Origin of the sequence: Lientehia hominis (genome assembly GCF_021044755.1) — a bacterium.
Lineage (GTDB): Bacteria > Bacillota > Clostridia > Lachnospirales > Lachnospiraceae > Lientehia > Lientehia hominis.
This window is the reverse complement of the sequence record NZ_JAJNOR010000003.1, coordinates 1-115,343: the sequence shown is the minus strand read 5'-3', so window position 1 is coordinate 115,343 and position 115,343 is coordinate 1. Positions and strand designations below refer to the sequence as shown.

Genomic DNA, 115,343 nt, shown 5'->3' with positions numbered 1-115,343 from the left:
GAGACAACCCTTCCCGCTGTCCTCAGGTAGGCTTCGTCAAAGACGATGTCCGGATCCCGTCTCCCAGTCAGGGCCAGCTTGTATATATTGGAAGGCCCGTACTGTTTCATGAATTTGGTTATGGTCTGGTAAAGCGACTGATTGGTCGTTTTGGAGCTTACTTTCACCCGGCATGGGATATAGGAGCGGGATGCCAGCGGGATGAACTGGAGCTTCAGACTTCCGGAGCCTTTTTCCGGAAGCAGCTCACCCTGGATGTATCCATGATGCCCGGTTTCCGTCAGCTCGATGGGAGAGAGGGATCCAGCAAAGGCCAGACGGTTCTCTGTATCGATCTCCGGTTTGTGGATATGGCCGAGGGCGATGTAAGAATAGCCAGAAGCGGCCAGCTTTTTCCTGTTCAGGGGAATGTGGTCCGCGTCTCCTCCATGGGCCAGGAGGATATGGAGATTTCCGTCCTCGGGAGCCTTCAGATCATCATACAGAGCGTCTTTGATCTCCCTGGTGTGATAGCTGAATCCATGGACGACGGTCCCCAGCTTGGGAAAGGAAACCTGCGAAAGTCCGCTTCCAGACAAGAAGGTCACATTGGGGGACCAGGAAAACTCCGACAGGGCAGAGCCCGGGCGGATACAGTCGTGGTTCCCGGCGATCATGACCACCGGGATCTCGGGTATATTGGCAAAGAGGGTGTCTGCCTCCTTGAGCTCAGCCAGCGCAGGCTGGCGGTGAAACAGATCCCCTGCGATGAGCAGGAGGTCTGGACGCTCCTTCCGGCAGGCGGAGATCAGATCCCGGAAAGCGGTCAGGATATCGAATGAACGCTCTCTGGACCAGGGAAATCCCCGGTCGGGCTGACAGCCCAGATGGATGTCTGCGGTATGAATGAATTTCATAAGAAGCAGCTCCTTTCTATTCGTCATCTTGTCAAAAACAATCTGCTTAACGTGTACATTATATCATATAAAAAAGGGAGATTCAAAAAAATGTATCTCATAAATTGCATAAAATTTAGGCTATTTTCTAAAAATAATTGTTCACTTATTCCAAAAAATGTGTTACACTAGTGGTACAAAATATAACAGCAAGAGGTGATAGCGTGGTTAAAAAAGAGATGATTGCGATGCTTCTGGCAGGCGGCCAGGGCAGCAGGCTGGGCGTATTGACGTCAAAGGTGGCCAAGCCGGCGACAGCGTTCGGCGGTAAATACCGGATAATTGATTTTCCGCTGAGCAATTGTATCAATTCAGGCATAGATACGGTGGGTGTTCTGACACAGTATCAGCCGCTTAGGCTGAACGCGCACATCGGGATAGGCATCCCTTGGGATCTGGACCGTAATGTGGGCGGAGTGACGGTGCTGCCGCCTTATGAAAAGAGTACAAACAGTGAGTGGTACACCGGCACTGCCAATGCTATTTATCAAAACCTGGAATATATGGAGGCGTATAATCCGGAATACGTCCTGATCTTATCCGGAGATCATATCTATAAGATGGATTATGAAGTGATGCTGGATTATCACAAGGCGAACAATGCGGATATCACCATCGCGGCGCTGCCCGTGCCCATCGAGGAGGCGAGCCGTTTCGGTGTGCTCATCACGGATGAAAACAACCGGATAACGGAGTTTGAGGAAAAACCGTCCAAGCCCAGAAGCAATCTGGCTTCCATGGGCATCTATATCTTCAGCTGGAAGGTGTTGAGGGAGGCCCTTATCACAATGTCCGATGAGCCGGGCTGTGATTTTGGAAAGCATGTGATTCCGTACTGTCACAGCCGAGGGGACCGGATTTTTGCGTATGAGTACAATGGTTACTGGAAGGATGTTGGGACGTTGGGATCTTACTGGGAAGCGAACATGGAGCTGGTAGATATCATTCCTGTGTTCAATCTCTACGAAGAGTTCTGGAAAATCTATACAAAGAGCGATATTCTTCCGCCTCAATACATATCTTCGGATTCTGTTATTGAGCGGAGCATCGTTGCAGAGGGGGCAGAAGTATACGGGGAGGTATATAACTCGGTAATAGGCGCCGGCGTGAAGATTGGAAAAGGAGCTGTGATACGGGATTCTATCCTGATGCAGGATGTGGTGGTCGGCGACGGCACGGTTGTCGACAAGGCGATCATAGCAGACAACACGGAGGTGGGTGCCAATGTACGGCTGGGCACAGGAGACTTTGCTCCCAGCAAGCTTGACCCCAGAGTATATGCGTTTGACCTGGTGACCGTAGGGGAGGATTCCTATATCCCTGACGGTGTGACAGTGGGAAGGAATACGGCTATTTCTGGTGTGACAGCCACATCGGATTACCCTGACGGAGAACTGGGCAGCGGAGACTTTATTATAAAGGCAGGTGAGGCACAATGAGAGCGATAGGGATTATTCTGGCAGGCGGAAATAACAAGAGGATGAGGGAATTGTCAGAGAAACGCGCAGTTGCCGCGATGCCTGTTGCGGGCAGCTATCGGGCCATAGATTTCTCATTGAGCAACATGTCCAATTCCCATATTAAAAAGGTTGCGGTGTTCACTCAGTATAATTCCACATCGTTAAATGAGCATCTGAGTTCATCAAAATGGTGGGATTTCGGAAGAAAGCAGGGAGGGCTTTTTGTATTCACCCCCACTCTTACAACGGTCAACAGCAACTGGTACAGAGGGACGGCTGACGCACTCTGGCAGAATATAAACTACCTGAAGAGCAGTCATGAACCTTATGTGGTGATTGCTTCCGGCGATGGTATCTATAAGCTTGACTATAATAAAGTACTGGAGTATCATATCTCCAAACAGGCTGATATCACCGTGGTATGCAAGGATATGCCGGCTGAAGCAGATGTGAGCCGTTTTGGGCTGGTAAAGACAAACTCGGACGGCCGCGTCATTGAATTCGAGGAAAAGCCCATGGTGGCTACTTCCCATACAGTATCCTGCGGCATCTATGTAATCCGGCGGCGCCAGCTGATCGAGCTGATTGAAAAGTGCGCGGAAGAAGACCGCTACGATTTCGTACAGGATATCCTGATCCGGTATAAGAATATGAAGCGGATTTACGCTTATAAGCTGGAGTCTTACTGGAACAATATTTCCTGCGTGGATGCGTATTATAAGACCAATATGGAGTTTCTGAAACCGGAAGTGAGGAATTACTTCTTCAATACGTATCCGGATGTATATTCGAAGGTGGATGACAATCCGCCGGCCAAGTACAATATAGGGGCCAATGTGAGGAACAGCCTGATTTCTAGCGGGTGTATCATCAATGGGGAAGTGGAAAACTCAGTCCTGTTCAAAAAGGCATATATTGGAAACAACTGTGTGATCAAGAATTCCATTATTCTCAATGATGTTTATATTGGGGACAATACCAGGATCGAGAACTGCATCGTGGAGAGCAGAGATACAATCCGGGCCAATATGACGTACATTGGAGAACCGGATAATATCAAGATCGTCATCGAAAAGAACGAGAGATTCGTACTTTAATATACTAGTAAGAGATGAAGGAAGGGGACTATGTAAAAATGCAGATTACAGATGTGAGGGTTAGGAAGGTATCAAAAGAGGGGAAAATGAAAGCAATAGTGTCTATTACTCTGGACAACGAATTCGTGGTTCATGATATTAAGGTGATCGAGGGTGAAAAGGGAATGTTTATTGCCATGCCCAGCCGGAAAGCCACCGACGGCGAATACCGGGATATCGCGCATCCGATCAATTCAGAGACCAGGGATAAGATCCAGGGTATCATCCTTGCAAAGTATGAGTCGACTCTGCTGGAAGCGGAAGAAGAGGAATAAACAGTCGTTGAGTTAACCAGGCAGGTGCCGAAGGGTGCCTGCCTTTTTTCGTTCTAAAGGAAATAAATGGTCTAAAGATGTTGTAAAAGAACCTGGAAACAGGTTGCTTATTCCTTATATCGCTTATATAATGAAATTATCTATGGGCGCTGCCCATACACAGATGATGGAGAAGGATAGGACATGAAGATTATAATTGTAGGAATCGGTAAGGTCGGATACACATTGGCGAAGCATCTGTCTGCCGAAGGAAATGATGTAGCTGTGATAGACAAGTCTCAGGAGGCCGCGGACAAGGGCGGGGACAGTCTCGATATCATGTGTCTGAGGGGGAGCGGCCTGAGTACCAGAGCCCTTCTCGACGCAGGAGTGAGAGAGACGGACCTGATCATCGCCACCACGTCCAGCGACGAGATTAACATGCTGTGCTGTTTGACAGCAAAGAGGCTTGGAGCCAAACATACGGTAGCCAGAATCCGTGATCCGGAATATGCTCACGAAGTGTCCGTTCTGAAGCAGGAGCTGGGGCTTGATATGATCATCAATCCGGAGCTGGAGGCGGCCAATGAGATTGGAAGAGTCCTCCGCTTTCCGACGGCCATAAATGTGGAGACGTTTGCCGCGAGGAAGGTGGAGCTTGTCGCTTTTCGTGTGGTAAAAGGTGATAAGATCGTCGGCAAGAATCTGGCCGGCATCATGAACGATATCAGATTTCCGATTCTGTTCTGCACGGCCGTTCGGGGAGAAGAAGTGATCATCCCGGACGGAAACTTCGTCCCGGCGGAAGGAGATCTGATGTACATAGCGGGCAAGCCCTCCGCCATAACGGACTTTTTCAAATATGAAGGCAAGTACCAAAAACAGGTAAAGACCGCAGTCATCGTGGGAGGAGGCCGTATTGCTTATTATCTGGGACTGGGGATGAGCCGGCTCGGTATGAAGATCAAGATCATTGAGCAGAGCAAGAGACGATGCCAGGAATTGGATGAGCTGCTACCGGACTGCATCATTATTCATGGAGACGGGACGGATGAGCAGATTCTGGAGGAAGAGCATCTGGAAGCGGCGGGAGCTGTCGTGACGCTTACGGGACGGGACGAAGAGAACCTGCTCACAGCCTTGTATGCGAGCCGGCTTCGCGTTCCGAAAGTGATAGCCAAGATCAACCGGGGAAATTATGAAGGCATCATCAAGGAGATGGGAGTGGATTCCATTATAAGCCCGAAAAACGTTACAGCGGCGCAGATTATCCGGTATGTGAGGGCGCTCAGGAATACCATTGGGAGCAACGTGGAGACTTTACATAAGATTGCCGACGGTAGGGCTGAGGCTCTGGAGTTTGTCGCCAGGGAGAGTACCTGGAATCTGGGAGTACCCTTTAAAGATATCAGATTCAAGAAGAATTTCCTGGTGGCAGCGATAGTTCGGAACGGAAGTATCATCATTCCTACCGGAAACGATTGCATCAGGACCAAAGACAATGTCATCGTCATTTCCAGGTCTTCCAATGTGAACGATCTGAACGATGTATTTGAAGCGTAGGGGTCAGGAGGCATAGAGCGTGAATATTACACTTGTTTTATACGTGGTCGGACATGTGCTGTGCTATGAGGCGGTCCTGATGCTTCTGCCCATCGGCGTAGCCCTATTGACCGGGGTGAATGACTGGATATACTTTGTTTATGCGATCGTCCCGCTTTTGCTCACTGGACTTCTGCTCCGCAGCAGGAAGCCGAAGGTGACAAAGATGCAGACAAGAGAAGGGCTGGCGTCAGTGGCATTTGCGTGGATATTTTTGGCGGCCTTTGGAGCGCTTCCCTTCTATTTCAGCGGGTATTTTAACGGATACGTGGACTGCTTCTTTGAGACAGTGTCCGGTTTTACCACTACGGGGGCGACGATCCTTACGGATATAGAGGGACTTCATAACGGAGGCCTCATGTTCTGGAGGAGCTTTACTCACTGGATAGGAGGCATGGGGATTCTTGTATTTGTCCTCGCGTTCCTTCCGAATATGGATGGATCCAACGTCCAGCTTTTAAAAGCGGAGAGCCCCGGTCCGACGCCGGGGAAGATGGTTCCACGGCTGAAGGAGACGGCGCGGATCCTGTATCTGATCTATTTTGGACTGACGATCGCCCATATTCTCTGCCTGGTGGCGGCGAAAATGCCGCTTTATGATTCTGTGATCCATGCCATGGGAAGTGCCGGTACAGGCGGATTTTCCAATATGAACGCCAGTGTCGGCGCATATCACAATCCGGCGGCCGAATGGATAATCGCTATATTCATGATGCTGTTCGGTATTAATTTCAGCGTCTATTATCTGCTGTTAAAGAAACAGGTGAAAGATGTGTTTAAAAATGGGGAGCTAAGGCTCTACCTGGGAATCATCATAGGCTCGGTGGTATTTATGACCCTGAACGTCGCCCAGAAATATTATGACGGTTCGTGGAGCGACGCCATACGTTCCGCCTTTTTCCAGGTGTCCTCCATTATGACCACCACAGGATACAGCACTGCGGATTTCAATCTCTGGCCGACATTGAGCAAGATGATCATCGTGACCCTGATGATAGTCGGGGCTTGTGCGGGGTCTACCGGAGGCGGTGTGAAGGTGAGCCGGGTCCTGGTGCTGTTTAAGTCCCTCAAGCAGGAAATCCGCCACCTTATCCACCCCAGGATGATCAGTTCGCCGAGAATGGACGGGAAGGTGATTGAAAAGGGCATCATCAAAGGAATCTTGATTTTTTTCTTCACCTATATTATGATTGCCATAGCGGCTATGCTTGTAATATCGGTGGATGGGTATGATATTGAAACGACCATTACCGCAGTGCTTTCTGCGCTGGGGAATATCGGGCCTGGCCTGGGGGCGGTGGGCCCCATGGGGAATTTCGCCGGATTTTCGCAGCTCAGCAAAGTCGTGCTGTCCTTCTGCATGCTGGCGGGAAGACTGGAACTGTTTCCTATGTTGATTTTATTCGTGCCATCCGCCTGGAAGAAGTCGTGCTAGATTTGGACAGCCATGTATCAGGAATGAGGAGCAGATATGTTTGTGATCGCAGGTCTTGGGAATCCGGGCCTTACCTATGCCGGGACCAGGCATAACGTGGGATTCGGCGCTATTGATGAGCTGGCGGACTCTTACCGCATCGGAGTGGATACGAAGAAACACAAGGGACTCATCGGAAAAGGAAATATTGGGGGACAGAAAGTAATTCTGCTGAAGCCCCAGACATATATGAACTTAAGCGGGGAAAGTATCAGAGAGGTTCTGGATTATTATAAGCTGACACCGGAAGAGCTTCTGGTGATCTATGACGATATCAATCTCGATCCGGGACAGCTTCGCATCCGCGAAAAAGGAAGCGCCGGCGGACATAACGGAATGAAGAGCATCATCTCCCATTTGGGGACCGACGTTTTTTCCAGGATCCGTGTGGGAGTAGGGAGCAAACCGCCCAGAATGGATCTGGCAGATTATGTGCTGGGACATTTTTCGCCGGAAGAGCTGCTGGAAGTCCGGGAAAGTCTCGTGCACGCAGCCGAGGCGGCGGCCATGATCGCAGCGGGCGATATGGCGGCGGCCATGAATAAGTTCAATGGAAAAAAGAAATGATTGGATTTAGAACCACCAATAACAGACAGAGGTGATTGAATGGCAGGCTCTTTTCGCAGTCCGCTGCCTGAACTGAAAGAATATTTAGATACAAAAGAGGACCTTTGCAGAGGCAGAGGTCCTGTTTCTGTCAGTGGCGGGACCGATTCTCAAAAGGTTCACCAGATGGCGGAGCTGGGACGGATGTTCCCACTGAAGTTAGTTATAACTTACAATGACGCAAGGGCAAAGGATATATATGAAGATTACAGGAATTTTGACAGGAACGTCTTTTTATACCCGGCCAGGGATTTACTGTTTTATAATGCGGATGTCCAGGGCAGTCTGCTCGCCCAGAAGCGTCTGATGGTACTGAAGCAGCTACTTCAGGAAGGAGAGGGGACAATCATCACCACAGTGGATGGCTGCATGGATCATCTGATGCCTTTGTCCGCCTTTTCGGATAGTGTTGTCCTGTTGACGGAAGGACAGGAGCTTGACCTGGAGGAGCTTCGAAAGCGCCTTATATACATGGGATATGACAGATGCGCCCAGGTAGAGCAGGGCGGCCAGTTTTGTGTCCGCGGCGGTATACTGGACATTTTTCCCCTCACAGAAGAAAATCCGGTCCGTGTGGAACTGTGGGGAGACGAGATTGACTCCATCCGTTCCTTTGATGTGGAAAGCCAGCGCTCCATTGAGCGTCTGGAGCAGGTCCGCCTGTACCCGGCGAGAGAGCTGGTCCTTGATAAAGATAGATTGGAAGCAGGAACAGAGCGTTTGATTAAGGAAAAAGAAACATACCGAAAGCAGCTGAAGGAGCAGAAACGGATCGAAGAGGCTCACCGGATCAATACCATAGTGGGAGAGATGGTGGAGGAGCTTCGGGAGGGGTGTTTTCTGGGAGCTCTGGAAGGATGTATCCGGTACTTCTGCCCGGAGACCGTATCCTTTCTGGATTATTTTAAAGAGGGGACTCCGTTTTTTTTGGATGAACCGGCCAGGATTATGGAACGAGCCAATGTGGTAGAGGCTGAATTCCGGGAGAGCATGACGCAGAGGCTGGAAAAGGGCTATCTGCTCCCAGGCCAGACGGATATCCTTTATTCTGTGAGAGAAGTGTCGGCGGCGCTGGCGAGAGACCACAGTGTTCTTTTTTCTGCCCTTGAGCAGAAGACGATACCGGTCAAGAAGCGCTACAGCATGACGGTCAAAAACGGGAATTCCTACCATAACGGCTTTGAGCTTCTGGTGAGCGATTTAAAGAAGTGGAAAAAAGAAGGCTGGAGAGTGGCGCTTTTATGCGCTTCCCGAACGAGAGGGGCCAGGCTGGCAAAGGATCTGCAGGAGCAGTATGATCTGAGGGCTTATTATTCCGAGGAGGAAGACAAAGAGATCCTTCCTGGAGAGATTTGTGTGCTGTACGGGAGTCTTCACCGGGGTTTTGAGTACCCGATGATAAAGTTCGTGGTGATTCCGGAAAGCGATATGTTCGGGACAGAAAAGAAAAAGCGCAGAAAACGGACTGCCTATGAGGGCAAGAAGATTCAGAGCTTTTCTGAACTGTCAGCCGGCGATTACGTGGTCCATGAAAATCATGGTCTCGGTATTTATCGGGGAATTGAAAAAATTGAAGTAGACAAAATCATAAAGGATTATATAAAGATCGAATATGCCGGAAACGGGAGCTTGTACCTGCCGGTGACCCAGCTGGATATGATCCAGAAATATGCGGGGGCAGGTTCGAAAAAGCCCAAGCTCAATAAACTGGGAGGACAGGAATGGGGCAGGACGAAGTCCCGGGTAAAGGGGGCCGTAAAGGAAATTGCCAGGGATCTGGTGCAGTTATACGCGGCAAGACAGCATACAGATGGATTTCAGTACGGGCCGGATACCATTTGGCAGAAGGAGTTTGAGGAGCTGTTTCCCTATGAGGCGACGGAGGATCAGGAGCTGGCCATTGAGGCGACCAAACGGGATATGGAGAGCAAAAAGATCATGGACCGGCTGATATGCGGAGATGTGGGTTATGGAAAGACAGAAATTGCCATCCGCGCTTCCTTTAAGGCGGTCCAGGAGGGAAAACAAGTCGTGTACCTGGTGCCGACTACCATTCTGGCGCAGCAGCATTATAATACGTTTGTCCAGAGAATGATGGATTTCCCGGTCCGCGTGGATATGCTGTCCCGCTTTAGGAGTGCTGCGGAGCAGAAAAAGACCTTGGCGGATCTGAAGAAAGGGCTGGTGGACATTTTGATCGGCACCCACCGGGTGCTTTCCGACGACGTGGTGTTCAGGGATCTGGGACTTCTGATCATCGATGAAGAACAGCGGTTTGGAGTGACACACAAGGAAAAGATCAAAAAGATGAGAGAAAATGTGGATGTATTGACACTGACTGCCACTCCGATTCCCAGGACGCTTCATATGAGCCTGGTCGGCATCCGGGACATGAGTGTCCTGGAAGAACCGCCTATGGACAGAGTTCCCATTCAGACTTACGTCATGGAATATAATGAAGAGATGGTGCGGGAAGCCATTGAGAGGGAACGGGCCAGGGGAGGACAGGTCTATTATGTATATAACAGAGTTCAGGATATAGAGGATATCACGTCCAAAATCGCGGAATTGGTTCCGGATGCCGTGGTAGTCTACGCCCATGGGCAGATGAGGGAGAGGCAGCTGGAAAAGATCATGCTGGACTTCATTAACGGAGAGATCGATGTGCTTGTCTCTACCACGATTATTGAAACAGGCCTGGATATCTCCAATGTCAACACCATGATCATCCATGACGCAGACCGGTTCGGACTGTCCCAGCTTTACCAGCTGCGGGGGAGAGTCGGGCGTTCCAACCGCACAGCATACGCATTCCTCATGTACAGGAGGAACAAGCTCCTGAAAGAAGAGGCGGAGAAACGTCTGGCCGCTATCCGGGAGTTCACGGAACTGGGTTCCGGCATCAAGATTGCCATGAGAGACCTGGAGATCCGCGGAGCCGGGAATCTCCTCGGCGCAGAGCAGCACGGCCATATGGAGGCCATCGGCTATGACCTTTACTGCAAGCTTTTGAACGAAGCAGTAAAGGCTCTGAAAGGAGAAGGAGAAGAAGAATCCTTTGAAACGGCGGTCGACTTCAACATTGACGCTTATATTCCTCCCTCTTATATCAAGAATGAGGTCCAAAAGCTTGAGATATACAAACGGATTTCTGGAATCGAGGATGAAGAGGAAGCTATGGATATGAGGGATGAGCTTACAGACCGGTTCGGAGATCTGCCTCGTTCTGTGGAGAACCTGCTGGAGATATCCCTTCTGAAAGCTATGGCCCATAAAGTGTTTGTGACAGAGATAACCGGGAACCGCCAGGAGGTGCGGCTTGTGATGTATGAGAAGGCGCCGTTCCATGTGGAGAAGATTCCAGAGCTGGTGAAGCAGTATGGAGGAGCTCTTCGATTCACGGCGGCGGAGCAGCCGTACTTCACCTACATGGACCGGAAACGGGAAAACAGGGACGGAAAACAGATGCTGGAAAAGGTGAAAATCCTGTTAAATGCCATAAAAGAGTTGCTAGTTTGACCGTTTGGTACTATAATAACAAGTGCCTGTGTGTACAGGATCTAAGAGGAAACAATCTAGGGAGGATACCGTTACTATGAACAAATTTACGAGAAAGCTGGTACTTCTGCTGGCGGTCTTGCTCACAGCCGGTACATTGGCAGGCTGCGGACGCACTAAGGTGACCTTGGAAAATTACCCCACTACGGTGGTCGCGACGCTGGGTGATACTAAGATTTATCTGGATGAAGCCAACTATCAGGCCAGATATAATCAATATACAAGTGAACTGTATTATAACATGTATGGATACGATCTGTCGGATATGTGGGATACAGACATCGGAACCGGCAGCACGCTGGAAGAGTATACTAAAAAGAATGTGATGTCCGCCATTTATCAGACCTATGTTCTGAAAGCGAAAGCGGATGAGCTGGGGCTTGCGCTGGATGAGGAGGAGACTGCAAAGGTAGCGGAGACCGTGAAGAGCACCATGGAGAATATGGATGAAGCGCTTAAGGAGACAACAGCCATCACAGAGGAGCGGCTTACGGAAATCCTGACAAATAACGCACTTGCCATGAAAGCATATGAATATGCGGTGAAGGATGTGGATACGGAAGTCGGCGATGAAGAAGCGGCTCAGCGTAAGATCAGCTATATTCTGGTGAAGGACGGAGAGGACGCTGCTGCTGCTGAGACACTTGCCGAAGAACTGAAAGGCAGGGCGGAGGCGGGAGAGGATATGTCTGCCCTGGCTGATGAGCATGATAACTGCACGTATTCTCAGGCCACGTACGGAGCTGGGGATTATGACAATACCCTCGGTAATTTCGGCCGTACTCTGGCGACCGGAGAGTTTGGAAGCGTATATGACGAAGGCTACGGATGGTATGTAGTATATTGTGATTCTGATTTTGACCAGGAAGCGACAGAGAAAGAAAAGCCCGTCATCGTAGAGCAGAGGAAAGGGGAACTTTTCCAGAGCGCCTATGCGGAATGGCTGAAGGACATGCCCAAATTCAAGGTTGACGAAGACGTATGGTCAGAGATTACCTTTGATAAAACTCTTTTTGTAGTACCGGAGACGACGTCCGGTGAGGAAGAGACCACCTCAGCCGCCGGTGAAGAGACGACCACGACAGCTGAATAGAGCAGAATCGATTAGATAGGATCCGGCGGAGAGGAACTCCGCCGGTTTTTGTTATATACCTTGAAATCGGATTCTTTCTCTTGCTTTTCGTTTTGCACCGAGGCGGACACTTCTGACGCCTTGTTCTTCTCTTGTGTACAGCGGAAAAGAGTGTTACACTGAATGCAGGAAAAGGGCACTCAAGAAGAGGGGATATTTATATGGGGATGAAAAGAAATCATATGACCGATAAAGGAAAAGAAGCGTATTCTCTTCGGTTTGCGAAAAAACGCAGTGAAGAATTGTCCGAGAGATCCAGAAGCAATTTAGTGGAGCTTTTGAATCGGAATATTCCGGGCGGCATCATGGGCGGATATCTGGAAAAGGATTTTCCTTTGTATTGTGTCAATGATTACATGCTGGAGCATCTCGGCTATACTTATGAGGAATTCTGCCGCGATATAGATGGTCTTGTAATTAACTGTATGCATCCCGATGATCGGGAACGGGTGGAAAGACAGGTTGAGGATGCCTTTTCGAAAAACAGTGATTATGAGATCCGCTACAGGATGAAGAAGAGGAACGGAAGCTATATATGGGTAAATGATATCGGACGGAAAACAGTGGACGAGGACGGCCGAAAAATCTGCATCAGCACAATCCGGGATATCACGAAAGATATGGAGACCAGGCGCCAGGAGAAGAAGTATGACGCGCTGTTTGAAAGCGTGGTCTGCGGGATCGTCCAGTACCGGCTTTTTCCTGACGGCAGGGTCGAGTATAAAAATGCCAATCAGGAGGCTATCCGTATTTTTGGATATACGCCGGAGGAATTCTGGGCGAAGGATGATTGGCGCCTGCCGGAGCTCATTGCTTTAGAGGATCGGGACCGCGTTCTGGCGGAGGCATACGGCATCTCGGAGGTAGGGCAGAAGGGGGAATTCGAATACCGGCTCCGGAAACAGGACGGTTCTTCCTGCTGGATCATCGGAACGGCGGAGATGATTATCGATGATGACGGTGAAACTCTGATACAGAGCGCTTTTATGGATATCAGCCTGCGAAAGAGAATGCAGCATGAGAATCTGGAACTGCAGAAGGAGAACAAGGCCAGCAGTGAACTGCTGCGAATGGCTTTGGAAGGCACTACGATCTGTGAGTTTTTTTATTATCCTCAGGAGCAGACGGCGGTAATGCCGGAACGGACCTGCAGCGTATTATGCTGCAAGCCGCAGTATGAGAATATGCCATTCAGTTTTGAGGAAGAACGGGTCGCAGAAGAGAGCAAGGAGGCCTATTTGGAGATGTTTCGGCGTATCCAATGCGGGGAGAGAACGGCTTCTTCTGAAATATGTGAATTGGACGGCTGCTGGAGACGGATCGCCATGTCCAATGTGGACTATGACGGGCAGGGAAAGCCGGTGCGGGCCGTGGGACTCGTGCAGGATATCACGCAGCAGAAACAGACGGAGACGGAAAATACCAGGATATCTGCTTTGAATCAGGAAATCATGACCTCGCTCAATAACTTGTTTTTCGGAGTCTACCGCCTGAATCTGGAGACGGGGACGGTACATGTTATCCGCCGTCCGGAGGAGAGCTGGAACTTCCAAGAACTTGAGCTGGAGCTGGACTCCTGGGTGGACGCGCTTTCTGTCTATTATCACCCCGGTGACAGAGAGCGGCTCCGCAGAGGCCTTTCCCTGGAGAACCTCCGCAGGATAAAAGCGGAAGGAGTCCATTCCTTCGAGGGAGAATACCGGCGCATTCGGAATGGAGAGTACTGCTGGGTGGCCAATACCGTTTACTTAAATGATGAAAATTTCATGGGCGATACCGCGATTCTGGCACAGACGGATATATCGGACAGGAAGCAGCAGGCCGACATCATCCATGCCCTGGGACAGGAATATTATGCGCTGTATTATATTAACTTGGAGCAGGATACCCTGAAAGCATTGAGGATGGACGAAAAAGAGAAGAATGCAATCGGGATTACACCTGCCGACGGGTTCCGGAGATCCATAGACCGGTATGTGGAGAGTTGTGTGCATCCGGAAGAGCAGAAGGAAATGCAGAAGTTTTTCTCACAAAGGCATTTACAGGAGTGCCTGACAGAGAAGAACCGTGAAATTTCCATGACTTACCGGAAGAGCACAGACGATCGCTATGAGTGGATGCAGGCTAAGCTTATCCTGGGCGAGATGAAGGAAGGGAAACCTTATCAGGTGGCTCTGGCTGTCCGGAATGTGGACGAGAGCATTCAGCAGGAGCTGGAAAGGAAAAGACTTCTGGAGGATGCACTGCAGCACGCGGAAAGTGCCAATGAGGCGAAAAGTGATTTTCTTTCCAGGATGTCCCACGACATCCGAACACCCATGAACGGCATCATGGGTATGGTAACCTTGGCGGAAACTTATATGGGGAATGAAGAGAAGGTGCGGGACTGCCTGGCAAAGATTGAGGTATCCGGCCGTCATCTTTTGGGACTCCTCAATGAAGTACTGGACATGAGCAAGATCGAGAGCGGGAAACTGGAGCTTGATACGAATGCTTTCAGCCTGCCTGATTTTCTTCAGGATGCGCTGACCATGCTCCGGCCTTCTGTCGATGAAAAAAAACAGGCACTCCGGGTTCTGATAAAAAATCTAATCCATGAAAAAGTCATGGGAGATGAACTGAGACTGCAGCAGGTCATCGGAAATATATTGTCCAATGCCAGCAAATATACGCCGGAAGGCGGAGAGATCAGAGTCACTTTGGAAGAGCTGAACTGTCAGGCTTCCCAGCGCGGTCTGTACCGGTTCGTCATTGAGGACAATGGGATTGGTATGTCTGAGGCGTTTATAAAACGTATCTTTGAACCCTTCAGCAGAGCCGACGATTCCCGGACAAGCAATATTCAGGGGACTGGGCTGGGGATGGCCATCGCGCAGAATATCGTCCACATGATGGGCGGAGAGATCCGTGTGAACAGCCGTGAGGGAAAAGGTTCCTGCTTTACGGTGCTTTTGAATCTCCCGCTGCAGGAAGCGGGAGATTTAAAAGCGGAGGACTTAAGAGGTTTATCCATATTATGTGTGGGAGGCCCGGGGTCTGCGGGAGATACGATCTGCCAAATGGCGGAGAGTCTGGGTATGAAGGGGGAACAGGCTCTTTCCCTCGAAGAGGCGGCGGGAAAGACTAGACTGGCATGGGAAACAGGGAACGGTTATTTTGCGGTTTTGGTGGATTGGGATGCGGAGAAGCTTCCCTGGGAGCGGGTGATTCGGGAACTGTCCGAATTTCGGCATGGGAATGAACCGCACATGGTGCTGGCCGCATATAGCTGGTCGGAAGAAGAAGAGAAAAAGGCCAGAGAGGCCGGTGCGGATGCTTTTGCAGGCAAGCCTCTGTTCCCTTCCAAGCTTCTGAAGCTGTTCCGCGGCTTCCTGAATCCGGAGAATGAAAATCCGGAGACAGGTTCGATATGGAGGGGAAAGCTCACGGGAAGACGGATGCTCCTGGTAGAGGACAATGAACTGAATGCGGAGATCGCAGGAGAATTTCTGAGCCTGGCGGGAGCAGAAGTGGATAGGGCGGAGAATGGCGAGGTGGGAATCCGGTATTTTGCTTCTCATCCGGAAGGGTATTATGACGCGGTTCTCATGGATATCCAGATGCCCGTGATGAATGGATATGAGGCTGCGGCAAAGATTCGTGGTATGAAGCGCCGGGATTCCGAAAGTGTGGTCATACTTGCGATGACAGCAGACGCGTTTTCCGAAGACGTCCAGCGGGCCGGAGAGGCCGGAATGGACGGCCATTTGGCGAAACCCTTTGATGTGAACCAATTAATGGAATTGCTTGATAAGCATCTTAAATAAAAACAAAAGTATATTTCTTACAATGTCCGCATAAATTCCTTCATTTTACTGACAATAAGTTCTGATGTTGTTCAGCAGATAAAACATTGACGTTGTCAGAACTAAATGTTAAAATCCATATTATATGCGATTTTGTATTATGCTGTATAACGTTAATGTTTATATTTGATTTTGATATAATAGTTTATATCTCGGAGGAAGTATAATAATGAAGCTTGATGTAAACAAAATTAAAAAGTCATTATTTATTGGAACATTGGTTTTTCAATTGATTTTGTTTTTTTGTTTTGTATATGGGGATGTTTTTATAACCACGAATCATGGAATGAATTTCTGGGATTGCCTGTTCAGCGGAAATATCCGAAACTTTTATAGCTATAATTTAAATTCTGAGCTAGTGGCTGGAGTTTATCGTGGAAATTATTCGGCTTATTATGACTTTATGATATATATAATTTTTGCTTTATGGGATTTGCCATTATGGATAATAAAAAAGGTGTTTAAAATCGAGTTTATTTTAAATACTTTTTGGGGATCTGTATGGGCAAAATCTATTATTTTACTTTTCTTGATTTTGACTCTTTGTATTATGATTAAAATAGTTAATATTATTCAAAAGGATAAACATATTAAAATAAGATCTATTTATTTGTTTTTAACGTCTGTTTTTGTAACGGCATACATTTGTATTTTAGGACAATACGATATTATTCCTATATTTTTTATTTTAGCAGGTGTATATTTCTTCTTAAAAAATAAATTCAGATTGTTTGTTTTATTTTTTGCTTTGGCTATCCCCATAAAAGCGTTTGCTTTGTTTGCTTTTGTAGTCTTACTTTTGTATAAAGAAAAAAATATTCTTAAGGATATATTATGGATAATATGCGGACTACTTCCTATGGCACTTACTCGCTGGTTGGTTCCGATTGAGGGAAGCAGTAATATAAATATCTTATATGAGTTATTATTTCAAAATAAAATTGATTTGACTTACGGAGGAGTTCCGATTTTTGTCATTGTATTTGTAGTCCTCTGTTTATTCTGTTATTTGAAAAAACCATCAGAAGATGAACAATTGGCCAGTCGGGAAATTATATATTTGTGTTTTCTGGCTTTTGCAGTATTTTTAACAACTTGTAGTACGCTGCCCTATTGGTTCTTGTATATGGTTCCATTCTTGTATATTATAATAGCAGGTAATAAGAATTATTATACAATCAATATGCTGCTGGAGACCTGCATGGCGTTTTTTGTGGTTTTAGGCCAGGTTTTTACATTTTACTGGTGTTTCTCAGGAGATATAGTAGGCAATATGTTCCTCTCTCTGGTTTTAAAACGCGGAAATGAAGTAAATCTTTCAGCACCGATGATGCTTGAAAAACTTTTGGGAGCGGAAACATATCAAAAATTTTTTCCTCTGGTCGTACCCATTTGTATGGCCATTTTTATAGCGGCGGTGATAGTGTTTTCCTATTTGAATTCTCCCTGGAAACGTGAAAAGGTGAATACTTGGAATGATTCTAAAGTCAATAAAATGATCTATGGTTTGAGGATTCTTTTGGGATATGGTATCTGTATGATACCACTCGTTTGTTATCTGTTATAGCAGAATGTAAGGTTTATAAAATTAAATAGATAGAATGTATGGATGATTCTGGAATATTGTGGAGATGCTGTATGATAAGGAGAGGCAAATGAAAAAAGGTGTACGGATGCTGGAATTCCAGCAGCGCGGAGATGAGAGGGGCCATATGGTCGTTGTTGAAGGGAATCAGGACATTCCATTTGAAATTAAAAGAATATTTTATATATATGGATCTGATAAAGATGTAATAAGAGGACAGCATGCTAATTTAAGAAGCGAGTTTGTTCTGGTAAATGTGGCAGGAAAGAGTAAAGTAAAAATAAAAGACGGAAAAGGAAATGAAGCGATCTTTGCCTTGAACAGACCTCATACGGGTATATATATACCTAAGATGGTCTGGAAAGATATGTATGATTTTAGTGAAGACTCTGTTTTGTTATGTCTTGCAAGTGAACATTATGATGCAGATGAATATATAAGAGATTATGAGGAATTTGTTAAGGCCATGAAATGCATGGAGGAATCATAGATGAAACTGTCGATTGTAATTCCGGTTTATTATAACGAAAATAATTTAAAACCTTTGTATGCAGATATAAAAGATAAAATTATTGATAAAATAGATTACAATTATGAAATTGTAATGGTAAATGATGGATCAAAAGATAAAAGCTATGAGATAATGAAAGAAATAGCGTCTGATGATCCAAACGTAAAAATAATAAGTTTATCAAGAAATTTTGGGTCACATGCTGCGATTTTATGCGGATTGTCTAAATGCACAGGAGATTGTGCAGTTGTCAAAGCGGCAGACTTACAGGAACCTACGGAATTGATATTTGAAATGGTAGAGAGTTGGAAGAGGGGAAATCGTGTAGTCTTGGCGGTTAGAAAAGGTAGAAATGAGGCTGCTGGTCAAAAGGTTTTTGCGAATCTCTATTATTGGCTGGTAAAAAAAACATCATTGCCGACTATGCCCAAAGGAGGATTTGATGTTTATTTGCTGGACAGAAAAGTAATTGATGTACTGGACAATCTGGACGAAAAAAACAGTGCGTTGACCGGGCAGATACTTTGGAGCGGATTTAGTACTGGCATTGTATATTATACGCGACTGGCCAGAGAAATTGGCAAAAGTAAATGGACTCTTCGGAAAAAAATCAGGCTGGTAATGGATACATTGTTTAGTTTTTCTACTCTGCCTATATCAGCAGTTCTTTCGATTGGTGCATTATCCTTTGTGGGAGCGATCATTTGGGCGATTGTAGTTCTTATTTATAAAATTAGCGGAGCAATTGCAGTAAGCGGCTGGACTACATTATTTATTTTTAACTTATTTAGTTTTGGAATCATAATGCTGACTCTTGGAGTTATAGGGGAATATCTGTGGAGAACATTTGATGCTTCTCGTAACAGGCCTCCATATATAATTGAAGAGGATAATTTGAAAGAGGATTAAAATGAAATTGAGGTTAATAGAAAAAAAAGATGTTGAAAAAATGTTAGAATGGATGCACGATCCTGAGGTGAATTGTTTTTTTCGTTTTGATGCAGAAAATATGACGAAAGAGAAAGCTCTGAATTTTATTCAAGAGTCGAGAAACTCTGCAGAAGAAAAAAAGGCGTTTCATTTTGCCGTTGTCAATGATGAAGATGAGTATTTGGGTACTCTTAGTCTAAAAGACATTGACTGGAATGCCCGGGTCGCTGAATTTGCGATTAGTTTAAGGAGATCAAATCAGGGAAAAGGATTGGGAACGGCCGCAACGCTGGAAGGGCTTAAATATGCATTTGATGTATTAAATCTAGAACGAGTGTTTTTAAATGTATTATCGGATAATGTGAAGGCCATAAGACTTTATGAAAAATGTGGATTTTCTTATGAAGGAGAAGCTCGTAATCATGTTATGGTAAAGGGCAAAATAAAATCTTTGAAGTGGTATGCTATACAAAAGAATGAATTTATGGAGGCGAAAAATGGATAAAATAATGCCAAATAGAATGGATCGCGGATTTTACAGGTATCAAAGGGAATTTGAAGAGAAAGCTTTAGAAGTTCTGAGGTCAGGCTGGTACGTACTGGGAAAAGAATTAAAAGCTTTTGAACAGGAATTTGCGTCATATATGAATAGTAAATATTGTGTGGGCCTTGCCAGCGGCTTAGATGCACTTTGGATAGCTTTCAGAGTATTGGGAATTGGAAAAGGCGATGAGGTGATCGTCCAGGGGAATACTTATATAGCCAGTGTAATGGGAATAACAATGAACGGCGCAGTTCCTGTTTTTGTAGAGCCAGACGAATATAACAATATAGATGTATCAAGGATCGAGGAGAAAATAACAGAGAAGACAAAAGCTATATTAGTCGTTCATTTGTACGGACAAGCTTCTAATATGGCTTCCATAATGGAAATAACAGAGAAATATGGATTAAGATTAGTGGAGGACTGTGCGCAGTCTCATGGTGCCTGCTTTAACGGTAAGGTAACCGGAACATTTGGAGATGTTGGCTGTTTTTCATTTTATCCGTCAAAAAATCTTGGAGCTTTTGGAGATGCGGGGGCAATTGTAACTAATGATGAGAAAATTGCGGAGGATGTCCGCATATTTAGAAATTATGGAAGCGAGAAAAGATATTATAATAAAGTAGTCGGTACAAACTCCAGACTGGACGAACTTCAGGCAGGACTTTTACGGGTACGGCTTACACATCTTCGCGAACTTACAGAGGAAAAAGAAGGGATATGCAGACGGTATTTAGAGAATATAAACAATGAAAAAATTGAGCTGCCTAAAATAAGATCCGGTGCCACTCATATCTGGCATCAATTTGTTATACATTGCAAGGAGCGTGACGCGTTAGTAAAGTATCTAGATGAAAATGGTATAGGTACTATTATTCATTATCCTATTCCGCCGCATTTATCAGAGGCTTACCGATATCTGGGTTATAAAGAGGGGGATTTTCCAATTACTGAACAGTATGCGAAAGAGGTTCTTTCTTTACCACTATATAATGGGATGACTGTGGAAGAGGAAAACTATATAATTGAAACAATAAATAGATTTTAGATTGAATAGCTGACTTATAAAAGTCAGCTATTTGCAATAGCTAGAGGACAATATGGATAAATTCACAAAAGGCTTTGATCGAGTTCTTAGAAGGATGATTCTGTTTATATTTAATGTATTTCACAAGGAGTGTGACGCAGAGATTATAGACGGGATTATACAGTTTGCGAAATTTGGGATAGTAGGTGTTTCCAATACAGTTGTGTCTTATGTAATAAATATTTTGGTCTTGCTGGGTTTAAGAGATTTGGAACTTTCGTGGGATTATATAGCTGGAAACGTGATCTCTTTTTTAATTAGTGTATTATGGTCATTTTACTGGAACGAAAAGTATGTTTTTATTTTAAAAGAAGGTGAAACACGTTCAGTTGGTAAAGCTTTGTTAAAATCTTATATTTCTTATGGATTCACAGGGATAATTTTAAATAATGTATTATCATGGATCTGGATTTCATTCTTAAGTATATCTAAATATATAGCACCTATTATAAATTTATTAGCTAGTGTACCCATAAATTTTATTGTAAATAAAATGTGGGCATTTAAAAAGAGTAATAATTCATGAGGTTAAAATAAGGGAAAATAAATCGGCAGGTTTTTTTTGCATAATGAGCCACTATTTGCAAATACTAGAAACACAGTATTAGTAAATGGAGGAATCAATAAACATATGAAAGCAACGGGCATTGTAAGAAGAATCGACGATTTGGGACGTGTGGTAATTCCGAAAGAGATCCGGCGGACCCTGCGTCTGAGAGAGGGAACTCCCCTAGAGATCTTCACTGACAGAGAAGGTGAGATCATCCTGAAGAAATATTCACCCATGGCGGAACTGGGAAGCTTTGCCAAGCAGTATGCAGAGGCTTTGGCACAGGCTACAGGGCTGGCCGTCTGCGTCACCGACAGAGACCAGGTGATCGCAGTGGCAGGGACCGTCAAAAAAGAACTCTTGCAGAAGAGTATCAGCAAGCCCCTGGAGCAGATGATCCTAAACAGGACCAATGTGATCGCAGGCAAAGATGACGGCCAGTTCATTCCCGTTACGACAGAGGACACAGAGGAATATTCCGGCGAGGTGACGGCGGTGATCCTCTGCGAAGGAGATGCGATCGGATCCGTTATCATCTTGAGTAAAGATCCCAAGTATAAGATGGGCACCCTGGAGCAGAAGCTCGCGCTGACTGCGGCAGGATTTCTTGGAAGACAGATGGAAAGTTAACTCTGAATGTGATATGCTTAATACAGCAGATACCATCTGGTGCCTGCCTGTCGTCTGCATAACAGGAGGAGATTACAATGGAAAAAAAGGAACGGTATACATTTGAGGAATTAAAGGAAGTCATTGCGGAACTCCGCTCAGAGCATGGATGCCCCTGGGACAGAGCGCAGACCCACGAAAGCATGAAAAAATGTCTCCAGGATGAGTGTGAAGAGGTACTTCAGGCCATAGGGAATAAGGACATGGATAATCTGTGTGAAGAGCTGGGTGATATCCTTTTTCAAGTAATGCTTCACAGCCAGATCGCAGAGGAGAATGGAGACTTTACCGTTGAGGATGTGATTTCTATGCTTTGCCGGAAAATGATACGGCGGCATCCACACGTTTTTGGCAGCGGAAAAGCCGGGGCGCCTGAGGAAAGTAAAGCCAGCTGGGATGAGATTAAAAATATGGAAAAAGAAGCCAGGAGAAAAGGGATAAAATTGTAGGAATCAAGGAAATTTCTTGACAAATCCATTATATCAGTTTATAAATAATGAAGAAGAGTATCGATTTCTACGAAACAAAACCTTAGGAGGAACTATTATTATGAACAAAACAGAGTTAATTGCAGCGGTTGCTGAGAAGACAGAGCTGTCTAAAAAAGATGCAGAGAAGGTTATCAAGGCTTTTACAGATGTTATTGCTGATGAAATGGTTAATGGCGGAAAAGTACAGTTGGTAGGATTCGGTACCTTTGAAGTATCCGAAAGAGCAGCGAGAGAGGGAAGAAATCCCAAGAGCGGCGAGACGATGACGATTCCGGCTTCTAAAGTTCCGAAGTTCAAAGCTGGCAAAGCATTGAAGGATATGGTAAACGCATAATTACTCTTAACAATGGTTCAGAACTGCCGCAGGGACTGCGGCAGTTTTTTGCATAATAGGAGGATCCATGAGATTAGATAAGTTTCTGAAAGTATCCCGCATCATCAAGCGGCGTACTGTGGCCAACGAGGCCTGTGACGGCGGCCGTGTGCTGGTCAATGACAGGCCGGCCAAAGCATCTCTGAACGTGAAGGAAGGAGATATCATAGAAGTACAGTTTGGAAACCGCTCCGTAAAGGCAGAGGTTCTTAAGGTCCAGGAGAGCACAAAAAAAGAGGACGCGGGAGAAATGTACCGTTACCTGTAGTCATAGGGGCTTATCCTTCTGCATAGAATCCCAATAGGACAATGCAGAAGGGAGAGATTGGATGGAGGAACAGAGGCAGAGGGCGAAACCCCACAAGGTGATGCTTGACAAACGAGCCCACGCAATGATAAGCGGTGTCCAGGAAGTGGTATCCTTTGATGAAAAGGAAGTGATTCTGGAGACAGAACAGGGGACTTTGACCATAAAGGGAGAGGATCTGAAGGTGAGCCGTCTTACTGTAGAGCAGGGTGAGGTGGATATCGGGGGCAGGATGGACAGCTTTGTTTATTCTGAGAGCCGCGGAAGAAAGGCGCAGGGAGAATCCTTCCTGGGGCGTCTGTTTAAATAGCCTATGAGCGGGATGATTCGGGAAGAGGCGGACTTCCTTCTGGTGTCGCTTCTTTGGGGGGCAGGCCTTACGGCTGCGTATGACTGCTTTCGCATCGCAAGAACGGCGGTGAGACATGCTTCCTGGGCGGTAGCCATTGAAGATTTTATTTACTGGGTCTTTGCAGGCTTTGCACTGTTCTATCTTCTGTTTACCATGAACGATGGAAATGTCCGGTGGTATGCACTGGCGGGCGCGGCATCCGGCATGTGGCTGTATCATATAACCCTGAGTCCGATTTTAGTGAAGATATTTGGAACAATATTCCAATATATCATGAAAGGGCTGGCCTTTCCGGCAAAAACTGCGGGGCGGCTATTGAAAAAGTGGACGAAATGCCTTACAATGAAAATAAGTGCAGTTTGGAAAAAGCGAAAGCAGAGGCTGCAGGAGAAGAAAGCCCGGAGAGAACAGGCGCAGAAGAAAAAGGAAGACAGCGCTTTAAATGAGAAGGACCGCGGTGAAAAGCATGGCAGGAAGCAGAAGGAAAAAGCGTTACAAAAGACAAAGCAAAAAGGTCATTCTGGGGATTCTCCTGGTGGTGGCCCTATTAGGCGGCGCGGTGATGTATAAGACAAAGACATTGCAGGCCAGGGATGACCGGTACGCGGCCAGAGAAGAGAATATTAAGAGTCAGATTGAAAGCGAGGAGCAGAAAGCCTCGCAGCTGGAAGAGCAGGAAATCTACGTGAAGACGAAGAAGTACATAGAGGAGATCGCAAAGACAAAACTGGGGCTGGTGATGCCCGGAGAGACGCTGTTAAAGCCGAAAAATAACGATTAATGAAAGACCCTGGGTCATGGAAGGAGCCGGGGTCTTTTTCTGTCGAAAACTTTTATGCAGGGGCTGTCCCCTTTCGACAGCCTTCCCGCGGACAAAACGTTATAATATTCTCTCAGGGAGGTATTGTAATGAAAAAGGAGACTTTTGTGCGGGCGGTCCTGGCCTTGGCTTTTGGCTTTATGCTGACAGCGTTTCTGGCCCAGGGGAAGACACTGGCCTCGATCGTGAGGACCGGCATGTATTTCAGTGTATTGTTTGTCGGATATAAATTTGGAGCCGGAATCGGCGCGGTGGCGGGGACAGGCTGTGGGATCATAGAAACCATCTGGCAGGGAGATCTGTCGGTGATGGGAATGCTCTGTCTGACGGGAGTGCTGGCGGGAGTTTTTCGAAGCCTTGGCCGCGCAGGCAGTACCTTGGGATTTCTGGCGGGAGCGGCGGCAGCCGGAATCGTCTATCTTCCTCAGGAGATCGATCAGGGAATCGTGGAGTTCTTTATTGCGGCGGCGGTCTTTCTGCTGATACCGCGGAGCCTGTGCCGGAAGACAGAAGTAAAGCAGGCGGCAGTAAGGCCATTTCCGTTTTATATGCCGGGAAGGGAACGGACGGCGGCACAGCGGGTGCAGTCTGTATCGGAATCCATGGAAAAGCTGGCGAGTACATTTTCCCAGTGCGGCGGGACAAGCTCTTCCAGTGAACAGGATGAGTTTGTGGTCGAGGAAGGGATTCCGTCGGTATCGGGAGGAGAGATGGCCCTGCCGCTGGAGAATCTGGTCTGGAAGGGCCGTTACGAGGAATGCCGGGAAGCCGTGGCGGAAGGCTTTAAAGAGATGGAACGGATCCTTTCTGAGCTTTCTGAGGACATCGAAGCGACGGAGGATATCTCAGATCAATATAAGGACAAGATCCGCAGAGAGCTGCGGCTCAGACGGATAAAAGTAGAGAATATCATGATTCTGGAAAAGGAGAATGAGAAGCGTGAAGCGTTTCTCACCGTCCAGGCGTCGGGAAACCGCTGTATGACAGTCAGGGAGCTGGCGGAAACCGTCAGCCGGACAGTGGAGGAAAAATTTCTTCCGTCTCTGGACAGCAGAAGGATCGTGACAAAGGAGCCCTGCACGGTAAGGCTGATAAAAGCGCCGGGCTATATGATGCTTCACGGCATAGCCCGGGCGTCCAGAGAAGGAGAAGAGCTGTCGGGGGATAACTTCACCTTCTGCTCCATTCCGGACGGACGTCTTCTGTTCGGTGTCGCCGATGGCATGGGATCCGGAAGAAGGGCGTTTCGGGACAGCGAAGTGGTGATGGAGCTTGCCGAACAGCTTTTATCCAGCGGCTTTAGCTTGGAAAGGGCCATTCGCCTGATGAATGCGGTTCTGCTGCTTAAGGACCAGGAACAGCGGCCGATCACTGTTGATCTGGCGGTGGCAGATCTGTATTCTGGGGTCTGTGAATTTGTAAAAGCAGGCGGAGTGACGACTTTTTTGAAGCGGGGGAGAGAAATTGAGACTATAAAAGCGGATGGACTGCCGGCGGGGGTCATCAGCCGGGCTGAGCCAGAAAGGCTGGAAAAACAGCTGCGCGACGGCGATAAGATCGTCATGGTGACGGACGGCGTTCTGGACGCTCTGGAGGGAGAGGATAAAGAGGAGACCATGAGAGAGATCCTGTCCTGTACATCTGGAGAAAATCTTCAGGATGCGGCAGATGAGATTCTCCATTATGCCATGGTCTCCGGCACGGACTGCCGGGATGATATGACGGTGCTTACGATTGGGATTTGGAAAGCATAGGCATACACTTGATTTCGTCTTCGAATTCAAGTATAGTATTAATTAACAGGAATTGGTAAACGGATCGTTTGGAGCCGGATACGAAGGAACGGGGTTCCGATGGTATGGATTATGAGGACTTAAGATGCTTCAGGAAGTATTGGACGTCATAAAAACGGAAGATTTGATGCGGGCAGGTGAGCTGGTCGTGGCCGGTGTTTCCGGCGGGGCAGACTCCATCTGCCTTCTTTCTGTGCTTTCGGAGCTAAAGGAGCAGCTGGGCATCCGGCTGGCAGCCGTTCACGTTCATCATGGGATCCGTGGAGAAGAAGCGGAAAGAGATGCGGAATATGTCCGCCTTTTCTGCAGAGAAAGAGAGATTCCGTGCAGGGTCTTTTACAGGGATGTGCCGGCAGCTGCCAAGGAGAAGGGGCTCTCGTTGGAAGAGGCGGGCAGGCAGATCCGATATGAATGTTTTGCGGAGGCACTTAAAGAATGGAACGGGGACCGGGTGGCCGTGGCGCACAACAGGAATGACAATGCAGAGACCGTACTGTTTCATCTGTTTCGCGGGAGCGGGCTCAAAGGCTTGGCTGGAGTGGCTGCAAAAGGGCCGATGCCGGGAGATCATGCGGGAGACCGGGAGGTGCTGGTGCGCCCGCTTCTTTTCGTTTCACGGAGGGAAATAGAGGACTACCTGGAAACGAAACAGATTGCGTACTGCCGGGACAGCACCAACATGTCGGAGGATTACAGCCGGAACCGAATACGACACCAGATTCTCCCCCAGGCGGAATTGGTGAATCAGGAAGCCGTGCTCCATATCGTCCGGGCGGCCGGCATGATAGCGGAGCTGGATAAATGGATGACAGAAATAACCGGAGAATGGATTCGGGAACACTGCCGGCATGATCGTGATATGGAAGGGGCAGGAAGAGGAGCGTATATTCGGATACCCTCCGCGGAGCTGAAAGGACTGGAGCCTGTCCAGGCCGGTTATGTGCTGAGGCAGGTTATAGAGAGCTTGTCGGGAAGCCTTAAAGATATCACGAAGCGGCATACGGACAGCATATTGGAGCTGCTGGAAAAACAGTCCGGGCGGTATGTGCATCTGCCGGGAGGTTTTACAGCGGAGAAAAGGTATGACGAGCTGTGGATAGGACGCCGGAGCAAGCAGGGAGCGGAAGGAGAGAATACGAAGGGGCCGGAGGAGAGGTCTGGACAAGGAGTTCTTTTAAGACCGACTGAAAAAGAGCAGTTTTGTGAATTGTTTGGATTCTGCGTATATTATCGGATACTTACCCGGCAGAGGGACGAAAAAATTCCGGAAAACAGGTATACGAAATGGTTTGATTATGATAAAATAAAAGACAGTCTTTGTCTGAGAGGCAGATGTCCGGGGGACTATTTTCAGGTTTTTCCCAACGGCGGAAGACAGACGGTAAAGGCGTATATGATAAATGAAAAGATTCCTTCCGGCAAACGGGGGAGGATTCCGATTCTGGCGGATGGAAGCCATGTGCTCTGGATCATAGGCGGACGTATCAGCGAGGCTTATAAAGTGACAGAAGAGACAAAACAGATACTTGTGGTGACTGTCAGAAAAAATAGGGTAGAAATGGATTAAAATTCAAAAGAAAAGAGGATACTCGATATGGAAGATAAAATCAGGGTATTGATTCCTGAACGGGAAGTGGATGAGAAGGTAAAAGAGATCGGAAAAAGGATCAGCGAAGATTATGAAGGAAAATCCGTCCATCTCATATGTGTGCTGAAGGGCGGGGTGTTTTTCACATGTGAGCTGGCCAAACGGATTTCAGTTCCGGTATCTCTCGATTTTATGTCGGTCTCCAGCTATGGTTCAGGTACCGAATCCAGTGGCGTGGTGAAGATCGTCAAGGATCTGGATGAGCCTTTGGCCGGGAAACATGTACTGATCGTGGAAGACATCATTGATTCCGGCAGGACACTCAGCTATCTGATCGAGATCCTGAAGCAGAGGAACCCTGCGGATATCAGAATTTGTACCCTTCTTGACAAGCCTTCCAGGCGGGTGAAGAAGGAGGTCCGGGTAGACTATACCTGTTTCAGTATCCCCGATGAATTTGTAGTCGGATATGGGCTGGATTATGACCAGAAATACAGAAATCTGCCATACATTGGCGTGGTAGAGTTATAAAAGGAGGCTTTTGGATTGCAGAAGCAGAAAAGCGGGCTGGGATTCTATCTGGCGGTAGTGGCCGTGATCATCCTGGCATTCATGTGGATTCGCAAAGATTTGCTCAAAGGGGACGTGTGGTCCTATCAGGAGCTTGTGGAGCAGGTAGAGCTTGGAAATGTGACGAAGGCGGAGATTTATCCCAACAAGGAAGTGCCTACGGGATCAGTCAAGCTGTTCTTTAATAACGGCGGCACGCCGAGGACCTGGAATGTGGAGGATATTAAAGAGGTTAAGGAGCTTCTCCTGGACAGCGATATCGAAGTCCTGATGGACAGCATGCCGGAGGAAGATACCTTTTTCACGATCGTACTTCCGATCATCATCGGGATGCTGATCGTGGCGATGCTGGTCATGATGATTCTGAACCGCTCCATGTCCGGGGGCAGCAATCAGAAGATGATGAATTTCGGCAAGAGCCGGGCGAAGGTGGCCAGGGATGGTCAGGGCATCAATTTCAAAAAGGTGGCCGGCCTTGATGAAGAAAAAGAGGACCTGGCGGAGATTGTGGATTTTTTGAAAAGTCCCGGAAAATATATGAAGGTAGGAGCCAGGATACCGAAGGGCGTCATTTTAGTGGGACCTCCAGGAACCGGCAAGACTCTGCTGGCAAAGGCAGTGGCAGGAGAAGCGGGCGTGCCGTTTTTCAGTATTTCCGGTTCTGATTTCGTAGAGATGTTTGTGGGCGTCGGCGCGTCCCGCGTCCGTGATCTGTTTGAGGATGCGAAGAGAAGCGCTCCCTGTATCGTATTTATTGATGAGATCGATGCGGTGGCCAGAAGGAGAGGCACCGGCATGGGCGGCGGCCATGATGAGAGAGAGCAGACCCTGAACCAGCTGCTCGTGGAGATGGACGGCTTCGGCGTCAACGAAGGAATCATCGTGATGGCAGCTACCAACCGTGTGGACATTCTGGACCCTGCCATACTGCGCCCCGGCCGTTTTGACAGAAAAGTTGCGGTAGGAAGGCCCGATGTGAAAGGGCGCGAAGAAATCCTGCAGGTCCACGCTAAAGAAAAGCCGTTATCGGAAGATGTGGATCTTAAGAAAGTCGCCCAGACAACGGCTGGATTTACCGGAGCGGATCTTGAGAATCTGATGAATGAGGCTGCTATATTGGCAGCGAAGGAAAACAGAGAGTATCTGAGCCAGAGGGACATCGAACGTTCCTTTGTGAAAGTAGGAATCGGAGCTGAAAAAAAGAGCAAGGTGATATCCGAGAAGGACAGAAGGATCACGGCCTACCACGAGAGCGGCCACGCTATTTTGTTCCATCTGCTTCCGGATGTGGGGCCTGTTCATACGGTATCCATCATCCCTACCGGCGTCGGTGCGGCCGGTTATACGATGCCCCTGCCGGAGCAAGATGAGATGTTCAATACCAGAGGCAGGATGTTCCAGGAGATTGAAGTCAGCCTGGGCGGAAGGATTGCGGAGGAATTGATTTTCGATGATATCACCACCGGCGCTTCCCAGGATATCAAGCGGGCTACGGAGATTGCCCGGGATATGGTTACAAAATATGGTATGTCTGAGCGGATCGGTATGATTTGTTATGGAAGCGATGATGACCAGGTATTTATAGGACGGGATCTGGCCCATACGAGGAGCTACGGAGAAGAGATTGCTTCTACAATCGATGAGGAAGTAAAGCGGATTGTAGACCATTCCTATGCCAGGGCGAGGAGTCTTTTGAAAGAGCATGAGGATATTCTCCATAAGAGCGCAGACCTTTTGCTGACCAAGGAAAAGATCGGACGTGAAGAGTTTGAGGCTTTGTTTGCATAGAAAATCAGGGATGTGAAATCGGTATCATAAAAAATGAGGGGAAAATCACGTGGCTTTTATGAAATTTGATAGCGGACGGCGAAAGACTAAAATCATACGCCGTTAAAATTGCTAAAACTATTTTTTAAATTACGGAAACTTTGTGCACACTTAAGTGCTGCACAATGCTATAATAAAAAACGTAAAAACCCCCCCCAATACATTTTTATATAGTTTTGCTACACCCCATAAGAAAGAAATACCTTCTCCTAAAAAGGACAGCACTGAAAAGGCTGTCCTTTTTACCGTCTATTGGCAATTTATGGAGAATGGCTGATTTATCGGAAATGTCAGGTTGTGTAAAAAGGTATTTTGGTATAGAATGATATTAAGGTGGACTTTTATCCACCTGTTTGCGTTTGAAATCAGGGAGATAAGGAGTGTTTGTATGCACCGTACTGATGGGATAAACAAACGGGCTCTTTTTAGTGATGAAACGGCGGAATACCGATGTCCGATGGAACCGGAGGCCGGAGATGAAGTGCTTATACGGTTCAGGACGGCGGCAAGGGACGCAGATTCTGTCTGTCTGCTGGAGGCAGAGAGCCTGAATGAGATCAAACTGATTCTTGTTGAGAGAGATGATGTATTTGACTATTATGAAACGCGGATTCGATTGTCAGAAGCTCATTTTGCATATTGCTTCCGTGTTGTAAAGGATACAGAAACCTGCTGGTATAATAAGACTGGAGCATCGGATTCGCCTGGATGGGAATTCGCTTTCCGGATCGCTCCGGGGTTTTCCACTCCCGACTGGGCCAAGGGAGCTATCATGTATCAGATATTCGTGGACAGGTTCCGGAATGGCAGCAGCAAAAATGATACCAGGGATGGAGAATATGTTTATGTAAATGGCCAGCCGGTCCATCATGTGGAGAACTGGTACCAGTATCCGGAGCCCCTGGATGTGAATAACTTTTACGGAGGAGACCTGCAGGGTGTCCTGGAGAAGCTGGATTATATTAAGGGGCTGGGAGTAGAGGCGATTTACTTTAACCCTTTGTTTGTATCGCCCTCAAACCATAAATATGACATACAGGATTACGATTATATAGATCCTCATTTTGGAATGATCATAAACGATATGGATAAGTCTGTAAGCGCCGGCGGAGAGAACAGAGAAGCAGAGCGGTACATTACCAGGGTGACGGATAAAGTGAACCTGGAGGCGAGCAATGCGTTCTTTGCGGAGCTGGTCGAGGCAGCCCATGAGAAGGGAATGAAGGTCATCCTGGACGGCGTGTTCAATCACTGCGGCTCTTATAATAAGTGGATGGACAGGGAACGGATATATGAAAACCAGGAAGGTTATCAAAAGGGGGCCTATATATCTTATGACAGCCCGTATCGGGAGTTCTTTAAGTTCACCGGCGGACAATGGCCGTATAATAACCACTATGACGGCTGGTGGGGATATGAAACGCTTCCGAAGCTGAATTATGAAGAGTCCAGAGAATTGTATGAATATATCATGGAGATTGGACGAAAATGGGTTTCACCTCCCTATAATGTGGACGGCTGGCGGCTGGATGTGGCGGCCGACCTGGGTCACAGCGAAGTGTTCAATCATCAGTTCTGGAGAGATTTCAGAAAAGCGGTCAAGGATGCAAAGCCAGATGCGCTTATTCTGGCAGAACATTATGGCGATCCCGGCAGCTGGCTGGACGGAGATCAGTGGGACACGGTGATGAATTATGATGCGTTTATGGAGCCTCTGACTTGGTTTCTGACCGGGATGGAGAAGCACAGTGACGAGCGCCATGACGAGTATTATGGAGACGGAGAGCTCTTTTTCCAGATCATGTTCCGTCAGATGAGCCGTTTCCATGTACAGTCTCTGCAGGTGGCGATGAATGAGCTTTCCAACCACGATCACTCTCGCTTTCTGACGAGGACTAACCGAATGGCAGGCCGTACTGGGACGCTGGGGCCGGAGGCAGCGGAAACGGGAATAAAAAAAGGCGTCCTCCGAATGGCCGTGGTGGTTCAGATGACCTGGCCGGGCGCTCCTACAATTTATTATGGGGATGAAGCGGGGCTTTGCGGATGGACCGACCCGGATAACCGACGGGGCTATCCCTGGGGCCGGGAAGATTTGGAGCTGATTGAATTTCACAAATACCTGACAAGAATACGAAAGAGCAATCCGGCTCTTAAAACGGGTTCCATAAAGCCGCTCCTGGCCGACAGGAACCTGATATGCTATGGACGGTTTAAAGGAGATAACCGGTTGGCAGTCGTTCTGAACAACAGTGAAAAAGAACAGCAGGTACAGATTCCAGTCTGGGAAATCGGCGTAGCTCCGGAAACATTCATGGTCAGGATCATGCAGACCGCTTATAATAGTTACAACAGCGGCCGGCTGGCCATACCAGTGAAAGACGGAATGCTTACGGTAGATATACCGCCGGAGAGCTCCATGATATTCCGGGAGATGGAAAACGTCGTCTGAAAGAGACAGGCCGATTTGAGCCAGGGTCATGTTTTCAGAAAACCGTGCTTGTGTAATTCTGTTTCAATTTCATTTAAAGTCACTTCAGAATCTGCTTTGACCGTGTGGTAGTGGTCGCCGCAGGTAATGGTCATCAAAGGACTTGAATTACCGTTGTTTATATTGCCTACAAATTCCAGGACTTGTCTCCTGGTATGTATATCCAGTGGAGCACGGAGCTCTCCGTAGGGCTCGTGCTCCACAAATACATCTACGACGGTCGCGCCGAAATCCACGATGATGTTCAGCTCTTCCAGGATATCTTCGTTTTTATGGTTTACATGGAAGACTCTGCTGTATTCTGTAAGGCTGGTGCAGAGATATCCACGGTTTGTGGCCAGGATATCGTAGTCAGCGGCCCGGAGCAGGGCGATGTCCTGGACGATCACCTGTCTGCTGACACCGAGGGCTTTTGCCAGCGTTTCTCCGGAAACCGGCCCGTCACTATTTTTCATACATTTCAGAATTTCCTGTCTTCGCTGTTTTCCATCCATCCTGTTTTTTCCTTTCTTCCCTTTTTCAACATACTGCCTTGTCACCTGTATATACTGCCTATTATACAATTCTTTCCGCCTTGTTTACAAGATATTTCCTTAATAATTCCTGTTTTCTGTTTCTTCCAGAGAATATACAGGCGCCGAACATGTACCATTCTGACAGACATAGTACATGGTCCCCGACGGCGGAAGCGGGTATTCAGAAGTGAAGGGGGCGGCAACGGCCAGTTTTTCTGCATTTTCCGGTGTTTTAAGGAGCATATGGAAACTTCGCTCCGGATGCCGGTTTTTGTGATCACGAAGTTCTTTTGCTGCTTGTCCGGTCTCTGTGCCGGCTGTGACGCATATCACATCCTCCTCAATTCCCTCCTCTGCCAGCTGGGCGAGTAAAAACATGGTATGTCCGGAGGGACGCTCTTTTGCCTGGGCCTGCATGAAGAGCATTTGTCTTTCGGCCGATGTTCGGAAGGTTTCTTTTCCGCTCAAATGGGCCAGCTTGTGGAGAGCGGCTGCGGCCATGGAATTTCCAGAAGGCAGAGCGCCGTCATAAGTATCTTTGGGACGGAGGACAAGCGTTTCACTGTCCTGTCCGTACAGATAATAGCCGCCTTTCCGCGTATCTTCAAAAAGCCGCTGCATGTTTTCAGCCAATTCCTCAGCGCGCAGAAGAAGCTCTGCTTCGAAGGTCGTTTCATATAAGCTCAGCAGACCGCACAGATAAAACGCATAATCTCCCAGCTGGCCGGGAATGGAGGCCGTCCCGCTTCTCCAGGAGAGAAAGAGGCAGCCGGAGCTGTCTGTCAGATTCTTCTCCAAGAAGTTTTTTGCTTTGATGGCTGCCCGAAGATAGGCGGGATCTCCTAAAACGGAGTAGCCTTTTACCAATGCCAGGATCATGAGTCCATTCCAGGCAGTGAGTACCTTGTCATCGAGATGGAGACGACAGCGGGTCTTTCGGTATTGATACAATGCTTCTTTTTCTTCGATGTCCTGAGAGAAATGTGTTTCCCAATCGAAATTTCCCATAAGATTGGGAATGCTTTTTCCTTCAAAGTTTCCATAGTCCGATATATGGTACTCATTACAGAACGCTTCTCCGTTTTTTGTTCCAAGCACATTTTTGACTTCATCAGGAGTAAAGACATAATATTTTCCCTCCACTCCGTCACTGTCCGCGTCTTGTCCGCAGAAAAATTCACCCTGACTGCCGGTAAGCTCCCTGAAAATATAACGGAAGGTTCTGCGGGCGGCCGTTTCGTATTCTGTTTTTTGGGTGAAGGAATAAGCTTCCAAAAGGCTGAAGGCTAAAAGGGCGTTGTCATACAGCATTTTCTCAAAATGGGGTACCAGCCACTGCCTGTCTGTGGAATAGCGGGAAAAGCCGCCTCCAATGTGGTCAAAGAGTCCGCCCTGAACCATTTTGCTGAGAGTGTTTTCTGCCATTTTCATAAACCAGTCATTTTTTACCCGTTTGGAATAACGCATCAGAAACAGAAGATTATGGGGGATGGGAAACTTGGGCGCTTCTCCAAAGCCGCCCCATTTTGAGTCATAGGCTGTATGAAGCTCCGCCGCGGCCTGGGCGGTAAGCCTTTCCGGATGATCGGACTTAGACGAAGTTCCATCGGAATTACTTTCGGAGTTGTCTCTTAAAAATCCGGTAATTTGGTCGCCGGCTTTTAGAAGATGGATCCTGTCATTTTTCCATCTGTTTTCTACAGCTTCCAAAAGTACTAAAAGCCCCATTTTTCCATGATGAGATTTCTTTGGAAGATAGGTGTCCACATAAAAGGGCTTTTGATCCGGCGACATCAAAACGGTGAGCGGCCAGCCGCCGGAACCGGTCAGGGTCTGACAGAATTCCATATAGACGGCATCCACATCCGGCCTTTCCTCGCGGTCAACTTTTATGGAGATAAAAGAACGGTTCAAAACTGCGGCTACTTCTTCATCTTCAAAGGATTCATGTGCCATTACATGGCACCAGTGGCAGGTGGAATATCCAATGCTGAGGAAGACGGGTTTTTTCTCTGCGGAGGCTTTTAGAAATGCTTCTTTTCCCCAGGGATACCAGTCTACGGGATTTTTGGCATGCTGCAGCAGATAAGGTGAGTTTTCTGTTTTCAGGTGATTCATTCCGTCTCCTTTTCCTCACATGTGTCTTCCCACGTGCTTTCAAATCCGGCTTTTTGTGAAACGAGAGAAAATAAAGGATCCCCGTTTTTAGACAGCCGATATTCCACCGGACAGGATGGGGATTCTATTATGATACGGTCCATATTTCCGGCTTTTGGTGCGTAAAGCGGCTGGCCAGACAGGCCTTTTCCCAGATAACGGACTTCCAGCAGAAATCCATTTTGTTCCACGGCCGCGTAATCCCGGTCCACATAAATGACTCGTGCTCCCAAATACGTAGCAAGCCGGTATTCCTTTCCTCTATAGAATATGATTCCGATGCATCCGGATATCTGCTTTGTGAGAATGGGGATTTCGGCCACCGACAGCATGATACTGAAATTTTTTCCTGAGCATTGTGTCCACAGGTACTGATTCGGAAACGAGTGTCCCCGATCTCCTTCAATATATCCGAAACTGTTTTGAAATACGAATGGCTTTCCGTTTACTTGGAGACAGCCGTCTACCCGGTGGGCCATACTGAATACGCTGTGGCGGCAGGGATGAAAAGGTACCGCGTTGAAGGGCCCCATCACATCATAATCCGGCGGAGCAAGAGGTCCATAATACAGCTCTCCTTTAATCTCCAGATGTTTTCCACGAAAATCCAGAGAACACCCGGATTCGGAAAAGCGGCTGTTCCCCAAGTATAGGGAGAAAGGGGTCTCAAATACCCGGAATTCTTCGGCCGAATATTCCAGGAGCTCGCTCTCCTTATCCGTGACCGCCTGAAGAGTAGCAAAACGTTTTCCTCTTTTGTCTGCATGATAAGCGGGAATCATGGCGAGGGTGCCGTTTTTTCCCTGCTGTTTAAAATACCAGCCCTCAAAGTAGGACCGTTTTTTCTTTTCACCGTGAAATTTAAACATGCTTCAGTCCTTCCTGGGCGGGATCATCGATCAAATGCCCTTCATAATCGAACCGGGAGCCGTGGCAGGGGCAGTCCCAGCTTTTTTCGTCAGGATTCCATTCCAGCTGGCAGCCAAGATGAGGGCATTTGGGGGAAACCACATGAAGCTGTCCGTTCTCATCTTTGTAGACGCCGGCTTTTTTTCCGTCATATTCTACGATTCCTCCGTGTCCCTTCGGCAATGCGTCGGTTTTATCCCTGGGAGGTGAAAAGAGCTGACGGGACAGATCCCGGACTGCGTGCAGGCCGTCGTCCAGAAAAATCCGCGCCGACGCGGAGGGAGTAAACCTCTGCGGTGAAAAAAGATTGGAAGCCGGACCCTGGCAACCGAGGATCTTATCCCGTATGATCATGGCAGAGACCATGGAGAATGTCATGCCCCATTTGCCGAAACCGGTGGCTGCGTACCAGTTCGGTGTTTCAGATGAAAAGGTTCCGATATAAGGAAGTCCATCCAGTGTCATACAGTCCTGGGCAGACCAATGGGCCTTTTCTATGCACTCTGGCCAAAGTGCCCTGGCCTGTTTGCGGAGCAGATCGTACTGTTTTCCCCTGCGGTTTTCTCCTGTCCGGTGTCCCGCTCCGCCGAACAAGAGAAGATTTTCTTCGCTTCTCAAGGAAAGCCCGTTTTTGTCGGTTCCCAAATACATCCCTTCAGGCAGAGATGTTCCTTCCAGCGCCAGAACATAACTCCGCTCCTGATGCATACGCATGAAGTAATACCCTGGTACGTTTAAGAAAGGGTAATGAGTCGTAAATATGATATTCTCTGCCGTTACGGAACCATTCGCTGTCCGGACCTGATGCTTGTCCACGTTCAGCACTCGGCTGTTTTCAAAGACAGTCAGTTTTTCAGCTGCCGTCCCCAGGAATTCCAATGGATGGAACTGCGCCTGATTTTTAAAGCGTACGGCTCCTTCTACTTTGAAGGGCAGCTCTGTTTCAGTTGTAAAGCAGGCGTCTATTCCGGCCCTTTTGGCAGCGTCCGCTTCCTTTTTAAGTGTTTCCGATTCTTTTAAAGAATAAAGATAAGCGGAAGTGTCCTTAAAATGACAGGATATTTTTTTGTCCGCAATGATCCGCCTGTACTCATCGATGGCTTTTTCATTGTACTGGGCATATTGAGATGCCTTTTCTTCTCCAAAGGAAGTGACGAGCTTATCATAGATCAGCCCGTGCTGAGATGTGATCTTTGCTGTCGTATTTTTAGTCTGTCCGCTGCCGATTCTGGAAGCCTCCAGAACCACAGTGCGGATTCCGGCTGCCTCTAAAAGATAGGCGGTCAGAATTCCAGCCATGCCGCCGCCAATGACGGCCGCGTCTGTTTTTAAATCCTCCGTAAGCGTTTGACGCTCCGGAAGTTCTTTTGTCTTTGTCCATATCGAGTCCATAGTAATCACCCCGGTATTAGGGTGCTCCAAACATTGGAGAAGTAAACATAAAATAACATATTAAAAAGAGGTTGTTTTTTTAGATTTCAGGACTGCCACAGCCGCATAATGCAGGACGGAAAATTTTTCAGGCGCTGTTTTATCGAGAAGGGCCAGGTGCTCTTTTTCAAATTCAGCCGTTTTTTCCGGGCTGAGGGAAGCGCCGATCCCGCGGCAGGCTTTCATCCTGCCGTTCCAGCTCTCTTTTGTAAAAGGAATCCGCAGGTCAAAGACCTCACTGGATTCCAATTGGAAATAGGGGGAGTAGACGTCCGGAATCTCAATGGGATGGCGGTATTCTCCACAGCCGGACCAGGAGGGGTTATAGCGCAGCACCAGTTCTTCACTGGCGCCGGCGACCACATCTTCTCCGGGAAGCCATGCCAGATACAATACCGCCATAAGGCCGCCGGGTTTTATCATGTGATAAAGCTTCAGAGCCAAGGTCTCATGGTTAAAATAGAAGAAGCACTGACAGGCAGTCACAGCATCGAAGCTGTTGTCGGGAAAGGGAAGTTTCTCCGCAGGGCAGCAGAGGAAGGGGATATCCATACCCGCTTCCGCACATAGCTGTCTGGCCTGACTGATTTGTTCCTCCGAAATATCCGTGCCGGTGAAGAGGGCGCCTTGTTCATACAAGTTACGGGGAAGGACACCGGTCCCAGTTCCGAGATCCAGAACCCTCTGTTCCTTTATACAAACGCCGGCATCTATAAGCTTCTGGTAGAATTCCGGTGGATAGATGTCCCGGAATCTGGCATAGTCCATAGAAGCCCTTCCCCAGTCAAAGCCTTTACCGCCGTCGATTCTATTATCATGGATCATATCGTGTGGCCTCCTTTTTTTAAATCTATACCTTTTGAAATCATTTCTAGTTAATTCCGCTTAAGCTCCGGTTAAACACCGTCAGAAGTTCCGGGCCGTCACGATTTCGGTTCGCTGGCGATGCAGAGGCCGCTTTATCCCCGCTCCGGCAGTACCGCTCACATGTCGACAGGAAATCTTTATGATTTCCCGTCTCCTGTTCCCTCAGAAACGGAATCGGATTTTCCGTTTCTGCCTCCCTCCGCTTGGAGAACACCGGCCACTTCCCTGCGGCGCTCACCTTTAGGCCGGCCCGTAATCTCTCTGCCGGTGCCCTGTCTGCCGCACTGTACGGGACAAATTTCATTTCTTAGATTCCAGAAAAGGATTGGATAGCCACACGGCCCGCATGCCTTACGGCAGCGGGCCGCGGTGAGCCGCCACAACGGCTTTCGGAACAAGTGAGCGCTTATTTCGGTGCGGAAGAAAAAGCAGGAGGAACGATCCGATTCCATCGTAAGGGGAGCGCCGCAGGGGCGTTAGCAGAATCTTCCCGGCCGCAGGGAGGCAAAAATCGCATATCATGCGGATTTTTGTTGGAATCTGACATGGAAAAATATCGATTTTTCCATGTCAGCTGGAAAAGACCGACCGAAGGCCGCAAAGATTCTGGTTACGGTTGCCAGCGAGCCGCTTGGATGGAAGCGGATTTCCTCTTGCTTTGTAAATCTGACAGAGAAAACTTGTTTGAAAGATCTTCAAAGGTACAGAAAAACAAGAACCGGGGACATGGAATGTCCGAACGGTCCTCGTCTTACTATTCTTTATAATCGTCCGGGAGCATGCTCAGGATTACCTGCCTGGTATAGGCTCCCAGGAATTTCTTCTGTTCTTTTTCAAGATCTTTGATTTCTATAGGTTCCCCGAAGGTGACGGTCACATGAGACTTTTTTACCCAGGGAAAATGATTTTCAAAGATTTCCGCCGTACCGGTCATGGCAACCGGTATGATTGGACATCCGGACTTTTCGGCAATCTTCATGCTGCCTTCTTTGAATTCCAGCATGCCTTTTCCCTTGTTTCGGGTGCCCTCCGGGAAAATCCAGATACTGATTCCTTTTTTCACGTAGTCGATGCCGGTGAGAATGGTCTTAAGACCTTCTTTGATGTTATCCCGGTCTAAGAACAGGCAGTGGAGATTTTTCATCCAGTTGGAAAGAAACCAGATTTTTTCCATTTCCTTTTTTGCGACGAAGCCTGCTTCTCCTTTGATCAGCCGGTAGCCGATGACGATGTCAAAAAAACTTCTGTGGTTGCCGACATACAGCACAGGTCTGTCGGCAGGCACGTTTTCCCTGCCGATGACTTCAATCTTGGTGCCGGCCAGCCAGATTATAATGTCAAATGCGCGCTGCACCAGCCAAAGTGAACTTTTGGATTTTTTCTCCGGGCTGAATTTTCCGATGATCCATTCTACCATGAGGGCGGGACTAAACAGGACCAGGAAAAAAAACAGGAAAATGCCGATCAAAAATATACGTATCATAGAAGTCTCCTTATGTGGCTGTTATCTCCCCTGATGGTGAGTCATATTGTCCACGGATTCCAGAAGGCTGTTTTTCATGGCATGGAGCTTGGCAGAGAGATCGATATGCGCCCGATGAGGGTTGATCAAACGCTTGGCTTCATCCCACAGGGTGCCCAGCTCCTGCATGCAGTAGGAACGGATATCCATGACAGAGGGAGATTCATAAACACATTCCCCCTGTTTGAAGATCTGAGCGGGCAGTTCACGAATGGTATAAGTGCCCGGGGCCAGATGCGTCTTTTTCCAGGTATCGATGGGATCAAATAAAAGAAGCGGCTGGTCGGAGGAGTAGGACTCATCCACCAGAGCGATCAGGTCCGCGATCATCTTGCCGGTATCCGCGCCGTAGATCCGGTATACGGTCTTGTTGCCCGGATTGGTCACCTTTTCAGTGTTTTCTGACAGCTTGATCTTTGGTATGAATTCTCCGCTGTCCTTGTCCTTTAATGCAACCAGCTTGTACACGCCTCCGAAGGCGGGGCAGCCGCTGCTGGTGATCATGTTTGTGCCGACGCCCCAGGAATTGATGGCGGCGCCCTGTGTTTTCAGGCTGTTGATCAGATCCTCGTCCAGGTCGCTGGAAGCGGAAATGACGGCGTCATTGAACCCGGCCTCGTCCAGCATCCCTTTTGCCTTTTTGGAAAGATAAGCCAGATCGCCGCTGTCCAGGCGGATTCCATAGCCCTTTAAGGGAATCCCCGCCGCTTTCATTTCATTGAATACCGTAATGGCGTTGGGGACGCCGGAACGGAGAGTATCATAAGTATCCACCAGAAGAATACAAGCGGTGGGATAAAGCTTCGCGTAGGTGCGGAACGCGGTCAGTTCATCGGGAAAGCTCATGATCCAGCTGTGGGCATGAGTGCCTTTGACCGGGACGTCAAACATTTGACCGGCTAAAACGTTGGAGGTGCCGATGCATCCGCCGATCATGGCGGCGCGGGCGCCGTATATGCCGGCATCGGGGCCTTGAGCGCGGCGGAGGCCGAATTCCATGATGCCGTCTCCTCTGGCGGAATGGACCACTCTGGCTGTCTTGGTAGCAATCAGGCATTGGTGGTTGATGATATTTAATATAGAAGTTTCGACCAGCTGTGCCTCCATGATAGGGGCGACCACTTTTACAAGGGGTTCTCTGGGGAAGATCACAGTACCTTCCGGAATGGCGAAAACATCTCCGGTAAACCGGAAATCCCTCAGATAGCCGAGAAAGTCTTCCTCAAACAATCCGGTACTTCTCAGATAGCCGATCTCCTTCTCTCCAAAGTGCAGGTTTTTGATATAGTCGATAACCTGTTCCAGACCGGCCATGACGGCATAGCCATTGCCGCAGGGATTAGTCCGGTAAAAGACATCGAAGACTGCCGTTTGGTTGGTCTTCTCTTTGAAATATCCCTGCATCATAGTCAGTTCATATAGGTCTGTCATCAGCGTCAGGTTTCGATCGCTCATAGTGTCTCCTTTCGATCGGGCCGCAAAGTCTGTTAAAAGGCCCATTAGCTACATTATAACATGAAAAAAAGATTCCACAAGCGGCACATATAAGTTTACAGGTGACATGACTATAATTTGTATGTATTAAAAAAAACAATTCTATAACGGAATGTTATGCCTGAAATTCCATTCTCGTATGGGTGAATCCCTGGAAAATCTTTTGTACTGCTTGAAAAACAAAGGGAAATAGGATACTATAAAGGATAACTGAATATAGAAGGAGAGGAATATAACATGAATTTTCGGATCGCAGTGATACCCGGCGACGGCATCGGGCCGGAAATCGTTACCGAGGCTATGAAGATTCTGGACAGAGTCGGAGCCGTATATGGCCATACATTTACATATAAGAAGCTTTTGATGGGAGGGGCATCCATTGATGTCCACGGTGTACCTCTTACAGAGGAGACTCTGGCGGAGGCAAAGAACAGCGATTCCGTTCTTTTGGGAGCGGTGGGAGGAAATGTAGGAAATTCCAGATGGTACGACGGGGCGCCAGAGACAAGGCCTGAGGCGGGTTTGCTGGGTATCCGCAAGGGCCTTGAATTATTTGCGAATATTCGTCCTGCGTGGCTTTATAAGGAGCTTGCGGATGCCTGCCCCCTTAAAAAGGAAATCGTCGGAGACGGTTTTGATATGGTCATTATGCGCGAGCTGACCGGCGGACTGTACTTTGGGGAGCGTCATACAAGAGTGGAGAACGGAGTCCGAAAGGCGACGGATACGCTGGTCTATGATGAAAATGAGATTCGGAGGATTGCGGTAAAAGCGTTTGAGATTGCAGGGAAGCGTTCCGGAAAGCTGATCAGTGTCGACAAGGCGAACGTACTGGATTCCTCCAGGCTCTGGAGAGCCGTGGTAGAGGAGACGGCAAAGGAGTACCCGGACGTGGCGGTCAGCCATATGCTGGTGGACAACTGTGCCATGCAGCTGGTGCTGAGTCCCGGGCAGTTTGACGTGGTGCTGACGGAGAATATGTTTGGTGATATCCTGTCGGATGAGGCCAGTGAGATCACGGGATCCATCGGTATGCTGCCTTCTGCCAGCCTGGGAGAGACAAAACTGGGACTCTACGAGCCCAGCCATGGATCTGCGCCGGATATTGCGGGCAAAGATACCGCAAATCCCATTGCGACCATACTATCGGCAGCCATGATGCTCCGTTATTCGTTCGATCTGGATGAGGAGGCGGATGCGGTGGAGGCCGCGGTACAGAAAGTATTGACCGAGGGGTTCCGTACAGGAGACATTTATTCGGAAGGATGCAGGAGGGTGGGAACCAGAGAAATGGGCAGCCTGATCGCGGACAGAATTCAAAAATAGAGACGAAGCCAGTTTGATGTTCAGAAAGGGTATGGTGAAACAGATGAGAAGTGATGCAGTTAAAAAGGGGATGCAGCAGGCGCCCCACAGATCGTTGTTCAATGCATTGGGTTATACAGAAGAAGAGCTTGAAAGGCCGCTGGTCGGTATAGTCAGCTCCCACAATGAGATTGTTCCCGGACATATGAACCTGGATAAGATCGTGGAAGCTGTAAAAATGGGAGTCGCCATGGCGGGCGGCACCCCTATCGTATTCCCTGCGATCGCTGTGTGCGACGGAATCGCCATGGGACATGTGGGGATGAAATATTCTCTGGTGACCAGGGACCTCATCGCGGATTCTACGGAATGTATGGCGCTTGCCCATCAGTTTGACGCGTTGGTGATGGTGCCCAATTGTGATAAAAATGTTCCGGGGCTTCTGATGGCCGCGGCCAGACTGAACATCCCGACTATTTTCGTGAGCGGCGGTCCCATGATGGCCGGACGAGTACACGGAAAGAAGAGAAGCCTTTCCAGCATGTTTGAAGCGGTGGGTTCCTACAGCGCCGGAACCATGTCTGAAGATGAGGTGCGGGAGTACGAGCGAAGAGTGTGCCCCACCTGCGGTTCCTGTTCCGGTATGTATACGGCCAACAGTATGAACTGTCTGACCGAGGCACTGGGCATGGGACTTCCCGGAAACGGTACGATCCCCGCCGTTTATTCTGACAGGATTAAGCTGGCAAAGCATGCAGGCATGCAGGTCATGGAACTCCTGAGGAGAGACATCAAGCCTCAGGATATCATGACGGAAAAGGCGTTCCTCAATGCCCTCACAATCGATATGGCGCTGGGATGCAGCACCAACAGCATGCTCCATCTTCCGGCCATTGCCCATGAGGCAGGCGTGGACTTGAATGTGGATATTGCCAATGAAGTCAGCGCGCGGACCCCGAATCTGTGCCATCTGGCGCCGGCGGGCCCCACTTATATGGAAGATTTGAACGAAGCCGGCGGTGTATATGCCGTGATGAATGAGCTGACGAAGAAAGATCTGCTGTATACGGATTTGATCACGGTCACAGGAAAGACCGTAGGAGAGAATATTTCCGGGTGCGAGATTCGGGATAAGGAAGTGATCCGTCCTCTTGACAATCCCTACAGCCAGACAGGCGGTCTTGCTATCTTGAAGGGAAATATTGCTCCTGATTCTGCGGTGGTGAAGCGTTCGGCGGTTGTCCCGGAGATGATGAAGCATGAAGGGCCCGCCAGAGTCTTCGACTGCGAAGAGGATGCTATCGCGGCTATTAAGGAAGGAAAGATCGTATCCGGAGATGTGGTTGTTATCCGTTACGAAGGCCCGAAGGGCGGGCCGGGCATGAGAGAGATGCTGAATCCCACCTCTGCCATTGCCGGCATGGGTCTGGGCTCCAGCGTCGCGCTGATCACGGACGGCCGGTTTTCCGGCGCTTCCAGAGGGGCCTCCATCGGCCATGTATCTCCCGAGGCAGCTGTGGGCGGTCCCATTGCTCTGATTGAAGAAGGAGATATTATTCAGATAGATATTGACGCCAATTCCCTGAACGTAAATGTTTCAGATGAGGAGCTGGCGGCGAGGCGGGCAAAATGGCAGCCCAGGGAACCGAAGATCACAAGCGGTTATCTGGCCAGATACGCAAGTCTCGTGACATCCGGAAACAGAGGAGCAATTCTGGAGATAAAGAAATAGGCGGAAGTTTTTGGAGAGGAGGATGGATTATGAAATTGACAGGTGCGGAGATTGTAGTTGAGTGCCTGAAGGAGCAGGGTGTAGATACCGTTTTCGGCTATCCCGGCGGCACGATACTGAATATATATGATGCGTTATACAAACATTCCGATGAAATCCACCATATCCTGACATCCCATGAACAGGGAGCCTCCCATGCGGCTGACGGATATGCCAGGGCTACGGGAAAGGTAGGAGTCTGTCTGGCCACTTCCGGCCCCGGCGCTACCAATCTGGTGACCGGGATTGCCACGGCGCAGATGGATTCGGTGCCTATGGTGGCGATCACAGCCAATGTGGCGGTGGACCTGCTGGGAAGAGATACGTTTCAGGAGGTGGACATTGCCGGGGTGGTGATGCCGATCACCAAGCACAGCTTCATCGTAAAGGATGTGACGCAGCTGGCCGATACGCTCCGCAGAGCGTTCCGCATTGCTATTGAAGGAAGGCCGGGACCTGTACTGGTGGATATCACCAAGGATGTGACGGCGACGGAGACGGAATATACGCCTCAGAAACCGGTGCCGGTGCTTCCAAAGGTGAATACGATAAAAGAAGCCGATATCGAAAGAGCGGTGAAGCTCATTGAGAGATCCAAACGTCCCTTTATATTTGTGGGAGGCGGCGTGGTCATTTCAGGTGCTTCTGAGGAGCTGCGGGAATTTGTTGAAAAGGTGGACGCTCCTGTGGCCGATACCCTGATGGGAAAGGGCGCGTATCCGGGAGAGGATGAGAGATATACCGGCATGGTAGGCATGCACGGGACTAAGACATCCAATCTTGGGATTACCAAAAGCGATCTGCTGATTACCATAGGAGCTCGGTTCAGCGACCGGGTTACTGGAAACACTAAGCGCTTTGCCAGAGACGCTAAGATACTTCATATTGATGTGGACGCCGCGGAGATAAACAAGAATGTGAAGACAGAGGCTTCCGTCATTGGAGACGCCAAAGCTGTTCTTAAGATTCTCAACGACCGTCTTACGAAGCAGAATCATCATGAATGGGTGGCTGAGATTGAAGAGATGAAGGAGAAGCATCCTCTGACCTACGACCATGAGATGCTCACCGGCCCTTATGTGGTGGAGACGCTTTATAGACTGACCGGCGGCGACGCAATCGTGACGACTGACGTGGGCCAGCACCAGATGTGGGCGGCTCAGTTCTATAAATATAAGAAGCCCAGGACGTTTATCACGTCGGGAGGTCTTGGAACTATGGGGTATGGCCTGGGAGCCGCGATGGGAGCCAAGACGGGATGTCCCGATGTCCCGGTATTTAATATCGCCGGTGACGGCTGTTTCCGGATGAATATGAATGAGATCGCAACGGCAGCCCGTTATAATATCCCTGTGATCGAGATCGTCATCAATAATCATGTGCTGGGAATGGTACGCCAGTGGCAGACGCTGTTTTACGGAAAACGCTATTCCTCCACGATCATTCGGGATAAGGTAGACTTTGTAAAAGTCGCGGAGGCCATGGGAGCCAAGGGCATCCGGGTGACAAAGAAGGAAGAAGTGGAGCCGGCCATTAAAGAAGCGATGGCGGCCGGAGGTCCTGTGGTAATTGACGTACAGATTGACTGTGACGATAAGGTATTTCCGATGGTCGCGCCTGGCGGAGCCATTGCAGAAGCCTTTAATCAGGAAGATCTGGACAAGAAAGAGGGTAAATAAAGCAAGAATTTAACAAAAAATGAACCGGGCGGCTTTACAGCTTCCCGGTTTCTGTATTATACTTAAAGTCAGGCATAAAATATGGCTGCGTAAGGTAAAACTGCCTCAGGGCAGATAAAAGATATTATATGCGGCAGAGGCTGCGAGGAGGATTTTGATGAAGAGAGTTTACAATTTTTCGGCGGGACCGGCGACACTGCCGGAAGAGGTATTGAAAGAGGCTGCGGATGAGATGCTGGATTTCCAGGGCACCGGAATGTCGGTGATGGAGATGAGCCACCGCTCCAAGGCGTTTGATAAGATCATAAAGGACGCGGAGCAGGATCTGCGGGACCTGATGGGAATTCCGGATAATTATAAGGTGCTTTTCCTTCAGGGAGGGGCGCATCTGCAGTTTGCCATGGTTCCGATGAACTTCATGAAGAATGGGGTGGCAGATTACATTGTGACCGGAAATTGGGCGAAACGGGCCTGGAAAGAGGCTTCTAAATTCGGAAAGGCCAACTGCGTAGCATCCAGTGAGGACAAAAACTTCAGCTACATACCGGACTGTTCCAATCTTCCCATTGATGATGACGCCGACTATGTTTACATATGTCAGAATAATACGATCTATGGGACTCAGTTCCACACACTTCCCAATACGAAGGGCAGAACTCTGGTGGCGGATGTATCCTCCTGCTTCCTGTCTGAGCCGGTGGAGGTGGAGAAATACGGAATGCTGTATGGCGGCGTGCAGAAGAATATCGGTCCGGCCGGAGTGGTGATCGCGATTATCCGCGAGGATCTGATCACAGAGGACGTATATCCCAATACTCCCACCATGCTGCAATATAAGACCCATGCAGATAAGGAATCTCTGTATAATACACCGCCGGCATATGGCATATATATCTGCGGTAAGGTGTTCAAATGGTTAAAGAAGATGGGGGGCCTGTCTGCCATCAAAGAGCGGAACGAGAAAAAGGCGTCGCTGCTTTACGATTTTCTGGATGGGAGCAGACTGTTTAAGGGTACGGCTGAAAAGGATTCCCGTTCCTATATGAATGTGGATTTTGTGACTGGAGATAAGGAACTGGATGCCGAGTTCGTGAAAGCGGCGGAAGCGGCGGGCCTGGCAGGCCTTAAAGGACACAGAAGCGTGGGCGGCATGAGAGCCAGCATTTATAATGCCATGAGCGTTGAGGGAGTAGAGGCGCTTGTGAAGTTCATGAAAGAATTTGAAGAAAGACACAGCAAATAGTGGAGGAAAATAACATGACTACAAAGATTCACTGCCTGAATCCGATTTCGGAGCATGGTCTTAAGCTCTTGACAGGGGATTATGAGCTGACTGATAAAATAGAAGAAGCGGCTGCAGTTTTGGTGAGGAGCGCCAGCATGCATGAGATGGAGCTGCCGGAGAAACTGGAAGCGATCGCGAGGGCCGGCGCCGGCGTTAACAATATCCCTCTGGATAAATGTACGGAAAAGGGAATTGTCGTATTCAATACACCGGGGGCCAACGCCAACGGGGTAAAGGAGCTGGTGATCGCAGGCATGCTCATGGCCGCCCGGGACATCCGCGGCGGAATCGACTGGGTGAGAGAAAATAAGGAAGACGAAAATATCTGCAAGGATATGGAAAAGAGCAAGAAAAAGTTTGCGGGTACAGAGATTCAGGGCAAACGTCTTGGTGTCATCGGCCTTGGAGCCATCGGCGTCGAGGTAGCCAACGCGGCAGCCGGTCTTGGGATGAAGGTTTATGGCTACGATCCTTTTATCTCCGTAAACGGTGCATGGCAGCTGTCCTGCTTCGTAAAGCATGTGACAGACCTGAACAAGATATTTGAAAAATGCGATTATATCACCCTTCATGTTCCGCTTCTGGACAGCACGAGGGCGATGATCAACAAAGAGGCTTTGGAGAAAATGAAAGACGGCGTGGTGATCTTAAACTATGCCCGTGACCTTCTGGTGGACGATGACGACATGCTGGAAGCGCTGGAGAGCGGTAAAGTGCATCGTTATATGACTGACTTCCCCAATCCTAAGGTGACCCATATGCCCGGCGTCATCGCGACCCCTCATCTGGGCGCCTCGACAGTGGAATCGGAAGAAAACTGCGCGGAGATGGCGGTGAAGGAGCTGATGACTTATCTGGAGACTGGTTCCATCCGGAATTCCGTAAATTATCCCAGCTGCGAAATGCCGCCCTGCCGGGGAATCTGCAGACTATGCGTCTTTAACATCAATAAGCCGAATATGATCGGGCAGTTTGCGTCCGTGCTGGCAGAGGAAGGCATCAACATTCCGGATATGCAGAATAAGAGCAAGGGAGAGGTCGCGTACACCATCATGGATGCGGATCAGGAAGTCCCCCAGCGGGTGGTTGACCGTTTGATGGAAATTGACGGAGTTTATAAAGTCCGCGTGATGAAAGCGGAATAAGGAGATAACGATGGCAGCAGTTAAACCATTTTTATGTATCAGACCGGAGGTCTCTGTGGCTTCCAGAGTCGCGGCACTTCCCTATGACGTATACAACCGGGCTGAAGCAAAAGCTGAAGTGGCCAGAGAGCCTTTGTCATTTTTGAAAGTCGACCGAGCAGAGACACAGTTTCCCGACGAAGTGGATACTTATGCGGATTGCGTGTATGAAAAGGCAAGGGAGCTTCTGGATGGAATGATAGCTGACGGCACATTTGTGAAAGAGGAAAGTCCCTGCTACTATATCTATGAGCTGACCATGAATGACAGGGCGCAGACGGGAATCGTGGCTTGTTCCTCCATAGACGATTATGCAGGCGGTGTCATCAAGAAACACGAGAACACCAGAGCAGACAAAGAAGTCGACAGGATCCGTCATGTGGATACTTGTGACGCTCAGACCGGCCCCATATTTCTGGCCTATCGGGCCAGAGCCGATATCAATGCAGTGGTGGAGGAAGTGAAAGCGGAGAAGCCTCTTTATGACTTCACGGCTCCCGACGGCGTGCGCCACACGGTGTGGAGAATTTGCGGGACAGACCGGGTGAAAGCGCTGGAGGAGGGATTCTCCAAGGTCCCCAATACATATATAGCGGACGGACATCACCGAGCGGCCTCCGCAGTAAAGGTCGGTCTGAAGAGAAGGGAAGAAAATCCCGGATATCGGGGAGATGAACCGTATAATTACTTCCTTTCTGTGCTGTTTCCCGATGAACAGCTGATGATCATGGATTACAACCGGGTGGTCAAAGACCTTAACGGACTGAGCGAACAGGAATTCATGGAGAAGGTGAAGGATTGCTGTGAAGTATGCGAGGTGGGAAAGGAGCCGTATTGCCCTTCCAGGAAGGGTGAATTTGGCATGTACCTGAATGACGTCTGGTACTGTCTGACCACGAAGCGCGTCTCGAGCGGGGACCCCGTGGAAGATCTGGATGTATCCGTTCTTCAAAATACGCTTCTTGAACCAATTCTTGGAATCGGAGATCCGAGAACCGATAAGAGGATTGACTTCATCGGAGGTATCCGCGGGCTTTCTGAATTGGAGAGGCGGTGCCATACGGATATGAAGGTGGCTTTTTCCATGTATCCGACATCTATTTCCGAGCTGTTTCAGGTGGCAGACGCATCGAGGCTGATGCCGCCGAAATCCACGTGGTTTGAGCCGAAGCTCAGAAGCGGCATCTTCATTCACAAATTGAGCTGAACACTATTTATATAGAAGAAACTCGTACAGAAAAATAATAAGGCCCCCTGCAGGACGCAGGGGGACCTTTGCAGTTATGGAGCTTTTCCGGGAGGAAGGTTTGTAATCCGGCGGCGCGGCATGCTATAATTAAAATAGATACCTCTAAAGGCCTTTCAAACAAGTTCTCCATGTCAGATTCCAACAAAACCGCCAGCGAACCGAAATCGTGACGGTTCGGAACTTCTGCCGGTGTCTAACCGAGACTTAATCAGAAGCAATTATAAATGATTACAAAAAGTATTTTATATTACATATGAGGTGACAGATGAAAGAACAGTGGATGGTATATGCAAAAAAGGGGGACTTTAAGGGAATCTCCGAAAGGTTTGGCATTGACCAGGTGACGGCCCGCATCATCCGAAACCGAAACGTGAAGGGCGAGGATGAAATTCAGGATTACCTTCATGGTACGCTGTCCGGCTGTCCGTCTCCCTTTCTCATGAAGGATATGGAAGAGACCGTAGATATTCTGGGAAAAAAAATCCATGACGGGAAAAGAATCCGTGTCATCGGGGACTATGATATTGATGGAATCTGTGCCACTTTTATCCTTGTGAAAGCATTGAAGCGCCTCGGGGCGAAGGCGGACTATGACATTCCGGACAGAATCAAGGACGGATATGGCATTAATATAAACATGATAGAGCTGGCAAATGACGATGGAATCGACACACTCCTCACCTGTGACAATGGGATAGCGGCGTGGACGCAGACTGCATATGCGAAATCCCTGGGTATGACTGTGCTCATCACAGACCACCATGAAATTCCTTTCGAGGAAGCAGAAGACAGCGGCAGAGAAGATTCCTGTACTTCAGCGGTGCACCGCCTGGATGTTGTGCCTCCTGCAGACGCGGTGGTGAACCCTCATCAGTCATCCTGCCGGTATCCCTTCCAGAATCTGTGCGGGGCGGCGATAGCCTATAAACTGGCCCAGGCCCTTTATGAGACCTGGGATATCCCGTCCGAAGAGCTGTCCCCCTTTGTGGAAGCGGCTGCTTTAGCCACGGTGGGTGATGTGATGACTCTTCAGGGAGAAAACAGGATCTTGGTGAAGGAAGGGCTGAAAAGGATGGCCCACAGCCAGATAACCGGGCTCCGTGCCCTGATGGAGGTCAATGGACTGCAGCCGGCGGAGTTGGGCAGCTACCACCTTGGGTTTGTCATCGGTCCGTGCCTGAATGCCGGAGGAAGGCTGGATACGGCAAAAAAATCCCTGAGACTGTTTCTGGAGGAAGAGGAGAATCAGGCCATTGAGATGGCCTGGGAACTGAAGGAGCTGAACGACAGGCGGAAGGATATGACGGTCAAGAGTGTGGAAGCAGCTGTCCGTCTGATAGAAGAAAGCGGAATGGAAAAAGATGACGTCTATGTGGTCTATCTGCCGGACTGCCATGAAAGCCTTGCCGGAATCGTGGCCGGGAAGATCAGGGAAAAGTATCAGCATCCGGTATTTGTGATAACAAAAGGCGCCGGAGGGCTTAAGGGCTCTGGACGGAGCATACCGGCATATTCCATGTATGAACGGCTGGCGGAATGCGGGAAGCTTTTGAGTGCGTTCGGCGGCCATCCTATGGCGGCGGGGCTGTCACTTCCGGAAGAAAATCTAGAGCCCTTCCGAGAGGCCCTGAACCGCGGCAGCGGATTGGCAGAAAGGGACTTTGAAAAGCAGATATGGATCGATGTGCCGATGCCATTTTCTTATGTGACAGAAGGGCTTTTAAGGGAATTCCGGATTCTGGAGCCTTTCGGAAATGGGAATGAAAAGCCTCTGTTTGCTCAAAAGGGCCTGACCGTCAGAAAAAAGAATCTCATAGGCAGGAATAAGAATGTTCTGAAGCTTCAGCTGGCCGACGAAGCCGGCCGCTCCATCGAGGCGGTCCTTTTCCGGGAAGCGGAGGAGGCGGACAGGGAGATTCAGGAGGGAGCAGTGATATCAGCGGCCTATTATCCGGACATCAATGAATACATGGGAAAACGGAGCCTTCAGATGGTTGTCCAAAGCTATCGGGTGGATGGATGAGCCGGCCGGATTCTGAACAGAAAATTTACAGCTTTACCAGTTGCGAATATGGAGGCAGAAGACTATAATGTGGTTATGCGCGGTTAAAGGAGTCGGCTTTAAAAGAGGCGAATTACCGCTGCGCGTAAAAAGAACGGAGGGTAAATATGAAAAAAATAGAAGAGTATGTGAGGAGCATTCCGGACTTTCCGGAAGAGGGGATCATCTTCCGGGATGTTACTTCGATCCTGCAGGATGCAGATGGTCTTCATCTGGCCATTGATGAACTTCAGAGGACCCTGGAGGGACTGGATTTTGACGTGGTTATAGGGCCGGAATCCAGAGGATTTATTTTTGGAGTACCGATTGCATACAACCTTCATAAAGCATTTGTCCCTATACGTAAAAAGGGAAAGCTCCCTTGTGAAACAGTTGAACTTGAATACGATCTGGAATATGGCAGTGCTGTGATAGAGATGCACAAGGATGCGGTCAGGCCCGGCCAGAAGGTAGTGATCATAGACGATCTGATCGCAACAGGCGGGACCATCGGTGCAATCATAAAGCTGGTGGAGCAGCTGGGAGGCGAGGTAGTGAAGATCAGCTTCCTCATGGAGCTGGCCGGTCTTAAGGGGCGGGAAAAACTGAAGGGATACAATATGGAGAGCGTCATCTGCTATGAAGGAAAATAATGTGGTGAAGCTATGGTAGAACAAGAGATTCATCCCAAAGAGAAGCGGGGGCTGACGACTACCAGGATTATTGCCCTGGGATTTGCGGCAGCCATCCTGGTGGGAGCAGTGCTTTTGATGTTTCCTTTTGCGTCGGCTGACGGGACCTGGACAAATCCGATCGACGCGCTGTTCACAGCGACTACCAGCATCTGCGTGACAGGCCTGGTGACAGTGGTGACAGCCAGCCACTGGAGTATTTTAGGGCAGTTTATTATCATGCTTCTGGCGCAGCTCGGCGGTTTGGGAGTCATCACTGTGGCGATGTGCGTGCTCGTGATAATTGGAAAGAAGATTACTCTGAAGGACAGAATGCTGATTCAGGAGACCTATAATATGGACACTTTGTCCGGTCTGGTGAAGCTGATCATCCGGATTGCGAAAGGGACCTTTCTCCTGGAAGGAATCGGGGCCGTTCTGTATGCGACTGTTTTTATCCCGGAGTTCGGTTTTTTTCAAGGGCTGTGGAAGTCCATATTTAACGCCGTATCCGCGTTCTGCAACGCGGGCATGGACATTGTGGGAGATACCAGCCTGCGGGCCTATGCGGGAAATCCCATCATCAATTTTACCACAATGCTTTTGATCATTTTCGGAGGCCTTGGCTTTGTGGTCTGGTGGAATGTCCTCAAGGCATGGAAGGAGCGGAAAGAAAAGAAAAGGGGATTTGCAGCGGGCCTGAGTCTTCATTCCAAGCTGGTACTGCTCATGACGGCCATCCTGATATTTGGCGGGGCTTTATTTTTCTTTTTGTTTGAATATAACAATCCGGATACGATTGGAAATATGAACTTCGGTGAAAAGGCCATGGCTTCTTTGTTTCAGTCGGTGACGACCAGGACGGCCGGCTTTGAGACAATCCCGCAGGCGGGACTCACGGAGGGCTCCACACTGCTCACCATCATTCTGATGATAATAGGCGGTTCCCCGGCGGGAACGGCCGGAGGAATCAAGACCACGACGGTCGGCATCCTGATTCTGATGGTGTTGTCAACGATCCAGGGGAAAAAGGATACAGAATTTATGGACCGCAGGATCTCCGCCGACGCGGGCAGGACGGCCCTGACGGTGACGGTGCTGGCATTGACTGTAGTGCTTGGTGCCGCTGTGCTGCTGTTTGCCACAGATGGGCTGGGATTCCAGGATACTCTGTTTGAGGTGGCTTCTGCCATGGGCACCGTGGGTCTGACCCGGGGGATCACAAGCAGTCTTACCGGAGCTGGAAAGCTGATCCTGGTGTGCGTCATGTATATTGGGCGTATCGGCCCTGTTACTTTGGCGCTGGCGTTGGCATTAAAGCGCAAGGGAAAACAGCAGAACCGGATGCTGCCGGAAGAAAGAATCCTTATCGGATAGCACAACAGAGAAATTATAATGAGAAAAAGTAAATGAATTTGTTTCTTTTAATGATTTTTTGAACTTAATACAGTAAAATCAACGGGTAAAAGGAGTAAATCATGGCGAAAAAAGAGTTCGCAGTCTTTGGACTTGGGGAATTTGGAAGCAGCATTGCCATAGCTTTGGAAGAGAACGGCTGTCAGGTGATGGCGATTGACCGCAATGAGGCAAGGGTACAGGAAATCTCGGAATTTGTCACCCATGCGGCTTGTGCCAATGTGGCCGATCAGGCGGTGGTAAAATCCCTGGGAGTCCAGAATATGGACGGAGTCATAGTTGGAATCGGCGAGGATATGGAATCCAGCATTATGGCGACCATCGGCGCTAAGGAGTGCGGCGTGCCGTACGTGCTTGCAAAGGCCAATAGTGATATTCATGCCACGGTGCTCAAGAAGGTGGGGGCCGATCAGGTGATTTTTCCGGAAAAGGCCATGGGCATTCGTTTAGGCCGGAATCTGGCGTCCGGGAATTTTATTGACACCATTGAACTGTCCAAAAAGTTCAGTATGGTGGAAATTGAGGTGCCGGAGAGCTGGGTCGGCAAGACTCTCCGGCAACTGGACCTCCGGAACCGGGGAATCAATATCATTGCAAGAAAGGGTGAAATGGAGGACATTGTTCTTATTGTGGATCCGGACAGAATCATCCAGGGACATGAAACGTTTATCATAATCGGAAGCAATAAAGATCTGGAACGGGAACTGCTATGAGGATAGAGAGCAGCTCCAACGGACAGATAAAGCATGTGGCTGCGCTCCAGAAAAAAGCGAAGTATCGGAAAGAGCAGAGCAGTTTTGTGGTAGAGGGCATCCGGATGGTGCTGGAGGCCCCTGAAGAACGTCTTGAGACAGTCTATGCATCGGATTTTTTCTTAAAACAGGGCGGTTTGGAAAAGCTGGCCGGAATTTCTTTCACGGAGGTGTCCGATCAGGCGTTCCGGGCGATGGCGGATACACAGACTCCCCAGGGGGTGCTGGCCGTGGTGAAAACCTTGGACTGGCAGGAGGAAGCATTTTATACAAAAAAGGATGCTCTTCTTCTGGTTCTGGAGAATCTCCAGGATCCGGGAAATCTTGGAACCATCCTCCGCGCGGGGGAGGGTGCGGGAGTGAGCGGCGTGATCATGAGCCAGGAGACGGTGGACATTTATAATCCAAAAGTGATCCGCTCTACCATGGGTTCCATATACCGCGTTCCCTTTGTAACAGCAGAAGATCTAGGGATCGTTCTGGAGCGCTGCCGGGAGCACGGAATTTCATCCTATGCAGCACATCTTGGGGGCAGCATAAATTATGAGGCTGCGGATTTCCGAAAGCCCACCGCGTTTCTGATTGGGAATGAAGCAGCAGGTCTCAGTGATCGTATATCTGCCGCCGCGGATTTTTTGGTGAAAATTCCCATGAAAGGTTCTGTAGAATCATTGAATGCAGCAGTCGCCGCATCTATTTTTATGTATGAAACGGCCCGCCAAAGGCGCGCAGAATCAGTCGGAATATAGAGAAATAACACGAATTAATCCATCTGAGCCGTATTGGCCTGCAAACACAATATGATGTGGAGCAGGCCGATACGGCTTTCTACATATAGGTGATAGTGTAATAATTTCTTTACATTTTTATGAAGGAATTCTTGTCGAAAATTAAGAACTAAATGGAAATGGGAGTAAAGTGGTAGAGGGTACCCCTGAATGGACACGAAAAGAGTACAAAGTGGGAAATGGTTGACAAATCAGAAAGACAGTGATATCATGACGGTGTAACAAAGTTGTAACAATTGGAACATCGACTTAATAATTGAGGAGATGGAGTTCGGATTGCTGCAGCAGGAAACAAGGAGGTATACAATGTTAACCAAGAAGAAAAGCATCGTTTCATGCTTTGTTATCGGTGCATTGCTTTGTACTCTGACTTCTCCCGGAGACAGAGGCAGCACGGCCGCGAAAGAAGCTTTGACTGTGGCAGCGGCAGAGGTAAGCCAGGATTCCGGAAATGGGAAGCAAGATATCAGGAACACCTCAAAAGAAGAGCATACTAGAGAAATTGTAAAGACAGCGATAAAGAGTACAGAGAAGGGCACCCCTGACACTGCGCCGGAAACGGCGGTGGTCAGAATCGCCGGCGTATCTGTGAAAAGCGGTGCTGCTGATTATGAGACAGCAGTCCAGAGTGAACAGACCGTGAAAGATTTCGGGCAGTCAGCAGTCCGGCCGCAGGAAGCTTCAGCGGACGGAACACAGTCAGCCGCCGGGAGTACACAGGCGGCAGCGGCGCAGAACGGGGATGAGGCGTCAACCGTAGCTCCGGAGCTGGAGAACAAAGTAGTCACTACGGTGGACACCTATCTGAATATCAGACAGGAGCCTTCTGAAGAGAGCGAGATCGTCGGACGCCTTTATGAAGGAAGCGCCGGGGATGTGCTGGAAAACAACGGTGAATGGACCAGAATCTCATCCGGCGGTGTAGAAGGCTGGGTACACAATGAATTTGTGGTATCCGGTGAAGCGGCGCAGAGCTTTGCACAGGAGGCGCTGGAACAGCTGGCCACTGTGACGGAAGAGGGCGTGCGCGTCAGAGCAGGAGCTTCTGTGGATTCTACCTGGATTGGAGTGGTGAACGCCAATGAGACTTATCAGGTAGTGCCGGAAGAAGTAAATGCTACAGAAGAAAATGCAGATACAGAAAATACGGGTGCAGAAGAGCAGCCTGAAACGGCAGAGACGGCTGGACAGCCGGAAGGGATTCAGCCTCAGAATGCCGCAGATGAGGACAATGAAATTGCTGTTCTCCAGCAGGAAGCCCCTGAACTTAAGTGGGTCAAGATCCTCTACGGAGACGGTGAAGAAGGATATGTCTGTGCAGACTATGTGACCACCGTGTTCAATCTGGGCCAGGCTAAATCCATGGAAGAGATCCGGGCGGAAGAAGAAGCCAAAGCGGCAGCAGAGGCTAAGGCGGCAGCAGAAGCCAAGGCAGCAGCAGAAGCCGAAGCGGCAAAAGAAGCCAAGGCGGCCGAGAAAACAGCATCCAAGAAGGAAGAAGCAGCGGCTCCGGTTCAGTCTGATTCCGGATGGGTCGCGATGGGTGAATTTAAGATTACCGCGTACTGCGGCGGTGCGTGCTGCAATGGAAAATGGGCAGGGACCACCGCGTCCGGAGTATCACCTTCGGAAGGGCGTACCATTGCCGTAGCCCCCTGGATCATCCCTTATGGGACCCAGGTCAGGATTGAAGGACTGGACGGCGTTTATGTGGCCGAGGATACAGGCGGCTTTGCCAACAGCAACCCTTATCAGATTGACTTGTTCGTATCAGAGCATTCCCACGCGGGAAGCTGGGGCGTGCGCTACAGACAGGTGTGGGTAAAACGATAAAATGGAATAAAGAGTCAGTTACTGAGAAAGGCCGGTGCTTCTGCACCGGTCTTTTTGCCCTATCTTATACAGGAAATTGCTCCCACCGCCTTGTAATAAATGGGAAAATGGGGTAGAATGATAAAAGACGCAGGACGGCGTCTGGAAGGAATTAAAAAGAAAGGGGTGCATGATATGACGGCGATATATTGGCTTATCGGCATTGTTGTCCTGTTGGTGATCGAAGCGCTTACCATGGGGCTTACGACTATCTGGTTCGCCGGCGGTGCCCTGGTGGCATTCATCGCGTGTGTGGCGGGAGCTGGGCTGGAGATTCAGGCGATTCTATTTATTGTAGTTTCCCTGATACTTCTTTTTGTCACCAGACCGTTTGCCAAGCGGTACATCAACAAAGGAACGATAAAGACGAATGTAGAAGGGCTGATTGGCAAGGAAGCCCGCGTAACCGAACGAATCGACAACAAAGAAGGAACGGGGGAAGCCGTACTGTCAGGCCAGCCGTGGTCGGCGCGGTCTTCGGATGACAGCCAGATTCTGGAACCGGGAGATATGGCAGTGGTAGAGGCAGTCAGGGGAGTGAAGCTGATTGTGAGAAAGCAGAGCTGATGGAACGGAGGATATGAGAATATGAGTGTGGATTTTTTGATGGGAAGCATTAATGTGAGCGCAGTGATAGCTGTTGCCATACTGGCGGTTTTGATTTTATTGATTCTTTCGTCCTGCATTAAGATCGTGCCCCAGGCCAGAGCTGTGGTCCTGGAACGGCTGGGCGGATATAAGACCACCTGGTCTGTAGGACTCCATTTGAAAGCGCCGTTTATAGACCGGGTTGCAAAACGCGTGAACCTGAAGGAACAGGTCATTGATTTTAAGCCTCAGCCCGTGATTACCAAAGATAACGTAACCATGCAGATAGATACAGTGGTATTTTTCCAGATCACAGATCCGAAGCTTTACGCATATGGGGTGGAGAATCCTCTTATGGCAATCGAGAATCTGACCGCTACTACTCTGCGTAATATTATCGGCGATCTGGAGTTGGACCAGACGCTCACTTCCAGAGAGCTCATCAATACCAAGATGCGCACGCAGCTGGACGTGGCAACCGATCCCTGGGGAATCAAGGTGAACCGTGTGGAGCTTAAGAATATCATTCCTCCCAGGGAGATTCAGGATTCCATGGAGAAGCAGATGAAAGCCGAGCGCGAGCGCCGTGAAAAGATTCTGCAGGCAGAAGGCGAAAAGAAGTCTACAATCTTGGTCGCAGAAGGAAAGAAGGAGTCGGCAATCCTGGATGCAGAGGCCGAAAAGCAGGCTGCGATTCTGAGAGCAGAGGCCAAAAAGGAAGCTACGATCCGGGAAGCAGAAGGCCAGGCTCAGGCTATCATCAAAGTACAGGAGGCTACCGCAGACGGTATCCGTCTGATCAAGGATGCGGGCGCGGATAATGCAGTGCTCCAGCTTAAAAGTCTGGAAGCTTTTGCAAAGGCGGCGGACGGCCAGGCAACTAAGATCATCATCCCTTCAGAGATCCAGGGGATTGCCGGCGGCCTGAAGAGCCTTGTGGAAGTAGTGAAGGATTGACATTTTGTGAAACGACAGAGAGTCCGGCTTGCCGGACTCTCTGCATCCGAAGATATGCCGGATGCATTAGAAAATACATAATATGCGGAGGATGGTACGATGAAGATTATGGACAGCCTGAAAGGAAGGAACTTTCTGACACTAAAGGATTTTACGCCGGAGGAGATTCAAAATTTCCTGGACTTGGCCGCCGATTTGAAAGCGAAGAAAAAGCAGGGAATCACAGGCAGCAGCCTGAAAGGGAAGAACATAGCCCTGATTTTTGAAAAACCTTCCACCAGGACCCGGTGTGCGTTTACCGTTGCCTGCAACGATGAGGGCGGATTTCCCGAATACCTGGGAAAAGGCGATATCCAGTTGGGAAAGAAGGAAAGTGTAGAAGACACGGCCCGTGTGCTCGGCCGGATGTTTGACGGAATCGAGTTTCGCGGTTTTCTGCATTCCAACGTGGAAGCACTGGCAAAGTATTCAGGTGTTGTGGTATGGAACGGCCTGACGGATGATTATCATCCTACTCAGATCCTGGCGGATTTTTTGACGATGCAGGAGTGCTTCGGCCATCTGAAGGGCTTAAATTTTGTATTTATCGGTGACGGCAGGAACAATATGTCCAACAGCCTGATGGTTGGGTGCGGAAAAATGGGCGTAAACTGTACGATCATCGCTCCTAAGGCTCTGTGGCCGGAGGAAGAGCTGGTTGAGATTTGCAGGGGATATGCCGCAGAAGCCGGCAGTACTCTGACAGTCACAGACGACGTGGCGGCTGTAAAGGATGCCGATGTGATATATACAGACGTGTGGTGTTCCATGGGTGAAGAGGACAAAGCCGCGGAACGAATGGCTCTTCTGAAGCCCTATCAGGTCAACAAGGCTCTGATGGAGCGCACAGGAAAAGATAGCACGGTATTTATGCATTGCCTGCCTGCGGTAAAAGGAAATGAAGTGACGGAGGAAGTGTTTGAATCGGAGAAATCCGTGGTATTTGACGAAGCAGAGAATCGTATGCATACCATCAAGGCTGTGATGGTGGCGACTTTGGGAGACTGAGTTCCATGTATGTGAACAGGACGAAAAAAAATCCATATACAAAGCAGACCATTTTTGATATATTGTCCGTGGTATCAGGACTTGCTGTCATTGGACTGGGAGTGTTCGTGTTCCTCAATCCGGAAGAATATGCACAGATGTTTCCTGTTATTTTTCTGCTGGCGGCGGTTTTCCAGATTTTGTGTGCTATACCGCGGCTGGCAGGAGGATATGGAAAGAAGAGCGGAAAACGGAAGGCAGTTGGTATATGCCTGTGTGCGGCAGCAGGCATCCTGCTGATATTTGCAGTGGTAAGTGCCATCTGTCTTTGGAGGTAAGGATTTGAAAGCTAGAATATTGCAGCTTTTGCGGGAGCAGGAGGGCTATGTATCCGGACAGGACATCTGCCGGGAGCTCTCCGTCTCCCGCACCGCTGTCTGGAAGGTCATCGGACAGCTGAAGGAAGAAGGATATATTATTGAGGCGGTGCAGAATAAAGGCTACCGCCTTTTAGAAGTGCCGGATCTGGTCACAGAGGGAGAAGTGGCTTCGCGTCTCCATACTTCCTGGGCGGGACATCCCACCGTATTTCTGGAAAGAACAGATTCTACTAACAACGAAGCAAAGCGCATGGCAGAGGCCGGTGCGTCTCATGGGACTCTGGTCGTTGCGGAGAACCAGGAGGCGGGAAAAGGGCGCAGAGGGCGTTCCTGGTCCTCACCGGAAAAGAGCGGAATCTGGATGACGCTGATCATGAAGCCGGAGTTCCCGCCTTTCCAGGCGTCGATGCTCACGTTGGTCGCGGCTATGGCCGTGGCAGAGGGCGTGCGATTTGTCACCGGCTTGGAAGCAGGAATCAAGTGGCCCAATGATATCGTGGTGAATGGAAAGAAGATTTGCGGTATCCTGACGGAAATGAGCGCGGAGCCGGATTACATCAACCATGTGGTAGTGGGAATCGGGATTAATGCGAACATAGAGGAATTTCCTCCGGATATCAGGGAAAAAGCGACCTCTTTATATCTTGAGCTCGGGGAAAAGGTCAGCCGGGCAGCGGTGATCGCAGAGGTCTGGAAAGCCTTTGAAGCATATTATGATAAGTTTTTGGAGAATGCCGACTTGTCTTCTCTTAGGGAGGAGTATGAAGCACATCTTCTTAACAGAGGAAAGGAAGTGTGCGTGCTGGATCCCAAAGGAGAGTGGCAGGGTATCGCGAGAGGGATTGACAGAATCGGACGGCTTTTGATCCAACAAACAGGAGGCGGGGATAAGGATCTGAGAGCGGTGGATTCTGGTGAGGTTTCTGTTCGGGGCGTCTATGGGTATGTTTGATATGGATGAGAAAAAAGTGCTGTGCGGGGCGAATTCCTACACACAGAAATATTATTTTAATGACGAATTTTCCATGCTGCCGGAAAACATCCGGGAGGAGCTTAAGATTCTCTGCGTACTCTATGTGGAGGATGTGGGAGGTATCCTGACTCTGGAGTATGACGGGGAAGGGAACCTGGAATTACGGGTGGAGAATGAAGAGACTGATTATCTTTTTGATGAGATTGGCAGCGTGCTGAAGATCAAGCAGATCCAAAGGGAAAAAGGCGAGCTTTTAGAGTCTTTGGAGCTGTTTTACAAGACCTTTTATTTGAACTGAAAAAGAGTATTTGTTGAGACAGGAGCAAAGATGGATCAGAAAAAAAAGCTGGCGATCGGCGGCGTAGAATTGGACGCTCCGATAGTGCTGGCGCCGATGGCAGGCGTGACAGACCTGCCATTTCGTGCGCTCTGCAAGGAACAGGGATGCGGACTGGTATGCACGGAGATGGTCAGTGCCAAAGCAGTCCATTATAAAAACAAGAACAGCACCATGCTTCTTTCCGTGCACGATGAGGAGCGCCCGGTCTCCCTGCAGCTCTTTGGATCGGAGCCGGAGCTTTTAGGGGAGATTGCCGCTCTTTTGGAGCCTGGCCCGTATGACATCATTGATTTTAATATGGGATGTCCGGTCCCAAAGGTGGTGAACAATCACGAGGGTTCGGCTCTGATGAAAGAGCCGGAACTGGCCGGCCGGATCTTGAAGGCGATGGTAAAAGCGGTTAGAAAGCCGGTGACTGTTAAAATCAGAAAAGGGTTTACAGAGGATTCTGTCAACGCCGTGGAGATTGCGAAGATCGCTGAGGATGCCGGAGTGGCTGCTGTTGCAGTTCATGGGAGGACGAGGGAGCAGTATTATTCTGGAAAAGCGGACTGGGAGATCATCCGAAAGGTAAAAGAAGCTGTATCAATCCCCGTCATCGGGAACGGAGATATCTTTACAGCCTTAGACGCCGCTTCCATGATGGAACAGACGGGCTGCGACGGAGTCATGGTCGCCAGAGGGGCCAGAGGGAACCCATGGATTTTCCGGGAAATAAAAGAGTATCTTCTGACTGGGAATAAACGGGAAAGGCCGGATGGTCTGGAGATACGGGACATGATCCTCAGGCATTCCAGGATGCAGGCTGAATTCAAAGGAGAGAGCATGGGAATCCGGGAGATGAGGAAGCATGTTGCGTGGTATACGGCAGGCTGTCCTCATTCCGCATCTTTGAGGGAGGCTGTGAATCATGTGGAGACACTCGCAGAGCTGGAGGCACTTGTGAAGGAGCGCCTGGAACTGTGATATTTGTGGAAAAACCGTCTTCAAAGCTCCAGAAATGTTGACAATGCGGTAGCTTTGGGATATAATACCTTGAATGTAAAAACGCGCAGGACCGCATGTATTGGCGCGGATGTCATATAATATAACGTGCCGGCTGGAGCCGGGAGTTTTTAACGGTATCCGGCGCCTTTGTATGAAGCAGAATGTACAGGGGAAGTGCCGGGCGGAAAAATAGAAAAAGGATCTAGGAAGGGAAAGATAGCAGTATGGCAGACACAAAAAAGAACATTCTTACTTATGCCGGCTTAAAGAGGTACGAAGATGAGCTGGCGGAACTGAAGCTGGTAAAGCGGAAAGAGGTCGCACAAAAGATCAAAGAGGCAAGAGAACAGGGTGACCTGTCTGAAAATGCGGAATATGATGCGGCAAAGGACGAGCAGAGGGATATCGAACTGCGGATCGAGGAGCTGGAAAAGCTTCTTAAAAACGCAGAAGTAGTCGTCGAAGATGAGGTGGAGCTGGATAAGATCAGCGTTGGCTGCGAAGTAAAGGTATATGACGTGGAGTACGAGGAAGAAATGGATTTCCGGATTGTGGGATCCACGGAAGCGAACAGCCTTCAGAATAAAATATCCAACGAGTCGCCGGTGGGAAAGGCTCTGATTGGTAAACGCGTGGGAGAGACTGTAGTGGTGGAGACTCAGGCGGGAGAAATCGAATACAAAGTCCTTGATATCAAACGCGTTTCTTAGAATAACAGCAAAAGAGGGAAAAAAATTGGCAGAGCAGAACAGAATCCAGGAACAGGATATAAATCAGCTTCTGAAAGTGCGCCGCGAAAAGCTGGCGGGGCTTCAGGAAGAGGGGAAGGACCCTTTTCAGATCACAAAATATGATGTAACGCATCACAGTGAAGAGATAAAGGCCGGATATAGCCAGCTGGAAGGAAAAGAGGTATCCATCGCAGGCAGGATGATGTCTAAGCGTGTGATGGGAAAAGCCTCTTTTTGCCATATCCAGGATCTGCCCGGAACAATCCAGGCATATGTGGCAAGAGACAGTGTGGGAGAAGAAGCATATAAGGAGTTTAAAAAGTATGATATCGGCGATATCGTCGGAATCAAGGGCACCGTATTCAAGACGAAGACGGAAGAAATCTCCATTCATGCGTCTGAGATCACCCTCCTGTCCAAGAGTCTGCAGATTTTGCCTGAGAAATTCCACGGTTTGACCAACACGGATATCCGCTACCGTCAGAGGTACGTGGATTTGATTGTAAACCCGGATGTAAGAAAGACATTTGTACTGCGTTCCAGGATCATCAAATCCATCCGGGATTATCTGGACGGACAGGGATTCATGGAGGTAGAAACTCCAATCCTCGTATCCAATGCGGGAGGCGCTGCGGCCCGTCCCTTTGAAACACATTATAATGCGCTGGATGAGGATGTGAAGCTCAGGATTTCTTTGGAGCTTTATCTGAAGCGCCTGATCGTGGGCGGTATGGAGCGCGTATATGAGATTGGCCGTGTATTCCGGAACGAGGGTGTAGATACCAGGCATAATCCAGAATTCACATTGATGGAGCTTTACCAGGCATACACAGATTATCACGGTATGATGGATCTGACGGAGAACATGTACCGTCATGTGGCAAAGGAGGTCCTCGGAGACACCATGGTGACATATGGCGACGAGCAGATCGACCTGGGAAAGCCTTTTGCGAGGCTCACAATGGTGGATGCGGTTAAGCAGTATTCGGGAGTTGATTTTGATGAGATACCGGATACGGAAGCGGCAAAGGCCATGGCGGACAAGCACCATATCGAATATGAAGCCAGACATAAGAAGGGTGATATATTGAGCCTTTTCTTTGAAACCTATGTGGAGGAGCACCTGAGGCAGCCTACCTTTATCATTGACCATCCGGTGGAGATTTCCCCGCTCACAAAGAGAAAGCCGGACAAGCCGGACCATGTGGAGCGTTTTGAGCTGTTTATTACGGGACGTGAGATGGCGAATGCCTATTCTGAGCTAAATGACCCCATTGACCAGAGAGAGCGGTTTAAAGCTCAGGAGGAGCTGCTGGCCCAGGGAGATGAGGAAGCTAACAGCATGGATGAGGATTTCCTGAACGCATTGGAGATTGGAATGCCGCCCACAGGCGGAATCGGCTATGGGATTGATCGTCTGGTGATGCTTCTGACGAACAGCCCGGCCATCCGGGATGTGCTGCTGTTCCCCACGATGAAAAGCCTTGGGGGATCCGATACGAAGAAGGCTGTGAAGACGGAGGAAAAGGCAGCCGGGGAAGCCGCGGAAACTGCAAAAGAAGTCATAGATTTTTCCAAGGTGGAAATTGAGCCTTTGTTTAAGGATGAAGTCGATTTTGAGACATTCAGCAAATCTGATTTCCGGGCTGTGAAGGTGCTGGAATGTGAGCCTGTGAAGAAGTCTAAAAAGCTTTTAAAGTTCACTCTGGATGATGGAACCGGTGAAAACCGTACGATTTTAAGTGGAATCCATACCTACTATGAGCCGGAAGAACTGGTCGGAAAGACGCTGATCGCGATTACCAACCTGCCGCCGAGGCCCATGATGGGATTTGAATCCTGCGGAATGCTTCTTTCTGCAATCCATACGGAGGATGGGGAAGAAAGGCTGAACCTTTTGATTGCTGACGATCATATTCCGGCGGGTGCAAAGCTGTACTAGGATAAAATTTTAAATTTTCTGCCAGAAAACATTGATATGCTCCCCATGGAGTAGACACTCGAATTAAACTTCGAGACTACACTGTGGGGAGCATTTGTATGTATACCTTACTTTTGTTTACTGCCTTATCCATCAGGTGAACACCGGCTGCTGCTCTTAGGATGGTCCGAACTTTTTATATTGTTTTTGTCAGACGAATTACTTTGGCACAGTAAAAGCAGCAGGATTGTCATGAAATATTGGGCGGATACTGCGGTCCGCAGTTGCCAGTATGCGGATCGATTTGGTTACCGAAGTGTTTTATAAAACTTCCGGCTCTCTGTCTTGCACGTGGGGAAGCTGGTAGAAAATACTGGAATCATTTTAAGATGAAAAAGACTTCCATTGGATTTCAAAAATAATAAAGAACAATTTGTAAAAAATGATAATAAAAATGTGTTTTTATAAAGCGCATAACAGTACAATATAATAAAAGTTATATAAATATTATTGTACTATTGTAAAAAATTTGATATAATAATGTCACTAAGCTAGCGAAACTTGTAGAAACCGGAATGTCAGTCCTATTTATTATGGCAATGGCTTCGAGCTGAAGTGGATGGACTGTCTTTTGGATGGGATGAAAGAGTCCAAGCAGTAAAGTGGTGTCCGTAGTATTGAGTGAAGTAGGGGCCGGTCTGTAGTGAAAAGGCCGTCCCCTGCTTGATTTTATTGTTGTATGAATTGAATATTTAATAGGATGGATAGGAACAGGTGGACGAGAGTGAAAAGAAGAAAAGCAATGTTTATGATTGCAATAACGGTTTTATGCTTGAGCGCGTGCGGAAGAGCTGATTCTGAACAAGTGGAATCAAGTTCCGATTCTCAGTTCAGACAATCTCCGAAAACGAATGGAAATGAAATAGGAACTGAAAAATTATCATGGGATAATGAGCGAATCTGCTTGGAAATCTCAGAGGGCGTTTCTATGGATGCTGAAGTCGTCATACCTGATACAATTAGAGAAACAGTAGAGAAATGCCATGTTAAAGATATCCACTTCAATGGGAAAGAAGTTGCTTTCCGATTATTTCCAGAAATAGAAAAGAACAAATGGGAGTTTCTTGATTACAGTGATTTGGGTGTGGATTCACAAGTTTCCTTTGAGGGCAAATTTTCGCTGCCGCTTACGAAAAAAGAAATGAGTGGAAGTGCCATGATTGGGTTAGAACTTAACTTTCATACGGAGCATTGGATGAAGTGTGAGGCTAATCTACCGCTTATTTTTACATCATCGAGTGATATTGAGGTGAAAGAAGATTTGTCGGGAGATTTAGCCTTTGAATCAAGGGATGCGGTGGTGAGGAAGGTTTCCGAATATTTGCAGAATGATATAGGACTTGAAATCAAACCTATAAATTCCTATTCCATAGATTATCGAAAAATGGAGGAACAGGAAGAAATAAATAAAAGAGACGGTGGAGAGGAGCTGAAAGATCCGGGAGATCAAAACTGGACTTGGTCTGCTGAGGACGATTGTTATTATTTAACATTTGAACAGTATATTAATGGTCTGCCCATGTTAATAGACAATTATGCCGGACAAGATGGAAATGGAACAAGGACTGGGGAAGTCAGGGTTGGATACACGGTGAACGGAATTGAGAGTATTTCTTGTTTGGGAAATTTTGCTGTAACGGAAAGAGAAAAAATGAAACTGGCCCAGCCAGAAGATATCGTAAATACTTTGAAAAAGAAATATGAGCTTATCTTAACTAATGATATAACCATCACACAAATGAAGCTGATTTATTTTCCTTATCCAATTTCCAATAAAGAATGGGAATATGACTTTATTCCTACCTGGAGGGTTACTTATAAACAAAGCGATGGAGATCGTTATTTTTACATTGATGCAGTAACTGGAGAAGAGGTTAATTATTAATACTAAATTGAGCAAATATGGAAAGGAATAGTTGTCGATAATGATAAGGTGCTTTTATGATGGAAAACCAGATGATTGAGGTTCAGTCTGTAACCAAAAAATTTAAAGAGTATAAGGCGTTGGATCAAGTCTCTTTAAATTTCGAAAAGGGTAAGATTCATGGTATAATTGGGCGTAATGGAAGTGGGAAAACGGTCCTCTTTAAATGTATTTGTGGCTTTTTAAAAACCAGTGAAGGTACCATTTTAGTGAATGGTAAACAAATTGGTAAGGAAATAGAGTCTCCTCCTAATGCTGGTATTATTATTGAGACTCCGGGGTTTTTATCTAGTTATTCAGGATATCAGAATCTGAGCTTTCTTGCCTGTATCCGCAATCGAATAAAAAAAGAGGATATCTATCGTATTATGGAAAAAGTAGGATTGGATCCTAAGAGCAGGAAACATGTTGGCAAATATTCTATGGGAATGAGACAGAGACTTGGTATAGCACAGGCTATTATGGAGGATCCAGATTTACTGATTTTGGACGAGCCGATGAATGGACTGGATAACCAGGGGGTAGATGACATGAGAAAACTATTTATGGAATTGAAAACGAACGGGAAAACTATATTACTCGCCAGCCATAATAGAGAAGATATTTCTGCCCTTTGTGATACTGTTGTAGAAATTGATCATGGCAAGATTTTAAATCAGATTTAACTATGTGACTTTTTTCCTGAAGCGACTGAGACAGAAAGGGGACAGATGTTTCTAAGTATGTTAAAAATGCATTTTAAACGATTATTTCAGTCTAAGAGGTTTTATTTGTCTGTTTTGTGCGTGACAGGTATTTCTCTGCTTAGCATTATTGGAGAAATACAGGCGCTTCCTGGTTCATCCATTTACTATCTTATACAGAGCCGTCACGGAATAGGGGCTTTTTTTATTGCTATGTCGGTAGTGGTTGTTTTGCCTTATGGTTTAAACTATACGGAAGATGTGGGAAATCATTATGAATATGGGATATTAAGCCGGGGAGGCAGATATTCTTATTGCTGGTCTAGTATGTTAATTACAGCGCTCAGCGCTTTTCTGACAGTTTTTCTGGGATATCTTTTGTTATATTTTTTGTTGAAAATACGGTTTCCGATGATTAGGCCTGAAGAATTAGAACAACTTATACAATATTCACAGCAAAATGGGCTGACGCCATATGAGAGCCTTCTCATTGGAAATCATCCTTTTCAATATTTTTTATGCACGTTTTCAACAGAAGCGATAGGATATGCTTTTATGGCGAGCGTCACTCTTATGGCTTCCGCTAAAATTGATAATTCTTTTGTTCTGCTCAGCATTCCGGTTATGTTATATTATGGCTGTATGTTTATTGGTACTACGTTCAAACTTCCAGGAATTTTTCGATGGTATTATATGCTGACACATGGGGGATATTTTGCGGTTATAACAAATAATATCTATTTGGTCATGCTATATGTGATGTTATATTTCATCTGTCTCATTGCAGCTGCCGGTCTTATATTTGAAAAATGGGTAGAAGGAAAGAGGAGCCATGGATAGTTTGAAAAAAGTACTGCATGTATGCCAAGGAAGCCTGAAAAGGACTGTCTTTAAACCGCGCCTTTACATTGCTTTTTTATGGTTTGGATTCCTGATTTTTGATTTTATTGAAAAAATTAAAGTTTTCTCTGCAAGAGTAAACGTTCCTGTTTCACCTTGGATATTTCCGTTTATTACCACCGAGCTCAGCGGGCAGATTTTTATCACATTAGGTGCTATTTTGATTTTTTGCGATGCTCCTTTTTTAAGTGAAGGTGTTTATTCTCAAATAATTCGCTGTGGGCGAAAAAACTGGTTTTGGGGAAATATGCTGTATATCTGGATGCAGTCCTTATTCTACGCAGTGGGATTGTTTCTTTTTTCAGTAATTTTGTTAATGCCTAAAGTTGAGTTTATGACTGGGTGGGGAAAGGTTTTGGGGACTCTTGCACAAACCAATGCTGCTTCGTCAGTTTCTTTGAACCAATTGGAATATAGCATCATATCAAACTTTTCTCCATTACAAGCGGTAGGATTGACTTTGCTGGCAGTCTGGTTAAACAGTGTGTTTATTGGCGTTCTGAGTTATGTAATGAACCTTCTTGTTAAAAACGGGAGCGGGGCGGTCATGGGAGCAATTATAGCATTATCGCCTCTGCTTCTTACGAAGTTGGTACAGTATGAGGTTTCCTTCTATTTGGCACCTCCTGCCTGGATGAACTTAGCCATGTATAACTGGAGCGGTTATGGAAGCTATCCGTCTCCAAGGTATATGTATACTTGTTTAGCCTTTTTAATTGGAGTTTGTACGGCGGTTTCTTATGTCGGGATAAGGAGAAAAGATTTATACATAGTAAAAGAACTGTAGGAAATTACTGAATTCAAAGGGTTAATTTTTTGAAGACGTGCTGATATACTAAGAGAAAAAGTAAATATGAATGATTGAAAATAGGTGATACGAGATGAAGAGAAAAAGTCTTACGGCAAGCGAGCAGGAACTTATGAAAGCGGTCTGGGAAATTACAGAAGAAGGGAATTTAGCGTCAACAAAAAGCATCCGGAAAAAGCTTGATGAATGGAGGGAAGAAAAAACCACCAGCCAGGTTGTTTACGTGCAGATTGGGCATTTGGAGCAAAAAGGATATGTCAAGATTGAAAGAAACGAAAATGACGACAGGACCTATATTCCTCTAGTCGGGAAAGAGGAGTATGTGAAACAGCAGGCAAGACATTGGGCAAAATTCTGGAACAAAAGTGCCACGGGATACGCGATGATGGCGCTTGGGAACAAATTGACGAAAGAAGAGAAGGAAGAGCTTAGGAGTTATCTGGATGAACTTGATTAGCGTATGCTTAATGATCTTGATGACATCTGTGACTGGAACGGCTATATTTGGGATTTGGAAATTGATGAGTGTAATACTTGACAGACAGGGACGTGTGAGGGAAGTTCGTATCTGTTTGATAGTCACGATTATTTTTTTTCTTGTACCGGTCGCATTTTTTTATATGGCATGGGTGACTGGCTTGTTTTCTGAATCCATGGATGGAATATTATTCCGGAGAACTCCATTTTTCGTTTGGTCATCCAGAATTTTTTCTGTTGTTTGGTGCATTGGATTTTTTTGCGAAATTAGTAATTATATTAGGAATTGGAGAATTCTGAACGGTATAAAAAAGAGAAGCAAAGAAGCCGGAAACAAAATTGAAAGGATAGAATACAAAGTTGAGGAAAGGCTTCGGATTAGGAGAAGGATTCCGGTATATTTGTCTGAGGAACAAGAGGTGCCTGTAATTGGCGGCTTTTGGAGAAGCGTGATTCTTTTGCCAGACAAGGTGTATCGGGAAGAAGAGCTTGAAATGATTCTTGAGCATGAACTCTGGCATTATAAACAGAGGGATTTGCTTCTGAAAAAGCTTTGTGGATGGATTGTTCGAGTAGAATGGTTTAATCCTCTGACGAGATATCTGTTTTCGGAAGTCGACCGGTGGGGAGATGCCTTGTGCGACGTACATATTTGCTTTGAAGGCGAGAAAAGATGGAGCCGAAAGAAATATTTTAATACAGTGATCAATAATTGTTCTAGAGGTAAAGTGGATTTTTGCTCTGGGATGAGATTGCAGAGTGACCTTGAGGATGTAAGAGAAAGAATTGATAGAATGGGAAGATATAAATCGAAGCTGGCAAAAAAACGGTTTAATATTCTTTTGACAGCAATTTTTATTTTGATGTCGTCTGTTACCGCGATGGCTGCAGGCAGAGGTATAGAAAGTATATATGATGAGGTATATGATGCGACGGAAAAGAGGATTACAGAGCCGCTGCAGCCACAGCAGCAACTGGAAGAGTTTGAGCGGCTTCCAGGCGATGATGTTACCATCATAAGGTCAGATGAGAACATGGGTGCGCGAACCAGCAACACTTTTAGCTGGACTCTGTCGCCAAAGACTTTGAAAGAGACCGGACAGTTTTACGCTTCAAAAGGAAGCAGCGTTACAATATCTGTTACTCCAGATCCGATGAGCGCGAAGACAGGCATCGGTCTCGATCAGCCGTACGGTTATCTTCGGGGGGTGTCCGGTACAGGAGCATATAATCATACTTTTGCGATCAACGAGAGCGGGTACTACCGTGCCTATGCGGAAAATCTGTCAGGAAATACCATCACTGTAGGAGTAACAGTAGTACGATAGTATAATGGATGATATACAAAGGTTTAGCTTATGAATTACATTGATATGCTCCCCATGGAGTAGACACTCGAATTAAACTTCGAGACTACACTGTGGGGAGCATTTGTATGTATACCTAAGACATCGCCGTACAGAACTTTATTGATGGATAAATATGGTAGTAAGAATTTGCAGCCTGCAGCTTGCACTGCAGCAATTTTCTGTATATAATTATAGGTGTTTCCTGGTCGCATGTCAGTCATCTGCAATCCAGAGGTTGTTATTATGAATAATTCAATGCTGCCGCGCGAATTTGACTATTTTCTTCTTGTGGCGGAGGAGCTGAATATTACAAGGGCCGCACAGCGCGCATACATATCGCAGCAGGCTCTGAGCAAATATATCAAAACACTGGAAGACCGGTATGGTGTGCAGCTGTTTCAGCGCAAGCCGGAATTTCGTCTGACCCCGGCGGGAGAAATCTTATATAAAAGGGCAAAACAGATGCGCCAATTGGCCAACACTCTTTCCGCGGAACTGGACAGCGTACAAAGCGGACTTCAGGGTCAGCTTTGTTTTGGAATTTCCTACGGAAGATCCTTTGACATTGTGCCCCCGCTCTTGGCCTCGTTTCGCCAGATGTATTCTAAGATTAAAGTCATCGTAGATATGGGAAATACTTCTTTTTTTCGAGATGAAATCATAAAAGGGAAAATGGATATCGCGCTGGGAGTATCTCCGGAGCCTTCGCCAGAAATAGAAACCATAGAACTGGCAAAAGAGAGCATCTATCTCTGTATGACGGATAACATTTTGAAACGGTATTTTCCTGACACATTTCCAAGCTGTAAATATCGGTTTCGGGGAGGGGTGGATCTCCATGAGTTTGAGCATATCCCGTTTTGCTTTAATCCGACGTCGACGCATATCAATCAATATGTAACACGGTATCTGACACAAAGGAATATCAACTTATCGTTTATGGTTCTTACAGGGAGCAATGAATTAAATATTAATTTGTGTGATGTCCTGGGGTGCTTTTGCCTGCAGTTTTTGCTTCCGCAGGTCAGGGACTACAACCGGCGCTGGCCTAACAATCCCATTAATATTTTTCCTCTCAGCGGAATGGAGGAATGTAATACGATCACGATTATGTACAGAAAGAACCAGCAGCTTCCCATTTATCAGCAGCATTTTATGGAACTGCTGCAGGAGGTCGTATCGAATCATATATATTTACTGCCGGCTGACGCCGCCGAGAAACCAAATGTTTTTCCGACCATCGATTAATAGTATTTCTTAAAATCTTTTTGCCTGAAAAGATCGCTGTTTTGCACAGCGGTCTTTTTTTGTTCTATTGAAAACATCTATTCGAGTATTTCTGGAGCCATTCAAAAATGAGATTTTTAAAAGCATCACAACCTTTTGTTATATTCTCACAATTAATTGATGTTTTACTTTCCTTTTTTGTTGGAATTATACTATTAATAGAGAAAATACCCTGTCATGTTCGAAGCATGGTCTGGGCATCGGAAGAAAGGAAAGGGGTGTGTATTTTGAAACTGAGAAGGACATTGCTCTGGGTAAACGGAAACCAGCCGGACCGGCTGCAGGAGGCGCTGCGGAGCGAAGCAGACTGCATTGTTTTGGAGCTGGAAGATCTGGTCCCTCCGACTCAGAAGGAGGAGGCGAGAAAAGGCGCTGTCAATGCTTTGAAAAATGTTGATTTTCGGGGGAAGGAACGGATCGTGAGAATCAATCATCCTGACAGTGAATGGGGAAAAGAGGACATGGAAGCGATCTTTCCGCTGGCTCCGGATGCGGTCAGACTGCCGAAATGTGAAACAACAGAGTATGTGCTTTATATTGACCGGAGACTTGCCGAGACTGAGAGGGAACAGGGGCTTCCGAAAAACAGTATTGAACTCATATTAACGTTGGAATCTCCACTGGGAATCCTCAATTGCTATGAAATGGCTGTCTGCACCAAACGGGTCACCGGGATCGGCCTTGGAGCGGGAGACCTGACCAGCGCCATGGGCATTGACCGAAGCCTGGATCCTGACACGGTTCAGCTTTTGTATGTAAAACAAAAAATGGTCCTTGCTGCAAAAGCCGCAGGCGTACAGGTATTTGACACGACGGTGATCGCACCTCCGGGAGTTTCTTTGGATGATTTTATTGAAAAGGATACTCGTAAGGACAAGGAAATGGGATTTACGGGACGTTCTGTTTCAATGCTGCCGCACGTCCCTGTCATTAACCGTGTCTATGCACCGACCAGAGAGGAATATGAACTTTCCTGCCGATTGGTTGAAGGATACAATGCTGCGCTGGCTGCCGGCCAGATTGCGGATATTTTTGTAGAAGGGCATTTTCTGGATGTGCCAGTGGTTGAGAAAGCCCGCCAGGTAATCTCTTTTTATGAAAAACTGGCAAACAAAATATCCTGAAGGAGACAAATAAGCCCAATTAAAAGGAAAAGGAGAAAAATAAAATGAAGAAGATGATATCCTGCGTTTTGTTCCTTTGTTTAATGATTACACTTCTTGCCGGATGCGGATCGTCACCGGCCGGAAAAAGTGGAAAAACGGAAACGAAGGCGTCCGAAACAGCCGTTAAGACAACGGAAGCCAAAACTGGAGCAAAAGACACCACAGCTGCGGAAACGGAGAAGGGTTTTGAGACCAAGGAATTGTCAGAGCTGAAAGTAGGCATTTCTTTTTATGCATATGCCAGCGCGTCGGCAATTCGTCAGTTGGATTACCTGGTCTATACATTTGAGGGAGCGGGATGTACAGTTTCCTATGCGGTCTGCAACAACAGTGTGGAACAGCAGATTGCAGATGTGGAAAGCCTGATCGAACAGAAATGTGATGTGATTATTCTCGATCCCTGCCAGTCAGAAGGATATGACAGTGCACTTGCGGACTGCAGAGCTGCCGGGATACCCGTATTTGTTATGGGAAATGCTCTGAATTCCGATGTTTATACTGCCGGCGAAGACTATGTCACGTTACTCCAGTCAGATATGAAATTACAGGGAGAAAATGCGGGAAATGCGGTACTCCGTATCGTAGACGAGAAACTGAATGGGCAGACTGCGTACTGTGTCGTTGTATTTGGTACGCCGGGTATGCAGAGCGCTACTGACCGTTTAAACGGCTACAATGAAGTGGATTTTGCCAATGATTCCATCGTTACGATCGGAACACAGACGGCCTATAACAAGGCGGCAGATGCACAGTCCATTGTGGAGAATTATATTATGAGCAGCGGCGGACCGGAGACAGAAAAGGGTGTTAATGTCATTGTTTGTATGACACATAACTGCGCGATCGGGGCGGTCGCCGCCATCAAGAACATGGGCTACACTCCGAATAAAGATATCTATGTCGTCGTTGTTGACGGCGTAAAGGAAGACTTACAGAGTATTCTTGATGATGAACTCTATATCGCGGTTGAGTCTCCCTGCTTTTACGCGGAGCAGCAGCTGGACTTGATTCAGAGATATTTCCAGGGGGAGACTCTCGATTCCTATTATGAAATTAAAACTACTGTTTTTGATTCTTCCAATGCACAGGAATGGTTCGATAATTTCTCCAAGTTTGATGAATTGATTGGGTATGAGGGACAATAAAGGCTAAAAAGTTTCAGATAACCAAATTTGATGGGCGGCAAGGTATGATACTAAATACTTTTTGGAATCATTTATAGTTAGCTCCGATCAAGTTCCGGTTAAACACCGGCAGAAGTTCCAGGCCGTCACGATTTCGGTTCGCTGGCGATGCAGGGGCGTTAGCAGGATCTTTCCGGCCGCAGGGAGGTAAAAACCGAATTTCATGCAGGTTTTTATTGGAATCTGACATGGAAAAATATCGATTTATCCATGTCAGTTGGAAAGGACCGACCGGAGGCCGCAAAGATGCTGGTTACGGCTGCCAGCGACCCGCCTGGATGGAAGCGGACTTCCTCCTGTTTCTTCGGGTTAATAAAAATAAGTTTGTTTGAAAAGTATTCAAAGGTATACAAAGAAAAGAGGCGGACATTATGGGAACGAATCATACATTTCATCATATTGCATTGCGCGCGGCCGACTATGAAAATACCCTTGCATTTTATTGCGGCGGGATTGGCTGTCGATTGGCTTATGAATGGCAGGGAGACGATGGACGATGCTGTATGGTGGATATTGGCGGAGGGGACTTTATAGAGATTTATGAGGGAGGAGAGGAGGGTCTTCCTGAGGACTTTGAGAAGAGAAGCGGCTGCTTTTTTCATTTAGCCATTGGAGTAGAAAATACGGATGAGACGTATGAGTCGGCGATAAAAGCGGGAGCAGTCAGCAGGGATGCTCCGTTTGATACGGTGATTCAGTCAGTGCCGCCGCTGCTGATCCGGATCGCTTTTGTTTATGGTCCCGACGGAGAACTGATTGAATTTTTTAAAGTCAGATAACCTATCAGTTTTTTAAAAGCGAGGTGATAGCTTGGAAAATCAGAAGACAGAAAAGCAGGAATATCTTCTGGAAGCCCGCAATATATATAAATCCTTTTCTACAGTGCCTGCACTTACGAATGTAGATTTTAATCTTCGCAGAGGAGAGGTCATGGCCCTGATGGGAGAAAACGGAGCCGGTAAATCTACTTTGATCAAGATTATCACTGGATTGTATACAAAAGATTCCGGTCAGGTTTTGCTGGATGGAAAAGAGATAAGAGCAAGATCAGTGCTGGAATCGCAGCAGCTGGGCATTCAGAGCGTATTTCAGGAATTGAATCTGAGCCCGTTTCTGAGCGTAGCGGAAAACCTGTTTATAGGACACGAAATCAGAAACAAGCGGGGATTGATCGATTGGAAAAAGACAAATGAGGAAGCAAAGCAGATCTTGGCAGAAATGTCCGTCTACATAGATGTAAAAAAACCTCTTAAGGATCTTACAGCGGCAGTTCAGCAGATGGTAGCCATAGCGCGGGCAGTCGTGGTAAACGCGAAGGTCCTGATCTTGGATGAAGCGACCTCCTCTCTGGATGCGGATGAAGTAGAGGTGCTGTTCAGAGAGATTCGGAGATTAAAGACAAAGGGAATCGGAATCATTTATATCACACATCGTATGAACGAAGTGTTTGCCATCAGCGATCGGATCACCGTATTGCGTAACGGTCACCTTATAGGGGTTTATGAGTCTGCGGCTATTAATATGAGTCAGCTGATAAGCAGCATGATCGGGGATGCGAAGGGCAGGGAGGTAGTTGTGCGAAAGAAAGAGAATCCGGAACTCAAGAATGCTCCGGTTCTCTATAGTCTGCGGAACATAAACAAAAAGAACCGGCTCTACAATGTTGATCTGGAGATCAAGAGCGGCGAGATCGTAGGATTAGCCGGGTTACTGGGATCGGGAAGAACGGAACTGGCAAGGATCATATTTGGCGATGACCAAGATTTTACCGGTGAGCGGTATTTCAAAGGCGAACGGGTCAATTTGAAATCTCCGGCGGCATCGATCAAAAACGGAATCGCTTACTGCACAGAAGAGCGCCGCAGCGAAGGGATATTCGCCCTGATGGGAGTGGATGACAATATTATCATGCCGTCCATGGATTCCTATGTACGCTTCGGAGTGATCAACAGAAAAAAGAAAAACGCAGTGGTCAAGGAGTATATCGGCCGCTTGGCTGTTAAGACACCGTCTTCCTCTATGGAAATTCGAAAACTGTCGGGAGGAAATCAACAGAAAGCGCTGGTTGCCAGGTGGCTGTGCATGGATACTAAACTCATTATCTTTGATGAGCCTACGAGGGGAATCGATGTCGGCGCGAAGGCAGAGATTGAAAAGCTTATCCAGGAGCTGGCGGAGCAGGGATTGGCGGTGCTCTATATTTCTTCTGAATTTGAAGAATTGGTCAGAGGCTGTGACCGCGTGATCGTGTTATACGAAGGCCATGTCGTCAGCGAACTGTCGGGCATGGATATATCCAATGAATCTATAACCAATGCGATCGCGGAGGGCGGAAGAACCGTACGTGATGCGAAAAAGCTCCAGGAAGAGAAAGGGGTGTAAGGGATGCAGAAAAAAACGCTGACTTCAAAGGCTGGTACAGCGGGACATTTTGCGATCGATAATGCCGCCGCCCTCATGTGTGTAGTACTGATTCTCTACAATGCCCTCTTTACCAAAAACTTTGTGCAGATCAATTCCCTATGGAATCTGATTGCACAGACTACTTCTCTTATGTTTGTGACAATGGGCATGACCCTGGTTATCTCAGCGGGCTGCACCGATCTTTCCGTCGGCGCTATCATGGCGATTTCCTCTTCCATATGCGGTGAATATATCGTGTCGGGAGGGAATCAGGCGGCCGCCATATTTTTAGCATTGGGAATAAGCTTAGTGTGCGGTCTGATAAATGGTACTCTGGTAGCAAGATATAAGCTGCAGCCCCTGGTTGCGATGCTGGTCGCGAGGATGGTATACCGGGCTGCCGCACAGATATATACCTCGGGAATCGCGCGGAATGTGAGCAGTTCCATCGGAGCCTTTATTGCCCAAAAACGTCTGTTTTCTTTTCGGCTGCCGGTGATTGTAATTCCTATGATCCTAGTGATTTTTCTGACTTGGTTTATCGCAAAAAAGACAAGCTTTGGAAAACATGTGGAAGCGGTCGGGAACAATCAGAGGACGGCATATCTCTGCGGCATTTCTGTGGCAGGAACGATCGTTGCGGTGTATCTGTTTTCTTCCGTGCTGGCGGGTTTCGGAGGTTTGATCGAACTGTTCCGCAGCGGAGCTACTGATGCAAATACGATTGGTCTTGATTATGAAATGAGTGCCATAGCGGCTGTAACGATTGGCGGAACCAGCATGCGCGGAGGAAAGGCAAGAATCTATGGGTCTATTGCAGGCGCTCTGCTTATGACGCTTATCACCATGACTGTGAATTTTTCCAATATTACCTATCAGATGGCGAATATCTTGAAGGGCGTTGTAATCGTTTTCGCGCTGGCTCTGCACTCAATAGAACGTTCATAATGGAGGGAAAGATGGAAAAAAGTTCAGAAAGAAAAATACCGCTGTCGGAATTCCTGGATTTTCTGCGGGGAAAAGGAACCATAGTCGTTCTTATTTTGATGATTGTGTTTTCAAGCATATTATTCGGAAACACGTTTCTGTCCTGGAGCAATTTATCCAATGTCATGAGGCAGGTCAGCTGGTTCGGAATTGCTGCCATCGGCGTGAACCTGTGTATTATCAGCGGCGGCCGCGACGTATCTGTGGGATATACAGCAATGCTTACCGGCATGGTCTTTTCCTGGTGCATCACAAAGGCCGGGATGAATCTTTGGCTGGCGCTGCTTCTCAGCCTGTGCGTCGGTCCTGCAGTGGGACTTATCAACGGTTTTATTATCGCAAAGCTGCATGTCAGGGCAATGATCGCAACTTTATCCACCGGTTGGATATTCTGTTCCCTGGGACTTATCATCAATAATGACGCCACCATTTACATAGCAGGAAGTACAAAGAATATTGAACTGTTTTACAGCATCAGCAGGAGTAACTTATTTGGCTTTCTGCCAACGCCGTTTGCCGTATTTCTAGTCTGTGTATTTGGTTTCTGGATCATGGCGTCAAAGACAAAGCTGGGGCGGGTGATCTATGCAATCGGAGGAGATCAGGAAAGTGCGGCAATGATGGGCATGAATGTAAAAAAGACGCAGCTCATCACACATCTGATCTGCAGTATTTTGGCATGTATCGCGGGACTGTTCTTAGTAGCACGTACAGGAGTAGGCGATCCCGCAAGCTGCAGCCAGTGGGGATTCACCCTGATGGCTGCTGTTGTGATCGGCGGAACCAGGATGCGGGGAGGTCTGGGCGACCTGCGGGGCATTATTGTAGGTGTGCTGATCTATGGGCTCCTCAGCAACATATTGTCAATGGCGGGACTGTCGCTGTATTGGCAGAACCTGATCACAGGGCTGGTGCTGCTTCTTGCCATCCTGTCACAGAGGAGGTCGTAAAATACCGGTGGGAAATCTGAAGGAATTTGCATGTGCGATTATAGACGAATTGACCGAGTGCCTGCATGGAATGAAAGAGGAGGAAGTAAAGCGGCTTTATTCGGATATTGTGAAAGCAAAAAGAGTTTTCGCATGGGCTCCGGGACGGTGCCAGGCAATGCTTCGATGCTTTGTCACACACCTCTCTCAAGCAGGAAAAACAGCTTATATGGTCGGCGACACCATTACTCCTGCTATCGGGAAGGAAGATCTGCTGATCATCGCCAGCGGCGCCGGCCACAATATCGGTGTGGCCAGCATAGCAGAACGCGCGCGGGGATTTGGAGCAAGGGCAGCCCTGCTTACCATCGTACCTGAATCCCTTTGCCGAAATGCTTCTGATTATGCGGTGATCGTTCCAGGAAGGACAGCCGCATGCGGAGGAATCGGACGATCCATTCAGCCGGGCGGCGGAAAATATGAACAAAGTCTTCTTCTCTTTTTAGAGGCGGTCGTGAGCTGCTACAGAACAGAGAAGGAAATTTGCTCCCCTGTCAAAGAACGGGAGATTCTTCCCGCTGCCGTGGAGCTGGCAGAAAGAATACGGCAAGTGGAAGAAGGGATAAAAGAAGAGGAAGCGGATTCAGTACTGCAGGCAGTTGAAAACACACTGCCGTTGAATGGCAGGGTGTTTGTATGGGCCCCTTCCTCTCGTCCCAGGAATCTTTTGAGATGCTATCTTATGAGACTCATGCATATGGGAATCAGGGCTTTTGTCTGGGATGATACCGTTTGTCCGGAGATCCAGCCGGGGGATGTGTTTATTCTTTCAGACCGGGACGGAGAAAATCCCCTTGCAAAAAGCACGGCAGTGTCTGCAGCTGCGGCCGGCGCGCGGGTCTTCCTGCTGTCGGAGAAAAAAACGCCGGAACATTATCCGGAATGTGAGGTGGTATATTTCCCTGTGCCGGAAGAACAGAAGGATCCGAATATGCCGGGCTGTCTTTATGAGCTCAGTATGCTGATCCTGTTGGATGCTATGATCGCTGAGCATAATGAGAATCTGGAATTTATGCGGGCGGCGGCATTTGAATTACATGCAAACCTTGAATAAGTTGGAAACAATTTCTTTTACAATAACGAAATGGGAGGGTGAATAAAACGGATGCGGCTTAGAAGAACGATGTTTTGGGTAAACGGACCGGATTTTACGAATCTGGAGGAAGTCATCAACAGTAATACGGACGCGGTCCAGCTTGATTTGGAGCAGCATGTGAACGGGCCCGACAAGATACGGGCACGAGATAATCTCTGCAGGATTTTAAAGGAAGTAGATTTTAAGGGCAAAGAAAAGGTGGTCCGCATCAATCATCCGGATACCCAATTGGGGATTGATGATCTGGCGGCAGTCCTGCCCTGTATGCCGGACGCAGTTCGAATCCCAAAAACAGAGCGTGTTGAAACGGTTCTGAAGGTTGACCGGATCATCACGGACTTTGAAAAGAAGAACGGGCTGCCGCATAATACCATTGAGATTCTGCTTCTGCTGGAAACACCGATTGGGATCAACAATGGATATCGGCTGGATACCTGCTGCGACAGAGTGACAGGAGTCGGGCTCGGCGCCGGAGACCTGACAACATGTATGCACGTAAGGCGTTCCATGAGAATGGGAAATATGCAGCTGGTATATGCCAAACAGAAAATGGTGCTGGACGCTAAAGCGGCAGGGATCGGGGTGGCGGATACGGTTGTTGGCTGCAGCAAAGACTTTGGACCGGAAGCCGTTATGGAGTTTGTACGCGCAGATACGGAGCTGGACAAGGAGATGGGCTTTACCGGGAGATCGGTAGGGATGCTGGAGCATGTAGATATGATCAATGAGATCTTGTCCCCCAGCGCCCAGGAAATTGAGGACGCTGAGGCAGTCGTTAAAGCTTATGAAAGGCAGCAGGCAGAGGGCAGAGAGGATGTTTATCTGAACGGCAAATGGGTGGACCCTGATGTTTATTTAAGCAGTAAATATATTGCTGAGATTGGTGCGGCAATAAGAAAGAAGAAATCTTATAAAGGTTGAATTCAATACCAGGAAAGGAGTTTTTACGATATGAGTCTCACTCATTTGAAGCAGTCGCAAATCGCAACATCGACATTTCCCTACTGCCGCTATTCACTGGATTATACGTTGGATTCTTTGGAACGTATTGGGTGTGAGCATTTTGAATTTCAGGCGGTGGAGCCGCTTTTAAGTCTGGAGGATGTGAGTGAAGCGGACATCCGTGTAACGGCAAAGAAAATTGCGGACCATCATTTGAAATGTATCTGCGTCACTCCGGATGTCATGAATTATCCTATTAATCTTGCTTCCTCTAACGAAATGTGCAGAAGGCGCAGCATCGGTATCCTTAAGAGAGCCGTCAATTGTGCGGAGGCTTTTCACGCTCCGTTTATCCAGATGCACGTGGGTTATTCTCTGATCGATGAGCCGGCCGCGGAAGCATGGGAGAGGGCGGCAGAATCCATGAGAGAACTGGCCGGTTACGCGGCGGCTCACGGAATCGTTATTACATCGGAGTATTCGGTGTTCACATGGAAATCTGTGCTACAGAGTTCAAAGGCGCTTCGCAAGCTGATCGACGAGGTGGATTCGCCTGGGTACAAGGGAATGACGGATACCGTCGTCATGGTAAAGATACCGGAGACGATTGAAGACAGCGTCAATAATATCGGAATCCAGAACCTCAGACATGTCCATTTTACGGACGGTTTGGGAGATGCGACATCCTCGCTCCATATGGTACCGGGAGAAGGCAGACTCCCCCTCGATCATATTTTGCAGGTGCTGGATGACGCAAAGTATGATGGATATCTTTCTTTGGAACTTCAGGGGGCCGATGAGGCGCCGGAAGAAGCTATGAGGAAAGGATATAAATGGATGTGCGGTCATATCCCCGGCTGACGAAAAGGCCATGGGCCAATAGAAAGGGAGAAACAAAAATGAGCTTAAAGAAATCCCAAATAGTGCTGACAAATTATCCGTATCATAAATGTTCGCTCCGGTATACCCTGGATTCCATGCAGAGGCTGGGAGCTGAAAAGATTGAGTTTGTTTGCTGCGAACCCCACTTTTATTTTGATGATGTAAAAGAGGGGGAACCGGAAGCCTTAAAGAAAATGCTGGTAGAACGAGGACTGTGGATGGCGTGTCTTACAGCGCCGACAATGGAATACCCTATGAATCTTGCTTCTGCAAATTTTACGGTCAGAAAGAAAACCATTGACTACTTGGTCCGGGCAATTCAGTACGCAGAATTCTTTGGAGCGCCACTGGTGTCATTCGACGCGGGAAGCTGTCCGCTGGACGGAGACGAGGAGGCGGCGTGGCATCGCAGCACAGAGGCTTTGGCATATTTGACAGAGGCTGCGGAAAGCTACGGAAGAAAAATCGCGGTTTCCGTAAATTCCTCACGGACCGCATCTTTGCTCTGCACCATAGAGAAAGCCGAAAGGCTGGCTCAGACGATTCAATCGGGTTCCTTAGGATTTACAGCGGATACGGTCCACCTGTCAAAGCTTGGATCGTCGCCAAAGGAGATGATTGAAAAGCTGGGAGCCAATAAAGTGCTGATGGCACATATTGCCGACTGCAGGGGCAGCTCTGTGCATCTTGCGCCGGGAGAAGGCTGTCTGGATCTGAAAGAAATGCTCGCGAGCTTTGATTCGGCAGGATACACAGGAATCCTTTCCCTGAACATGCGGGGGAACCGCGACGGGTATGTTTATGAGGAAGAGCCGGAACGCTGTATGGGCGCCGGAGCGGAATGGCTGCGGGGATGTCTGATTTGACTTATGGATCATAATTTGTAAGGAAAGCCGTGAATCTTTGGGAGAAGGAAATGGTTAATAAGCGAGAACTGAAATTACAGCCCGGATGGTGCAAAAGCTGCGGGATCTGCGTGGCTTTTTGTCCGAAACATGTTTTGGAGCTTGGAGAAAACGGCGTTGTGATCGCCCATCGGGAGGAGTGCATTTTATGCGGGCAGTGTGAAAAGCGCTGTCCGGACTATGCCGTTTATATTGAAGAAGAGGAGGCTGATAATCTATGGGTAAAGCTGTACTGATGCAGGGAAATGAAGCGTGTGTGGAAGGCGCGTTGGCTGCGGGAATGCGTCTTTTCGCCGGCTACCCGATCACACCCTCTACGGAAATCGCAGAAAATTGTGCGGTCAGGCTCCCGTTGGCAGGAGGAACGTTCATTCAAATGGAAGATGAGATAGCCGGCATAGCGGCGGTGATCGGAGCTTCCGCGGCCGGGATAAAAGCAATGACGGCCACAAGCGGTCCTGGTTTTTCATTGAAGCAGGAAAATATCGGATATGCCTGTCTGACTGAGATTCCCTGTGTGGTGGTAGATGTTCAAAGATCAGGTCCGTCCACGGGCCTTCCGACCTCCCCTTCCCAGGGAGATGTCATGCAGGCCCGATGGGGAACCCACGGCGATCATCCGGCCATCGCTGTCTCCCCGTCTTCCGTAAAGGAGACCTATGAGCTGATCATCCGGTGCTTTAACCTTTCAGAAAAATACAGGACGCCGGTGATTTTTCTCATGGATGAGATGATCGCACATCTCAGAGAGGCAGTTGAACTGCCGGATATGGATTCTTTAGAGATAGAGGACCGTCTCACGCCGCTGACAGCAGAGAAAAACCCGTTTCCTTATCTTGTAAAGGAAGGAGAGTGGGTCCCCCGTCTAATGCCCTTGGGGATGGGCCAGCATTATCATATTACAGGCCTGATCCATGACGATACGGGTTTTCCAACGAATTCTCATGAAGAAGCGGATAAGCTTTGCAGAAGACTGCTGGATAAAATCCAGAAAAACAAAGAGGATATTATCACATACGACGGATATTTGCTGGAGGATGCAGAAGAAGTGGTTGTATGCTACGGCGGGACGGCCCGGGCAGCGCTTTCGGCAGTGGATGAAGCCAGAATGGAAGGTATAAAAGCAGGAATGTTCCGTCTGATCACGATATGGCCGTTCCCTGAGGAGCAGATTTTTCGTTTGGCAGATAAGACGGGACGAATCCTTGTGGCGGAGCATAATGACGGACAGATATTACTGGAAGTAAGGCGGTCGGCACAGGGGAAGGTCCCGGTGGATTTTATCGGAAAAATAAATGGAGATGTTATTACACCGGAGGAGCTGCTTACCAAGATTGAGGAGGAGCACTATGCCAAGTGTGCTGATAAAAAATAATATGAGAGAGGAGCATCTGCCGCATATATGGTGTCCCGGGTGCGGAAATGGCGTGTTGATGCGTGATGTCGCTTCGGCTATTGATAATTTGGGCCTGGATCACAGAAAGGTCGTGATCGTATCCGGAATCGGGTGTTCGTCGCGCGCAGCCGGTTATATGGATTTTGATACGATCCACACGACCCATGGCAGGGCGATTCCTTATGCCACCGGAATTAAACTGGCAGATCCTGAGCTGGAAGTGATCGTCCTCACCGGTGACGGAGACGTGTCTGCAATCGGCGGAAATCATTTGATTCATGCGGCCAGGCGGAATGTCGGCATGACTGTTGTGGTATTTAACAATAATATTTATGGTATGACCGGAGGCCAGTATTCGCCCACCACACCGAGAGGAGAGTACGGAACGACCGCGGTGTACGGAAATATAGACCGGGCGTTTGACATTGCCGCTCTGGCGTTTGGCGCAGGTGCTTCTTATGCGGCGCGGGGGGATACTTATCATGTGGAGGCAACCACTTATTTGATTCAAAAAGGAATTTTACATAAAGGATTTTCCATTATCGACTGTGCGAGCATCTGCCCGACCTATTACGGAAGAAAAAATAAGAAAGGAAGCGCGGTTGATATGCTCATGCGGCAAAAAACACATGGCGTCATGGCGGAACATGCGGAAAAAATGACGCCGGAGCAGCTTCAGGATAAGCAGGTCATCGGGGTATTGGCACATACCAATTATCCTGAATTTACAGCCGAATATCAGAAGATCAAAGACGGACTGAGGGGAGGGAAGAAAGATGGCCAGAAGTGAACTTCGGCTTACGGGATCCGGAGGACAGGGAATCATCTTGGCAGCGATCATCCTTGCGGAGGCTGCCGTGATCGCGGAAAAGAAAACTGCTCAGTCGCAGGCATATGGTCCAGAGGCCAGAGGGGGGATGTGCAAGGCAGAGGTCATCATAAGCGACGTCCCCATTGGATTTACGAAGGTACTTCATCCCACCTTTTTGATGGCTTTGACACAGGAAGCCTTAAATCATTTTTCAGAGGAAGTGGCGGAAACGTGTATGATTTTGGCTGATGCAGGTCTGACCATTCCGGTATGGGCTGAAAAACAGACAGTAACCGCCCCGATTTTAAAAGCCGCGAAGGAGCGGATCGGAAAAACAGTCACAGCCAATATCATTGCGGTCGGTGTGATCAATAAGCTTCTCGGAATTGCAGATGAAAAGACGATGGAACGGGCGGTGCTCCGGCATATTCCGGAAGGAACGGAAGACTTGAATTTGAAAGCGCTCCATGTGGGAGAAGAGATGGGCGAAGTCCTTAAGAAGCAAAGGAAGGATATGTAAGATGAAGATTCATGAATATCAGGCAAAGGAGCTGCTGGCCCAATATGGGGTTCCCGTTCCGGAGGGCGTTTTACTGAGCGAAAAAGATACGATACCAGATGAAATAAGATTTCCATGTGTTATAAAAGCCCAGATCCATTCGGGAGGCAGAGGAAAGGCCGGAGGAGTGCGCCTCGTAAACAGTGCAGATGAACTAAAGAAGGCAGCGGGGGAATTATTTGGGACTTGCCTTGTGACAAGGCAGACGGGGCCGAAAGGACGGACCGTACATAAATTACTGCTCACACCGGCTGAAAGGATAAAAAAGGAGTACTATTTAGGGCTGCTGCCTGATTTTGAAAATGGCGGACTGCTTATTCTCGCTTCCGCATGCGGCGGCATGGAAATCGAACAAATTGCGGAGGAACAGCCGGATCTTATTTTTAAGCAGCCGGTATCTTTACAAATAGGGCTGCGCGATTATCATGTGCGGGTGCTGACCGAAAAGCTTGGAATGAGCAGCAGTCTTTTTTGTCAGATGAGGACAATTTTAAAGGGAATGTTCCGATTGTTCCTGGAAAAGGATTGTTCTATGGCGGAGATCAACCCCTTGTCTGAAACAGAAGACGGCAGGATACATATAACAGATGCCAAAATCACATTTGATGATAACGGATGCGCTGGGCATCCGGAATTAATGAGTTTAATGGATCCGTTTGAAGAAGATGAAAAAGAGTTAAAAGCCAGAGAAGCGGGGTTAAACTATATTTCCTTATCTGGAACGATAGGATGTATGGTCAACGGCGCGGGCCTTGCGATGGCGACGATGGATATGCTGGAGGGATATGGCGGTCGTCCTGCCAATTTTCTTGACGTGGGCGGAAGCGCGACAGAAGGACGGATAAAAAAGGCTTTTGAGATCCTGCTTTCAGATGAACGGGTCAGGGTGATCCTGGTCAATATTTTCGGCGGAATTATACGCTGCGATATTGCTGCCAGGGGTATTCTTGGTGCCGCAGAAGATTTAGGTGTCAAAATACCTGTGATTGTGCGTTTGGAAGGGACGTATGCGGAAGAGGGAAGGCGGCTGCTCAGGGAGTCCGGCCTTTCTGTTATACCGGCGGAGAACATGAGTGCGGCGGCAAAAAAGGCTGTTGAGTATGGAGGTGAATCGGATTGAGCATTTTGATCGATGAGAATACAAAAGTGATCGTTCAGGGGATTACCGGAAAACAGGGGCGCTTTCATACGGAACAAATGTTGGATTACGGAACAAAGATTGTGGCAGGAAGTACCCCCGGTAAGGGGGGAAGCAGCGTATCCGGTATTCCCGTTTACAATACAGTTTCCAAAGCGGCGGAAATGACGGGAGCGGATACATCGGTCATTTTTGTACCCCCTTCTGCGGCGGCGGACGCGGTCTTAGAGGCGGCGGATGCCGGGATGCGCCTGATAGTCTGCATTACGGAAGGAATTCCCGTGCTTGATATGATCCGTGTAAAAAAATACCTGGAGGGGAAAGATTCCGTACTGATCGGACCAAACTGTCCCGGGATCATCACACCGGGCGCGTGTAAAATTGGCATTATGCCCGGATATATCTGTAAAAAAGGACGAATTGGAATCATATCCCGTTCAGGGACGCTGACTTATGAGGCAATTCATCAGCTCTCACAAAGGAACATCGGCCAGTCTACCGCCGTGGGAATCGGCGGAGATCCGGTACATGGCCTGGGATTTGTCCATGCTTTGGAGCTGTTTGAGAAGGATCCGGAGACCCTCGGAATTGTGATGATCGGAGAAATAGGCGGAGATGAAGAAGAACGGGCCGCGGATTACATAAAGAATCATATCCGGAAGCCGGTCGCTGCTTTTATTTCCGGTAGGACTGCACCGGCCGGCAAACGAATGGGGCACGCGGGGGCTATCATTTCTGGTGGGAAAGGGACTGCCGAAGGTAAAGCGCATGCTCTTTCTGAGAGTGGAGCAGCAGTGGCAAAACTTCCGGATGAGATTGGCGGGACTCTGGAAAAAGCTGTTAGAGGTGCCGGAATATACGAGCGCTGCTTATGGGGGGAGAAGGATTCATGACAAATTTATTAGAGATGCTGATGATTTTGTGCTTCGGACTCTCGTGGCCCATCTCCATCCGAAAATCCTGGGTCTCCAGAACTGCAAAAGGAAAAAGCCTGTTTTTTGAGTTCTTTATTTGGATAGGATATATTTTCGGCATCATAAGGAAATTTATGTTATTTTCTCATGGAGGAGAGTTGGATTTTTTGTTTCATTTGGGGTGGTTCTTTTATTTCTTCAATATGGCCGCTGTCAGTATCGACATGGTCCTTTATTTAAGGAACAGCAGACTGGACCGGCGGCGGGATAAGTGACGATATTTTCATATGGTTTATTTGAAAGAAAATGAAAAGCAGCCGTCCGGCTCAGTGAGTAAACCGGGGCGGCTGTTTTATTCTGCCGCATGTATGGGTATGATACTTTATAGAAAAATAATAATATCTTCTCGAAATTTTTCACTTGGTATGTTATACTATTATAAAGCAGTATGCCTGGATGAGGAGTATGAAGTATGGTAAATGCGGAACGCACAAAGCTGATGACAAAAGCAGAAATATTCAGAGTCAAGGAAGAGCGGAAAGCCCTGCGGCTGAACCACTTTTATAAAGGTGACTATATCAGCTATGAAATGATCCGTTCTGGCATTTTATTTATTTTTGCCTATTTGCTGCTGACAGTGATGTGGGTGCTGTATTTCGCGGAGCCTCTCATGACGCAGACCCGGATAGAGGATCTGGCCAGGATGGCTGTCCAGGCGGGTATCGCCCTTATATGTCTGCTTGCGTGTTTTCTCGTGGCGGCATATTTTGTATTTAAGAGCAAATATCAGAAAGCAAGAGCGAAGGTAAAGGATTATCAGGCTATTCTTAAACAGATAAGCCGCCTGTATGAGCAGGAGACGGTGAAGGTCTGGAGGGAATCGGAGGAATACAGAGTATGATGACTCTTTTGGTTCTGCGGGAGCGGATAAAAAAATTCTACGCCCGATATGGGGTGCATATCTTAAGAGTGCTCCGGTTTTTGGTCTCACTGGCGGTCTTTATGGCAGTTGACGGATTCATGGGATATATGGAGAGGCTGAATCATATATGGCTGTCGGTCGGCCTGGCGGCTGTCTGCGGTTTTCTTCCCAATGGGGCGGTCGTGGTGGCGGCAGGTATATTCGTGCTGGTGCATATGTATGCGGTATCCCTGGAGGTGTTTTTTGTGGCTGCAGCAGTCCTTCTGCTGTTTTTCTGCCTTTATTATGTTTTCCAGCCGGGCGACAGCATCGTGCTTATTTTGATGCCGCTCATGTTTGTATGCCGGATTCCCCTGATCATACCTCTTGCTCTCGGGCTGACGGGGTCTGTTTTCAGCGTTATTCCCATGAGCTTTGGGATAATCATTTATTATATGTTGAAATTCGTCAAGGACAATGTGGGGGTCCTCGCTTCCACGGGCTCCCTGTCCATGCCGGGAAGATATACCCAAATGATCAACGGTATTCTGGGGAACCGGGAGATGTGGGTTATGGTGGGGGCGTTTTGCGTGACGCTTCTCGTGGTCTATATGATCCGGAGGCTGTCGGCGAACCGTGCCTGGGAAATTGCCATTGTAACTGGGACGCTTGTGAATATCCTGCTTTTGTTTGCAGGTGTATTCTTGGCGGATATCGATCTGTCTGTGGTGACCGTCATAGTGGGCGCTGTTCTGGCGGCGGCGGTCGGGTTCCTTTTGGAGTTTTTCCTGTTCCATTTGGATTATTCCAGAACGGAATATGTGCAGTTTCAGGACGACGATTATTATTATTATGTAAAAGCTGTGCCTAAGGTGGCTGTGACGCAGCCGGAGGTGACAGTGAGGAAAATAAATCCCAAGAACCGGGGAGAGTCAGAAGACGGTGAGGAGCTTTTTACCCTTCATCAGGATATGGGAAGCACGTCGGAGATACTGACGGCCGGAAAAGATCTGGAAAAGACGAAGGATTTATTTAGAGAAGGGAATAAGAAAGATTTGGAGGATACCCAGGTGCTTTCGGGAAAGACCCAGCCTTTAGAGAAGGCGGAGGAGCCGCGGGAAACGGATTATGACGAAACTGTTTGATGGAATGAAAACCTATCTTATGCAGAGCATCCCTGATATCAGGGTCACCGATGTGGTCGAGATGATCATTATCGCCGTCCTTTTGTATAATGTCATGCTCTGGATTAAAAATACAAGGGCCTGGGTGCTCCTGAAGGGAATACTTGTGCTTCTGGGATTCATCCTGGTTGCTTATCTGTTCCATATGAATACGATTCTGTGGCTGGCTGATAAAACCATCAATGTAGGCATCATCGCGGTGGTGATTATATTTCAGCCAGAGCTTCGCAGGGCCTTGGAACAGCTGGGACGGAATAAAGTGCTTGGGTTCCTGGTCTCGGATAATGGGAAGATGGTGGATGATAAGTTTTCCGATAAGACAATGAATGAGATCGTAAAGGCCACCTTCGAGATGAGCAAGGTAAAGACAGGGGCTCTTATCGTAATAGAAAGAAAAACTCCGCTGGCGGAATATGAGAGGACCGGAATTTTAGTTGACGGTGTGGTCACCAGCCAGCTGTTGTTAAACATATTCGAACATAATACGCCGCTTCATGACGGCGCCGTGGTAGTGAGGGGGAACCGTATAGTGGCGGCCACCTGTTATCTCCCTTTGTCAGATAATATGGCGATCAGTAAAGATCTGGGAACCAGGCACAGGGCCGGGGTCGGAGTCAGCGAGGTGAGCGACAGTGTGACGGTCATCGTTTCGGAAGAGACGGGGACGGTTTCTGTTGCTTTTGACGGAGGGCTGAGACGAGGGATGGATCCGGATACCCTCAGGGAGGAGCTTAAGCGGATCATAGAAGAGAATGAGGCGCCCAAAGGACGCCGGCTGAAGATTTTGAAAGGATGGCAGAAGCATGAAAAAAAAGCTGACAAATAATTGGCTGCTGAAAATCATCTCCGCCATCGGTGCCGTTCTCCTTTGGATGGTGGTCATAAATATCGATAATCCTACGGATACCTTTACGGTGTCGGGCATTCCGGTGACTGTACTGAATGAACAGTCAGCCATTAGGGACAACAATCTGACGTATGAGCTGATGGGAGATCAGACTGTCAGTGTGGAGGTTACCGCCAGAAGGACAGACAGAAGGAAGATTTCGGCAGATGATTTTGAAGCTTCCATAGATATGAATGAAATATATGGAGCGACCGGTTCTGTGGCGGTAAAGATTACGGTGGTGAACAATAAAAGCCTGATCCGTTCCTGGACGCAGATCACCAGAAGCATAAAAGTGAATGTTGAAGAAATGCAGACGAAGGAGTTCGAGATTCAGGTGGCTCAAAATGGTGAGCCTGCGGACAGCTACGCTTTCAGCGAGATTGCCGTATCTCCCAGTACCGTGAGAGTAACGGCGCCCAAGTCCGTAATGGATACTATTGACCACGCGGGAATAAACGTGGATGTGGCAGGAGCTTCTGACGATATCCAGGCGGAAGGGACCATCAGGCTGCTGAAAGCCAACGGACAGGAAATTGATATGTCGGATGACAGGATATCTGTGAGCGCTTCGAAAGCGGAAGTCATCATGACGGCGGTGAAGACCAACCAGATAAGCGTTGATGTAAAAGTCACCGGACAGAATAACGTGGCGGAAGGCTACAAGTATATCAACTTTAAGTGCGATCCTCAGACCATATTGGTAACTGGAGCCAAAAGCTTGATAGCGGAGCTGGATAATATACTGGAGGTCACAGTGGACTTGACAGGCGCGGACAAGGATGTCGTCAGGACAGTGAAGGTAAGCGACTTGCTGCCGGAAGGCCTGAATGTGGCCGACGGACAGCCGGATACCATAAATATTGTATTTCAGATCGAGAAGCTGACACAGAAGAGCTTCCGCATCAGCAAAAACCAGCTCAGTATGACAGGAGCTTCTCCTGACTTCGGATACCGGCTTGGAAATGAAGACGCGGTGACAGTGGTTCTGACAGGCTTAAGTGAAGATTTGGAAAAGGTGAATAACAGCGATCTTTTTGTAACTCTGGATGTGAGTTCGATCGATTCTCCCGGGACCTATGAGCTGGAACCTCAGGTTGAGATCACGGATGAGTATAAGTCTTATTTCACGGTGACAGCAGCACGTGTGGAGGTGACGGTGACTTCTCTGACAACAGATACGGAATCGTCGGAGGAGAGCCGGACAGAGACCAGCAGTGAAGCGAGTGAGTCGGTAAACGGGACGGAGAGTACGGAAACTACAGGTACGTCTGTGCCCTCTGTCAGCAGTGAGCAGACAAGATAAGAGTCTTGAATAGATGTATAAGGGAATGGAGGGATTATTATGGTTAGCGAGAAGGTGGTTGTTAAAAATCCCACCGGTCTGCATTTGAGACCGGCCGGGGTTCTGTGCAAAGAGGCGATGAAATTTGTTTCCTCCATCACATTCCGTTTTGGAAATATAACGGCAAATGCGAAGAGTGTACTGAGCGTTCTGGGGGCGTGCATTAAGACGGGAGATGAACTGGAGTTCTTCTGTGACGGCCCGGACGAGGAAGAGGCGCTGAAAGCAATCGTAGACATAGTAAAAAGCGGTCTGGGTGAGTGAATGTTATGAGAAATAAAGAAAACGCGGTGATGGCGGCGAACTTGGGGATTTACATACTTGGATGTGTGCTGGCCTGCGTAATGAGCAAAACCGGAGAATATGTATTTTCTGGTTTTGTTTTGATTTTGCTGGCGGCGGGGGAATATGCCTTTTATTTCCGCAGGCATGGATATCTGTTTCAGCTGGAGGCGGTGTTTTCTCTGTTCTGGACGGGAGGGATGGGGCTTTCGGCCATGAAGCTCTCTCGTCTGGCACAGGACTGGGAATATTTGACCTGGATCAGTTTTATCCTGGTGTATGTGTTCTTCATTCTGGGATATGAGTGGACTGGGCGGAGAGAAAACAGAAAGCGAAAAAGTGAGGAAGGCGCGGGGAAGAGCAAAATATGGTACAAGACTGGCTTTAAAAGATTCCGTAGGTACATATGGGGAAACGGCCGGGGAGACAGGCCGGACAAAGAGACGATGGCAAAAAGGCTTTTGCAGTGCATCCTTGCGGTTCTGCTGATTTCCTATGCCTGTTTTCTTTTGGAGGCGGCAGTCATCCGGGAGATTCCTCTTTTTTCAGATAAGCCTCATGCCTACTCGTATTTTCACCTGTCAGGCGTTCATTATTTCACGGTCAGCAGTATATTTGTGCTGCCGCTGTCAGTTCTGTATAAGAAAGTCAGAGGCAGGCTGAACGCGAAAGAGTGGACAGCTCTGGCTGTCTGCTGCTGTGCTGCACTGGCTGTTCCGGTCCTTTGCGTGTCCCGGTTTCAGCTGATGCTGGCGGTGCTGCTTTCCATTTGTGTTGCAGTAGCGGCTTACCCACAGATCAGGCTGCGGTATATCATACTGGTACTGGCGGCCTTGATTCCAGTATATGTGGGGCTGACAGTGGCAAGGAATCATGATGTAGCGTACCTGAACGGCATATTTGAAATGAAGAATTCGGAAACCCCGATCTTTATCACACAGCCTTATATGTATGCAGCAAATAATTATGACAATTTCAATTGCCTTGTCAGAGAACTTCCGGCTCATACCTTTGGCCTGCGCCAGCTGTTTCCTGTGTTTGCTCTGACCGGGCTTAAGTTTTTGGCGCCTGGCCTGGTGGATTTTCCGATTTATGTTACGAAAACGGAATTGACGACTGTCACTTTGATATATGATGCATATTATGATTTCGGAGTTTTGGGAGTGGCGCTTTTTGGGCTGGTGCTCGGAATGGCCTGCAGGAAAGTGGCGTCTTCACAGAAGAAAAGCGGAAATCCTGTATCCTGCCTGTTTTATGCACAGATTGCCATGTATCTGGTCTTTTCTTTCTTTACGACCTGGTTCAGCAATCCGACGACCTGGTTCTGGCTGGGGCTGACAGCCATAATTTATGTTTATGTCGGCCATAGACAGAAGGAATATGTTTCGGGGAAAATACAATTGTAATCTTTGGGGCGGTATGCTATACTTAGTCTACGCCGGCGGCGGTTACGCCCTGCCGGTGAATTTATAAGATGGGACTGATGACTCATGGGGCTGGACCTAGAAAGAGCAGCACAAAAATTAAAATGTACATTATAGCAAAGTATGGTGTGATCTATCGACTATGAAGCTTTCTCAGAGAAACATTGGAGCAGAGCAGATGGAAAACGATTATTGTGGAGAAGATCCAGGGAGGACGATAGATCATGTTGAATTTTAAGAGATATAAACGAGTACCGGTGATGGATTATCCGGAGAGACAGTGGCCGAATAAGGAGATAGAAAAAGCTCCGATTTGGTGCAGCGTTGACCTGCGGGATGGAAACCAGGCTTTGATCGAGCCTATGGTCGTGGAAGAAAAGATTGAGATGTTCAATCTGCTTGTGAAGCTTGGCTTCAAGCAGATTGAAGTCGGATTCCCGGCGGCGTCTCAGATCGAGTATGATTTTTTAAGGCAGCTGGTCGACCGGAACCTGATTCCGGATGATGTGGTGGTCCAGGTACTGGTACAGTGCAGAGAGCATCTGATAGACAGGACTTTTCAGGCCCTTCAGGGCATTAAGCGTGCAGTGGTCCATATCTACAACTCCACCTCGACTCTTCAGAGAGATGTGGTGTTTGGTATGGACAAAGAGCACATTAAACAGATTGCCGTTGACGGTACGAAGATGGTAAAGGAGAGGGCGAAGGATTTCCCCGGTGAGATTGTGCTGGAATATTCTCCGGAGAGCTTCACCGGGACGGAAATGGATTATGCGCTTGAAGTATGTACGGCCGTACAGGAAACGTGGGGTCCCACCAGGGAGGAGCCGATTATCATCAACCTTCCCGCGACGGTGGAAATGACGACACCCAATGTGTATGCGGACCAGATTGAATGGATGCACCGGAATTTTAAAGACCGGGAGACCATAGTATTGAGCGTACATCCCCATAATGACCGGGGGACTGGAGTGGCCGCAACGGAACTTGCGCTGCTTGCAGGAGCGGACCGAGTGGAAGGCACCTTGTTCGGAAACGGAGAGCGTACTGGAAATGTGGATGTCCTGACCGTGGCCTATAATATGTTTTCACAGGGAATCGACCCGGAGCTGGATATCGAGAATATCCGGGAGATCATTGAAGTATATGAAAGATGCTGCAAGATGGAGATCGACCCCAGGCATCCGTATGCCGGCAAGCTGGTATTTACCGCTTTTTCCGGATCTCATCAGGATGCCATCAACAAAGGCGTCAGGGCGCTCAAGGCCAGAAAGAATCCATATTGGGAGGTCCCGTATCTTCCGGTGGATCCTTCCGATCTGGGCAGGGATTACGAGCCCATTGTCCGGATCAACAGTCAGTCCGGCAAAGGCGGCGTAGCGTTTGTCATGGATACTTTCTATGGATTCAAGCTGCCGAAAGGGATGCACAAGGAGTTTGCAGATGTAGTGCAGGCTGTGGCGGAGGCCCACGGAGAAGTGGCGCCTGAGCAGATCATGGAGCTTTTTAAGGCTGAGTATCTGGCTTCCAAGGAGCCGTTCAACTTTATCCGATGCGAGACTACAGATGTGGGCGAGACGGATACCCAGGCGAGACTGACCTTCAAATATCAGGGAGGGATTCTGTCGGCGAAGGGAGTCGGAAACGGACCTATTGACGCGGTGCGGGACGCCATCGAGCAGACGGTGAATGTTCACGTGAAGGTACTGGACTATTCGGAGCATGCGTTAGGTGAGGGTTCTCATGCACAGGCCGCAGCTTATATTCAGGTAATGGATGTGGATACCGGAAGAGTGACCTTCGGTGTCGGTGTGAGCCCGAATATTACGAGGGCATCTCACAGGGCGCTTTTCAGCGGATTGAACAGGCTGTTCAAGTAGAACTTCAGGTTTAATGAAAGCTTAAGATTATAAAGAAGATTGTAAGGAACTCCGGCGGTTATGACCGCCGGAGTTCTTGCATTTACAGGGAAGATGTAGTAAAATGATATCCGACTATAAGCACTGGGAGAAGTGCGCCCTGGAGAAAGTTGGACAGGGCAGAAAGGAATCCGCGGTGATTTTATGAAAAAATATGACTATGTGATCGTAGGCGGCGGTCTTTTTGGCGGGGTCATGGCCTGGTACGCAAGAAAAAATGGGAAGACTTGTCTGATAATTGAAAAACGTGAGCATCTGGGCGGGAATATTTACTGCGAGAATGTGCAGGGTATACCGGTACACCGGTACGGCGCCCATATTTTCCATACCTCTGGTAAAAAGGTATGGGAGTTCGTAAATTCACTTGCGGAGTTTAACCGGTATACGAATTGTCCGGTGGCGGACTATCACGGAGAGATGTATAATTTGCCGTTTAATATGAATACATTCAGCAAAATGTGGGGAGTTTCTACGCCCGAAGAGGCGAAAGTCAAAATAGAAGAACAAAGGTCGGGCGTAACTGGCCAGCCGTCTAATCTGGAGGAACAGGCCATTTCTCTGGTAGGGACTGACATTTATGAAAAACTGATCAGAGGATATACGGAAAAACAGTGGGGGAGAGCCTGTAAGGAGCTTCCCAGCTTTATTATCAAGAGGCTGCCGGTCCGCTATACGTATGATAATAATTATTTTAACGATTTATATCAGGGTATTCCCATCGGAGGCTACAACGTAATAACGGAAAAACTGTTTGAAGGCTGCGATCTCATGCTAAAAACCGATTATCTGGCAGACAAAGAAACATTTGACGCTATGGGCAACCGGGTTGTTTATACGGGTATGATCGACGCTTATTTTAAATATTGTTTCGGGAAGCTGGAATACCGGAGCTTGAGATTTGAAGATGATATATATGATGTCGATAATTACCAGGGAGTGGCGGTTGTAAACCATACCGCAAGAGAAGTGCCTTATACAAGGACCATAGAGCATAAACATTTTGAATGTACCGTGCCGTATTCCAAAATTCCGAAGACTGTGGTGACCAGGGAATATCCAGAGGCATGGGAAGAGGGCATGGAGCCATATTATCCTGTCAATGATGAAAAGAATCAGAAACTTTACAAGAAATATGAGGAGCTGGGAAAAAAAGAAGAAAAAGTTCTTTTTGGCGGCCGGCTTGCAGAGTATAAGTATTATGATATGGATAAAGTAATTGCATCAGCTATGTGGAAAGCAGAGGCAGAGTTTGGAAAGCCAGAATAAAATAGAGAGCTGCCGAACGGCGGAGAAGCTGGTAAGCGCATACAGGAGGAATATATGCAGGCAATCATCTTAGCGGCAGGTATGGGGAAAAGGCTTAAAGAGCTGACAAAAGACGCGACTAAATGTATGGTCAAGGTCGACGGTGTCACGCTGATCGAGAGGGCGCTGACTCAGCTGGACGGACTTGGTCTGTCCAGGATTGTCATTGTAGTGGGGTATGAGGGGCAAAAACTGATGGATTATATTAGGACCTTGTCCATAGAGACTCCCATCATATATGTTGACAATCAGATCTACTACAAGACCAATAACATCTATTCCTTATATATGGCGAAGGATTATCTGACAGAGGAAGATACGCTGCTCCTGGAGTCGGATCTGATATTTGAAAAAGCCGTTTTGGAAAAGCTGGTGTATGATCCCTATCCCAGCCTTGCTCTTGTGGCGAAGTACGAGAGCTGGATGGACGGAACTGTGGTGACGCTGGATGAAGAAGACAATATTCTGGATTTTATCGGAAAGAAAAGCTTCCGCTTTTCCGACGTGGACAAGTACTATAAGACGGTAAATATTTACAAATTCGGAAAAGAATTTTCCAATTCCCACTATGTTCCTTTCCTGGAGGCATACTGTAAGGCTCTGGGCAACAACGAATATTATGAGCAGGTACTGAAGGTGATCACGCTCCTCGATACGCCTGTCATCAAAGGGCTGCGTCTGAACGGAGAGCTCTGGTATGAGATTGACGATGAACAAGACCTGGATATCGCAGAATCCCTGTTTGCTGGGGGGGAAGAAAAGCTTAAGAAGATTTCCGGCCGTTATGGCGGATATTGGAGATATCCGCACCTTAAGGACTTCTGTTATCTGGTGAATCCGTTTTATCCCGGGGAAAAACTGGTGGACGAACTGAAAGCCAGTTTTACAGAGCTTTTGACCAATTATCCATCTGGGATGGAGGTCAACAGCCTCGTGGCGGCAAAATATTTTGGCCTTAAAAAAGAGCAGGTCTGTGTGGGAAACGGCGCCGCAGAGCTTATAAAGCTCATGATGGAAATGGTGCCTGGAAAGCTTGGGACGGTATACCCGACCTTTGAAGAATATCCGAACAGAAAAAAAGAAGAGCTGGAGGTGTTCACACCCGGCAATCGGGATTTCACATATACGGCGGATGAACTTATGGAATATTTCGGAGAAAAGGATATTGCCATCTTGGTGCTGATTAATCCGGACAATCCCTCCGGCAGCTATATTCCAGGGAAGGATGTGCTTCGGATGGCAGAATGGGCGGAGAGAAAGAATATCCGCTTTGTCCTGGATGAGTCTTTCGTGGATTTTGCGGATGGGGATATGGAAGAAAATTCCCTGCTGCATCAGGACGTCCTGATACGTTATCCGGCGCTCTTTGTGGTAAAGAGCATTTCAAAATCTTATGGAGTACCGGGGCTGCGCCTGGGTGTGATCGCAGGCAGCGATACGAAATTTATCGGCAGGATGAAAAAACAGGCGGCCATTTGGAATATCAATTCCTTTGGGGAGTATTATATGCAGATCGCTGAAAAGTACAAAGGGGATTACAGCAGGGCGATGGAACTATTTAAAGAAGTAAGGAGTGAATATATTGCGTCTCTAAATACTGTTCCGCATCTTCGCCCGATTCCTTCCCAGGCCAATTATCTGATGTGTGAGCTTATGGATGGATTTAACAGCAGTGAGCTGGCGGCATCCCTGCTGGAAAAATATGATCTTCTGATCAAAGACCTGTCTGCAAAGAGAGGGTTTGGAAACGGGCAGTATATACGGCTGGCGGTAAAACGGCCGGAAGAGAACGAGCTGCTTTTAAAAGCGTTAAAAACAGAGCTTTCCGGTCCTGCCAGGTGAAAAAGGCATAGATCCGGACAGGGAACGGAGCACATGATATGTTTAAGGAATACGATGATTCAACACTTAAAACTCTTCAGGGGATCGAACTTGGGATTTTAAAGGATTTTCTTTATCTCTGCAGTAAATATGAGCTGACTTATTTTTCCTTTGCCGGGACAGCCATAGGGGCGCTGCGCCATCGGGGATTCATTCCGTGGGATGATGATATAGACGTATGCCTGCCCCGGAAGGATTATGAAAAATTCATTCGGGTCGCCAGGGAGGAATTCGGAGAGAAATACACGGTGATGAACGCGGAGTATGATGAAAATTATCCTCTGACTACCACTCGATGGATGCTGAAAGGAACCAGGTTCCGGGAAGAAGCTCTTCGGGATATTGATTGTGAGCTGGGGATTTTCCTGGACATCTATCCCTTTGACAACGTATCAGATGATGATAAGGAATACCGAAAGCAGGCAAGGGACGCGTGGTTTTGGAGCAAGATCCTCATACTGCGCTGTATGCCGAAGCCGGTGATATTGGGAACCGGTTTTAAAGTGGCGGCGGAGAGGGCTGTCTGCCGGGCGGCTCATCTGTTTCTGAAATTCTTTGGGTTTTCCAGGAAAAAAATATATCAGAAGTGTAAAGCAGCCATGACCCGGTATCAGGACAGGGAAACAGGACGGCTGAGTTATTTATGCGATACGGACCGCTTCTGGAATACCATAGAAAAAACGGACTTGTATCCGCTCAGACAGGAGCCCTTTGAGGATATAAAATTGAATTTTCCGAATCATATAGAAAAAATGCTTTCCCAGATGCATCCTGATTTTATGACGCTCCCCCCGGTGGAGAAGCGCAAGAATCACTATCCGTATCAGCTGGATTTCGGAGAATATGGGAGAGAATAAAAATAATATGAGTAAATGGAAAGCCCTGATAATGGGGAATGGAAAGAACCAGGGAAAAAAGAACGTTATCTGGAATATGGCAGGAAGTCTGCTGTTCGCGTTGTCCAGTATCCTGCTTTTTGCAGTGGCGGCGAGAGCCACGGGAGAATACTACGGGGGTATCTTTTCCATTGCTTTTACAACGGGACAGATGCTGCTTACGATTGGTTATTATGAAGTGCGCCCTTTTCATGTCACAGATGTGAGCCGTCAATATTCTTTTCCCGAATATCTTTCAGCCAGGATGATCACAAGCGGGGCGATGGCGGCGGCAGGATTTGTCTATGTCATTGCAAGCAGGCCTTCTGCAGTAAAAGCGGCTGTGATACTCCTCATGTGTTTTTATAAGCTGATGGATGGCGTCGCGGATGTGTTTGAAGGAGAGTTCCACAGACAGGGCCGGCTGGATATCGCCGGGAAGTCCATGGCTTTTCGAACCGCTTTTTCCGGAGGAGTATTCATCCTTACAGTAATCATTTCAAAGGATATTGTTGCAGCAAGCGTGGCCGCAGTTGCTGCTGCGGTGTTTGCATTTGCGGTCTTTGACTTGGTGATAATACGGGAGTTTGAGCCGCTCCGTCTCTCTTACGCATGGGACCGGGTATACCATCTGCTGAAGGACTGTTTCTTTCTTTTTATAGGCAGTTTTCTGTATCTTTATATCTGCAATGCTGCAAAATATGCCATTGACGCCCATATGACGGAAGAGGCGGTCACATATTATACGGATATTTATCTGCCCACCTCGACCATCAACCTTTTGAGCGGCTTTATGTTCAAGCCGCTTCTGACAACCATGGGAAACAGCTATAAAGCAGGAGAATGGAAAAAGTTCAAACAGATTGTGAACAAACTCCTTTTAGGGATCGTGGCGCTGACGGCAATATGCTGTCTGGGCGCGTTTCTTCTGGGAATTCCGGTGCTTTCTCTGATATTCGGCCATGATCTGACACCGTATCGGGGCGCACTGGTTATTTTAATTCTTGGAGGAGGATTCAATGCAGCGGTCATGCTTCTCTATTACGCATTGACCACCATGCGGAGGCAGATTCAGATTCTGGTTTGTTATGGAGCCGCCTTTATCCTTGCGCTGATCGCGGCGCCTGTGTTGGTGAGTCAACTGGGGATTTTGGGCGGGGCGGTCTGCTACACACTGGCGATGGGCGTTCTGGTGGCGCTGTTTTTCGGAAATGCCTGGTTCCAGTACCGGAAATCCATGAAACAAGAAGCTGGAAGCTGAAAACGGCGAAGGCCAGACGTTTTATCTGGAGGCGAGATATGACAGAGGAAAAAACAGGGAAGATAGATGTGGTGGTACCCGTTTATAAACCGGAAGGAAAATTGGGACATTTGCTTCATATGCTGAACCGTCAGTGCAGAAAGCCAGATAAGATCGTCCTGATGATTACAGACCCGGACGATGCTTCAGGAGAGAGTCAGGGAGCACAGCTGGAACGGTGGATTCTGGAGAGTGATATACCGGTGGAGTGCCATTTTCTTTCCCGGGATGAATTTGATCATGGCGGCACCAGAAACAGAGGGATGGAATATTGTGACGGAGAAGTCGTGGTATATATGACGCAGGATGCCGTGCCGGAAGACGACCATATGATAGAAATGCTGACGGAACCTTTTTTCGGGGAGTTCTGCGGGGCGTCTGCGGGGAATCTGGGAGGAACGGAGATTATACTCAGCTATGGACGCCAGATGCCAGACAAGGACTGCAGACCTGTTGAACAGTATACCAGGAGTTTTAATTATCCGGCGCAGTCCCGTATCAAAACGAAGGAAGATATCCCCGCTATGGGCATAAAGACCTTTTTTGCATCCAACGTCTGCGCCGCTTATCGAAAAGATTTGTTTCTTTTGCAGGGGGGATTTCCAGAAAAGACCATTTTCAATGAGGATATGATATTTGCCGGGAGAGCAGTGCAGGCCGGATATGCGGTGGCTTATGCAGCAGGCGCCCGGGTCATCCATTCCCATAATCTGTCCAATAAGGTACAGCTTCAGAGGAATTTTGATCTGGCCGTATCTCAGGCGGAGCATCCGGAAGTGTTCCGGGGGATCCGTTCAGAACGGGAGGGCTTTGCGTTGGTGATAAATACCATGAAATTTCTGGTCAGGTGCGGGCGGATCTACCTGATTCCGGGAATGCTTTTTACTACAGCCTGCAAATATGCGGGATATCTGTTGGGAAAACGATATAAAAAGCTTCCGGCAAAGATAGTGCTGGCCTGCAGTATGAATAAGAAATATTGGAGGAACAAATGATGGCGGACGTCTTGATTGTAATTCCGGCCTATAATGAAGAGAAGAATATCGAGCGGGTGGTGGACAACCTGATCTTTTATTATCCCCAGTTTGATTATGTGGTGGTCAACGACGGCTCAAAGGATAAGACAGCTGAGATCTGCAGAAAAAAAGGATATCATCTTCTGGATCTGCCGGTGAATCTGGGCTTGGCGGGAGGCTTTCAGGCAGGATTAAAATATGCTTACCGGAACCATTATCAGTATGCCATTCAGTTTGACGGGGATGGGCAGCACCGGCCGGAATTCATCCAGACGATGCAGGACAAGATGGAAGAGGGATATGATATCGTCATCGGTTCTCGGTTTGTTTCGGAAAAGAAACCGAAGACCATGAGGATGCTGGGAAGCAATCTGATTTCCGCTGCCATCCGGCTGACGACTGGCGTGAGGATAAAAGATCCTACCTCTGGGATGCGGATGTTCAGCCGGCGGATGATGGAGGAATTTGCCCTGAGCCTGAATTATGGGCCGGAGCCGGATACGATTTCTTATCTGCTGAAGCAGGGAGCCAAAGTGGCGGAGGTCCAGGTGAAAATGGATGAGCGCATTGCCGGAGAAAGTTACCTGAATCCTGTGAATGCGGTGAAATATATGAGCAAGATGCTGTTTTCCATTTTACTGATTCAGAATTTCAGAAAGCGGGATAAGCGTTACCGCAGGAAGAATGGAGGAGATGAACGATGACGACGGTACTGCGGATGATCTTAATTTTGATGTCCCTCCTTGTCCTGCTGCTGATGATGAGAAAAATACGCCAGGCTAAGGCGCAGATTGAGGATTCTATGTTTTGGGTATTTTTCGCCGTGCTGCTGGTGATCTTCAGCGTTTTCCCGACAGCGGCGGACTGGCTGTCAGGATTGGTGGGGACTATGTCCACTGCGAATTTTATTTTTCTGCTGATGATCTTCCTGCTTTTGGTGAAAAATTTCTCCATGTCGATCCGGATTTCCCAGCTGGAGACCAAGATGAAAGAGCTGGTGCAGAAGATCGCGCTGGATGACAATGAATCGGAGAAGAGACTTAAGGAACAGGAGAAGGAGCCAGAGAAATGATGCCTTTAGTAAGCGTATGTATTCCGGCTTACAACAGCGCGGTTTATATAAAGAAAACCATTGAGTCCATATTGGATCAGAACTATAAGAATATTGAGCTGGTCGTGGTGGATGACTGCTCTAAAGACAATACAGTGGAGATTGTGAAGAACATTGAAGATTCCAGAATGCGCCTGGTCCAGAATGAAAAGAATCTGGGCATGACTGGTAACTGGAACAAGTGCCTGGCGGAAGCGAAGGGAGATTATATCAAGCTGGTCTGTGCAGATGATATTCTATATGCGGACAGCATTCAAAAAGAGCTGGGAGCGCTTTTGAAGCATCCGGATGTGACGCTGGTGATGAGCGACACGGCTCTGATAGATGAAAATGGGGGGCGGACAGGGTGTTTTAAACGGTATCCGAAGGCAGGTCTCTTAGAGGGCAGAAAGGTGGCCAAACGGGCGCTGATATTCAAGAGCTTCTTTGGCGCTCCCTGCAATACGCTGTTTCCGAGGAGCTCCTATGAGAGAGCTGGAGGATTTGACCCCAAATTTCCATATATCCTGGACTTTGATATGTGGCTTCGGATGGCCTGCCTGGGAAAAATCTATGTGATTCATGAAGAGCTGAACGGATTCCGGGTCAGGAACGATTCCAATACGGGGAATCTGATTAATGGTGACAGGAAGACTTATAATCTGGAACATAAGAATCTGCTGAAAAAGCATAACGCGCTGGGGGCCGTCCATCTGAACCGTTTTGAGCTTTGGGTCAGCATGATGATACGCCATGCGAGGAATGAACTGATTCAGATATATCTGAAGGTGAATGCGAAAAAGAAACGATGACTTAGCGGAAGAGTGTTTATGGGAGTGGAGATGGAGAAACGGAAAGAAATATGGCGCAGGGTAAGTGAAAAAAAAATGTGGGTGTTTTGGTTTGGCGCCGTTTTGATTCTGACAGCTCTATGGTTCACTACCTTAAAGGCATGTATTTTGCCTGTATTAAAGCCATTCAGCATGCGGCTTTTAGTTTTGTACTGTGTGTTTTCTCTTTTTTTACTTTTGTTCTGTTTTGGACTTTCTTTTTATTTGATAAAAACGAAGAAGCTAAAAATTGAAAAACTGTTTTTGGTCTGCTGTCTTACGGTCGGAATCGTCTATATGTTTATTCTCCCTCCGCTCACGGCGCCGGATGAGATCGCCCATTATGCCACCGCCTATAAGTGGTCCAATGTCATGATGCATAAGGAAGCGGCCGATGAAGAGGGTCATGTTTATATGCGGGCGGAAGACGCCAGGGCTTCGTTTGACCACCGAAATACAAAAGAGAATTATCTGACATTGGCAGACTCTTTTTTTAAGCCTTGTCAGAGTGCGGAAACGGTTATCTTTGATTATAAACTGGTAAATACAGGACCGGTGCCATACATTCCTCAGGCGGTGGGCATCACGTTGGGAAGGCTTATGAATTTTGGATGGGCTATGACCATGTTTCTTGGCCGTCTGATGAATTTATTGACATTTGCCGGATGTATGTATTGGGCTATAAAATGGATACCGTTCGGAAAGATGGTTCTGTTTGCAGCGGCTATGCTTCCAATGACACTGGAGCTGATCTCTTCTATGTCTTATGATACGCCTGCATTGGCCCTGGCCATATTGTTTACGGCGGTATGTTTTCGATACAGCCAGACTGCGGACAAGGTGGGAAAGAGAGAAGTTGCGGTACTGGCAATATTACTAGGTCTGCTGGCTCCGTGTAAGACAGTGTATATTCTTTTGGCCGGCCTTTGTCTGCTGATTCCGCGGGAGAAATTCAGTTCGAAAAAATTTTACTGGATATCCGCCGGAGCGGTTTTGGGAACTGCGGTCCTGTCGCTGCTGCTTAATAACATGACAGCGATAGCGGGCTATATCGGGACGGGAGAAAATTATATATCCTGGGCTGGCGAGCCGGGATATACGTTGGGAATGCTCATGAAAAATCCCGCCAGGTTCTTTTTTCTTTTGATCAATACGGTGAGAGAATACTCCGGTTTTTATTTGACTCATATGATAGGCTATGAACTGGGATGGAGAAATATCTGCATAGGAGAATTGGCGGTGCTTGCGTTTTCATTTCTTTTGTTTTTATCGTGCCTGAAAACAGAGGATGAAATGAAAGGTATGAAATGCGGACAAAAAGTGTGGTGTATTGCGATATGTTTAAGTATTATGTTTTTGATCGGCATGTCGATGCTTCTTGGCTGGACGCCTGCCAGCTGGAGCTTTATCGAAGGAATCCAGGGAAGGTATTTTCTCCCAATTCTTCCACTTTTCTTATTGACTTTGAGAAATAATAAGATTGTTTTGCGGAAGAATATGGATAAGTGGATCATTGTGCTCGCCATATGCTTTAACGCACTTGTTGTACAGAAGATAGTGGCAGTTTCTCTGAATACGGTTTTTTAAGGAGATACAGATGGATAAAAGTGAAAGAGTGACGGTAGGAATATTCAGAAGAATGGCATATAAGATTGAGCATCTTAAGAGGTGGAAAAAATTATCGATAGGTCTATTTTTGATAGTGCTGTTTACAATCTGTATAGAAGTGGGGAGCAACCTTTCTTATATCCGTTTGAAAGGGAATGAGAAAGGGATGCTTCAAATATCTGAGGAAGATATTGATGTAACGGGCTTTAGCAATACTGGAGAAGGATACCGGTTTACTGAAAACAGCGGAACCATCCATTTGGATCTGCAGGGCAGATACGTTGATAAATTCGTATATACGTATCATTACGAAGGCCTTCTGGATATGAAGGTGAGGATACAATATCATAATGAATTTGGGAAAGCTGAACAAAAAGAACTGATAGATAAGAACAGTGCGGTCATCCGCCAATCTGTGATTAATATCAGGCGTAATGTAGATTGGATTGAACTATATACGGATACGTCATTACTTTTAGAGGATGGTGTCAGCTATATCGATCTGTCTTCTCTGGAATTGGATATAACAGGATTTTACGTGAAAAATGTATTCAACTGGAATCCTTACAGGATTGTGATCGTATTTTTGATTTGTTTATTGATTTTGTTTATATCTGTTTATCATGGTTTTTTTGGAAAGAAAATTGAATATTTGTTTTTGACAGTCGGTCTGGCAGGTGGTATCCTCATGCTTTTGTGCTTTCCAGCTACGAAGGTAGGATGGGACGAAGAAATTCATTTTCGCAGAGCTTATGAATTATCCCTATATCCAGGGGGAGAGGAAGTATCATCCGATTTTGTCAATCTTTTCAACTGTGGGATAGAAACCTGGCCATTGAATCTGCCTTCTTCTTTAGAGGAACGACAAGAAATTGACAAATATTTTAATGACGTTTGTGCAGAAGGAGGGACAGGAGCCGTTATCCAAAGTTCCGGGGTAGACATCTATACAACCGGTTATATAGCTCCGGCATTGTTTTTAAAAGCGGGAAGATTTCTCCATATGCCGTTTACGGTGCTTTATCAGTTTGGGCGTTTTGGAGGGCTTCTTCTTTACTGTTTGATCATGTGTCTGGCGATACGTATAATTCCGACTGGCAAAAGAATTTTAACAGTGATAGCTTTGATGCCGACCCCCATGTTTTTAGCTTGCTGTTATTCTTACGATTCTGTGGTGATTGCTTTTATATCCCTTGGGCTGTCTTTGCTCTTGCGGGAGATAATAGAAAAAGACAGGAGGTTTTCCTGGACAGATTATTTTGTGGCCTTAGCTTGTTTGGTATGGGGGATACTGCCGAAAGCGGTATATGCACCGCTGGTGCTGATCGGCTTATTGATTTCTGGTTCTAAATTTGAAAATAAACGTCAGAAATGGCTGATGCGTGCGGGAGTTGTATTTATATTTTTAGCGCTGCTTGCCTCATTTGTTCTGCCCAGCCTTATGTCACCCTCTAATTTCGGTGATACTAGAGGCGGGGACGTCAATGTAGCTCTTCAGATGAGGTACGTTTTGACTCAGCCTTTTTCCTATATAAAAATTCTATTTCAAAATATATGGAGAAGGCTGCCTTCCTGTCTGATGGGAGCAGAAGCTTTCTTGATCTTAGGCCATTGGGGCATTGCCGGTTTTGGAACAGTGAGCATTGTTTATACATGTATTGTGATCTTAACAGAAGGTTCAGGTGATAAAAAGATACTGTCAGGCAAACAAAAATTCTTTTTGTTTTTAATAGCTGCTGCCAGTGTCAGTTTGATTTGGACTGCCTTTTATCTGACTTTTACAGTTCCCGGCAGCAGTTACATTTCAGGAGTGCAGGGCAGATACTTTGTGCCGCTCTTACTGCCGCTGTTTTTGGCTGCGGGAAATAAAAAAATTCGGATTTCGTGTTCGGACTCCGTGCGTAATTTTGTTGTTATTTCCATATCAGCGTTTTTGCTGTTTGCAATGATATGGACGCAAATGCTGGGAATGAGATGCCTGTAATAAATAATGGGAGGAAATGTCCTGTGAAGATGGATAGATATGCGATAGATGCTGCAACATGTTATGTGAAAGAATCTTGTTTCTATCTAAATGTACAAGGTTGGTGTGTGGTTAATGGACGCGATGATTACACCTTAACTTTCTATATAGGTGAGAATAGAGTTTCTGCTGATTTTGAAGAGAGAATTTTTCGGAAAGATGTAATCAATGAATTATCAGCGAAACAACATATAAACGAGACGAAAGGGATTGGTTTTGTTCTGCGCGTGTCGTTAGAAGAGAACAGCCTGCAGGAAGATCTATATATAAAAGCAGAGAAAAATGAAACAAAATTGATTATATTTAAATGTTCTAAAGCTGATATGATGGAATTGGCTGAGAAAAGTTCCATAGTTTACTCTTTGGATAAATTGGATATAGATAGCGGAATCATCACGATTGAAGGCTGGGCTGTCTCGATGTCGGAAGAACCATTGAATTATGAGCTCAAAGATGAAGGAGGAAGTCCGATAGCATTTAAATTAAGGCGATCAGCGCGCTCCGACATTAGCAGATTGTTTTTTGGAGATGCTTATCGATACTTAGCAGGTTTCCAAATTGAACTTTCCGACGAAAAAACATCAAGATTTCAAATGATGATCAGCGACAGCGAACATAGTTCGACGGTGCATATAACTAGAAAGGCTATTATAAAACAAACAAAGAAAAGAAGTAAAAAATATCAAGATTTGCTGGAGATTATTAAAGAAACTTCTTGGAGCGATATCAAAGGAGATATGGCAACCTTAATTAAAAAAGGTCCGGCGGTGCTGAAAGAGGGGTGGAAGGACCGTTATACGAATGAAATGTGCCTGTATGACAGATGGTTTAGAAAAAATATGGCTGATAATACAATCCTTGAAGATCAGAGGCGGAAGATATTTGTTTATAATCCCAAGATCAGTATTGTGGTGCCAGCTTATCATACTCCTAAAGAATTTTTAATACAAATGATAGATTCCGTGCAGAAACAGTCTTATGAAAATTGGGAACTGTGTATTGCTGATGGGGGCAGTGAAGACTGTGTCGTAAGAGATGTGGTAGAGTCAAAGAGGAAGACAGATTCTAGGATTTTGTATAAAAAATTAGATAAAAATGAAGGGATCTCTGGAAATACAAATCAGGCTATGATGATGGCGGCAGGAGAATTTATAGCATTATTGGATCATGATGACGTATTAACGCCTGATGCGTTATTTGAAGTTGCAGAGGCCATAAATCAAAATCCTGATGCGGATGTGTTTTATTCTGATGAGGATAAAGCGTCTAAGAATTTGAAAGTGTTTTATGATCCTCATTTTAAATCTGACTTTAATATGGATCTATTAAGATCCAATAATTATATCTGCCATTTTTTTGTGGCTAGTAAAAAAATCATTGATAAAGTCGGCAAATTTGATTCAACTTTTGATGGTTCTCAGGATTATGATTTTATTTTGAGGTGTACAGAAAAAGCAGATAAGGTTGTCCATATACCTAAAGTATTGTATCATTGGAGAATTCATAGTGAGTCTACAGCAGCGAACTCAGAAAATAAGATGTATTGTTATGAGGCGGGGCGGAAAGCCATTGCAGCCCATCTAGAGAGATGCGGTATTGATGGAAAAGTAGCACATTTCCCTGGCCATTTAGGTTATTACCAAGTATATTATAGTCAAAAAGGAAACCCGCTTGTATCGATAATCATACCTAATAAGGATGAAAAAGAAAGCCTGAAAATATGCATAGATTCTATTCTGAAGAAAACTTCTTATACAAATTATGAAATTATTATTGTTGAAAATAATAGTGTGACAGAAGAGATACAAGAATATTACAATGAACTGGAGAAAAATAATAGAATTAAGGTCGTGCGGTGGAAGCAGAAGTTTAATTATTCTGCAATAAATAATTTTGGTGTGAAAGCCAGCAGTGGAGAGTTTTTGGTTTTTTTGAACAATGACACTGAAGTTTTAGAGGAGAATTGGCTGCAGATTTTGGTTGCGGACTGCCAGAGACAGAACACAGCGGTGGTGGGAGTTAAATTGTATTATCCAGATATGACCTTACAGCATTGTGGAGTGATAATAGGGCTTGGAGGAATCGCAGGACATATTTATAATGGATTCCCTGCTGACTCAATGGGCAAATTTGGAAGGGCACAGGTGCAGCAAAATTTAAGTGCGGTGACTGCGGCATGTATGATGGTAAGAAGATCAGTATTTGAGGAAGTAGCAGGGTTCGAGGAGAGACTGGCAGTTGCGTTTAATGATGTGGATTTCTGCCTGAAAGTCAGAGAAAAAGGATACGATATATTGTATGAACCGTTGGTCAGTCTGAATCACTATGAATCGAAAAGCCGGGGAAAAGAAGATACCGTAGAAAAACAATTGAGGTTTCAGAAGGAAATTGACTATATGAGTGATAAATGGAACGATATTCTTAGCAAGGGTGACCCGTATTATAATAAAAATTTAACTTTGGAAAAAGGAGACGGTTCATTAAGATGAACAGGAAATAGCCGCTCGAGGGAAGGTAACTTGATAAAGTAACTGATACATGCTATAATTTTGAAGTGTTATATAAAATGGCTGTTTATATTAAAAATGAATAAAAATAGGAGAGATAAGAATGGGAAAAATAAAAGTAACGTCATGCGCCATTAAGGGGTTATATGTTATCGAGCCAACGGTATATCCAGATGCAAGGGGATATTTTATGGAAACATATAATTATAATGATTTTAAAGAAGCAGGCTTGAATATGGTGTTTGTGCAGGATAATCAATCTATGTCAGTAAAGGGAGTCCTCAGAGGGCTGCATTTTCAGAAGCAGTATCCACAGGGGAAATTAGTACGCGTGATCAAGGGAACAGTTTTCGATGTTGCGGTCGATCTGCGGTCCGATTCGGAAACGTATGGAAAATGGTTTGGAGTGGAATTATCTGCTGAAAATAAAAAACAATTCTATATCTCACCTGGATTTGCTCACGGTTTTCTTGTGCTTAGCGACGAAGCAGAATTTGTATATAAATGTACGGACTTCTATCATCCGGGAGATGAAGGCGGGGTGGCCTGGAACGATCCTGATATCGGTGTTGAATGGCCGCTTCAGAAGGATGTTGAACTGATTATTTCAGATAAAGATCAGAAATGGAAGGGATTAAAAGAAACTTTTAAATTCTGACCGTTCAGGATGTTATATGAGAAAGGTTTATTCTAATGAATAAAAAATATAATCTTAAAAAAATTTGTGCTGCATTACTTGGCATATATGTTCTGTGTGCATTCCTTTTTCTCTTTATTGCGGATGAGCAGATAAAATATACGTCAGTAGAACAGTATGCTATCGCGGAGACGCCTGAAAAAGATTTAGGGGAATTGACAGATGGAATCAGTATTCTTCAGACGTTTAAGAGTAAACATAAATATTTGAATGACGTAGAAGGTTACTTTCTTACTTATGGACGAGAAAATTCGGGAACCGTTTATTTAGAAGTCCTTGATATGTCAAGCAATGAAGTCCTGGCAGAAAGTTCAGCGGCCATATCTGAATTAGGAAATGGAGAATGGCAGTCTTTTAAGCTGAATAAGCGTATAAATACTGCAGAGATTGAGAATGGTATTATTGGTCTGCGCTTTACATTTAAAGGAAGTAATGAGGGAAGCGCTGTCACAATGACAACTCAGTCGACTAAACCTGATGGTGCCAGTCTGTTTGTAAACGGCATGGAATTTGAGAACCGTTCTTTGTGTGTGAAAGCGATTCAATCCAATGATTCTAGTCATGCCATATGGTACCCAGTGGCGTTAGGTATTGTTTTTGTATTTCTCCTATTGTTTTGCGGGTGGAATATAAGGGCCGAGAGACAAGGAAAACTGACGTGGGGCCTTAAATTCCTATATACGGTGGAAAGATACGAATTTTTATTAAAGCAATTAATCTCGAGGGATTTTAAGACTAAGTATAAACGTTCCGTATTGGGGGTTTTATGGAGTTTTTTGAATCCTTTATTGACAATGGGAGTTCAGTATGTCGTTTTTTCACGCATATTTCGATTTGACGTTCCTGCATATCCGGCATATTTATTGACAGGTGTTGTGTTTTTTAACTTTTTTACAGATGCAACAACACAGGCTATGAATGCTATAACAGGGAATGCTTCACTGATCACTAAGGTATACGTTCCAAAATATATCTATCCGGTTTCTAAAGTTTTGTCGACATCCATTAACTTGTTACTGTCGCTGATACCGTTGTTTTTGGTTGCATTGATTACCGGGACTAAAATTACGCTGGCCTATTTTTTGATTCCCTTTGGGCTGGTTTGTTTTTTATTATTTGTAATTGGTATTTCTTTTTTCCTTTCTACCGCGATGGTATTCTTTCGTGATATGCAATTTTTATGGGGAGTATTTACACTGCTGTGGATGTATGCAACTCCGATTATTTATCCTATTTCGTTAATAGAAGGGACTTTTTTACATCCATTTCAGAAGATAAATCCGATGTATCATTATGTGAGCTTTTTCCGGACGATTATTATAGACGGGATTTCTCCGGAACCGATGCAGTTTATCTTGTGCTTTGGATTTGCGCTTGCAGCGTTATTAATTGGCGGTCTTTTATTCAAAAAAGCTCAGGATCAATTTGTTCTTCATATATAAAGAGGTAAACCAGATGGTGATGGTAAAAGTAAATGATGTTTCGATGAGATTTTTAATGGCGAATGATAATATAACAAGTATCAAGGAGTTCATTACGGCTTTTCTAAAAAAGAAATTAAAGTTCAGGGAGTTTTGGGCGTTAGAAAATGTGAATTTTGAGGTACAAAAAGGTGAGGTCCTTGGTATTATCGGACGAAATGGAGCAGGAAAAAGTACGATATTAAAAATCATTTCTGGTATTCTGAAGCCGACAAAGGGTGAAGTGGAACGATATGGAAATATTGTGCCTATGCTTGAATTAGGTTCTGGCTTTGATATGGATTTAAGCGGAAAAGAAAATGTTTTTTTAAACGGTGCGATTCTGGGATATTCTAAGGAGTTTCTTGAAAGTAAGTATGAAGAGATTTTAGAGTTTTCGGAACTGGGAGATTTTATTTACAGTCCTATTCGGAATTATTCTTCTGGTATGTTGGTGCGGCTGGCTTTTTCCGTTGCAACTGTTGTGGAACCGGAAATTCTAATAGTGGATGAAATTTTATCTGTTGGTGATGAGAATTTTCAAAGAAAGAGTAAAAAAAGGATGCTGGAGTTAATGGGAGGAGGTACTACAGTTTTGTTTGTATCACATAGTATGGAGCAGGTCCGTGAAATGTGTGATCATGTGGTTTGGCTGGAAGGCGGTACCGTAAAGATGTTTGGGCCAACTAAAGAAGTCTGCGACGCTTATGATATATCCGGACCAGATGGCCGAAGAAGGTAGCAGTTTTTGGGAATTGAAACATGGTATTAAAGGTAGTATAATAAACTTATTATATTTTTTTATGAAAATCCGAATGCATAAACGAGGTGAAAAAATGCAAAAAAGAACGGTATTGATAACAGGTGCTAATGGTTATATTGGTCGTCACGTGGTAGAGACGCTTTTGAATATGGGGAATCGGGTGATTGCTGATGATCTTGTGCTGGATGGAATCGACGATAGGGCTGAAAAAATTTCTGTCCCCATTTTTTCTGGCGACGATGATATTTATGAGCAGTTAGGAAAGCCGGATGTGGTGCTTCATATGGCATGGAGAAACGGATTTGTTCATAATGCCGATTCCCATATTTTGGATTTGCCGGCACATTATACTTTTATCAGAAATTTGTTAAAAGGAGGGCTGCGCCGTATAGCTGTGATGGGAACGATGCATGAGATTGGATATTGGGAGGGCCCGATAAAAGAGGATACACCGGCTAATCCCAGTTCTTTATATGGTATTTCAAAAAATTCTTTAAGGCAGATGACAATGCAGCTCGTAAAAGAGTATCAGGCGGTATGCTACTGGATTCGTGCCTATTATATCTGTGGAGATGATTTAAAGAGTCATTCAATTTTTACAAAGATAGGACAGATGGAACGAGAGGGGAAGGAGACCTTTCCTTTTAATAGTGGTAAAAATAAATATGATTTTATAAATATAGATCAATTGGCAGAGCAGATATCCTGTGTAGTGAACCAAGATGAAATAACAGGTGTTATTAATTGCTGCAGTGGAATGCCTGTATCATTAGCGGATAAAGTAAATGAATTTATACAGACTAATGGTTTTAAGATAAGGCCGGAATATGGAGCGTATCCGGATCGTCCATATGATTCACCTGGAGTATGGGGGGATTCGGAAAAGATTCGTAAAATCATGGGATAGATGCAGAAGAAAGGCCGATGCGATGAAGATAGAAAAAGGCACGAAGAACAGGGCGGTTATATATTTTTTCTACGACAGACAGGGAGTGGTGGACCGTTATGTATCCTATATGCTCCGGGAAATGAAGAAATGTGCCAGGGACATTTATGTCGTGGTGAATGGCACGCTTACAGAGGCGGGCAGAAGGGCTTTTCAGGAGTTTACCGGCTGCGTATGGGAGCGGGAGAATGAGGGACTGGATGTTGGGGCTTATAAATACGCGCTGAAGAAGATCGGCTGGGAGAAACTCGGAGAGTATGATGAACTTGTCATGATGAACCATACTATTATGGGTCCTGTTTTTGCTTTGCAGGAAATGTTTGACGGCATGGGCCGGCGTGACCTTGACTTCTGGGGTGCCAATATCTATTATAAGGTGGATTTTGACCCGTATGGGATCATCGACTGCGGCTATATAAGAGAGCATCTGCAGTCCCATTTTATTGTAGCGAGGAGGACACTCTTTGGCAGCGAGGACTACAGGAGGTACTGGGACGATCTTCCGAAGATCACGACCTACAAGGAATCGGTGGCTTACCATGAGACGTATTTTACGAATCACTTCGCGGAGCTCGGATATAAATGGCAGGCATATGCCCAGTGGGACGGTCTTGAAGAGTACGGGGAATATCCCCTTCTTAAAATGCCTGCAGAACTAATGAAGCGGACGAGATGCCCGTTCTTTAAACGCAGGAGCTTTATGCATGATTATGATGATTTTCTTCATTCTACCTACGGGGAGCCGACAGTCAAGCTGATGAAGTTCCTGAGGGAAGAGACGGATTATGATGTGGATATGATCTGGGAGAACATCCTCCGGTGTGAGAACCAGGCGGATATCAAGAAATGCATGAATCTGAACTATGTCGTTTCCTCGAGGGAATCTGAGGATATGTCGGAGCTGTTCCACAAGAAAAAGGTGGCTCTCATATACCATTTT

At 47.2% G+C, this 115,343-nt stretch carries 104 protein-coding genes (1 of these 104 running past the window's edge); 95 read left to right on the top strand and 9 right to left on the bottom strand.

Annotated elements, in window-relative coordinates; translation table 11 throughout:
* Positions 1-896, bottom strand: the 5' portion of a protein-coding gene (locus tag LQE92_RS06315) for a metallophosphoesterase family protein (protein WP_231062147.1). Its footprint begins 205 nt before the window's first position; 896 of the gene's 1,101 nt are visible here — the first part of the coding sequence; it begins with the start codon at positions 894-896; the stop codon falls past the left edge of the window.
* 203 nt (positions 897-1,099) lie between these two features.
* On the opposite strand from LQE92_RS06315, the gene LQE92_RS06310 reads away from it, so the two are divergent.
* The 27 genes from LQE92_RS06310 to LQE92_RS06180 all read left to right on the top strand — a co-directional run bounded on the left by LQE92_RS06310 (position 1,100) and on the right by LQE92_RS06180 (position 32,451).
* Positions 1,100-2,374: a glucose-1-phosphate adenylyltransferase gene (locus LQE92_RS06310; protein ID WP_231062146.1), complete on the top strand. Its 1,275-nt coding sequence runs from the start codon at positions 1,100-1,102 to the stop codon at positions 2,372-2,374.
* Positions 2,371-3,492, top strand: coding sequence for a glucose-1-phosphate adenylyltransferase subunit GlgD (glgD, locus tag LQE92_RS06305; protein ID WP_231062145.1), 1,122 nt, complete (start codon positions 2,371-2,373; stop codon positions 3,490-3,492). Before LQE92_RS06310 ends, glgD begins: the two co-directional genes overlap by 4 nt.
* Positions 3,493-3,530: 38 nt before the next feature.
* Positions 3,531-3,806 carry a septation regulator SpoVG gene (spoVG, locus tag LQE92_RS06300; RefSeq protein ID WP_147596269.1) on the top strand — a complete coding sequence of 92 codons (276 nt, stop codon included), beginning with the start codon at positions 3,531-3,533 and terminating at the stop codon, positions 3,804-3,806.
* Positions 3,807-3,989: 183 nt separating this feature from the next.
* A complete protein-coding gene (gene trkA / locus LQE92_RS06295; protein ID WP_231062144.1) occupies positions 3,990-5,348 on the top strand; it encodes a Trk system potassium transporter TrkA in 1,359 nt (452 codons plus the stop codon).
* A 19-nt stretch (positions 5,349-5,367) separates the two neighbouring features.
* The gene (locus LQE92_RS06290; protein WP_231062143.1) at positions 5,368-6,822 is read left to right on the top strand and encodes a TrkH family potassium uptake protein; all 1,455 of its coding nucleotides are present in this window, start codon (positions 5,368-5,370) and stop codon (positions 6,820-6,822) included.
* Positions 6,823-6,858: 36 nt separating this feature from the next.
* On the top strand, positions 6,859-7,428 hold the full coding sequence (gene pth, locus LQE92_RS06285; protein ID WP_231062142.1) for an aminoacyl-tRNA hydrolase: 570 nt from the start codon (positions 6,859-6,861) through the stop codon (positions 7,426-7,428).
* A gap of 39 nt (positions 7,429-7,467) precedes the next feature.
* Positions 7,468-10,986, top strand: coding sequence for a transcription-repair coupling factor (mfd, locus tag LQE92_RS06280; protein WP_231062141.1), 3,519 nt, complete (start codon positions 7,468-7,470; stop codon positions 10,984-10,986).
* 76 nt (positions 10,987-11,062) lie between these two features.
* The gene (locus tag LQE92_RS06275) at positions 11,063-12,118 is read left to right on the top strand and encodes a SurA N-terminal domain-containing protein (protein ID WP_231062140.1); all 1,056 of its coding nucleotides are present in this window, start codon (positions 11,063-11,065) and stop codon (positions 12,116-12,118) included.
* Positions 12,119-12,318: 200 nt separating this feature from the next.
* Positions 12,319-15,963 carry a PAS domain-containing protein gene (locus LQE92_RS06270; protein WP_231062139.1) on the top strand — a complete coding sequence of 1,215 codons (3,645 nt, stop codon included), beginning with the start codon at positions 12,319-12,321 and terminating at the stop codon, positions 15,961-15,963.
* A gap of 208 nt (positions 15,964-16,171) precedes the next feature.
* Entirely contained in the window at positions 16,172-17,569 is a 1,398-nt protein-coding gene (locus LQE92_RS06265; protein WP_231062138.1) for a hypothetical protein, read from the top strand.
* Between the two features lie 88 nt (positions 17,570-17,657).
* Entirely contained in the window at positions 17,658-18,077 is a 420-nt protein-coding gene (locus tag LQE92_RS06260; RefSeq protein ID WP_231062137.1) for a sugar 3,4-ketoisomerase, read from the top strand.
* On the top strand, positions 18,078-19,007 hold the full coding sequence (locus LQE92_RS06255) for a glycosyltransferase family 2 protein (protein ID WP_231062136.1): 930 nt from the start codon (positions 18,078-18,080) through the stop codon (positions 19,005-19,007).
* 1 nt (position 19,008) lies between these two features.
* On the top strand, positions 19,009-19,533 hold the full coding sequence (locus LQE92_RS06250; protein ID WP_231062135.1) for a GNAT family N-acetyltransferase: 525 nt from the start codon (positions 19,009-19,011) through the stop codon (positions 19,531-19,533).
* Positions 19,526-20,620 carry a DegT/DnrJ/EryC1/StrS family aminotransferase gene (locus tag LQE92_RS06245; RefSeq protein WP_231062134.1) on the top strand — a complete coding sequence of 365 codons (1,095 nt, stop codon included), beginning with the start codon at positions 19,526-19,528 and terminating at the stop codon, positions 20,618-20,620. The genes LQE92_RS06250 and LQE92_RS06245 overlap by 8 nt, the downstream gene beginning before the upstream one ends.
* 52 nt (positions 20,621-20,672) lie before the next feature.
* A complete protein-coding gene (locus LQE92_RS06240; RefSeq protein WP_231062133.1) occupies positions 20,673-21,185 on the top strand; it encodes a GtrA family protein in 513 nt (170 codons plus the stop codon).
* A gap of 105 nt (positions 21,186-21,290) precedes the next feature.
* Entirely contained in the window at positions 21,291-21,839 is a 549-nt protein-coding gene (gene spoVT / locus LQE92_RS06235; RefSeq protein ID WP_147596262.1) for a stage V sporulation protein T, read from the top strand.
* Between the two features lie 77 nt (positions 21,840-21,916).
* A complete protein-coding gene (locus LQE92_RS06230) occupies positions 21,917-22,327 on the top strand; it encodes a MazG family protein (protein WP_231062132.1) in 411 nt (136 codons plus the stop codon).
* Between the two features lie 100 nt (positions 22,328-22,427).
* Positions 22,428-22,703 (top strand): HU family DNA-binding protein, encoded by a 276-nt coding sequence (locus tag LQE92_RS06225; RefSeq protein WP_231062131.1) that lies wholly within the window; start codon positions 22,428-22,430, stop codon positions 22,701-22,703.
* Positions 22,704-22,770: 67 nt separating this feature from the next.
* The gene (locus LQE92_RS06220; protein WP_147596259.1) at positions 22,771-23,010 is read left to right on the top strand and encodes an RNA-binding S4 domain-containing protein; all 240 of its coding nucleotides are present in this window, start codon (positions 22,771-22,773) and stop codon (positions 23,008-23,010) included.
* A 61-nt stretch (positions 23,011-23,071) separates the two neighbouring features.
* On the top strand, positions 23,072-23,359 hold the full coding sequence (yabP, locus tag LQE92_RS06215; RefSeq protein WP_147596258.1) for a sporulation protein YabP: 288 nt from the start codon (positions 23,072-23,074) through the stop codon (positions 23,357-23,359).
* A 12-nt stretch (positions 23,360-23,371) separates the two neighbouring features.
* Positions 23,372-23,971: a spore cortex biosynthesis protein YabQ gene (gene yabQ, locus LQE92_RS06210; protein ID WP_231062130.1), complete on the top strand. Its 600-nt coding sequence runs from the start codon at positions 23,372-23,374 to the stop codon at positions 23,969-23,971.
* Positions 23,964-24,182: a septum formation initiator family protein gene (locus LQE92_RS06205; RefSeq protein ID WP_231062129.1), complete on the top strand. Its 219-nt coding sequence runs from the start codon at positions 23,964-23,966 to the stop codon at positions 24,180-24,182. Before yabQ ends, LQE92_RS06205 begins: the two co-directional genes overlap by 8 nt.
* 128 nt (positions 24,183-24,310) lie before the next feature.
* Positions 24,311-25,975 (top strand): SpoIIE family protein phosphatase, encoded by a 1,665-nt coding sequence (locus tag LQE92_RS06200; RefSeq protein WP_231062128.1) that lies wholly within the window; start codon positions 24,311-24,313, stop codon positions 25,973-25,975.
* A 124-nt stretch (positions 25,976-26,099) separates the two neighbouring features.
* Positions 26,100-27,581, top strand: coding sequence for a tRNA lysidine(34) synthetase TilS (gene tilS / locus LQE92_RS06195; protein WP_231062127.1), 1,482 nt, complete (start codon positions 26,100-26,102; stop codon positions 27,579-27,581).
* A 27-nt stretch (positions 27,582-27,608) separates the two neighbouring features.
* Positions 27,609-28,133 carry a hypoxanthine phosphoribosyltransferase gene (gene hpt, locus LQE92_RS06190; RefSeq protein ID WP_231062126.1) on the top strand — a complete coding sequence of 175 codons (525 nt, stop codon included), beginning with the start codon at positions 27,609-27,611 and terminating at the stop codon, positions 28,131-28,133.
* Positions 28,134-28,148: 15 nt separating this feature from the next.
* Positions 28,149-29,960 carry an ATP-dependent zinc metalloprotease FtsH gene (ftsH, locus tag LQE92_RS06185; protein WP_269141881.1) on the top strand — a complete coding sequence of 604 codons (1,812 nt, stop codon included), beginning with the start codon at positions 28,149-28,151 and terminating at the stop codon, positions 29,958-29,960.
* A 427-nt stretch (positions 29,961-30,387) separates the two neighbouring features.
* Positions 30,388-32,451, top strand: a complete 2,064-nt coding sequence (locus LQE92_RS06180; RefSeq protein WP_231062125.1) for a glycoside hydrolase family 13 protein — start codon at positions 30,388-30,390, stop codon at positions 32,449-32,451.
* Between the two features lie 26 nt (positions 32,452-32,477).
* Here LQE92_RS06180 and LQE92_RS06175 read toward each other — a convergent pair whose 3' ends face one another.
* The 8 genes from LQE92_RS06175 to LQE92_RS06140 form a co-directional block, all read right to left on the bottom strand.
* A complete protein-coding gene (locus LQE92_RS06175; protein WP_231062124.1) occupies positions 32,478-32,984 on the bottom strand; it encodes a transcription repressor NadR in 507 nt (168 codons plus the stop codon).
* A 99-nt stretch (positions 32,985-33,083) separates the two neighbouring features.
* On the bottom strand, positions 33,084-35,123 hold the full coding sequence (locus LQE92_RS06170; protein ID WP_231062123.1) for a thioredoxin domain-containing protein: 2,040 nt from the start codon (positions 35,121-35,123) through the stop codon (positions 33,084-33,086).
* Positions 35,120-36,031 carry a tocopherol cyclase family protein gene (locus LQE92_RS06165; protein WP_231062122.1) on the bottom strand — a complete coding sequence of 304 codons (912 nt, stop codon included), beginning with the start codon at positions 36,029-36,031 and terminating at the stop codon, positions 35,120-35,122. The genes LQE92_RS06170 and LQE92_RS06165 overlap by 4 nt, the downstream gene beginning before the upstream one ends.
* A complete protein-coding gene (locus tag LQE92_RS06160) occupies positions 36,024-37,463 on the bottom strand; it encodes an FAD-dependent oxidoreductase (RefSeq protein WP_231062121.1) in 1,440 nt (479 codons plus the stop codon). The genes LQE92_RS06165 and LQE92_RS06160 overlap by 8 nt, the downstream gene beginning before the upstream one ends.
* Positions 37,464-37,523: 60 nt before the next feature.
* Positions 37,524-38,327, bottom strand: coding sequence for a class I SAM-dependent methyltransferase (locus tag LQE92_RS06155; protein ID WP_231062120.1), 804 nt, complete (start codon positions 38,325-38,327; stop codon positions 37,524-37,526).
* A gap of 46 nt (positions 38,328-38,373) precedes the next feature.
* The gene (locus LQE92_RS06150) at positions 38,374-38,673 is read right to left on the bottom strand and encodes a hypothetical protein (RefSeq protein WP_231062119.1); all 300 of its coding nucleotides are present in this window, start codon (positions 38,671-38,673) and stop codon (positions 38,374-38,376) included.
* A 450-nt stretch (positions 38,674-39,123) separates the two neighbouring features.
* Positions 39,124-39,852, bottom strand: a complete 729-nt coding sequence (locus LQE92_RS06145; RefSeq protein ID WP_231062118.1) for a lysophospholipid acyltransferase family protein — start codon at positions 39,850-39,852, stop codon at positions 39,124-39,126.
* A gap of 21 nt (positions 39,853-39,873) precedes the next feature.
* Positions 39,874-41,346 (bottom strand): nicotinate phosphoribosyltransferase, encoded by a 1,473-nt coding sequence (locus LQE92_RS06140; RefSeq protein ID WP_231062117.1) that lies wholly within the window; start codon positions 41,344-41,346, stop codon positions 39,874-39,876.
* Between the two features lie 276 nt (positions 41,347-41,622).
* Between LQE92_RS06140 and leuB the strand changes: the two genes are divergently transcribed.
* The 68 genes from leuB to LQE92_RS05800 form a co-directional block, all read left to right on the top strand.
* Positions 41,623-42,711: a 3-isopropylmalate dehydrogenase gene (gene leuB, locus LQE92_RS06135; RefSeq protein WP_231062116.1), complete on the top strand. Its 1,089-nt coding sequence runs from the start codon at positions 41,623-41,625 to the stop codon at positions 42,709-42,711.
* Between the two features lie 43 nt (positions 42,712-42,754).
* On the top strand, positions 42,755-44,422 hold the full coding sequence (ilvD, locus tag LQE92_RS06130) for a dihydroxy-acid dehydratase (protein ID WP_231062115.1): 1,668 nt from the start codon (positions 42,755-42,757) through the stop codon (positions 44,420-44,422).
* Between the two features lie 29 nt (positions 44,423-44,451).
* A complete protein-coding gene (gene ilvB / locus LQE92_RS06125) occupies positions 44,452-46,140 on the top strand; it encodes a biosynthetic-type acetolactate synthase large subunit (protein ID WP_269141880.1) in 1,689 nt (562 codons plus the stop codon).
* Positions 46,141-46,297: 157 nt separating this feature from the next.
* Entirely contained in the window at positions 46,298-47,383 is a 1,086-nt protein-coding gene (gene serC, locus LQE92_RS06120; protein ID WP_231062114.1) for a 3-phosphoserine/phosphohydroxythreonine transaminase, read from the top strand.
* 14 nt (positions 47,384-47,397) lie between these two features.
* Positions 47,398-48,570: a phosphoglycerate dehydrogenase gene (locus LQE92_RS06115; RefSeq protein ID WP_231062113.1), complete on the top strand. Its 1,173-nt coding sequence runs from the start codon at positions 47,398-47,400 to the stop codon at positions 48,568-48,570.
* A gap of 10 nt (positions 48,571-48,580) precedes the next feature.
* Positions 48,581-49,816: a DUF1015 domain-containing protein gene (locus LQE92_RS06110; protein ID WP_231062112.1), complete on the top strand. Its 1,236-nt coding sequence runs from the start codon at positions 48,581-48,583 to the stop codon at positions 49,814-49,816.
* Positions 49,817-50,123: 307 nt separating this feature from the next.
* Positions 50,124-51,881: a single-stranded-DNA-specific exonuclease RecJ gene (locus LQE92_RS06105; RefSeq protein WP_231062111.1), complete on the top strand. Its 1,758-nt coding sequence runs from the start codon at positions 50,124-50,126 to the stop codon at positions 51,879-51,881.
* A gap of 146 nt (positions 51,882-52,027) precedes the next feature.
* Positions 52,028-52,552 (top strand): adenine phosphoribosyltransferase, encoded by a 525-nt coding sequence (locus tag LQE92_RS06100; protein WP_231062110.1) that lies wholly within the window; start codon positions 52,028-52,030, stop codon positions 52,550-52,552.
* Positions 52,553-52,564: 12 nt separating this feature from the next.
* Entirely contained in the window at positions 52,565-53,947 is a 1,383-nt protein-coding gene (locus LQE92_RS06095) for a TrkH family potassium uptake protein (RefSeq protein ID WP_231062109.1), read from the top strand.
* A gap of 101 nt (positions 53,948-54,048) precedes the next feature.
* A complete protein-coding gene (locus tag LQE92_RS06090) occupies positions 54,049-54,699 on the top strand; it encodes a potassium channel family protein (RefSeq protein ID WP_231062108.1) in 651 nt (216 codons plus the stop codon).
* The gene (locus tag LQE92_RS06085) at positions 54,696-55,487 is read left to right on the top strand and encodes a TrmH family RNA methyltransferase (RefSeq protein WP_231062107.1); all 792 of its coding nucleotides are present in this window, start codon (positions 54,696-54,698) and stop codon (positions 55,485-55,487) included. The genes LQE92_RS06090 and LQE92_RS06085 overlap by 4 nt, the downstream gene beginning before the upstream one ends.
* Positions 55,488-55,832: 345 nt before the next feature.
* Positions 55,833-57,359 (top strand): SH3 domain-containing protein, encoded by a 1,527-nt coding sequence (locus LQE92_RS06080; RefSeq protein WP_231062106.1) that lies wholly within the window; start codon positions 55,833-55,835, stop codon positions 57,357-57,359.
* A 117-nt stretch (positions 57,360-57,476) separates the two neighbouring features.
* Positions 57,477-57,965 (top strand): NfeD family protein, encoded by a 489-nt coding sequence (locus LQE92_RS06075; RefSeq protein ID WP_331001253.1) that lies wholly within the window; start codon positions 57,477-57,479, stop codon positions 57,963-57,965.
* A gap of 39 nt (positions 57,966-58,004) precedes the next feature.
* A complete protein-coding gene (locus LQE92_RS06070; protein ID WP_147596376.1) occupies positions 58,005-58,943 on the top strand; it encodes an SPFH domain-containing protein in 939 nt (312 codons plus the stop codon).
* Between the two features lie 99 nt (positions 58,944-59,042).
* The gene (gene argF / locus LQE92_RS06065) at positions 59,043-59,990 is read left to right on the top strand and encodes an ornithine carbamoyltransferase (RefSeq protein ID WP_334301393.1); all 948 of its coding nucleotides are present in this window, start codon (positions 59,043-59,045) and stop codon (positions 59,988-59,990) included.
* 5 nt (positions 59,991-59,995) lie between these two features.
* On the top strand, positions 59,996-60,307 hold the full coding sequence (locus tag LQE92_RS06060; protein ID WP_231062104.1) for a DUF6637 family protein: 312 nt from the start codon (positions 59,996-59,998) through the stop codon (positions 60,305-60,307).
* A gap of 4 nt (positions 60,308-60,311) precedes the next feature.
* Positions 60,312-61,301, top strand: a complete 990-nt coding sequence (locus LQE92_RS06055; protein WP_231062103.1) for a biotin--[acetyl-CoA-carboxylase] ligase — start codon at positions 60,312-60,314, stop codon at positions 61,299-61,301.
* 1 nt (position 61,302) lies between these two features.
* Complete coding sequence (locus LQE92_RS06050; RefSeq protein ID WP_231062102.1) at positions 61,303-61,620, top strand: DUF6145 family protein; 318 nt, start codon at positions 61,303-61,305, stop codon at positions 61,618-61,620.
* A gap of 30 nt (positions 61,621-61,650) precedes the next feature.
* Complete coding sequence (gene dusB, locus LQE92_RS06045; RefSeq protein WP_231062101.1) at positions 61,651-62,628, top strand: tRNA dihydrouridine synthase DusB; 978 nt, start codon at positions 61,651-61,653, stop codon at positions 62,626-62,628.
* Positions 62,629-62,873: 245 nt separating this feature from the next.
* Entirely contained in the window at positions 62,874-63,359 is a 486-nt protein-coding gene (gene greA, locus LQE92_RS06040; RefSeq protein WP_147596229.1) for a transcription elongation factor GreA, read from the top strand.
* 25 nt (positions 63,360-63,384) lie between these two features.
* A complete protein-coding gene (gene lysS / locus LQE92_RS06035; protein WP_231062100.1) occupies positions 63,385-65,322 on the top strand; it encodes a lysine--tRNA ligase in 1,938 nt (645 codons plus the stop codon).
* A 763-nt stretch (positions 65,323-66,085) separates the two neighbouring features.
* Positions 66,086-67,246 (top strand): two-component system regulatory protein YycI, encoded by a 1,161-nt coding sequence (locus tag LQE92_RS06030; RefSeq protein ID WP_231062099.1) that lies wholly within the window; start codon positions 66,086-66,088, stop codon positions 67,244-67,246.
* Positions 67,247-67,305: 59 nt separating this feature from the next.
* Positions 67,306-67,950 (top strand): ABC transporter ATP-binding protein, encoded by a 645-nt coding sequence (locus LQE92_RS06025; protein WP_231062232.1) that lies wholly within the window; start codon positions 67,306-67,308, stop codon positions 67,948-67,950.
* Between the two features lie 57 nt (positions 67,951-68,007).
* Entirely contained in the window at positions 68,008-68,808 is an 801-nt protein-coding gene (locus LQE92_RS06020; RefSeq protein WP_231062098.1) for a hypothetical protein, read from the top strand.
* The gene (locus LQE92_RS06015; RefSeq protein WP_231062097.1) at positions 68,801-69,655 is read left to right on the top strand and encodes a hypothetical protein; all 855 of its coding nucleotides are present in this window, start codon (positions 68,801-68,803) and stop codon (positions 69,653-69,655) included. Before LQE92_RS06020 ends, LQE92_RS06015 begins: the two co-directional genes overlap by 8 nt.
* A 94-nt stretch (positions 69,656-69,749) precedes the next feature.
* Entirely contained in the window at positions 69,750-70,133 is a 384-nt protein-coding gene (locus tag LQE92_RS06010) for a BlaI/MecI/CopY family transcriptional regulator (RefSeq protein ID WP_231062096.1), read from the top strand.
* Positions 70,120-71,481, top strand: coding sequence for a M56 family metallopeptidase (locus LQE92_RS06005; protein ID WP_331001251.1), 1,362 nt, complete (start codon positions 70,120-70,122; stop codon positions 71,479-71,481). The genes LQE92_RS06010 and LQE92_RS06005 overlap by 14 nt, the downstream gene beginning before the upstream one ends.
* A gap of 264 nt (positions 71,482-71,745) precedes the next feature.
* A complete protein-coding gene (locus tag LQE92_RS06000; protein WP_231062095.1) occupies positions 71,746-72,750 on the top strand; it encodes a LysR family transcriptional regulator in 1,005 nt (334 codons plus the stop codon).
* Between the two features lie 266 nt (positions 72,751-73,016).
* Positions 73,017-73,913 (top strand): HpcH/HpaI aldolase/citrate lyase family protein, encoded by an 897-nt coding sequence (locus LQE92_RS05995; protein ID WP_231062094.1) that lies wholly within the window; start codon positions 73,017-73,019, stop codon positions 73,911-73,913.
* 44 nt (positions 73,914-73,957) lie between these two features.
* Positions 73,958-75,100, top strand: coding sequence for a substrate-binding domain-containing protein (locus LQE92_RS05990; RefSeq protein WP_231062093.1), 1,143 nt, complete (start codon positions 73,958-73,960; stop codon positions 75,098-75,100).
* A 410-nt stretch (positions 75,101-75,510) separates the two neighbouring features.
* On the top strand, positions 75,511-75,918 hold the full coding sequence (locus LQE92_RS05985; protein ID WP_231062092.1) for a VOC family protein: 408 nt from the start codon (positions 75,511-75,513) through the stop codon (positions 75,916-75,918).
* Positions 75,919-75,949: 31 nt separating this feature from the next.
* A complete protein-coding gene (locus LQE92_RS05980; RefSeq protein WP_231062091.1) occupies positions 75,950-77,521 on the top strand; it encodes a sugar ABC transporter ATP-binding protein in 1,572 nt (523 codons plus the stop codon).
* 3 nt (positions 77,522-77,524) lie between these two features.
* Positions 77,525-78,490: an ABC transporter permease gene (locus tag LQE92_RS05975; protein ID WP_231062090.1), complete on the top strand. Its 966-nt coding sequence runs from the start codon at positions 77,525-77,527 to the stop codon at positions 78,488-78,490.
* Between the two features lie 11 nt (positions 78,491-78,501).
* Positions 78,502-79,479 (top strand): ABC transporter permease, encoded by a 978-nt coding sequence (locus LQE92_RS05970; RefSeq protein WP_231062089.1) that lies wholly within the window; start codon positions 78,502-78,504, stop codon positions 79,477-79,479.
* A gap of 7 nt (positions 79,480-79,486) precedes the next feature.
* Positions 79,487-80,572, top strand: coding sequence for a phosphoheptose isomerase family protein (locus LQE92_RS05965; RefSeq protein WP_231062088.1), 1,086 nt, complete (start codon positions 79,487-79,489; stop codon positions 80,570-80,572).
* A gap of 51 nt (positions 80,573-80,623) precedes the next feature.
* Positions 80,624-81,535, top strand: coding sequence for an HpcH/HpaI aldolase/citrate lyase family protein (locus LQE92_RS05960; protein WP_231062087.1), 912 nt, complete (start codon positions 80,624-80,626; stop codon positions 81,533-81,535).
* Positions 81,536-81,565: 30 nt separating this feature from the next.
* Positions 81,566-82,417, top strand: coding sequence for a sugar phosphate isomerase/epimerase family protein (locus LQE92_RS05955; RefSeq protein ID WP_231062086.1), 852 nt, complete (start codon positions 81,566-81,568; stop codon positions 82,415-82,417).
* Positions 82,418-82,455: 38 nt separating this feature from the next.
* Positions 82,456-83,304 (top strand): sugar phosphate isomerase/epimerase family protein, encoded by an 849-nt coding sequence (locus LQE92_RS05950; RefSeq protein WP_231062085.1) that lies wholly within the window; start codon positions 82,456-82,458, stop codon positions 83,302-83,304.
* Between the two features lie 50 nt (positions 83,305-83,354).
* Positions 83,355-83,579 (top strand): 4Fe-4S dicluster domain-containing protein, encoded by a 225-nt coding sequence (locus LQE92_RS05945; RefSeq protein WP_231062084.1) that lies wholly within the window; start codon positions 83,355-83,357, stop codon positions 83,577-83,579.
* The gene (locus tag LQE92_RS05940; RefSeq protein ID WP_231062083.1) at positions 83,561-84,718 is read left to right on the top strand and encodes a 2-oxoacid:acceptor oxidoreductase subunit alpha; all 1,158 of its coding nucleotides are present in this window, start codon (positions 83,561-83,563) and stop codon (positions 84,716-84,718) included. Before LQE92_RS05945 ends, LQE92_RS05940 begins: the two co-directional genes overlap by 19 nt.
* Entirely contained in the window at positions 84,693-85,529 is an 837-nt protein-coding gene (locus LQE92_RS05935) for a thiamine pyrophosphate-dependent enzyme (protein ID WP_231062082.1), read from the top strand. The genes LQE92_RS05940 and LQE92_RS05935 overlap by 26 nt, the downstream gene beginning before the upstream one ends.
* The gene (locus tag LQE92_RS05930; protein WP_231062081.1) at positions 85,516-86,070 is read left to right on the top strand and encodes a 2-oxoacid:acceptor oxidoreductase family protein; all 555 of its coding nucleotides are present in this window, start codon (positions 85,516-85,518) and stop codon (positions 86,068-86,070) included. Before LQE92_RS05935 ends, LQE92_RS05930 begins: the two co-directional genes overlap by 14 nt.
* A 1-nt stretch (position 86,071) precedes the next feature.
* Complete coding sequence (gene sucC, locus LQE92_RS05925) at positions 86,072-87,229, top strand: ADP-forming succinate--CoA ligase subunit beta (RefSeq protein ID WP_231062080.1); 1,158 nt, start codon at positions 86,072-86,074, stop codon at positions 87,227-87,229.
* Complete coding sequence (sucD, locus tag LQE92_RS05920) at positions 87,226-88,140, top strand: succinate--CoA ligase subunit alpha (protein ID WP_231062079.1); 915 nt, start codon at positions 87,226-87,228, stop codon at positions 88,138-88,140. Before sucC ends, sucD begins: the two co-directional genes overlap by 4 nt.
* Positions 88,137-88,436: a hypothetical protein gene (locus LQE92_RS05915; protein ID WP_231062078.1), complete on the top strand. Its 300-nt coding sequence runs from the start codon at positions 88,137-88,139 to the stop codon at positions 88,434-88,436. The genes sucD and LQE92_RS05915 overlap by 4 nt, the downstream gene beginning before the upstream one ends.
* A 197-nt stretch (positions 88,437-88,633) precedes the next feature.
* The gene (locus LQE92_RS05910) at positions 88,634-89,062 is read left to right on the top strand and encodes a hypothetical protein (RefSeq protein ID WP_231062077.1); all 429 of its coding nucleotides are present in this window, start codon (positions 88,634-88,636) and stop codon (positions 89,060-89,062) included.
* Positions 89,059-90,207, top strand: coding sequence for an ABC transporter permease (locus tag LQE92_RS05905; protein ID WP_231062076.1), 1,149 nt, complete (start codon positions 89,059-89,061; stop codon positions 90,205-90,207). Before LQE92_RS05910 ends, LQE92_RS05905 begins: the two co-directional genes overlap by 4 nt.
* A complete protein-coding gene (gene cdaA / locus LQE92_RS05900) occupies positions 90,191-91,072 on the top strand; it encodes a diadenylate cyclase CdaA (protein WP_231062075.1) in 882 nt (293 codons plus the stop codon). Before LQE92_RS05905 ends, cdaA begins: the two co-directional genes overlap by 17 nt.
* Positions 91,050-92,438 (top strand): CdaR family protein, encoded by a 1,389-nt coding sequence (locus LQE92_RS05895; protein WP_231062074.1) that lies wholly within the window; start codon positions 91,050-91,052, stop codon positions 92,436-92,438. Before cdaA ends, LQE92_RS05895 begins: the two co-directional genes overlap by 23 nt.
* A 39-nt stretch (positions 92,439-92,477) precedes the next feature.
* Entirely contained in the window at positions 92,478-92,741 is a 264-nt protein-coding gene (locus tag LQE92_RS05890; RefSeq protein ID WP_231062073.1) for an HPr family phosphocarrier protein, read from the top strand.
* 5 nt (positions 92,742-92,746) lie between these two features.
* Complete coding sequence (locus LQE92_RS05885) at positions 92,747-94,165, top strand: O-antigen polymerase (RefSeq protein WP_231062072.1); 1,419 nt, start codon at positions 92,747-92,749, stop codon at positions 94,163-94,165.
* A 242-nt stretch (positions 94,166-94,407) separates the two neighbouring features.
* Positions 94,408-96,063, top strand: a complete 1,656-nt coding sequence (gene leuA, locus LQE92_RS05880; RefSeq protein WP_231062071.1) for a 2-isopropylmalate synthase — start codon at positions 94,408-94,410, stop codon at positions 96,061-96,063.
* 183 nt (positions 96,064-96,246) lie between these two features.
* On the top strand, positions 96,247-97,368 hold the full coding sequence (gene glf / locus LQE92_RS05875; RefSeq protein ID WP_231062070.1) for a UDP-galactopyranose mutase: 1,122 nt from the start codon (positions 96,247-96,249) through the stop codon (positions 97,366-97,368).
* Positions 97,369-97,422: 54 nt separating this feature from the next.
* Positions 97,423-99,249: an aminotransferase class I/II-fold pyridoxal phosphate-dependent enzyme gene (locus LQE92_RS05870; RefSeq protein WP_231062069.1), complete on the top strand. Its 1,827-nt coding sequence runs from the start codon at positions 97,423-97,425 to the stop codon at positions 99,247-99,249.
* Positions 99,250-99,287: 38 nt separating this feature from the next.
* Positions 99,288-100,145, top strand: coding sequence for a LicD family protein (locus LQE92_RS05865; RefSeq protein ID WP_231062068.1), 858 nt, complete (start codon positions 99,288-99,290; stop codon positions 100,143-100,145).
* 7 nt (positions 100,146-100,152) lie between these two features.
* A complete protein-coding gene (locus LQE92_RS05860; protein ID WP_231062067.1) occupies positions 100,153-101,424 on the top strand; it encodes a lipopolysaccharide biosynthesis protein in 1,272 nt (423 codons plus the stop codon).
* A gap of 38 nt (positions 101,425-101,462) precedes the next feature.
* The gene (locus tag LQE92_RS05855; protein WP_231062066.1) at positions 101,463-102,458 is read left to right on the top strand and encodes a glycosyltransferase; all 996 of its coding nucleotides are present in this window, start codon (positions 101,463-101,465) and stop codon (positions 102,456-102,458) included.
* Complete coding sequence (locus LQE92_RS05850) at positions 102,458-103,183, top strand: glycosyltransferase family 2 protein (RefSeq protein WP_231062230.1); 726 nt, start codon at positions 102,458-102,460, stop codon at positions 103,181-103,183. Before LQE92_RS05855 ends, LQE92_RS05850 begins: the two co-directional genes overlap by 1 nt.
* Positions 103,180-103,551 carry a DUF2304 domain-containing protein gene (locus LQE92_RS05845; protein ID WP_231062065.1) on the top strand — a complete coding sequence of 124 codons (372 nt, stop codon included), beginning with the start codon at positions 103,180-103,182 and terminating at the stop codon, positions 103,549-103,551. The genes LQE92_RS05850 and LQE92_RS05845 overlap by 4 nt, the downstream gene beginning before the upstream one ends.
* Positions 103,548-104,381: a glycosyltransferase gene (locus LQE92_RS05840; RefSeq protein WP_231062064.1), complete on the top strand. Its 834-nt coding sequence runs from the start codon at positions 103,548-103,550 to the stop codon at positions 104,379-104,381. The genes LQE92_RS05845 and LQE92_RS05840 overlap by 4 nt, the downstream gene beginning before the upstream one ends.
* 18 nt (positions 104,382-104,399) lie before the next feature.
* The gene (locus tag LQE92_RS05835; RefSeq protein ID WP_231062063.1) at positions 104,400-105,986 is read left to right on the top strand and encodes a DUF2142 domain-containing protein; all 1,587 of its coding nucleotides are present in this window, start codon (positions 104,400-104,402) and stop codon (positions 105,984-105,986) included.
* A 10-nt stretch (positions 105,987-105,996) separates the two neighbouring features.
* Positions 105,997-107,991, top strand: coding sequence for a DUF2142 domain-containing protein (locus LQE92_RS05830; RefSeq protein WP_231062062.1), 1,995 nt, complete (start codon positions 105,997-105,999; stop codon positions 107,989-107,991).
* A 29-nt stretch (positions 107,992-108,020) separates the two neighbouring features.
* Positions 108,021-110,519 (top strand): glycosyltransferase family 2 protein, encoded by a 2,499-nt coding sequence (locus tag LQE92_RS05825; protein WP_231062229.1) that lies wholly within the window; start codon positions 108,021-108,023, stop codon positions 110,517-110,519.
* A gap of 121 nt (positions 110,520-110,640) precedes the next feature.
* Positions 110,641-111,195, top strand: coding sequence for a dTDP-4-dehydrorhamnose 3,5-epimerase (gene rfbC, locus LQE92_RS05820; protein ID WP_231062061.1), 555 nt, complete (start codon positions 110,641-110,643; stop codon positions 111,193-111,195).
* A gap of 35 nt (positions 111,196-111,230) precedes the next feature.
* Positions 111,231-112,676 (top strand): ABC transporter permease, encoded by a 1,446-nt coding sequence (locus LQE92_RS05815; protein ID WP_231062060.1) that lies wholly within the window; start codon positions 111,231-111,233, stop codon positions 112,674-112,676.
* Between the two features lie 19 nt (positions 112,677-112,695).
* Positions 112,696-113,436, top strand: a complete 741-nt coding sequence (locus LQE92_RS05810; protein ID WP_231062228.1) for an ABC transporter ATP-binding protein — start codon at positions 112,696-112,698, stop codon at positions 113,434-113,436.
* A complete protein-coding gene (locus tag LQE92_RS05805; protein WP_231062059.1) occupies positions 113,420-114,364 on the top strand; it encodes an NAD-dependent epimerase/dehydratase family protein in 945 nt (314 codons plus the stop codon). The genes LQE92_RS05810 and LQE92_RS05805 overlap by 17 nt, the downstream gene beginning before the upstream one ends.
* Positions 114,365-114,386: 22 nt before the next feature.
* A partial coding sequence (locus LQE92_RS05800) for a rhamnan synthesis F family protein (protein WP_231062058.1) occupies positions 114,387-115,343 on the top strand: 957 nt, incomplete at its 3' end.

What these genes read in the sequence shown, in the direction of transcription:
- glgD (WP_231062145.1), top strand. Translation starts at nt 2,371, where the DNA reads ATGAGAGCGATAGGGATTATTCTGGCAGGCGGAAATAACAAGAGGATG.
- spoVG (WP_147596269.1), top strand. Translation starts at nt 3,531, where the DNA reads ATGCAGATTACAGATGTGAGGGTTAGGAAGGTATCAAAAGAGGGGAAA.
- trkA (WP_231062144.1), top strand. Translation starts at nt 3,990, where the DNA reads ATGAAGATTATAATTGTAGGAATCGGTAAGGTCGGATACACATTGGCG.
- pth (WP_231062142.1), top strand. Translation starts at nt 6,859, where the DNA reads ATGTTTGTGATCGCAGGTCTTGGGAATCCGGGCCTTACCTATGCCGGG.
- mfd (WP_231062141.1), top strand. Translation starts at nt 7,468, where the DNA reads ATGGCAGGCTCTTTTCGCAGTCCGCTGCCTGAACTGAAAGAATATTTA.
- LQE92_RS06275 (WP_231062140.1), top strand. Translation starts at nt 11,063, where the DNA reads ATGAACAAATTTACGAGAAAGCTGGTACTTCTGCTGGCGGTCTTGCTC.
- LQE92_RS06270 (WP_231062139.1), top strand. Translation starts at nt 12,319, where the DNA reads ATGGGGATGAAAAGAAATCATATGACCGATAAAGGAAAAGAAGCGTAT.
- LQE92_RS06265 (WP_231062138.1), top strand. Translation starts at nt 16,172, where the DNA reads ATGAAGCTTGATGTAAACAAAATTAAAAAGTCATTATTTATTGGAACA.
- LQE92_RS06260 (WP_231062137.1), top strand. Translation starts at nt 17,658, where the DNA reads ATGAAAAAAGGTGTACGGATGCTGGAATTCCAGCAGCGCGGAGATGAG.
- LQE92_RS06255 (WP_231062136.1), top strand. Translation starts at nt 18,078, where the DNA reads ATGAAACTGTCGATTGTAATTCCGGTTTATTATAACGAAAATAATTTA.
- LQE92_RS06250 (WP_231062135.1), top strand. Translation starts at nt 19,009, where the DNA reads ATGAAATTGAGGTTAATAGAAAAAAAAGATGTTGAAAAAATGTTAGAA.
- LQE92_RS06245 (WP_231062134.1), top strand. Translation starts at nt 19,526, where the DNA reads ATGGATAAAATAATGCCAAATAGAATGGATCGCGGATTTTACAGGTAT.
- LQE92_RS06240 (WP_231062133.1), top strand. Translation starts at nt 20,673, where the DNA reads ATGGATAAATTCACAAAAGGCTTTGATCGAGTTCTTAGAAGGATGATT.
- spoVT (WP_147596262.1), top strand. Translation starts at nt 21,291, where the DNA reads ATGAAAGCAACGGGCATTGTAAGAAGAATCGACGATTTGGGACGTGTG.
- LQE92_RS06230 (WP_231062132.1), top strand. Translation starts at nt 21,917, where the DNA reads ATGGAAAAAAAGGAACGGTATACATTTGAGGAATTAAAGGAAGTCATT.
- LQE92_RS06225 (WP_231062131.1), top strand. Translation starts at nt 22,428, where the DNA reads ATGAACAAAACAGAGTTAATTGCAGCGGTTGCTGAGAAGACAGAGCTG.
- LQE92_RS06220 (WP_147596259.1), top strand. Translation starts at nt 22,771, where the DNA reads ATGAGATTAGATAAGTTTCTGAAAGTATCCCGCATCATCAAGCGGCGT.
- yabP (WP_147596258.1), top strand. Translation starts at nt 23,072, where the DNA reads ATGGAGGAACAGAGGCAGAGGGCGAAACCCCACAAGGTGATGCTTGAC.
- yabQ (WP_231062130.1), top strand. Translation starts at nt 23,372, where the DNA reads ATGATTCGGGAAGAGGCGGACTTCCTTCTGGTGTCGCTTCTTTGGGGG.
- LQE92_RS06205 (WP_231062129.1), top strand. Translation starts at nt 23,964, where the DNA reads ATGTATAAGACAAAGACATTGCAGGCCAGGGATGACCGGTACGCGGCC.
- LQE92_RS06200 (WP_231062128.1), top strand. Translation starts at nt 24,311, where the DNA reads ATGAAAAAGGAGACTTTTGTGCGGGCGGTCCTGGCCTTGGCTTTTGGC.
- tilS (WP_231062127.1), top strand. Translation starts at nt 26,100, where the DNA reads ATGCTTCAGGAAGTATTGGACGTCATAAAAACGGAAGATTTGATGCGG.
- hpt (WP_231062126.1), top strand. Translation starts at nt 27,609, where the DNA reads ATGGAAGATAAAATCAGGGTATTGATTCCTGAACGGGAAGTGGATGAG.
- LQE92_RS06180 (WP_231062125.1), top strand. Translation starts at nt 30,388, where the DNA reads ATGCACCGTACTGATGGGATAAACAAACGGGCTCTTTTTAGTGATGAA.
- LQE92_RS06175 (WP_231062124.1), bottom strand. Translation starts at nt 32,984, where the DNA reads ATGGATGGAAAACAGCGAAGACAGGAAATTCTGAAATGTATGAAAAAT.
- LQE92_RS06170 (WP_231062123.1), bottom strand. Translation starts at nt 35,123, where the DNA reads ATGAATCACCTGAAAACAGAAAACTCACCTTATCTGCTGCAGCATGCC.
- LQE92_RS06165 (WP_231062122.1), bottom strand. Translation starts at nt 36,031, where the DNA reads ATGTTTAAATTTCACGGTGAAAAGAAAAAACGGTCCTACTTTGAGGGC.
- LQE92_RS06160 (WP_231062121.1), bottom strand. Translation starts at nt 37,463, where the DNA reads ATGGACTCGATATGGACAAAGACAAAAGAACTTCCGGAGCGTCAAACG.
- LQE92_RS06155 (WP_231062120.1), bottom strand. Translation starts at nt 38,327, where the DNA reads ATGATCCATGATAATAGAATCGACGGCGGTAAAGGCTTTGACTGGGGA.
- LQE92_RS06150 (WP_231062119.1), bottom strand. Translation starts at nt 38,673, where the DNA reads ATGAAATTTGTCCCGTACAGTGCGGCAGACAGGGCACCGGCAGAGAGA.
- LQE92_RS06145 (WP_231062118.1), bottom strand. Translation starts at nt 39,852, where the DNA reads ATGATACGTATATTTTTGATCGGCATTTTCCTGTTTTTTTTCCTGGTC.
- LQE92_RS06140 (WP_231062117.1), bottom strand. Translation starts at nt 41,346, where the DNA reads ATGAGCGATCGAAACCTGACGCTGATGACAGACCTATATGAACTGACT.
- leuB (WP_231062116.1), top strand. Translation starts at nt 41,623, where the DNA reads ATGAATTTTCGGATCGCAGTGATACCCGGCGACGGCATCGGGCCGGAA.
- ilvD (WP_231062115.1), top strand. Translation starts at nt 42,755, where the DNA reads ATGAGAAGTGATGCAGTTAAAAAGGGGATGCAGCAGGCGCCCCACAGA.
- ilvB (WP_269141880.1), top strand. Translation starts at nt 44,452, where the DNA reads ATGAAATTGACAGGTGCGGAGATTGTAGTTGAGTGCCTGAAGGAGCAG.
- serC (WP_231062114.1), top strand. Translation starts at nt 46,298, where the DNA reads ATGAAGAGAGTTTACAATTTTTCGGCGGGACCGGCGACACTGCCGGAA.
- LQE92_RS06115 (WP_231062113.1), top strand. Translation starts at nt 47,398, where the DNA reads ATGACTACAAAGATTCACTGCCTGAATCCGATTTCGGAGCATGGTCTT.
- LQE92_RS06110 (WP_231062112.1), top strand. Translation starts at nt 48,581, where the DNA reads ATGGCAGCAGTTAAACCATTTTTATGTATCAGACCGGAGGTCTCTGTG.
- LQE92_RS06105 (WP_231062111.1), top strand. Translation starts at nt 50,124, where the DNA reads ATGAAAGAACAGTGGATGGTATATGCAAAAAAGGGGGACTTTAAGGGA.
- LQE92_RS06100 (WP_231062110.1), top strand. Translation starts at nt 52,028, where the DNA reads ATGAAAAAAATAGAAGAGTATGTGAGGAGCATTCCGGACTTTCCGGAA.
- LQE92_RS06095 (WP_231062109.1), top strand. Translation starts at nt 52,565, where the DNA reads ATGGTAGAACAAGAGATTCATCCCAAAGAGAAGCGGGGGCTGACGACT.
- LQE92_RS06090 (WP_231062108.1), top strand. Translation starts at nt 54,049, where the DNA reads ATGGCGAAAAAAGAGTTCGCAGTCTTTGGACTTGGGGAATTTGGAAGC.
- LQE92_RS06085 (WP_231062107.1), top strand. Translation starts at nt 54,696, where the DNA reads ATGAGGATAGAGAGCAGCTCCAACGGACAGATAAAGCATGTGGCTGCG.
- LQE92_RS06080 (WP_231062106.1), top strand. Translation starts at nt 55,833, where the DNA reads ATGTTAACCAAGAAGAAAAGCATCGTTTCATGCTTTGTTATCGGTGCA.
- LQE92_RS06075 (WP_331001253.1), top strand. Translation starts at nt 57,477, where the DNA reads ATGATAAAAGACGCAGGACGGCGTCTGGAAGGAATTAAAAAGAAAGGG.
- LQE92_RS06070 (WP_147596376.1), top strand. Translation starts at nt 58,005, where the DNA reads ATGGGAAGCATTAATGTGAGCGCAGTGATAGCTGTTGCCATACTGGCG.
- argF (WP_334301393.1), top strand. Translation starts at nt 59,043, where the DNA reads ATGAAGATTATGGACAGCCTGAAAGGAAGGAACTTTCTGACACTAAAG.
- LQE92_RS06060 (WP_231062104.1), top strand. Translation starts at nt 59,996, where the DNA reads ATGTATGTGAACAGGACGAAAAAAAATCCATATACAAAGCAGACCATT.
- LQE92_RS06050 (WP_231062102.1), top strand. Translation starts at nt 61,303, where the DNA reads ATGGATGAGAAAAAAGTGCTGTGCGGGGCGAATTCCTACACACAGAAA.
- dusB (WP_231062101.1), top strand. Translation starts at nt 61,651, where the DNA reads ATGGATCAGAAAAAAAAGCTGGCGATCGGCGGCGTAGAATTGGACGCT.
- greA (WP_147596229.1), top strand. Translation starts at nt 62,874, where the DNA reads ATGGCAGACACAAAAAAGAACATTCTTACTTATGCCGGCTTAAAGAGG.
- LQE92_RS06025 (WP_231062232.1), top strand. Translation starts at nt 67,306, where the DNA reads ATGGAAAACCAGATGATTGAGGTTCAGTCTGTAACCAAAAAATTTAAA.
- LQE92_RS06020 (WP_231062098.1), top strand. Translation starts at nt 68,008, where the DNA reads ATGTTAAAAATGCATTTTAAACGATTATTTCAGTCTAAGAGGTTTTAT.
- LQE92_RS06015 (WP_231062097.1), top strand. Translation starts at nt 68,801, where the DNA reads ATGGATAGTTTGAAAAAAGTACTGCATGTATGCCAAGGAAGCCTGAAA.
- LQE92_RS06010 (WP_231062096.1), top strand. Translation starts at nt 69,750, where the DNA reads ATGAAGAGAAAAAGTCTTACGGCAAGCGAGCAGGAACTTATGAAAGCG.
- LQE92_RS06005 (WP_331001251.1), top strand. Translation starts at nt 70,120, where the DNA reads ATGAACTTGATTAGCGTATGCTTAATGATCTTGATGACATCTGTGACT.
- LQE92_RS06000 (WP_231062095.1), top strand. Translation starts at nt 71,746, where the DNA reads ATGAATAATTCAATGCTGCCGCGCGAATTTGACTATTTTCTTCTTGTG.
- LQE92_RS05990 (WP_231062093.1), top strand. Translation starts at nt 73,958, where the DNA reads ATGAAGAAGATGATATCCTGCGTTTTGTTCCTTTGTTTAATGATTACA.
- LQE92_RS05985 (WP_231062092.1), top strand. Translation starts at nt 75,511, where the DNA reads ATGGGAACGAATCATACATTTCATCATATTGCATTGCGCGCGGCCGAC.
- LQE92_RS05975 (WP_231062090.1), top strand. Translation starts at nt 77,525, where the DNA reads ATGCAGAAAAAAACGCTGACTTCAAAGGCTGGTACAGCGGGACATTTT.
- LQE92_RS05970 (WP_231062089.1), top strand. Translation starts at nt 78,502, where the DNA reads ATGGAAAAAAGTTCAGAAAGAAAAATACCGCTGTCGGAATTCCTGGAT.
- LQE92_RS05960 (WP_231062087.1), top strand. Translation starts at nt 80,624, where the DNA reads ATGCGGCTTAGAAGAACGATGTTTTGGGTAAACGGACCGGATTTTACG.
- LQE92_RS05955 (WP_231062086.1), top strand. Translation starts at nt 81,566, where the DNA reads ATGAGTCTCACTCATTTGAAGCAGTCGCAAATCGCAACATCGACATTT.
- LQE92_RS05950 (WP_231062085.1), top strand. Translation starts at nt 82,456, where the DNA reads ATGAGCTTAAAGAAATCCCAAATAGTGCTGACAAATTATCCGTATCAT.
- LQE92_RS05945 (WP_231062084.1), top strand. Translation starts at nt 83,355, where the DNA reads ATGGTTAATAAGCGAGAACTGAAATTACAGCCCGGATGGTGCAAAAGC.
- LQE92_RS05940 (WP_231062083.1), top strand. Translation starts at nt 83,561, where the DNA reads ATGGGTAAAGCTGTACTGATGCAGGGAAATGAAGCGTGTGTGGAAGGC.
- LQE92_RS05935 (WP_231062082.1), top strand. Translation starts at nt 84,693, where the DNA reads ATGCCAAGTGTGCTGATAAAAAATAATATGAGAGAGGAGCATCTGCCG.
- LQE92_RS05930 (WP_231062081.1), top strand. Translation starts at nt 85,516, where the DNA reads ATGGCCAGAAGTGAACTTCGGCTTACGGGATCCGGAGGACAGGGAATC.
- sucC (WP_231062080.1), top strand. Translation starts at nt 86,072, where the DNA reads ATGAAGATTCATGAATATCAGGCAAAGGAGCTGCTGGCCCAATATGGG.
- LQE92_RS05915 (WP_231062078.1), top strand. Translation starts at nt 88,137, where the DNA reads ATGACAAATTTATTAGAGATGCTGATGATTTTGTGCTTCGGACTCTCG.
- LQE92_RS05910 (WP_231062077.1), top strand. Translation starts at nt 88,634, where the DNA reads ATGGTAAATGCGGAACGCACAAAGCTGATGACAAAAGCAGAAATATTC.
- LQE92_RS05905 (WP_231062076.1), top strand. Translation starts at nt 89,059, where the DNA reads ATGATGACTCTTTTGGTTCTGCGGGAGCGGATAAAAAAATTCTACGCC.
- cdaA (WP_231062075.1), top strand. Translation starts at nt 90,191, where the DNA reads ATGACGAAACTGTTTGATGGAATGAAAACCTATCTTATGCAGAGCATC.
- LQE92_RS05895 (WP_231062074.1), top strand. Translation starts at nt 91,050, where the DNA reads ATGAAAAAAAAGCTGACAAATAATTGGCTGCTGAAAATCATCTCCGCC.
- LQE92_RS05890 (WP_231062073.1), top strand. Translation starts at nt 92,478, where the DNA reads ATGGTTAGCGAGAAGGTGGTTGTTAAAAATCCCACCGGTCTGCATTTG.
- LQE92_RS05885 (WP_231062072.1), top strand. Translation starts at nt 92,747, where the DNA reads ATGAGAAATAAAGAAAACGCGGTGATGGCGGCGAACTTGGGGATTTAC.
- leuA (WP_231062071.1), top strand. Translation starts at nt 94,408, where the DNA reads ATGTTGAATTTTAAGAGATATAAACGAGTACCGGTGATGGATTATCCG.
- glf (WP_231062070.1), top strand. Translation starts at nt 96,247, where the DNA reads ATGAAAAAATATGACTATGTGATCGTAGGCGGCGGTCTTTTTGGCGGG.
- LQE92_RS05870 (WP_231062069.1), top strand. Translation starts at nt 97,423, where the DNA reads ATGCAGGCAATCATCTTAGCGGCAGGTATGGGGAAAAGGCTTAAAGAG.
- LQE92_RS05865 (WP_231062068.1), top strand. Translation starts at nt 99,288, where the DNA reads ATGTTTAAGGAATACGATGATTCAACACTTAAAACTCTTCAGGGGATC.
- LQE92_RS05860 (WP_231062067.1), top strand. Translation starts at nt 100,153, where the DNA reads ATGAGTAAATGGAAAGCCCTGATAATGGGGAATGGAAAGAACCAGGGA.
- LQE92_RS05855 (WP_231062066.1), top strand. Translation starts at nt 101,463, where the DNA reads ATGACAGAGGAAAAAACAGGGAAGATAGATGTGGTGGTACCCGTTTAT.
- LQE92_RS05850 (WP_231062230.1), top strand. Translation starts at nt 102,458, where the DNA reads ATGGCGGACGTCTTGATTGTAATTCCGGCCTATAATGAAGAGAAGAAT.
- LQE92_RS05845 (WP_231062065.1), top strand. Translation starts at nt 103,180, where the DNA reads ATGACGACGGTACTGCGGATGATCTTAATTTTGATGTCCCTCCTTGTC.
- LQE92_RS05840 (WP_231062064.1), top strand. Translation starts at nt 103,548, where the DNA reads ATGATGCCTTTAGTAAGCGTATGTATTCCGGCTTACAACAGCGCGGTT.
- LQE92_RS05835 (WP_231062063.1), top strand. Translation starts at nt 104,400, where the DNA reads ATGGGAGTGGAGATGGAGAAACGGAAAGAAATATGGCGCAGGGTAAGT.
- LQE92_RS05830 (WP_231062062.1), top strand. Translation starts at nt 105,997, where the DNA reads ATGGATAAAAGTGAAAGAGTGACGGTAGGAATATTCAGAAGAATGGCA.
- LQE92_RS05825 (WP_231062229.1), top strand. Translation starts at nt 108,021, where the DNA reads ATGGATAGATATGCGATAGATGCTGCAACATGTTATGTGAAAGAATCT.
- rfbC (WP_231062061.1), top strand. Translation starts at nt 110,641, where the DNA reads ATGGGAAAAATAAAAGTAACGTCATGCGCCATTAAGGGGTTATATGTT.
- LQE92_RS05815 (WP_231062060.1), top strand. Translation starts at nt 111,231, where the DNA reads ATGAATAAAAAATATAATCTTAAAAAAATTTGTGCTGCATTACTTGGC.
- LQE92_RS05810 (WP_231062228.1), top strand. Translation starts at nt 112,696, where the DNA reads ATGGTAAAAGTAAATGATGTTTCGATGAGATTTTTAATGGCGAATGAT.
- LQE92_RS05805 (WP_231062059.1), top strand. Translation starts at nt 113,420, where the DNA reads ATGGCCGAAGAAGGTAGCAGTTTTTGGGAATTGAAACATGGTATTAAA.